We start from the raw sequence: 113,903 nt of genomic DNA on the forward strand, positions 1-113,903 counted from the left end.
TCCGTGTCCTGCGTAAGGAAGATATTCTGGAAGTCGTAAAAACGCTGGTTCGTCTCAAGGACGGCCATGGGGAAACCGACGATATCGACAACCTTGGCAACCGGCGGGTTCGCTCTGTCGGGGAACTGATGGAAAACCAGTATCGCATTGGCCTGCTGCGTATGGAGCGCGCCATTCGCGAGCGGATGAGCTCGGTCGAGATTGATACGGTCATGCCTCATGACCTGATCAATGCGAAACCGGCAGCTGCCGCGGTGCGTGAATTCTTCGGCTCCAGCCAGCTCAGCCAGTTTATGGACCAGACCAACCCGCTTTCGGAAATTACCCATAAGCGTCGCCTGTCCGCGCTCGGACCGGGCGGATTGACCCGTGAACGCGCTGGCTTCGAAGTCCGCGACGTGCATCCGACCCATTATGGCCGTATCTGTCCGATTGAAACACCGGAAGGGCCGAACATCGGGTTGATCAACTCATTGGCGACATTTGCACGGGTGAATAAATACGGCTTTATTGAAAGCCCGTATCAGCGCGTCGAAAATGGCAAGCTGACCGGGGATGTCAAATATCTCTCGGCAATGGAAGAAAGCAAGCACACGATCTCTCAGGCCAACGCGGCACTGGATGAAAACGGTATGTTCACCGAGGATTTCGTACGCTGCCGGGCGCAGGGCGAATATATCGTTGCCAAGCCGGAAGACGTGACCTACATCGACGTGTCGCCAAAGCAGTTGGTCTCCGTTGGCGCGGCACTTATTCCGTTCCTGGAAAATGACGATGCAAACCGCGCGCTTATGGGATCGAACATGCAGCGTCAGGCTGTGCCTTTGCTCCGCGCCGAAGCCCCGTTTGTGGGCACGGGTATGGAAGAGCGGGTCGCTCGCGACTCTGGCGTCGCGACGACGGCCAAACGTGCCGGTATTGTTGATCAGGTTGATGCGACCCGCATCGTGATCCGGGCAACGGACGAGACTGATCTTAGCCGCTCTGGAGTTGATATCTATAACCTGCTGAAGTTCCAGCGCTCCAACCAGAATACCTGCATTACCCAGCGTCCATTGGTTAAGGTAGGTGATATGGTCGAGGCAGGGGATATCATTTGTGATGGTCCATCGACGGATCTCGGTGAGCTGGCGCTTGGCCGGAACGTGCTGGTCGCCTTTATGCCGTGGAATGGCTATAACTTCGAAGACTCTATCCTGATCTCTGAACGGATCGTTAAGGATGACGTCTTCACCTCGATCCATATCGAGGAGTTTGAGGTGATGGCCCGGGATACGAAGCTCGGCCCGGAAGAAATCACCCGTGATATTCCGAACGTCGGGGAAGAGGGACTTAAAAACCTCGATGAAGCCGGTATCGTTTATGTGGGCGCGGAAATTCAGCCGGGTGACATTCTCGTTGGCAAGATCACACCGAAGGGTGAAAGCCCAATGACGCCGGAAGAAAAACTCTTGCGGGCGATCTTTGGCGAGAAAGCGTCTGACGTTCGCGATACGTCCCTGCGCTTGCCGCCGGGGGTTGCGGGAACCGTGGTTGAGGTGCGAGTCTTCAACCGTCACGGCGTTGAGAAGGATGAGCGCGCGCTCGCCATCGAACGCGATGAGATTGAGCATCTGGCAAAAGACCGTGACGATGAAAAAGCGATCCTGGAGCGGACGATTTACGACCGCCTCAAGGGATTGCTTAATGGTGAAAAAGTTGCCTCCGGTCCAAGTGAGTTCAAGGCCGGTGAAGAGATCAAGTCCGAGAAACTTCTGGATCTCCACCCGGGTGTCTGGTGGCAGATCAGCGTCAAGAATGACGAGGCGATGGAGAAAATCGAACAGCTCAAGAAGCAGTATGACGAGGCCATTGGCGGACTTCGTGCGCGCTTCGAGAATAAGGTCGATAAATTGCAGCGTGGCGACGAGTTGCCACCTGGAGTGATGAAAATGGTCAAAGTCTTCGTCGCGGTGAAGCGTAAGCTGCAGCCAGGCGACAAGATGGCGGGTCGTCACGGCAACAAGGGGGTCATCTCCCGGATTTTGCCGGAAGAGGACATGCCCTATCTTGAGGATGGCAAACCTGTCGATATCGTGCTTAACCCGCTGGGTGTGCCGTCGCGTATGAACGTCGGTCAGATTCTGGAAACACATCTGGGTTGGGCCAGCCATGGTATTGGAACCCAGGTTACTGAAATCATGAACCGTATCCGTCATGGTTCAAGTGACCTGGCGCCGTTGAAGGCGAAGCTGAAAGAGGTTTATGGCGACGAGGAATATGAGGAAAAGATTTCCGGCATGTCCGACGAGCAGTTCCTCGAACTCGGCGGCAACCTGCGTAATGGCGTTCCCATGGCAACGCCAGTATTCGATGGCGCGAAGGAGGATGATATCAATCGCCTTCTGGAAATTGCCGGACTAGACACCTCCGGTCAGGTAACCCTGATCGACGGCCGGACGGGCGAGACATTTGATCGCAAGGTGACTGTGGGCTATATCTATATGTTGAAGCTGCATCATTTGGTCGATGATAAAATCCATGCGCGGTCGATTGGTCCGTACAGCCTCGTGACCCAGCAGCCGCTGGGTGGTAAGGCGCAATTCGGCGGACAGCGGTTCGGTGAGATGGAAGTCTGGGCCCTGCAGGCCTATGGCGCTGCGTACACACTGCAGGAAATGCTGACCGTGAAGTCGGACGACGTGGCAGGTCGGACGAAAGTCTACGAAGCCATTGTTCGCGGTGACGATACGTTTGAAGCCGGTATCCCGGAAAGCTTCAATGTTCTGGTCAAGGAAATGCGGTCCTTGTGCCTGAATGTGGAGCTTTCGCAGATCGGCTACTGATCCAAAGGTCCCGGCTTCGGCCGGGACCAGTTGGAGCGTTGGTCACAGACAGTTATTTTTTTAAGGCTGCTTTAACAAGCGCCTCCCGGGGACCCCGGGGTTTAAAAGGAGAGATGGTCCATGAATGAGTTGATGAACCTTTTTGGTCAGCCACAGGGCACTCAGGCTTTTGATGAAATCCGAATTTCGATTGCGTCGCCGGAACGGATCCGGTCGTGGTCCTTTGGCGAGATCAAGAAGCCCGAAACCATCAATTACCGTACTTTCAAACCGGAGAAAGACGGCCTTTTCTGTGCACGGATCTTTGGCCCGATCAAGGATTATGAATGCCTGTGCGGTAAGTACAAGCGGATGAAATATCGCGGAATTACCTGCGAGAAATGCGGTGTCGAGGTTACGCTCTCAAAAGTTCGCCGCGAGCGCATGGCGCATATCGAATTGGCGTCACCGGTTGCGCATATCTGGTTCCTGAAATCGCTTCCCTCCCGTATCGGGCTTCTGCTTGATATGACCCTGAAGGATCTGGAGCGGATTCTTTACTTCGAAAACTACGTCGTTGTTGAGCCGGGTCTGTCGCCGCTCAAGCAGTTCCAGCTGTTGAGCGAAGAAGAGTATCTGGATGCGCAGGATGAATATGGTGAGGATGCCTTCACAGCCGGCATCGGCGCCGAGGCGATCCGTGATATTCTGTCCTCCCTTGATCTGGAAACCATTCGCGATGAAATCCGTGAGGAAATGGCGACGACAACGTCGGAAGCCAAGCCGCGCAAACTTGCGAAGCGCCTCAAAATCATCGAAGCCTTCATGGAATCGGGGAATCGTCCGGAATGGATGATTTTGCAGGTTGTTCCGGTCATTCCGCCGGAACTGCGCCCGCTGGTCCCGCTTGATGGCGGCCGGTTTGCAACCTCTGACCTCAATGATCTCTATCGCCGGGTGATCAACCGGAACAACCGTCTGAAACGTCTGATCGAATTGCGCGCGCCGGACATCATTGTCCGCAACGAAAAGCGCATGCTTCAGGAATCCGTTGATGCGCTCTTTGATAACGGGCGCCGCGGTCGGGTGATCACGGGTGCTAACAAGCGGCCGCTGAAATCCCTTTCCGATATGCTGAAAGGCAAACAGGGTCGCTTCCGTCAGAACCTTCTTGGCAAGCGCGTTGACTATTCCGGTCGTTCGGTGATCGTGGTGGGGCCTGAGCTCAAGCTCCATCAATGCGGATTACCGAAGAAAATGGCGCTGGAGCTGTTCAAACCCTTTATCTATGCCAAACTTGAACTCAAGGGTATGGCGGCAACTGTCAAGATGGCGAAAAAGCTCGTCGAGAAAGAGCGTCCGGAAGTCTGGGATATTCTCGAAGAAGTCATTCGCGAGCATCCGGTGCTCCTCAATCGTGCGCCGACGCTTCACCGCCTCGGTATCCAGGCGTTTGAGCCGATCCTTATCGAAGGCAAGGCCATTCAGCTTCATCCGCTCGTCTGTACTGCCTTCAACGCTGACTTTGACGGCGACCAGATGGCTGTGCATGTGCCGCTTTCGCTGGAAGCGCAGCTTGAAGCCCGCGTCCTCATGATGTCAACGAACAACATCTTGAGCCCGGCGAGTGGCAAGCCGATCATCGTGCCAAGCCAGGACATCGTTCTCGGCATCTATTATCTGACCATGGATATCGCCAATGAGCCAGGTGAGGGAATGGTGATTGCCGATGTGGCGGAAGCCCAGCATGCGATCGATAACAAAGTCCTGACCCTGCACAGCAAGATCAAGACCCGCATCACGGTCGTTCAGGAAGATGGAACACAAGTTCGCAAGCATGTCGAGACCACACCGGGCCGGATGCTGATCGAGGAAATTCTGCCGAAGAATGCGAAAATCAGTTTTGATCTGATCAACCGCCTTCTGACGAAGAAAGAAATCACGCAGGTTATTGACGAGGTTTACCGTCATTGCGGTCAGAAAGAGACAGTTATCTTTGCGGACCGGATCATGGGCCTCGGCTTCGCACATGCCTGTCGCGCCGGTATTTCCTTCGGCAAGGACGATATGCGTATCCCGGAATCAAAAGACAAGCTGGTTGAAGACACACGTAAGCTCGCCGAAGAATATGAACGGCAGTATTACGATGGTCTGATCACGCAGGGTGAGAAGTATAACAAAGTCATTGATGCCTGGTCCCAATGTACGGACCGGGTCGCGGATGAGATGATGAAAGTCATTGAAGCCGTGGAGATGGATGAGAACAACCGTCAGGTTGGCATTAACTCCATTTATATGATGGCGAACTCCGGTGCCCGTGGTTCCGCGGCCCAGATGAAGCAGCTTGCTGGTATGCGTGGCCTGATGGCCAAGCCGTCCGGTGAAATTATCGAAACGCCGATTATCTCCAACTTCAAGGAGGGCTTGAGCGTTCTTGAGTACTTCAACTCTACTCATGGTGCTCGTAAGGGTCTTGCGGATACGGCGCTCAAGACGGCCAACTCCGGTTACCTGACGCGTCGACTGGTGGACGTTGCCCAGGACTGTGTCGTGATCGAGGAGGATTGCGGGACTGAAAAGGGTGTTACTGTTCGCGAAGTTGTCGAGGGTAGCGATATTATCGCGACATTAAGCGATCGCCTGCTCGGCCGGACAGCGGCCGTCGATGTTGTCAATCCGACGACGGGTGAGGTCATTGTGCCTGGCGGGGAAATGTTCGATGAGGCAAGTTCGCTGCTTGCGGAAACCTCTGGTGTTGAGCAGGTGTTGATCCGCTCGGTTCTGACTTGTGAAACCAAGGGTGGTATCTGCGGAAAATGTTATGGCCGTGACCTCGCGCGCGGAACTCCTGTCAATATTGGTGAGGCTGTCGGCGTTATTGCGGCGCAGTCCATCGGTGAGCCGGGCACACAGCTGACCATGCGGACCTTCCATATTGGTGGTACAGCACAGGTCGCGGAGATTTCCTCCATCGATGCGTCGCATGACGGCACGATCAGGCTTGAAAACCGCAATGTTGTTGTCAACAGTAGCGGCAATCCGATCGTGATGGGGCGGAATTCCGAGCTGGTTCTGGTTGATGACAATAACCGGGAACGGGCGCGCCATCGCATTGCCTATGGTACACGTTTGCTTGTTGACGAAGGATCAAAAGTCAAGAAGGGCGATAAGCTGGCCCAGTGGGATCCGTTCACCACACCAGTTATCACTGAACTTGAAGGGACGGTCAGCTATAAAGATTTGGTTGGCGGCGTCTCCATGGCGGAACAGGTTGATGAAGCCACGGGTATTGCCCGGAAGATCGTCGTCGACTGGAAAGCCCAGCCGAAGGGCAGCGATCTGCGGCCACGTATTACCCTGCGCGGCACGGACGGCGAGCTTCTGACGCTCCCAAGCGGACATGAAGCGCGTTACTTCCTGCCTGTTGACGCTATTCTCTCGGTTGAGGATGGTGCAGATGTTCAGGCGGGTGACGTGTTGGCCCGTATTCCACGCGAAGGATCCAAGACCAAGGATATTACTGGTGGTCTGCCCCGGGTGGCTGAGCTTTTCGAAGCACGGCGTCCGAAGGATCATGCCATTATCGCTGAGGCGGACGGCTTTGTCGAGTTTGGCAAGGACTACAAGTCCAAGCGGCGCGTGTCGATACGTCCGGAAGAAGAAGGGGCGGAACCTGTCGAGTATCTCATCCCGAAAGGCAAGCATCTTTCGGTCAATGAAGGCGACTATGTTCGGACTGGAGACTACCTTCTCGATGGTAACCCGGCACCGCATGATATCCTGAAGGTTCTGGGTGTGGAGGCGCTCGCTAACTTCCTGATCAATGAAATTCAGGACGTTTATCGTCTGCAGGGCGTGAAGATCAACGACAAGCATATTGAAGTGATCTGCCGTCAGATGTTGCAAAAAGTGGAAATCGAGAAGCAGGGCGAGAGCACCTTCCTGATCGGCGAGCACATTGATCGTGAAGAGTTCGACGAGCAGAATGTGAAGTTGGTTGATGCGGGTAAGGCTCCTGCAGAAGGCAGCCCGATCTTGCTCGGTATCACGAAAGCGAGCCTGCAGACCAATTCCTTTATCTCGGCCGCGTCCTTCCAGGAAACAACCCGTGTTCTGACGGAAGCGTCGGTCGCTGGTAAGAAGGACACGTTGCTGGGCCTGAAGGAGAATGTCATTGTTGGTCGACTGATCCCAGCGGGAACCGGATCGCAGATGAACCGCCTGAAATTGATGGCAGCGAAACGCGATCGGGAGATTCAGGAAAATTCGGAGGCAGCGATAGACATGCTGGAACCCGAAGGAACCGAAGAGACCTCTGCCGCCGAGTAATTGATTGGCGGGAATCAGTATATTCTTTCGCCGTAACAGCGGAGAATAATGTGAAATTAAGAGCGGCGCCTGATGTCGGGCGCCGCTTTTTCTTTATTCATGGCAGTAAATAGAAGGCCGCCGTGAGGCCTGTTTTACTATTTGGAGCCAAATATGCTAGAAATTGGCCAAAAAGCGGGGAGACGGGAGTGTGAAAACAGGGTCGCTAAAAGATTAACAAAAAGGCAACCTTTTCTGCTTGACTGCGCCGGACCTCACCCATATATTGCGCGCTCCTGACAGCAGTCGTGTACTTCATTTTCCGTGTGTCGTCAGGATTTTTTTAAACACACACGTGTCAAGTCTATTCGGGTGGACGCAAAAAACCTGACCGCGAGCAGAGCCGCAGCTGCACGCGGCTGTTCTGTTTGCGGCAACGCATGATAGGAAGAAGAATGCCTACTATTAATCAGCTGATTAGAAACCCCCGCAAGGCGCCGGTTTCGCGCAATAAAGTGCCCGCCATGGAGGCGTGCCCGCAAAAGCGTGGTGTTTGCACAAGAGTTTATACGACGACTCCGAAGAAGCCGAACTCAGCTTTGCGGAAAGTTGCCCGTGTTCGTCTGACCAATGGCTTTGAAGTCACGAGTTATATCCCTGGTGAAGGCCATAACCTGCAGGAGCATTCGGTTGTCCTGATCCGTGGTGGTCGTGTAAAGGACTTGCCGGGTGTTCGTTATCACATCATTCGTGGCGTGCTGGATACGCAAGGCATTGCGGATCGCCGTCAGCGTCGCTCCAAATATGGCGCGAAGAAGCCGAAATAAGGGAATTATCGAATGTCACGTCGTCACGCAGCTGAAAAGCGCCAAGTTCTCCCTGATGCGAAATATGGGGATGTTGTTCTGACAAAGTTCATGAACTCCCTCATGTTTGACGGGAAAAAATCTACTGCCGAAGGCATTGTTTATGGTGCTTTTGACATCATCGAGAAGAAAACCGGCTCTAGTGCCGTTGATGTCTTCCATGAAGCTCTCGACAAAATTAAGCCGGACCTTGAGGTGCGTTCCCGCCGTGTGGGTGGTGCAACCTACCAGGTGCCCGTTGAAGTGCGTTCGGAGCGTGGGCAGGCCCTCGCCATCCGTTGGCTGATCTCAAGTGCCCGCAAGCGCTCTGAAGTTACAATGGTTGATCGCCTTTCCGGTGAAATTCTCGATGCTTCAAATGAGCGCGGAGGCGCTGTCAAGAAGCGCGAAGACACACACAAGATGGCAGAGGCGAACCGCGCTTTTGCTCATTATCGCTGGTAATCGAAATATTTACGCAAGCTTGATCTAGGATTTCAGACATGGCACGCAAAACGCCCATCGAAAGATACCGCAACATCGGCATTATGGCCCATATTGATGCGGGCAAGACAACGACCACGGAACGTATTCTGTACTATACAGGTGTGTCTCACAAAATCGGTGAGGTGCATGATGGTGCGGCGACTATGGATTGGATGGAACAAGAGCAGGAACGTGGTATTACTATTACCTCGGCTGCGACAACCTGTTTCTGGAAAGATCATCGTATCAACATTATCGATACACCGGGCCACGTTGACTTCACGATTGAGGTTGAGCGTTCTTTGCGCGTTCTCGACGGCGCGGTTGCTGTGTTTGATGGTGTTGCCGGTGTTGAGCCGCAGTCAGAGACTGTTTGGCGCCAGGCTGACAAGTATCGTGTGCCGCGGATGTGTTTCGTCAACAAGATGGACCGCACCGGCGCTGACTTCTACCGCTGCGTGGAAATGTTCAAGACCCGTCTTGGTGCGAAGCCGCTCGTTCTCCAGCTTCCGATTGGTTCTGAAGCCGATTTTGAAGGCGTTATTGATCTGATCAAGATGAAGGAAATCGTCTGGAATGGCGAAGAGATGGGCGCGTCGTTCGAGTATCGCGATATTCGTCCGGAACTCGCAGATAAGGCAGCTGAGTATCGTGAAGTGATGCTGGAAACGGCAATTGAATCTGATGAGGCCGTACTGGAGGCGTATCTGGAAGGTGAAGAGCCTGATGAGGACACGCTGCGTCGCTGCATTCGTAAGGGAACGCTGGCCGCAACATTTGTTCCGGTCTTGACCGGGACGGCGTTCAAGAACAAGGGTGTGCAGCCGCTGCTCGACGCTGTTATCGAATTCATGCCGTCCCCGACCGATATCGGCGGTACGCATGGGATTGATGTCAAGACAGAAGAAGACATTGAGCGTCTGCCGTCTGATACAGAACCGTTTGCCGGCCTTGCCTTCAAGGTGATGACCGACCCGTTTGTTGGATCGCTGACATTCGTTCGCGTCTATTCCGGCGTGTTGGAAGCAGGTACGCAGACGCTGAACTCGGTCAAGAACAGCCGTGAGCGGGTCGGCCGGATGCTTCAGATGCATGCGAACAGCCGGGAAGACGTGAAAGAAGCGCGTGCGGGTGACATTGTTGCCATTGCCGGGCTGAAAGACACGACGACAGGTGATACGCTTTGTGACTCTTCCAAGCCTGTTATTCTGGAGCGGATGGAATTCCCTGAGCCGGTGATCGAGATCGCTGTTGAACCAAAGACCAAGACCGACCAGGAGAAAATGGGTGTTGCCCTGAACCGTCTCGCAAAAGAGGATCCGTCTTTCCGTGTGACCTCCGATCACGAAAGTGGCCAGACGATCATTAAAGGGATGGGCGAGCTTCACTTGGACATCATCGTGGATCGCATGAAGCGTGAGTTTGGTGTTGAAGCTAACGTTGGCGCACCTCAGGTGGCGTATCGCGAAAGCATCACCAAGCAGGCCGAACTTGATTATACGCATAAGAAACAGTCGGGTGGCTCGGGTCAGTTTGCGCGCATCAAACTTGTCGTGCAACCAGGTGAGCCGGGTGCCGGATTTACTTTTAGCGACACGATTACAGGCGGATCGGTGCCGAAGGAATATATTCCGGGTGTCGAAAAGGGTGTCAAGGATATCATCGAGACAGGCGTACTCGCTGGCTTCCCGCTGATCGATGTGGATGTAGTGCTGGTTGACGGTGCATACCATGACGTTGACAGCTCGGTCATGGCGTTTGAGATTGCCGGTCGTGCCGCAACGCGTGAAGTTGTGCGCAGTGCCGGTCTTCGCTTGCTGGAGCCAATGATGAAAGTCGAGATTGTCACGCCGGACGAATATATCGGCGATGTGATGGGAGACCTGAACAGCCGCCGCGGTCAGGTGACCGGAACGGAACCGCGCGGTGTTGCGCAAGTTGTCAACGCGATGGTGCCGCTGGCCAACATGTTTGGCTATGTGAACAATTTGCGCTCCCAGACGCAGGGTCGGGCAACCTTTTCCATGGTGTTCGACCATTATGAACCAGTGCCACAACACGTATCAGACGAAGTTCTGGCGAAGTTGGCGTAACGAAATAAGCTGAGGCAGCCGGAAAAAACGGAGAGATAAAATGGCCAAAGAGAAATTTGATCGTAGTAAGCCGCATGTTAATATTGGGACGATTGGTCATGTTGACCATGGGAAGACGACGCTGACGGCGGCGATTACGAAGGTATTGTCGGAAGCGAGCGGCGGCAAGTCGTTTGCGTTTGACGAGATTGACAAGGCGCCGGAAGAGAAGGCGCGCGGGATCACGATTTCGACGGCCCATGTTGAGTATGAGACGGCGGACCGTCACTATGCGCATGTGGACTGCCCGGGCCATGCTGACTATGTGAAGAACATGATCACGGGTGCGGCGCAGATGGACGGGGCGATCCTTGTTGTTTCTGCGAACGACGGCCCGATGCCTCAGACACGGGAGCATATTCTTTTGGCCCGCCAGGTGGGTGTTCCGGCGCTTGTTGTGTTCATGAACAAGGTTGACCTTGTGGATGACGAGGAGCTGATCGAGCTTGTCGAGATGGAGATCCGCGAGCTTCTGTCTGAGTATGACTTCCCGGGTGACGACATTCCGATCATTGGCGGTTCGGCGCTTGCGGCGCTGGAAGGCCGGGATGATGCGATTGGCAAGGAAGCGATCCTGAAGCTGATGGCGGCGGTTGATGAATCGATCCCGCAGCCGGAACGCGAGATTGACAAGCCGTTCCTGATGCCGATTGAGGATGTGTTCTCGATTTCGGGTCGTGGGACGGTTGTGACGGGTCGTGTTGAGAGCGGCATTGTCAAGGTTGGCGAGGAGATCGAGATTGTCGGCATTCGTCCGACGACGAAGACGACCTGCACAGGCGTTGAGATGTTCCGCAAGCTCCTGGATCAGGGTCAGGCGGGCGACAATGTGGGTGTTCTGCTGCGTGGTACGAAGCGTGAGGATGTTGAGCGTGGCCAGGTTCTGGCGCATCCGAAGTCGATCACCCCGCATACGAAGTTCAAGGCGGAAGCCTATATCCTGACGAAGGAAGAAGGCGGTCGTCATACACCGTTCTTCACGAACTATCGTCCGCAGTTTTACTTCCGGACGACGGACGTGACGGGTGTTGTGTCGCTTCCCGATGGGACGGAGATGGTGATGCCGGGTGACAATGTGACGATGGATGTCGAGCTGATCGCACCGATCGCCATGGACGAAGGCCTGCGCTTCGCAATCCGCGAAGGCGGCCGCACCGTCGGCGCCGGCGTCGTCGCAAGCGTAACCGAATAAGTTAATTCTGGCAGCCCTCCGGGGCTGCCTTGTTTCTCTTCTGGAGTGACCAGAGTAATGGAAAACCAAAATATCCGCATCCGCCTGAAAGCGTATGATCATCGTGTTCTCGATGCTTCGACAGGTGAAATTGTTAATACGGCCAAGCGCACAGGCGCCCAGGTTCGTGGCCCAATTCCACTGCCGACGCATATTGACAAGTATACGGTCCTTCGCGGCCCGCATATTGACAAGAAGTCACGGGAGCAGTTTGAAATCCGGACCCATAAGCGGCTTCTGGATATCGTAGAACCGACGCCGCAGACGGTGGACGCGCTCATGAAACTGGACCTCGCTGCAGGCGTCGATGTGTCCATCAAGTTGTTGGGGTGATCGAAATGCGTAGTGGATTGATCGCAAAGAAACTGGGTATGACCCGGGTTTTCGCGGAAGACGGGACCCATATTCCGGTAACCGTGCTGGCCGTTGATAATTGCCAGGTCGTTGCACACCGGACGGCTGATCATCATGGCTATAACGCCATGCAGCTCGGCGTTGGCAAAGCCAAGGTCAAGAACGTGACCAAGGCGATGCGCGGCCATTTTGCAAAGGCCGAAGTTGAGCCGAAAATGAAGCTGGCAGAGTTTCGGATTCAAGATGACGCTTTTGTCGACATCGGCGCAGAACTGACGGCGGATCACTTTGTTAGCGACCAGTTCGTTGACGTTGTTGGAACCAGTATCGGTAAAGGCTTCGCCGGCGCGATGAAGCGGCATAACTTCGGTGGTATGCGCGCCTCCCATGGTGTGTCGGTTTCCCATCGGGCGCATGGTTCCACGGGGCAGTGTCAGGATCCGGGCAAGGTCTTCAAAGGCAAGAAGATGGCGGGTCACATGGGCGCGGCACGGGTAACGACGCAGAATTTGAAAGTAGTCTCTACAGACAAGGATCGCGGACTTGTGCTTCTGAGAGGCGCAGTGCCCGGTTCCAAGGGATCGTGGGTATTTGTCGCGGATGCGGTTAAGAAAGCACGTCCCGACAATGCTCCTTATCCGGCGGCATTTGTTGGAAAAGGTGGCGCGGATGCTCCGGTCGAGGATGTCGCGGCGGATACTCCTGTCGAAGAAACCTCCGCTGCCGATACGGCAACGGAAGAGTAAAGGACGGCTGAGATGAAGGTAAATGTAATCAATCTCGATAACAAAAAGGCCGGCGATATCGAGCTTGCCGATGAGGTTTTCGGCTTGGCGCCGCGCGCAGATCTGCTGCAGCGTATGGTGCGGTATCAGTTGGCGGCCCGTCGGGCCGGCACGCATAAAGTAAAGGGCGTTGCAGAAGTTTCCGGCACGGGTCAGAAGCCGTTCAAACAAAAGGGCACAGGTCGCGCCCGTCAGGGTCAGAAGCGGGCTCCGCACCAGCGTGGCGGCGGTGTCGCTCATGGTCCGGTTCTGCGCAGTCATGCCCATGACCTGCCGAAAAAAGTTCGCAAGCTGGCGCTGAAAACTGCCCTGTCCACCAAGCAGGCCGAAGGCAAGCTGATTGTTGTGGATGAATTGAAAGCCAAGGACGTGAAGACCAAGGTCATGGCCGGTAAGTTCAAGGCACTTGGCTGGGCATCGACATTGATCGTTGACAGTGATGAGATGGAGAAGAACTTTGCTCTATCCGCGCGTAACCTGCCGATGATTGACTTGCTGACGTCGAACGGCGCCAACGTATATGACATTCTTCGCCGCGACGTGCTCGTTCTGACGAAAAGCGCCGTGGAAAGCCTGGAGGCACGACTGAAATGAACCAGGAAAATTTATACGATATCCTGCTGGGCCCGGTAGTCACCGAAAAGTCCACAATGGGATCAGAGTTTAACCAGGTGACATTCCGTGTCGCTCTGGATGCGACGAAACCTCAGATCAAGCAGGCAGTTGAGAAACTGTTTGATGTCAAGGTCATGAACGTGAATACCAACCGTACAAAGGGTAAGGTCAAGCGTTTTCGTGGTCATATTGGCAAGCGATCTGATTACAAGAAGGCAGTTGTGACCCTTGCTGAGGGTCAGGCCATCGATGTGACGGCGGGGATTTAAACTATGGCGTTGAAGAATTATAAACCGACAACTCCTGCGCAGCGTGGATTGATCCTTGTCGATCGGTCGGATCTGCATAAGGGCAAGCCGGTCAAGACCCTTACGGAAGGGTTGTCCGGAAATGGCGGTCGCAATAACTACGGCCGGATCACCGCGCGTCGTCGTGGCGGCGGACATAAACGGACATACCGGATCGTTGATTTCAAGCGGCGGAAGTATGACGTTTCTGCATCCGTGGAACGGCTGGAATATGACCCGAACCGGTCGGCATTTATTGCACTTATCCGGTATGAGGATGGCGAGCTTTCCTACATTCTGGCGCCGCAGCGGATTTCCGCAGGTGACAAGGTTATCTCGGGCACCAATGTCGATATCAAGCCGGGCAATGCGATGCCGCTGAAAAACATGCCGGTCGGAACTATTGTCCATAATGTGGAAATGAAGCCGGGCAAGGGTGGCCAGATGGCCCGCGCAGCCGGAACCTATGTTCAGCTGATCGGCAAGGACGCCGGTTACGCACAGCTTCGTCTCGCTTCGGGCGAGCAGCGGATCGTGCCGGCGGAATGCATGGCGACGGTCGGCGCGGTTTCCAACCCGGATCAGAAGAATACCAAGCTCGCGAAAGCCGGTCGGTCTCGCTGGCTCGGCAAGCGCCCGTCGGTACGTGGTGTTGCCATGAACCCGGTTGATCATCCACATGGTGGTGGTGAAGGCCGGACCTCGGGTGGCCGTCATCCGGTATCCCCATGGGGTGTGCCGACGAAGGGCAAGCGGACTCGGTCAAACAAGTCCACGGATAAAATGATCATGCGGCGCCGTCCGCTAAAGCGGAAGAAGTAGGAGCGCATTATGTCACGTTCTGTTTGGAAAGGCCCTTTTGTTGACGGATATCTGCTGAAGAAAGCAGAAACCGCGCGCGATAGTGGCAGAAAGCAAATTATCAAGACCTGGTCCCGCCGGTCGACAATTCTCCCGCAGTTCGTGGGGCTTACCTTTGGCGTGTATAACGGCCAGAAGTTTGTTCCCGTCCTGGTGGATGAAGACATGGTGGGCCATAAATTCGGGGAATTCTCTCCCTCGCGGACATATTACGGCCATGCGGCTGATAAAAAGGCTCGGAGAAACTAAACATGGGTAAACAGTCTCTCAAGCGGCAGTTACAAGATACGGAAGCACAGGCCGTTGGAAACCGTATTCGCGTCAGCCCCCAGAAATTGAATCTGGTGGCGGGCCTTATTCGCGGTAAGTCTGCACAGGCGGCATTGCATGAACTCACTTTCTCCAAGCGCGGTATCGCACCGGAAGTCAGGAAAGTTCTGCAGTCAGCAATTGCCAATGCGGAAAATAACCATCAGCTCGATGTTGATCAGCTGTATGTGTCCGAAGCCCATGTTGGAAAATCGCTGGTGATGAAGCGCATGCGGCCACGGGGACGGGGGCGGTCGAGCCCGATCCTGAAACCTTTTAGCAATATCACGATCGTTGTTCGTGAGCGCGAGGAGCAAGAGTAATGGGTCAAAAAGTAAATCCAATTGGCCTCAGGGTCGGCATCAACCGGACATGGGATTCCCGTTGGTACGCTAAAGACGATTACGCCAAGCTGCTGCATGAAGATGTTCGCATTCGCGAATATCTGGAAAAACAGCTGGAACAGGCCGGCATCAGCAAGATCGTGATTGAGCGTCCGGCAAAGAAAGCGCGGGTCACCATTTATTCGGCTCGCCCTGGTGTGATCATCGGTAAAAAGGGCGCGGATATTGAAAAGCTGCGCGCCGCGATTGCAAAGATGACCAATTCTGAGGTTCATCTGAATATCGTTGAGGTACGCAAACCGGAAATCGATGCGAAGCTGGTGGCCGAGAATATCGCGCAGCAGCTGGCGCGGCGTGTTTCCTATCGCCGGGCCATGAAGCGGGCGGTTCAGTCGGCGCTGCGTCTTGGTGCTGAAGGTATCCGGATAAATTGTGCCGGTCGTTTGGGCGGTGCGGAAATTGCGCGGACGGAATGGTATCGCGAAGGCCGCGTGCCGCTCCATACGCTGCGCGCCAATATCGATTACGGGACGGCTTCGTCTCTGACGACATACGGGATTATCGGTGTCAAGGTCTGGATCTATAAAGGTGAGATTCTGGAACATGATCCGATGGCTCAGGACAAACTTGCAGAAAAACAACAGGCTGGTGGCCGTCCTTCGGGTCGTCCCGGCGCCCGTCGGAATTAAGTAAAGGGGTGAGGTCATGCTTCAACCGAAGCGCACAAAATTTCGTAAAGCGCATAAAGGGCGCTTGAAGGGAACAGCAACTTCAGGTACAACGCTGAACTTCGGCGCTTATGGCCTGAAAGCTGTGGAGCCCGGGCGTATTACTGCGCGGCAGATCGAGGCGACTCGGCGTGCTGTAACCCGCCATATCAAACGTGCTGGACGTGTCTGGATTCGGATATTTCCGGATGTTCCCGTGTCTAAAAAACCCACCGAAGTCCGGATGGGTAAGGGCAAGGGATCACCGGAATACTGGATGGTGCGTGTTCAGCCTGGAAAAGTTATGTTCGAACTAGACGGTGTTCCGGCCGAAATTGCCCGTGAGGCGTTCGAGCGGGGAGCGGCCAAATTGCCGATCAAAACCCGTTTTGTGACCCGTCTTGGTGAAGGGAATTGATCATGAAAGCGCAGGATTTACTGGGCAAAACGGCTGATGAGCTGAAGACGGAATTGATGCAGCTCAAGAAAGAGCAGTTCAATTTACGGTTCCAGAAAGCCAGCGGCCAATTGGAAAATACGGCGCGCCAACGCCAGGTGCGGCGGGATATCGCCCGCATTAAAACGGTGATGTCAGCTAACGCTGCGTCTTAGGAGAGAGAACGATGCCAAAGCGTATCCTGCAAGGAACAGTTGTCAGCGACAAGAATAACCAGACTGTCGTTGTCAAAGTCGATCGTCAAGTGATGCATCGGCTGTACAAGAAATACATAGGCCAGTCTAAAAAGTACCACGCCCATGACGAGAAAAATCAGTTCAAGGAAGGTGACACCGTCCGTATTCAGGAATGTGCACCACGCTCCAAGCTGAAGCGTTGGGAAGTGCTTTATACCGGTTAAGTAAACAGTGTTGATACCAAACGAAGGTAAACGACTATGATTCAGATGCAAACCAACCTGGATGTCGCCGACAACTCAGGCGCGAGGCAGGTGCAGTGCATTAAAGTTTTGGGTGGTTCCAAACGGAAAACCGCTTCAGTCGGGGACGTTATCGTCGTCTCCGTCAAGGAAGCCATTCCGCGCGGCCGCGTCAAAAAAGGTGATGTCCAGCGGGCTGTCATCGTACGCACAAAAAAGGAAATCCGTCGCGCCGATGGCACGGCGATCCGCTTCGACTCAAACGCCGCCGTGTTGATAAACAAGCAGGGCGAGCCAGTCGGAACGCGTATTTTCGGCCCCGTCACACGCGAGCTGCGGAGCAAGAACTACATGAAGATTATTTCGCTCGCGCCGGAGGTCCTCTAATGGCTGAAAAATTCGCAGTGAAAAAGGGCGACAAGGTCGTCGTGCTCACCGGCAAGGACAAGGGGCGCAGCGGTGAAATCGTTCGTGTTCTCCGTGCCGATCGCCGCGTGGTCGTGTCGGGCATCAACATGGTCAAGCGCCACACAAAGCAAAGCCAGACAGAGCAGGGCGGTATCGTCGAGAAAGAAGCGGCGATCCATATTTCGAATGTTGCGTTGCAGGATCCGAAGGATGGCAAGGCGACCCGTGTTGGCTACAAGAATCTAGATGACGGCCGGAAGGTTCGCTTTGCTAAGCGTTCCGGCGAAGTCATTGATATATAGAGGGCAGATCGATGACGACGCCAAGACTTAAAACGCTATATAATGACGAGCTGCGTACGCGGCTCCAGGAAAAATTCTCCTACGCCAATGTGATGCAGGTTCCTAAGCTGGAAAAAATTGTCATCAACGTCGGGTGTGGGGAAGCGGTCGCCGATTCAAAGAAGATCAAATCGGTTGAAAGCGAACTTGCGAAGATTTCCGGGCAGAAGCCGGTTGTCACCAGCGCGAAGAAATCGGTTGCTACCTTCAAATTGCGTGAAGGGATGCCGATTGGAGCGAAAGTGACGCTCCGCAAGAACCAGATGTATGAGTTTCTGGACCGGTTGATCAACATTGCGCTCCCGCGGGTACGGGATTTTCGTGGTGTGTCCGCCAAGAGCTTTGACGGCCGTGGGAATTACGCCATGGGCCTGAAAGAACAAATCGTCTTCCCGGAAATCCATTACGATGATGTAACGGATGTACGGGGAATGGATATCGTGATCTGCACGACTGCAGAAACTGATGAGGAAGCCCGCGAGCTTCTGAGCGGTTTCAGCATGCCGTTCAAGATCAATTGATCCTAGGAGTGAATTAGAATGGCTAAGAAAAGTGCTATCGAGAAAAACGAAAAGCGCCGCCGCATGGTCGTAAAATATGCGGACAAGCGGGCAGAGCTGAAAGCGATCAGTAAGAACGAGGAGCTGCCGCAGGAAGAACGGTTTGCGGCACGTCTGGCGCTGGCGTCGCTGCCACGCAATTCGTCACGGACCCGCGTTCGCAATCGCTGCGAACTGACCGGTCGTCCGCGCGGTGTTTACCGTAAATTGAAGCTATCCCGTATCGGCCTGCGCGACATGGCGTCCAATGGTCAGATTCCGGGCATGGTTAAGTCGAGCTGGTAGGGAGATACAGAAATGTCTTTAAGTGATCCCATCGGCGATATGCTGACCCGTATTCGTAACGGTCAGCGGGCCATGAAAAGCTCGGTTTCGAGCCCGTCTTCAAAATTGCGTCTGAGTGTCCTTGAGGCACTGAAGCGAGAAGGCTACATCCGCGGTTACGATGTGACGGAGCCGGAAAAGGGTAAGCCGGAAGTCAGCATTGAACTGAAATACTACCAGGGCAAGGGCGTTATTGAACATGTCAGCCGGGTGTCGAAACCCGGTCGGCGAGTCTATAAGGGTGTGAAAGACCTGCCAACCATTCGTAATGGACTTGGCGTTGCCATTCTTTCCACACCAAACGGTGTTTTGTCGGACAACGAGGCACGCGATGCCAATGTTGGCGGCGAAGTGCTTTGTAAATTGTACTAGGAGGTATTATGTCTCGTATTGGAAAACATCCGGTGACGATCCCTTCTGGTGTGGACGTGCAGCTCACCGGTAGCGACGTTACCGTAAAGGGTAGCAAGGGCGTGATGAGCATGACCTTTGTTGATGACGTTGTGGTCAACCGTGAAGATGACAAAATCTGGGTTAAGCCACGTGGTAACAATATCCGTGGACGCCAGATGTGGGGCATGCAGCGGACATTGCTGAGTAATTTGGTGGAAGGCGTTTCCGATGGTTTTACAAAGACCTTGGAAATCGTGGGCGTCGGTTATCGTGCGGCAGTGCAGGGTAAAATGCTCAAACTGAACCTCGGGTTCAGCCATGATGTGGATTTCCCGATCCCTGACGGCATTGACATTAAATGTCCGCAGCCGACAGTGATTGAGATTTCCGGTGCCGACAAGCAGCAGGTTGGCCAGGTTGCAGCGGTTATCCGGTCTTACCGGAAACCAGAGCCTTACAAGGGCAAGGGTGTCAAATATGCGGGCGAATATATCTTCCGCAAAGAAGGCAAGAAGAAGTAGGAACCGACCATGGCAAACTCAAAAGAATTGTTCGACCGCCGTCGGCGGAGGAATCGGACCCAGCTTCGCAAGGTGTCTTCAGGCCGCCCTCGGCTTTCTGTGCACCGGACGCTTCAGCAGATCTATGTCCAGGTTATTGACGATGCCGCAGGCAAGACGCTTGCGTCGGCCTCAAGCCTTGAAAAGGATCTGCGCGCAAAGCTGAAAAACGGTGGTAACAAGGAAGCGGCCGCTGAAATTGGCAAACTTATTGCCGAGCGGGCCATCAAGGCCGGCGTTAAAGAAGTCGCATTTGATCGCGGCGGGTATAAATTTCATGGCCGGGTCAAAGCCCTTGCCGATGCTGCCCGTGAGGGCGGCTTGTCCTTCTAGGGGAATTGACAATGTTGAGACCTGATCATAACGACAAAGGCGATTCGGAATTCGTCGATAAACTGGTTTACATCAACCGTGTTGCCAAAGTGGTTAAAGGTGGTCGCCGGTTCGGTTTTGCCGCGCTGGTTGTCGCAGGCGACCAGAAAGGCCGCGTTGGCTATGGCCACGGTAAAGCCCGTGAAGTGCCGGAAGCCATTCGTAAGGCAACGGAAGCGGCTAAACGCAACATGGTGCGGGTGCCTCTCCGGGAAGGCCGGACCTTGCATCATGATGTGCAGGCCCGGTTCGGTGCCGGACGCGTTGTTCTTCGTTCCGCTCCTGCCGGTACCGGTATTATCGCGGGTGGCCCGATGCGTGCAGTTTTTGAAACCCTGGGCGTTCAGGATGTCGTGACGAAATCTATCGGCACCTCCAACCCCTACAACATGGTGAAAGCAACCTTCGAGGCCCTGAAAAGCATGAGCTCCCCGCGTATGATTGCGGCGAAGCGCGGCAAGAAGGTATCCGAGGTGATTGGTCGCCGTGGGGCGGACGCAGGAAAGGAAAAGGTCGATGGCTAAAGCAACGATCAAAGTGACCCAGACGGGAAGCCCGATCGGCCGTCCGAAGAACCAGCGCGCGACGCTGGTCGGCCTCGGGCTGAACAAAATGCACCGAACGGTCGAACTTGAGGATACAGATGCCGTTCGTGGCATGATTCGCAAGGTAAATCATCTCGTACAGGTTGACGACGCCAAATAAGGTGGCAGCCTGTCTGACTAAGGAATTTTGAACATGCGTTTAAATCAACTCGCTGACAATAAAGGCGCTACCAAGGACCGGATGCGTGTTGGCCGCGGTATCGGTTCCGGGAAGGGCAAGACCTCCGGAGCGGGCCAGAAGGGCCAGAAGTCACGCTCAGGCGTCGCCATCAAGGGATTTGAAGGCGGCCAGATGTCGATCTATCGTCGTCTGCCAAAGCGCGGCTTTAAAAACATTTTCAGCAAGAATTTTGCTGTGGCCAACCTTGGCCGGGTTCAGGCCGCGTTTGATGCGGGCAAGCTCGACCCGAAAGCTACAATTACTGCCGCTTCCCTGCAGGAAGCCGGTGTGGTTGGCAAGGTCGTTGATGGCGTTCGGTTGCTGGCAAAAGGTGAGCTGAAGACTAAGGCGACTTTTGAAGTTGCTGGTGCATCCAAGTCAGCGATTGAAGCTGTTGAGAAGGCAGGCGGCAAGGTTACCCTTTTGGCTCAAAGCGCGGCAGCGAGCGAATAAAGAAATCGATAGGGACGGTATAATGCCGCACCTTCGGGAGAAGTTTTAGATGGCGTCAGCAGCAGAGCAAATGGCTTCCACGATGAGTTTCGGTGCCTTTTCCAAGGCGACGGAACTCAAGAAGCGGTTATGGTTCACGCTCTTTGCCCTGATCGTTTACCGGATCGGGACATATATTCCGATCCCGGGTGTTGACCCGACGGTGCTTGCCGATGTCTTCGCGCAAAATTCCGGGGGCATCCTTGGCATGTTCGACGTTTTCGCGGGCGGTGCGCTGGGGCGGATGACGATTTTCGCCCTCAATATCATGCCCTATATTTCGGCATCGATTATCATGCAATTGATGACCTCGATCTCGCCGCAGATGGCACAGCTCAAGAAAGAGGGCGAGGCCGGACGCAAGAAGATCAACCAGTATACCCGTTATGGCACAGTGCTGCTTGCGGCGTTGCAGGGGTATGGTATCGCCGCCGGTATCGAGGGGTTGACTCTGTCGAACGGGCAGTCCGCGGTGATCGATCCGGGAATGCAATTCCGTCTGATCACGGTGATCACCCTGGTCAGCGGCACGGTTTTTCTTATGTGGCTGGGTGAACAGATCACGGCGCGCGGTGTTGGTAACGGTATTTCGCTGATTATCTTCTCTGGCATTGTCGCAGCGTTGCCAAGCGCTCTGGTCGGGACATTGGAGCTGGGTCGCACAGGCGCCCTGTCGACAGTTGTTATTCTGGTGCTGTTGGTTATGGCCGTTGCTGTGATCGCCTTTATCGTCTTCATGGAACGGGCGCAGCGGCGGATATTAATCCAGTATCCGAAGCGGCAACGCGGCAACAAGACATATGGCGGGCAGAATTCTCATTTGCCGTTGAAGCTGAATACGGCCGGGGTTATTCCGCCGATTTTTGCCTCATCGCTTTTGCTGATGCCAACCACAGTTGCGAGTTTCAGCGCGGGTTCCGGTCCGGATTGGCTCAATAGCCTGACGGCCATGCTGGGGCATGGTCAGCCAATCTACCTGATGCTGTATATTGCAGGGATCGTATTTTTCTGTTTCTTCTACACGGCCGTTGTCTTCAATCCGGATGACACGGCGGATAATCTGAAGAAACATGGCGGCTTCGTGCCGGGTATTCGTCCTGGCAAGCGGACATCGGAGTATCTGGACTATGTCCTGACCAGATTGACAGTTGTCGGTGCGGCATATCTCTCTCTGGTTTGTATTTTGCCGGAAATCCTTGTGTCCCAATGGGCGGTGCCTTTTTACTTTGGCGGAACCTCGCTCCTGATCGTTGTCTCGGTGACCATGGATACCGTTGCGCAAATACAAAGCCATCTTGTCGCCCATCAGTATGAAGGGCTGATCAAGAAAACCAAGCTTGGGGGGCGACGTAAATGATCTTGATTCTTTTGGGACCTCCCGGTGCCGGCAAGGGAACGCAGGCGCAGCGTTTGGAAAACAAGCATGGTTTGGTTCAGCTTTCCACCGGTGACATGTTGCGCGCGGCCGTTGCCGCCGGCACGGAAATCGGCAAGAAAGCCAAGACAGTGATGGAACGTGGCGAACTCGTTTCCGACGATATCATGACGGGCATTATTTCTGATCGGCTGGATGAGCCTGATTGCAAGAATGGCGTTATTCTCGATGGCTTCCCTCGTACAGAAGCGCAGGCAGAGGCGCTTGATGAGATGCTGGCGGAGAAAGGCCTCAAGCTTGATGCCGTTATTGAGATGAAAACTGACGACGATATACTGGTCGAACGGATTACAGGGCGCTATACCTGTGCGAATTGCGGCGCTGGCTATCACGACAAGTTCCTGAAACCCGAAGTTGAAGGGGTTTGCGATAAATGCGGCGGAACCGAGTTTACCCGCCGGAGTGACGATAATGCGGAAACCGTGATTTCCAGGCTTGAGGCCTATCACGAACAGACAGCGCCACTGCTTCCCTATTACCGGAAGAAGGGAATATTGAAGCAGGTAGACGGAATGGCCGGAATTGATGAAGTGACGGCAGAAATAGAAGCGGCTTTACAGTCAATCTAAACGGTTGACTAGGTAAAACAAAATTATATAATCGCGCGCTTCTCAGAGGCGCTTGAGATAACCGGGTCAGGACGACCCGAATTGGTATTGAGGAGAGACTAGCGTGGCTCGTATTGCTGGTGTAAATATTCCGACGAACAAGCGGGTATTGATCGCACTGACCTATATTCATGGAATTGGCCCGGCAAAGGCCAAGGAAATCTGCGCGGCGGCAGGACTGGCGTCGGAAATTCGCGTTAATGCGTTGAGCGATGCCGAAGTGGTTAAAATCCGCGAAACCATCGACTCCGACCATATCGTTGAAGGTGATTTGCGTCGTCAAACTTCGATGAATATCAAGCGCCTGATGGACCTTGGTTGCTATCGTGGCCTCCGCCATCGTCGCGGTCTGCCGGTCCGCGGACAACGTACACATACCAACGCCCGCACCCGTAAAGGTCCGGCCAAAGCTATCGCTGGGAAGAAGAAGTAATATGGCACGTGAGAAGACACGCGTTCGTCGTCGCGAGCGGAAAAACATTATTTCAGGCGTCGCGCATGTAAGCGCTTCCTTTAATAATACGAAAATCATGATCACCGATGCGCAGGGCAATGCCATTGCTTGGTCTTCTGCCGGGTCACAGGGCTTCAAGGGGTCGCGTAAATCGACACCGTTTGCCGCTCAGATCGCTGCGGAAGATGCTGGCAAGAAAGCCATGGATCATGGCATGAAGACACTTGAAGTCGAAGTGAAGGGTCCGGGGTCCGGGCGCGAATCGGCACTGCGGGCATTGCAGTCCGTGGGCTTCAATATTACGTCCATTCGGGACGTATCGCCAATACCGCACAATGGATGCCGTCCGCCGAAACGCCGTCGCGTTTAACGGAACCATCCAGTTCAATGCGGGCTTTTCAGCCTGTATTGTCGTTTGTCAAGAAGTCGCAGGTCCATGGTGGGCCTGCAAAACTATGAGGTCAATACCGTGATTCAGCAAAACTGGAAAGACCTGATCCAGGCGAACCTCTCTGTAGAGCCAGGTGAGCAGAGCGATCGGGAAGCCACGATTATTGCGGAGCCGTTGGAAAGAGGGTTCGGTTTGACGCTGGGGAACGCACTTCGCCGCGTTTTGCTGTCGAGCCTGCAGGGCGCCGCAATCACCTCCATTCAGATCGATAATGTTTTGCACGAATTCTCGTCGATTGCCGGTGTGCGCGAGGACGTAACGGATATCGTCCTCAACCTGAAGACGCTGGCGATCCGCGCGCATTCCGATGGCCCGAAGCGCATGGTGCTGAAAGCCTCCGGTCCGTGTGAAGTGACGGCAAGCATGATCGAAACCGGCCCGGATATTGAGATCATGGATCCTGAACTGGTGTTGATGACACTGGATGATGGTGCTTCTATTTCCATGGAAATGAATGTTGATACGGGCAAGGGATATGTCCCGGGCGTCAACAATCACCCGGAAGATGCTCCGATCGGTCTGATCCCGATGGACAGCCTTTACAGCCCCGTGCGCAAGGTTACCTACAAGGTGGAAGCGGCGCGTGAAGGCCAGGTTCTCGACTATGACAAGCTGACCCTCAAGGTGGAAACCAACGGAACGGTGTCTCCAGAAGATTCAGTGGCTTTCGCCGCCCGTATCCTTCAGGAGCAGTTCCAGCTCTTCGTCAACTTTGACGAACCTGAGGAAGTGGTCGTCAAGGAAGAAAGCCAGGAGCCTGAGTTTAACCGGAACCTGCTCCGTAAGGTGGATGAACTTGAACTCTCTGTCCGCTCGGCGAACTGCCTGAAGAATGACAACATCGTCTACATTGGCGACTTGATCCAGAAGACCGAGGCTGAAATGCTGCGGACACCGAATTTCGGCCGCAAGAGCCTGAACGAGATCAAGGAAGTTCTGGCGCAAATGGGCTTGCATCTCGGCATGGAAGTGCCGAACTGGCCGCCGGAAAATATTGAAGACATGGCCAAACGGCTCGAAGAACCCTTTTAGAACAGCCTTAATCGCTGTGGAGTAAGACAAATGCGGCATCGTAAATCCGGGCGTAAGCTCAACAGAACATCTGCACATCGCAAGGCGATGTTCGCCAATATGGCGGCATCCCTGATCAAGCATGAGCAAATTCAAACGACCCTGCCGAAGGCAAAAGAACTGCGGCCGATCGTGGAAAAGCTGATCACGCTCGGTAAGCGCGGCGATCTGCATGCCCGTCGGCAGGCGCTGTCCCAGTTGAATGAAAAGTCGGCAGTGGACAAGGTCTTTTCGACTCTCAGTGAGCGTTATGCCGAACGTAATGGCGGCTATACGCGCGTGCTGAAAGCCGGCTTTCGGACTGGCGATGCGGCGCCCATGGGCGTGATCGAGCTGATTGATCGCGATGTGGATGCCAAGGGGCAGGACTCCGGTCCTCTGCAGGATGTGGATGAGGACGAGCTGGAAGCTGAAGCCGCCGCGTAACGTAGCGCCGGACAAGAGTTAGGAAAGGCAGTCCTCGGGGCTGCCTTTTTTTTCGCGCAACCTCCTTATGGTCTGACAGCCGCTTGAAAAAGGACTAATATGGCCAATCTAAGAGGAGGGCAGGAGGGAAACTTCACGCCATTGGTTTTGAGGTCATGAACAGGTATTTTTGTAATTTAGCGGCCGGACTGGCTTTTGCGGCAGTTCTTGTTGCTGGTGGTCCGGCGCTCTCTAAAGATGTGGTGCCGAGCAATCAGGCTCAGATCATGCTGTCTTTTGCGCCGTTGGTGAAAAAGGCGGTTCCCGCTGTTGTCAATATTTTCACGAAAACCCGCGTGACCCAGACCCGCCCGAGCCTGTTTGACGATCCGTTCTTCAAGCGGTTTTTCGGGGGAAACTTTGGCCCGCCCCGGCAGAGACAGAAAATTCAGAATTCTCTGGGCTCCGGCGTCCTTGTGGACGGGGACGGCGTTATTGTCACCAACTATCACGTGGTCGGCGGGGCGGATGAAATTACGGTCGCGCTATCTGATCGTCGAGAATTCGATGCGCGGGTCATCGTCTCGGATGAACGCACGGATCTCGCCATCCTGAAAATCGACGTTGAGGGGGAACAGCTCCCGTTTCTGGAATTTGCGGATTCCGATGCGCTTGAAATTGGCGACCTTGTCATTGCGATCGGCAACCCGTTCGGTGTCGGACAGACGGTAACCAGCGGGATTGTTTCCGCGCTTGATCGTAATGCCGGGGTGAGCAATGACATTCAGTCCTTTATCCAGACCGACGCAGCGATTAATCCGGGTAACTCCGGGGGCGCGCTCCTGACCATGGACGGGAAGATTGCCGGTATCAATTCCGCCATTTTCAGTAAAAGCGGCGGCTCTCTCGGTATCGGCTTTGCCATTCCGGCAAATCTTGTGAAGGCCGTCCTCACAAACGGACTTGCGACGGGCAAAGTTGTGCGGCCATGGCTTGGCGCGGCCGGGCAGGAAATCACCGGCGATGTTGCGGATGGGCTCGGGCTCGAAAGGCCTGGCGGTGTCCTGATCAACAAGGTTCACCCCTATGGCGCGGCCCAAAAGGCGGGGTTGCGCGTCGGTGATGTGGTGGTTTCCATTGATGACAAGGAAATCCTTGGCCCGGATACCCTCATTTACCGGATTGCTTCGGGCGTGATTGGCAAAACCGCGCGGCTTGGCGTTTATCGCGACGGGAGGCTTATGCCGCTGGACATGGATCTTCAGCCAGCGCCGGAAACGCCACCCCGCGGCATTGAGACACTGACCGGTCGTCATCCTCTTTCCGGGGTGGTGGTTGGTAATTTATCCCCCGCTTTTGCGCTGGAGCTCGGAATGCCGGCCTTTTCTGATGGCGTCGTTGTGACGGAAGTCGTAAAAGGCAGTGTGGCAGAGCGGTATGGGATGCGGCCGCGCGATATCCTGTTTCGGGTGAACGGAGCGAAAATACTCGACATCGGTCAGGCGAAAACAGCCTTACAGGAGGCGGGAGGGCGCTGGCAGATCAGCATTCGCCGGAATGGCCGAACCCTCTCCTTCAAAGTTAATTTATGAGCACTCTCTTCGAAGCCTCCGGGTCGGGCGATGAGATGAACCGGCCGCTGGCGGACCGGTTGCGCCCGGCGCGTCTGGATGAGGTGGTCGGGCAGGATCATCTCTTGGATGCAGGTGCGCCGCTCAAGCGCATGTTGGAGGCAGGCTGGCTCGCCTCGATTATTTTCTGGGGACCGCCCGGTTCGGGGAAGACAACCATAGCCCAGCTTCTGGCCAAGGAAGTCGGGATGCATTTCGAGCAGATTTCCGCCGTGTTCTCAGGCGTTGCGGATTTGCGTAAAGCGTTTGAGGCGGCGAAGATGCGCCGCCAGGACGGCACGAAAACCCTCCTCTTTGTCGATGAAATTCACAGGTTTAACCGGGCGCAGCAAGATGGCTTCTTGCCCTATGTGGAAGATGGCACGATCACCCTGGTCGGGGCGACGACGGAAAATCCGTCCTTTGAGTTGAACGGCGCACTTCTTTCTCGCTGCCAGGTTCTTGTTCTCAATCGTCATGATGAAGCCTCACTGCGCGTCCTGATGGATCGGGCGGCAGCTTTGGAAGGGCGAAACGTGCCGCTCACGGAAGAAGCGAAGACTGCGCTTGTCCAGCTTGCCGACGGGGATGGGCGGTTTTTCCTCAATATGATGGAGGCTGTCTTCCATTCGGGAGAAAATGAGCTTGGTGTTGAGGGACTGTCGAAAGTCATCTCAAAACGCGCCCCTGCCTATGACAAGGACCGTGACGGCCATTATAACCTGATCAGCGCGCTGCATAAATCGATGCGTGGGTCGGATGTGGATGCAGCGCTCTACTGGTTTTCGCGTATGATGGACGGAGGGGAGGACCCGCTGTACATCGCCCGTCGGCTTGTGCGGTTCGCGGTTGAGGACATCGGCCTGGCGGATCCGAACGCGCTGGTGCAGGCCAATGCCGCGAAGGAAGCCTTTCAGTTTCTGGGCTCTCCGGAGGGTGACCTCGCCATTGCCCAGTCGGTCATCTATCTTGCAACGGCGCCAAAATCCAACGCGGCTTACCGTGCTTTCAGCGGATCGAAATCCGCTGCCCGAAAGTATGGATCGCATATGCCACCAAAGCATATCCTGAATGCACCAACCGGTATGATGAAGGATATGGGCTATGGCAAGGATTACACCTATGATCACAATGCGGAAGATGGGTTTTCAGGGCAGAACTATTTTCCCGATGAAATGAAGCGCGAGCAGTATTATTCTCCAGTTGAGCGCGGGTTTGAGCGCGATATCAAGAAGCGCCTGGAATACTGGGCGCGGCTGCGGGCGGAAAAGCAATCCGGAAAGACGGAAAAATGAATATGTTTCTATCGGTGGCAATTGGCGGTGCGTTGGGGGCTTGCGCGCGCTATGGCGTAGCGCAAATCATGCTGCGGCAATTGGGACCGGGTTACCCTTACGGGACCCTGTTCGTGAACATTGTGGGCTCCTTACTGATGGGGGTATTGATCGAACTGATCGCGTTGCGCTGGTCCCCGTCGCCGGAGCTTCGAGTTTTGCTGGTGACGGGCTTTTTGGGTGGCTTTACGACCTTCTCTGCCTTCTCCCTCGACGTTGCCCTTATGGTAGAGAAGGGAGAAACTCTTCCGGCGGCGGGCTATATCCTGATGTCCGTGGCGCTGTCCATCGCGGGATTATTCGCCGGGCTGCATCTGATGCGGGCGGTATTGTCATGAGCCGTGTTCAGCATCTCATCGTCAGTGAAGATGAAGCGGATCAGCGGCTGGATCGCTGGTTCAAGGCGCATTTTCCCAGCATGACCCATGGCCAGCTTGAAAAGCATTTGCGCAAAGGCGATATCCGCGTTGACAAGAAGCGCTCCAAGGCGGGTGACCGGCTGGAGGCCGGGCAGACGGTCAGGGTGCCGCCGCTCTCTGATGATGTGCTCAGGCCCGTCCCGATGGACAAGGGGCGGACGCCCGAGCCGGCAAAGCTTTCCGATCAGGATATCGCGGAGATTCGCAAGATGATCCTGCATATGGACGACGCCGTGATTGTCCTGAACAAGCCAGCGGGGTTGCCGGTACAGGGCGGCAGCGGGCAAAACCGTCATGTCGATGGCCTGCTTGAGGGGCTGCGGTTCGATTTTCCGGAAAAGCCGAGGCTGGCTCACCGGCTGGACAAGGATACCTCCGGTGTTCTTGTGCTCGGCCGCACGCGCCAGGCGGCCAAGCATCTCGCAGAAGCATTCAAACGGCGGACAACACGGAAGATTTACTGGGCTCTGCTCGCGGGCGTTCCCAAGCCAAAGGAGGGGACGATTAGCTACAACCTTGCCAAAGTCGTGACGGCGAATGGCGAAAAGGTTGTCGTTGATCGGGACGGTCAAAAGGCCGTCACGGACTATTCCGTCGTTGAAATGGCAGCGCAGAAAGCCTGCTGGGTGGCGTTCAAACCGCTGACCGGGCGTACCCATCAGCTTCGCGTGCATGCGGTAGCGCTCGGTACACCGATTGTCGGAGATGGGAAGTATGGCGGGTCCGAGGCTTTTCTTGACGGCGTGATCAGCAAGAAAATGCATTTGCACGCGCGAGAGATTACGATTTCCCATCCCGATGGCAGCGATCTTACCGTAACGGCGCCGCTTGACCGGCATATGGTGGAAAGCTGGAAGCTCTTTGATTTTCATGAAAATGACTAGGAAGACCCGTTTCTGGATATCGAGTTCTGATAACAATAAGGCAGAAAAGCCGCTTTTGGCTTGACTAATGAGGTTGAATGGCTAGATTTTGACCCATGATAAATTCGAACCGGCTTTTGAACCTACGACTTATTGGCCCGGCACTCTGATTCTGGTGCCGGGGCGACTAATGTCCTTTTGTCAAAATTGTCGGATAAGCGAATGTATGTAACGAAGACCTGCGGGTCCTCCATTTCAAGGAAAATTTACGGTTTATGGCAGGAAGAGCTGGCTGGCTCCTCCGGGGGGCTCTCTCGACTTCCTGGCGGTCGCTCGGGTATGAGTAGCGCCCCGCGACCGTATGTTGGCTGCAATAAACCAAAGATATAGCGAAATAGAGGCGCCATGCGCCCGCCAGGAAATTAGAGGAATTCGACATGACATTTATCCCCGGAGAAAAATACAAGGCATTCGAACCGATCAATTTGCCGGACCGACAATGGCCGACGAAGGTCATCGACAAGGCCCCGATCTGGTGCAGCGTGGACCTGCGCGACGGAAACCAGGCGCTGATCGAGCCGATGGGGCATGAGCGCAAGCTGCGTATGTTTCGCCATCTGGTCGAGCTTGGCTTCAAGGAAATTGAGGTCGGCTTCCCCTCTGCGTCCCAGACGGATTTCGATTTCGTCCGCTTCTTGATAGAGGAGGGGGAAATCCCGGATGATGTCAAAATTCAGGTCTTGACGCAGGCGCGAGAAGAACTGATCCGCAAGACCTACGACAGCATTCGTGGCGCCAAGCAGGCGATTGTACATCTGTACAACTCCACATCCACGCTACAGCGACGCGTTGTGTTTGATATGGACCGCGCGGGCATCAAGGAAATTGCCACCGACGGGGCAAAGCTGGTGCGGCAACTCGCCGATGAAATGCCGGAAACCCATATCCAGATGGAATATTCCCCGGAAAGCTTTACCCAGACCGAGCTCGACTACGCCTGCGAGGTCTGCACGGCTGTAATGGAAATCTGGAAGCCGACGGTTGATAACAAGATCATCTTTAACCTGCCGGCGACGGTGGAGGTGGCGAGCGCCAACATCTATGCCGACCAGATTGAATGGATGCATCGCAATCTGCCAGAGAGGGAGAAGATCATCCTGAGTTTGCATCCGCATAATGACCGGGGTACCGGCGTTGCCGCGGCGGAATTCGGGATCATGGCCGGGGCGGACCGGGTGGAAGGCACCTTGTTCGGAAACGGGGAACGTACCGGCAATGTCGATGTCGTGAATATCGCCATGAATTTGTATACGCAGGGTGTTGATCCGAAGCTTGATTTCAGTGACATTAACGAAGTCGTCCGCACGGTTGAATATTGCAACCAGTTGCCGGTGCATCCTCGCCATCCCTATGGTGGTGATCTGGTGTTCACAGCATTTTCCGGCTCCCACCAGGATGCCATCAAGAAAGGCTTTGCGGCAATCCGGCAGGCCAACAGTGAATTATGGGAGATCCCGTATTTGCCGATCGACCCGGCGGACCTTGGCCGTAACTATGATGCAGTGATCCGGGTCAATAGCCAGTCCGGCAAAGGCGGCGTCGCCTATTTGTTGGAAGAGGATTACGGTATTGAGTTGCCGCGCCTCTTGCAGGTTGAGCTCAGCAAGATTGTCCAGGCCGTGACGGATGAGACGGGCAAGGAGCTTTCCTCCGCGACTATTTATGACATTTTCGAAAAAGAATATCTGAACGCAAATGGCGGTCTGGAGTTCGTCAATCATCAGACCACGTCAGAATCACCCACGTCGGAGCGGCGGAAGCTGATTGCGACGATCCGCGACGGCGGCCAGGAGAAAACCCTGGAAGGGGTCGGAACCGGTCCCATCGATGCCTATATGTCCGCATTAACGAAGTCATATAACATTGATCTGAAGGTTAATGACTATCGCGAACATACGACCGGCTTCGGGTCTGATGCCGTGGCGATTGCTTATGTGGAAATGCGCGATGCGAAAGGCGAACCGATTTTCGGTGTCGGGCGTCACGCGAATATTGTGACGGCGTCGCTCAAAGCCATTACGAGCGCGGTCAATCGCTCCAAAAAGCAATAATAAACAGGGCTGGCGATACATTGCGCCAGCCCTTTTTCTTTTCTGTGTAATACGTTTTACTGAAAGATGGTGGATGGCAGAAGCAGCGCCCGACATCCTCGTGGTTTTTGACTGTGACGGCACATTGGTGGATAGCCAGCATAATGTGGTTGCCTGCATGCGTTTGGCGTTTGAGTCCTTGTCTATGCCGGTCCCAGAAGATTTGGCAATCCGCAGGACAATTGGGCTTAATCCCGATACAGCGGTACGTCATCTTGCGGGCGTAACTCTGGACGATATACAGCTGGAAAATATCGTGTCGGGATACAAGAATGCGTTTTTCAAAAGACGCCTGCTCCCCGATCATCATGAACCGCTTTTTCCGGGCGTGAAGGAGACACTATCTGCTCTCGCGGCGCGCAAGGCGGCAATGGCCGTGGCAACGGGAAAATCGCTTCGGGGCCTTAACGCGGTCATCAACCAACACGGCCTTCACGACTATTTCACTTCCCTGCAAACGCCAGATCATAATCCCGGAAAACCTCATCCGCAGATGCTGGAGCGGGCGATGATGGAGGCAGGTACATCGCCGGAGCGAACTTTCATGATCGGCGATACCACTTTCGATATTATGCTGGCGAAAAATGCCGGGTGCCGGGGAATTGGTGTTACCTGGGGATATCATGACGCAGACGAGCTTACGGAGAGCGGGGCTGAGCGACTTATTGACCGGGTCGAGGATTTGCTGGACATTATCGATACGGCCTGATGGATTGAGGAAAGCAGAAAGTCAATCCTTGATTTTTTATGAGTATCCGTTATAAGCCAAACGACTGTTTGGTTAAGATGGAAAAACGAACGGCGATGAAACGCTTTTACAATAGGGTGACGGCGGAGGAAGAAGGCGGGGGTTACTCCGTTTTTCTTGATGGTCGGGTGATCAAAACTCCTGCAAAGGCGCATCTGCGTCTGCCGACCCGTGCGCTGGCCGAGGCAATCGCTGGGGAGTGGGACGCCCAGAGTGAGAAGATCGATCCGGCCAATATGCCCCTGATGCAGGCGGCGGCAACGGTGATTGACCGTGTCACCCCGCAACGGGAAAAAGTGATAGATGAGATTGCGTCCTACGGCGGAACCGATCTGGTCTGCTATCGGGCCAGCCACCCGCCCAGCCTTGTCGAAAAGCAGTCCGCGGCGTGGGATCCGATGCTGGCGTGGATAAATAAGCGGCATCAGGTTAGTCTGCACGTTGTAGAGGGTATCATGCATATACAACAGCCCGGAGAGTCGCTGGCGAAGATGCGGGCGCTCGTCTCCGGGCAACAGGATATGACGCTGGCGCCGCTTTACAACATGACGTCCTTATGCGGATCTCTTGTAATCGCGTTGGCGGTGCTGGATGGGAGAATCACGGCGGAAGACGCCTTTGAGATCAGTGAAATTGATGAAACCCACACAATGGAATTCTGGGGTTCGGATGCGGAGGCCGTGAAACGGCGAAAGAATAATAAGGAAAGCCTGGCGGCAAGCGCACGCTTTCTGCAACTAAGCGGCATTATAGCCTGAGGAGGGTACATGCAGGATATCATTCAGCAGCTTGAGGAAAAGCGGGCGAAGGCGCGTCTTGGCGGTGGACAGAAGCGTATCGACGCGCAACATAGCAAAGGCAAGCTTACGGCACGGGAGCGGATAAGCCTGCTTCTCGATGACGACTCTTTTGAAGAGTGGGACATGTTTGTCGAGCATCGCTGCGCTGATTTCGGTATGCAAGAAGAAACGGTGATAGGTGACGGCGTTGTGACTGGCCATGGCACCATAAATGGCAAGCTCGTCTTCGTTTTCAGTCAGGACTTCACGGTCTTTGGCGGGTCGCTGTCGGAATATCACGCGAAGAAAATATGCAAGATCATGGATAAGGCCGTGCAGGTCGGGGCGCCGGTTATCGGTCTGAATGATTCCGGTGGTGCGCGCATTCAGGAGGGCATCGACAGCCTTGCGGGCTACGCGGATGTGTTCCAGCGCAATGTGATGGCGTCCGGTGTCGTGCCGCAAATCTCGGTGATTATGGGGCCCTGCGCAGGGGGGGCGGTCTACTCCCCGGCGATGACCGATTTCATCTTCATGGTGCGCGACAGTTCCTACATGTTCGTGACCGGCCCCGATGTCGTGAAGACCGTCACCAACGAAACCGTGACGGCGGAAGAACTTGGCGGGGCGGGAACGCATACCAGCAAGTCGTCTGTTGCCGATAATGCCTATGACAATGATGTCGAGGTACTGACCGAGGTGAGGCGTCTTGTTGATTTCCTGCCGTCCAGCAATCTCGAACAGTCGCCGATCCGCAAGAGTTTCGACGATCCGGATCGCAAGGAAAAGTCGCTTAACACGCTTGTCCCGGCTAATGCCAACAAACCCTATGACATGATGGAACTGGTGGAAAAGCTGGTCGATGAAGGCGATTTCTTTGAAATCCAGCCGAATTTTGCGAAAAACATCATCACCGGCTTTGGCCGGATGGAAGGACAGACAGTCGGCATCGTCGCCAACCAGCCGATGGTGCTCGCGGGCTGCCTCGACATCGACAGCTCCAAGAAGGCGGCGCGGTTCGTTCGGTTCTGCGACTGCTTCAACATCCCGATCGTTACCCTCGTTGATGTGCCCGGCTTCCTGCCCGGCACGTCCCAGGAATATGGCGGCATTATCAAGCATGGCGCGAAATTGCTTTATGCCTACGCCGAGGCGACAGTGCCGAAAGTCACCATCATTACCCGCAAAGCCTATGGCGGCGCTTATGACGTGATGGCATCGAAGCATTTGCGCGGGGATGTCAACTATGCCTGGCCGTCTGCGGAAATCGCGGTGATGGGATCGAAAGGCGCGGTGGAGATCATTTTCCGCTCCGAGATTGGCGATGCGGATAAAATCCAGAAACGCACCGATGAATATCAATCCCGGTTTGCCAACCCCTTTGTCGCCGGACATCGCGGTTTCATTGACGATGTGATCATGCCCAACAATACCCGTAACAGGGTGATCAAGTCGCTCCGCATGCTGAGAAACAAACATCTTGAAAATCCGTGGAAAAAACACGGCAATATTCCGCTGTAGGGTCGAGAGAAAAGGGAAGAAAAAATGTTCAAAAAGATCCTGATCGCCAACCGTGGGGAAATTGCCTGCCGGGTTATTCGCTCAGCGCGCGCCATGGGTATCCAGACTGTCGCCGTTTATTCCGACGCCGATGACGGCGCCGTGCATATGCAAATGGCGGATGAGGCGGTTCATATCGGCCCGGCTGCTGCTTCGGAAAGTTATCTCGTCATTGAGAAGATTATCGATGCCTGCAAAAAGACCGGTGCGGAAGCCGTTCATCCCGGATACGGTTTCCTGTCCGAGAATCAGGCCTTTGCCGATGCGCTGGATGAGGCGGGCATCGCCTTTATTGGCCCGGGTAAAAAAGCCATTGCCTCTATGGGAGACAAGATCGCCTCCAAGAAACTCGCGCTCAATGCCGGGGTCAATACGGTGCCGGGGCATATGGACCTGATCGAAGACGCCGATGATGCGGTGAAAATTTCCAAGGAGATCGGCTATCCGGTGATGATCAAGGCATCGGCGGGCGGCGGCGGCAAGGGCATGCGGATCGCCCATGATGAGGCGGAAGCGCGCGAAGGGTTCCAGTCGGCTAAAAACGAAGCCATCAGCAGCTTTGGCGACGACCGTATTTTTATCGAGAAATTCGTCGTCGATCCGCGCCATATCGAAATTCAGGTTCTGGCGGACAAGCACGGGACCTGCCTGTATCTCGGGGAGCGGGAATGCTCCGTGCAGCGGCGACACCAGAAGGTCATCGAGGAGGCGCCAAGTCCCTTCGTGGACGAGGAACTGCGAAAAGCCATGGGCGAGCAGGCCGTCGCGCTGGCAAAGGAAGTGGATTATCACTCCGCCGGAACCGTCGAGTTTATCGTCGGTAGTGACAAAAGCTTTTATTTCCTGGAAATGAATACACGTTTGCAGGTGGAGCATCCGGTGACCGAACTGATCACCGGCATTGATCTGGTGGAACAGATGATCCGGGTGGCGTATGGCGAAAAGCTCACGCTCACGCAAGAAGACATCACGCTCACTGGCTGGGCGCTGGAAAGCCGTCTCTATGCCGAGGATCCCTATCGTGGCTTTCTCCCCTCCATCGGCCGCCTGAGCCGCTACAAAGTGCCAAAGGGCGACAATGTCCGGGTCGATACGGGCGTCACGGAAGGCTCCGAGATCACCATGTTCTACGATCCGATGATCGCGAAGCTGGTAACTTATGGTGCGACCCGCACGGAAGCTCTGGAGGAAATGGGGCGGGCGCTGGATGCATATGAAGTCAAGGGCATCGCCCATAACATCAATTTCCTGAATGCGGTTTGCAATCATCCAAGGTTCAAGGCCGGCGAGCTGACAACTGGCTTTATTGCCGAAGAATATCCGGACGGGTTCCATGGCGCACCGCTCGATGCGGAAACCTACGAGAAGCTTGTTGCAGTCGCTATACTTGTGTATGCGCGCCATAGCAGCCGGTCTCTCTCTGATGTCATTGAGAAGACGTCGGAAAAGTGGATTGTCGGAAATGGCAAGGAATCCAGCACGGAAGTCTCGGCGGAAGATGCAAAGGCAGGTATTGACGTGACCATTGGCGATCGGGTTTTCGCCGTTCGCAGTAAATGGAAGCCCGGCAAGCGCCGGATCAAGGCCAAGGTAAACGGGGATGAGATGATTGCCCAGCTGGAATTTTCCCGCGGCTCTATTCGCTTGACCCATGGCGGAGCGATGGTCGAGCTGGCTGTCCGCAGTCCGTCCGCTGCGAAGCTTGCCGAGTTGATGCCGGTCAAGGAAGCCGCAGATTTGTCAAAACTGCTGCTTTGCCCGATGCCGGGCATGATCGTTGCCGTCAACGTCAGTGAAGGGGATGAGGTCAAAGCCGGACAACCGCTTGCCGTGGTCGAGGCAATGAAGATGGAAAATATTCTCCGGGCCGAACAGGACGGGGTGGTTTCCAAAGTCAACGCCAAGGCCGGGGATATTCTGGCTGTGGACGACGTTATCCTGGAATTCGAATAGGCGGGGGGGCGGCTTCCGGTATCAGTAAACCGAGGTCGCCGTCCTTTAAAAAGATTTTATTGAAGCTTGCCTTCAGTTCGACATCAAATTCCGCCATGCTCACGGGAATCCCGAGATCGACGAGGGATGTCACGCCATGTTCAGCAATACCGCAGGGGACAATCCCCTCGTAATGGCTGAGATCAGGGTCAACATTGATTGAGATGCCATGAAAGCTGATCCAGCGGCGAACACGCACGCCGATGGCGGCAATTTTGTCCTCACGGAAGCCGCGATCGACCCAGACGCCAACGCGCCCTTCACGCTTTTCACCCTTGACCTGATACTGGGCGAGAACATCAACCACCCAGTCTTCAAGATCCTGAACAAACGCCCGGATATCTGCATTACGCTTCTTTAAATCCAGCATCACATAGGCAACCCGCTGTCCGGGACCGTGATAGGTATATTGTCCGCCGCGCCCGGCCTTATGAACGGGGAAGCGATCTGGGTCCCTCAAATCTGACAAATTTGCGCTGGTCCCGGCTGTGTAGAGCGGCGGATGCTCCAGCAGCCAGACAAGCTCCCGTGCACTTCCTTCGTGGATCGCCGCCACGCGCTGCTCCATCTCGGCAAGGGCGAACTCGTACGCGACCGGCTCGTCGGAGATTTTCCATTCAATCTGCTGCATGACCGGTTTATAGCAGCTTTCCCTGAAACAGCAATATTCTGCTGAAGGGCGGTTCCGTTAAGGCCCTGTTAACCCTGATCGCCGATACTGGCCTTCCTGACAGCCATAGGAATGACGGGCATGAGTGAGGAAGACAAGGCAATTGAAGGCGTGGACGTGGAAATCTCGGTGGTACTGGGAAAAGCCATCATGCCAATTCACCAGCTTTTAAAGATGGGCCGCGGCGCGGTCATCGAGCTGGACGCCGGTGCTGATGACGATGCTATTGTCCTTGCGAACAACAAGCCGATTGCCTATGGCGGCATTATTATTGTCGATGATAACATCGGGATTTCCATTACCGATAATGTAAAAAGCAACCTGCCGGAATTTTAATTCACCCTTTTCGCAATTCAGTTGTTGCGCCCTTAGCAAACATTTGTTATTTCCCTGCTCCATTGTGCGGTCGTGGCGGAATTGGTAGACGCGCAGCGTTGAGGTCGCTGTCCGGTAACACGGGTGGAAGTTCGAGTCTTCTCGACCGCACCACTTAATCTCTTGCCCCAGACGGGGTGAATGAAAAATTCTACAACAATTTCATGAAACTTTCCCCAACTGCGCTATGATGGCGTGGTATGGATGCATTCGCGTATTTTCTTAATGTGCTGATACGCTTGCCGAAATTTTGATGGCATCCTGTTTCGTCATCAGGTAAATGCAGGCATCCGGTTTATTTGAGAGAGGTTTCGGGGAATGGCGAAGGATATTTCGGAAAAGGCGATGGATTATCACCGGTTACCAAGGCCGGGGAAACTGACTATCGCGCCGACCAAGCCGATGGATACGCAAACGGATCTGGCGCTCGCCTATTCACCCGGCGTCGCCCATCCATGCCTTGCCATCGCAGAAGATCCGGCGCAGGCCGCGGAGCTGACGGCGCGGGGGAACCTTGTCGGCGTGGTCACCAATGGAACGGCAGTTCTCGGCCTTGGCGCAATCGGGCCACTTGCTTCCAAGCCCGTGATGGAAGGAAAAGCCGTGCTTTTCAAGAAATTTGCCGGGATCGATGTTTTCGATATCGAGCTTGCCGAGCTGGATCCGGAAAAGCTCGTTGATATTATCGCCGCGATGGAGCCGACGTTTGGCGGGATCAATCTGGAGGATATCAAGGCGCCGGAGTGCTTTGTCGTGGAGAAGCTCTGTCGGGAGCGGATGAATATTCCGGTGTTTCATGATGATCAGCACGGCACCGCTATTTGCGTAGCGGCTGCAGTCTATAACGCCCTACGCGTTGTGGAAAAAGACATAGCGGAGGTGAAGCTGACAGCCTGTGGTGCGGGAGCAGCGGCGCTTGCCTGCCTCAATCTTCTGGTCAGTTTGGGACTGCCTAAGGAAAATATCACTGTCTGTGATATTCACGGGGTGGTCTATGAAGGGCGGACTGTCGAGATGGACCCATATAAGTCCGTCTTCGCTATCGAAACGAACAAGCGCACTCTCGCCGATGCGATGGTGGGGGCGGATATCTTTCTTGGCTGTTCTGGACCAGGGGCGCTGAAATCAGAGATGGTTGCTACCATGGCGGGGAAACCAATAATTCTTGCGCTGGCCAATCCGACACCGGAGATACTGCCCGAAGAGGCAAAGGCAGTCAGGCCAGATGTGATTATCGCGACGGGGCGGTCCGATTATCCCAATCAGGTGAATAATGTTCTGTGTTTTCCATACCTCTTTCGCGGCGCACTGGATGTCGGGGCGACGGAAATCAATGAGGAGATGAAAATCGCGGCCGTAAAGGCGATTGCCGATCTGGCGATGGCAGAGCAATCGGATATCGTTGCCAAGGCTTACGGCGGAACTCAGGCAAGCTTTGGGCCGGACTATCTTATCCCGACACCCTTTGACCCCCGATTGTATCTGGAAGTCTCCTTCGCGGTTGCCAAGGCGGCTATGGACAGTGGCGTCGCCAGCCGTCCGGTAGAGGATCTGGATAAATATTACCAGAATCTCTCTCACTTTGTCTATCGCACGGGTTTTGTGATGAAACCTTTGTTTGACAGGGCGCGTCAGGAAATCATGCGCGTTACCTACGCCGAAGGGGAGGAGGAGCGCATCCTGCAGGCGGCGCAGACGGTTGTTGATGAAGGACTTGCAAAGCCTATTCTGATTGGGCGGAGTAAGGTGATTGAATATCGCCTGCAAAAGCTTGGCCTCAGGATCAGGCCGGGCAAGGATTTCGAGATTGTCGACCCGGAAGACGATCCACGCTATCGGGAATATTGGCAGGCCTATCACAAACTGCGCGAGCGATTTGGCGTTGATGTGGAAACCGCCAAGGCCCGCATTCGCACCAATACAACAATTATCGGCGCCATGATGGTGCATCTGGGCCATGCCGATGCAATGATTTGTGGTACCTTCGGAAAATATGACCAGCATTATCGGCGTGTCTCCGATATTATCCCCTTCCGCGAAGGAGTTCGCGACGCTTCCGCGCTTCATCTGTTGATTTTGCCAGAGCGTACCCTCTTTTTTACTGACACCCAGATTAGCCATGAACACACGCCCGAGGAACTTGCGGAGCTGGCAATTCTTGCGGCGGATGAAGTCCGGCGGTTCGGGATCGAGCCCAAAGCGGCGCTCTTGTCTTATTCAAATTTCGGCTCGACCGACATGCCCTCAGCATTGCGTGCCCGCGAGGCTCTGAAGATTATTGAGAAACTGGCACCTGAGCTTGAAATCGAAGGGGAGATGAAGGCGGATACGGCGCTGATCCCGGCGATACGCGAAGCGATCTTCCCCAATTCACGGTTACAGGGTTCCGCCAATCTTTTGATCATGCCAAACCTCGATTCGGCAAATATCAGCTACAATATTGCCAAAAGCATTGGCAACGGAATTGCAGTGGGCCCGATCCTTATCGGGATGTCAAAGTCAGTGCATGTCACTGCCGCCTCGATTACGGTTCGTGGTCTCGTCAATATGACGGCAATTGCAGCGGTAGACGCCCAGGATCACAAGGCCGGCAAGATGATGCCTGGGCCTATAGCCCGGAAAGAACGCCTGTTGGACGAAGGCTGAATATGACGGATGTGCAAGACAAACCGCAGGATGAACCCTTAGAAGATGAGGAAAGCGCTGCGCCTGCCTATGGCCTGAATGACGAAATCGTTCAGGAGATACAGGATGCGATAGAGCGGGAAGACGCGGCGTTCATTCATGAGCAGCTTGAAGACTGGTATTCGGCAGATACCGCCGACCTGATTGAGCAGCTGAAGCCAAAGCTCAGGTTGCCGTTTTTGCAAATCATGGCAGGGCGCCTCGATCCGGATGTGTATTCGGATCTCGATGAAAATGTCCGCGATCATCTTGTAGATGATATGGATGCTGCTGAAATCGCCGCTTTCGTGAATGAGCTGGAGATTGATGACGCCGTTGATGTCCTTGAGGATCTGGAGGAAGACGAGCAGCGCGATGTTTTAAGGGAAATTCCGGCGGACGACCGGGCGGCGCTGCAGGAAGGCCTGTCCTACGGCGAGGACAGTGCCGGTCGGTTGATGCAGCGCAACCTCATCGCGGTTCCGGAATATTGGAATATCGGGCAAACGATCGATTACCTGCGTGATACGGACGACCTGCCGGACGAATTCTATGAAATCTTTGTCGTCGATCCGCGTCATCATCCGATTGGCACAATCCCTTTGAACCATGCCATGCGAAGCAAGCGCCAGGTTGCGGTGCGTGATATCATGGACGAGGAGCAGAAACTGATCCCTGTCGATATGGACCAGGAAGATGTGGCGTATCTTTTCCAGCAATACCGACTGACTTCCGCCGCGGTCGTTAATGCGGATGGGGCGCTTATCGGTGTGATTACAGTTGACGACATCGTTGATGTTATCAGCGAAGAGGCGGAGGAAGATATCCTGCGCCTCGGTGGTGTGTCGGAGGATGATCTTTTCGGCAGCATTTGGTCAACATCGCGGTCGCGGTTTCTCTGGTTGTTTGTCAACCTGCTTACCGCCATTGCGGCCTCAGTCGCCATCAGCTTTTTCGATGCCACGATGGAGGCGATCATTGCACTTGCCGTATTGATGCCGATCGTCGCCAGCATGGGCGGCAATGCAGGAACGCAGACCATGACTGTGGCAGTGCGGGCGCTCGCAACGAAAGAGCTTACCGCTGCAAACATGTTTCGCATCCTCAGCAAGGAAACTGTCGTTGCCTTGCTGAACGGGGTTGTGTTCGCTGTCCTGATCGGCGCCATTGCGTGGGTCTGGTTCGAGAGCAGCCAAATCGGGATGATTATTGCCACGGCCATGGTCTTCAATATTCTGATCGCGGGTATTGCCGGAATGCTGGTGCCGGTAACACTGGATCGCATGAATATCGATCCGGCCATCGCGTCCAGCGTCTTCGTGACGACGGTAACGGATATCGTCGGTTTCGTCGCCTTTCTCGGATTGGCGACTTTCGTGCTGCTTTGAGCTGCTTATCGCGCCCAGTCAAGATTCTTCGCGCCTGAGCGATGCGGACGCCAGTCATGGCTGTTGGCGAACATGCGAAATGACTGGATCAATTCATTTTCCTGTTCCTTCTGCCAGATGAGACCGATCGTCCGGCCGATATCCAGACCTTCCACGGGGACTTGCGCCACATCGGATGCACTCAGAAAATCCGGGATCATACATAACCCGAGACCGGCACCGACGAAGGCGAGGGCCTTGTCATCCTGATCCGTTCTGAAAACGATATGCGGATTTGTCCCGGCATTGGCAAAAGTGCGAGTGACATCCGTCTCGGCCTCGCAATGGGTACGATGAACAAAATCGAGCCGGTCAAGTTGATTGAGCGGGATCGAGTTGCGACTTGTGAAGCTATGGTCCTTCGGCACCGCGAGGACATATTTCCAGCTGAACAACCTATCAAACTGTATGCTGCTCTCCGGCTCCGGCATAACGGAAATGGCAAGGTCAACACGCCGGTCCCCAAGCCAGCTTTGAAGCTGGGCGACGCTTCCGTCCTTGATAGAGATCTGGATATCCGTATGCGCCTTGCCGAAATCACTGATCAGTGCAGCAAGTCGCTCCGTTGACAGGCTCCGCAGCAATCCAAGTTGAAGGCGCTGGACCGGGTTTTGCCGGGTCAGTTCCTGTTTTGCGGCGTTACATTCATAGATGATGGTGCGGGCATGCGGTAACAGTCTCCTGCCTGCCTCGGTAAGGGAGATTTTTCGCGTATCGCGGTTGAAGAGGAGGGCGCCCAGCTCGGTCTCAAGCTTCTTGATACCGGTGGAGAGAGTGGGCTGGCTGACAAATGCCCGCTCGGCGGCGCGGGAAAAGTTGCTGGTTTCTACAACGTTGAGAAAATAACGGAGCTGGTAAATATCCATACTATTCACATTATCAATAGTTATGATCAAAATAAATGATTTTATCTATGGTAATTTTTTGCTTATATTCGGGGCAAATCAAACACCGGTAACAGGTCTGTTCTCCGGGAGGGCAGATGGGAGTAGTGAGTGTGTTTCACCCAAAGAATGCGGACTATGACTGCGTTGTGTGCGGCGCACTATCGACATGACCTGCAGCCCACGCCATATTGAGATTAAGTGTATTCCGTGAGGTAACTGAAAATCCGGATTTCGATCCCGTTGACCTAACAAGGATAACAGAATGACAGCAATTCATTTTCCGAGCCTGAATTTTGGCCTTGGTGAAACCGCCGATATGCTCCGTGAAACGGTGGCGAGCTTTGTTGCCAAAGAACTTGCGCCTCGCGCCGCCGAAATCGATGCCACCAACCAGTTCCCCATGGATATGTGGCGGAAGATGGGCGACCTTGGCTTGCTCGGGATGACGGTTGATGAGGCTTATGGCGGATCGGGGCTTGGCTATCTGGAGCATTGTGTCGCGGTGGAGGAGATCAGCCGTGGTTCGGCGTCCGTCGGCCTTTCCTACGGGGCGCATTCCAACCTTTGCGTCAATCAGATCCATCGCAACGGAAATGAGGCACAGAAGCAGAAGTATCTGCCAAAGCTGGTGAACGGAGAACATGTCGGCGCGCTGGCCATGAGCGAGCCGGGCGCGGGATCAGATGTTGTCTCCATGCGGCTCCGTGCCGATAGAATGGGCGATCGCTATATCCTGAACGGCAACAAGTTCTGGATTACCAATGGCCCGGATGCAGATGTGCTGGTGGTCTATGCGAAAACGGATCCCGATGCGGGCCCACGCGGGATTACTGCTTTCATCATCGAGAAGGATTTCAAGGGCTTTTCGACGGCACAGAAGCTCGACAAGCTGGGCATGCGTGGCTCCAACACCTGCGAACTGGTGTTTGGGGATTGTGAGGTGCCGGAAGAGAATATCCTTGGCCCCTTGAATGAGGGCGTCCGCGTCCTGATGAGTGGTCTTGATTATGAGCGGGTTGTGCTGTCCGCCGGACCCCTCGGCATCATGCAGGCCTGCATGGACAGCGTCATCCCCTATATCCATGACCGGGAACAGTTTGGACAACCTATCGGCACATTCCAGCTGATGCAGGGCAAGGTGGCGGATATGTATTCCACAATGAATGCCTGCCGTGCCTATGTCTATACGGTTGCCAAGGCGTGCGACCGGGGCGAGACGACGCGAAAGGACGCCGCCGGTGTTATCCTGTATGCGGCCGAAAAGGCGACCTGGATGGCGCTGGAGGCGATACAGGCGCTGGGCGGAAACGGATATATCAATGAATACCCGACGGGACGCCTGCTGCGCGATGCCAAGCTTTATGAGATCGGCGCGGGTACCAGCGAGGTGCGCCGCATGTTGATCGGGCGCGAGCTGTTTAACGAGACAGCCTGATTAGATATAATAACTTCTTGAAAATGGAGAATAATAATGAGTGATGATCCGATTGTAATTGTTGGTATGGCAAGAACGCCAATGGGCGGCTTTCAGGGCGATCTGTCCGATGTGAAGGCGCCGCAACTTGGATCCATCGCCATCGAGGCCGCAATGTCCCGCGCCGGTGTGACCGGTGAGGATATCGATGAAGTGATTATGGGCTGTGTCCTGCCGGCAGGCCTGGGCCAGGCACCAGCACGTCAGGCGTCTTTCGGTGCGGGTATTCCCGACAGCGTTGGCTGCACGACCGTGAACAAGATGTGCGGTTCCGGCATGCGGGCGGCAATGTATGGCTTTGACGCCCTGATGGCGGGCAGCAACAATATTGTCGTCGCAGGCGGGTTTGAGAGCATGACAAATGCACCGTATATCCTGCCGAAAATGCGGACCGGATTGCGGCTCGGTCACGGGGAGGTCAAGGACCATATGTTCCTTGACGGTCTCGAAGATGCCTATGAAGAAGGCCGCCTGATGGGCAGCTTCGCTGAAGAAACTGCGGGTCTGTATCAGTTTACGCGCGAAGCACAGGATTCATACGCAATTGAATCCTTGAAACGCGCGAAGCAGGCAACAGAGGACGGCAGCTTTGCTGCTGAAATCGCGCCGGTAACCTACAAGAGCCGCAAGGGTGATGTGACGATCGACAAGGATGAGCAGCCGCTTAAAGGCAATCCCGATAAAATTCCTACCTTGAAACCGGCCTTTGCGAAAGACGGCACGGTCACCGCGGCGAACAGCTCCTCCATCTCCGATGGCGGGGCGGCGCTTGTTTTAATGAAGGAGAGCGAGGCGAAGCGGCGCGGCTTGAAACCGATTGCGAAATTCCTCGCCCATTCCACCCATGCCCGCAAACCATCGGAATTCACGATGGCGCCAATCGATGCGATCCAGAAGGTGATGGACAAGGTCGGCTGGACGAAAGACGATGTTGATCTGTTCGAAATTAACGAAGCCTTTGCCGTTGTCACCATGGCGGCGATGAAGGATCTCGGCCTCGATCATGAGAAAGTCAATATTCACGGTGGTGCCTGTGCACTCGGCCATCCGATTGGCGCGTCCGGCGCGCGGATTGTCGTGACCCTTCTTTCAGCCCTGCAGAAATATGGCAAGACACGTGGTGTTGCCTCTCTCTGCATTGGGGGCGGTGAAGCCACGGCCATGGCGCTCGAAATCGTCAACTAGTAACTCGGCTGCGTGCAACCGAATGAGGGGAATTCGATGATTTTATCTGAAGAACAGACAATGGTCCGCGATATGGCACGGGATTTCGCCGCCCGGAGTCTGGCCCCCCATTCGGTTGAATGGGAAAGTAAGGGCGCCATTCCGGTGGGTGTTTTCTCCGAAATGGGAAGCCTCGGCCTGATGGGGATGACCGTGCCGGAAGCCCATGGCGGCGCGGAGACGGACTTTGTCTCCTATGCGCTTGCCCTGATGGAAATCGCCGGTGGGGATGGCGCGGTTTCGACGGTGATGAGCGTGAATAACTCGCCTTGTTGCGCAGCCCTGTTGAAAGAGGGAACGGACTTGCAGAAGGAGACATTCCTTGTCCCGCTGGCAAAGGGTGAGAAAATCGGTGCCTTTTGCCTGACGGAGCCGCAGGCGGGATCCGACGCCTCGGCACTCAAAACCCGGGCGCGAAAGGACGGTGATCATTATATCATCAACGGGACCAAGCAGTTTATTACCTCCGGCCGGATCGGCGGCGTCGCGCTGGTTTTCGCGGTGACGGACCCGGAGGCGGGCAAGCGGGGGATAAGCTGCTTCATCGTGCCGACGGACAGTGAGGGCTATCGTGTTGTCTCGGTCGAGAACAAGCTCGGGCAGAAAGCCTCCGACACCTGCCAGATCGCGTTTGAGGATGTCCGTGTTCCGGCCGTGAATATGCTGGGTGCGGAAGGCGCGGGCTACAAGATCGCGCTCGCCAACCTGGAAACGGGGCGCATCGGCATTGCGGCGCAAAGCGTCGGCATGGCGTCGGCGGCGCTGGCCCATGCGGTCACTTACGCGAAGGAGCGTGTGGCGTTCGACAAGGCGATTATCGAGCATCAGGCCGTCGGCTTTCGTCTTGCCGATATGGCGACAAAAGTGGAAGTCGCGCGTCAGATGGTTCTCCATGCGGCAAGCCTGAAAGACGCAGGGTTGCCGTGCCTGACGGAAGCGAGCATGGCCAAGCTGTTTGCATCTGAAATGGCGGAGGAAGTCTGTTCCGGTGCGATCCAGACGCTTGGTGGAAATGGCTATATCGCTGATTATCCTGTTGAGAAGATTTATCGCGATGTACGGGTCTGCCAGATTTATGAAGGCACCTCGGATATCCAAAAGCTGGTCATCGCCCGCAATCTGGCGGCGGGTTAAGAATGCGATGACAATGTCCGGACCCATAGATTTCTATTTCGATTTTTCCTCGCCCTATGCCTATCTCGGCAGCCACCTGATTGAACCGGTCGCAAAAAAGCATGGACGGGAAGTGAACTGGCATCCCTTCATGCTGGGTGTTGCCATGAAAGGGGAGAAGACATTCCCCCTCACGGAATATCCGTTGAAGGGCGATTATTCGCGGATGGATTTCGACCGGACGGCGCGCTATCACAATATTCCCTTCATCATGCCGGATGATTTTCCGAAAGTGACATTGGCGGCATCGCGGGGGTTTCTGTGGATTTCAAAAAATGATCGGGCACAGGTCATTGAATTCGCCAGGGCGGTTTACGCGGCGTATTTTGTGGAAGGAAAGGATATCTCCGATCCCGAGATCGTGGCGGATATCGCCGCGGGCGTTGGTGCGGGCCGGAGCGCTTTTCTTGCCGCCATTCAGGATCCGGAGGTCAAAGAGGCATTCAAGAAATCGGTCGAAGAAATTGTCTTTGATAGAAAAGTCTTCGGTGCCCCCTTCTTCATTGTTGATGGCCAGTCTTTCTGGGGCGCCGATCGCGTCGCACAGCTCGATGAATGGCTGACAACGGGCGGATGGTGATGGACGCGCGCCGCCTTCATAATAGCAAGCCCAGCCCCGCCGTTGCGGGACCGGACATTATTTGCGGCCTAGAACAGGAAGTACCCGCCGTCGATCAGGAAGGTATCGCCCGTATGATAGCTGCTGGCGCCCGACATGATATACACTGCGGTACCGCCGAAATCCTCCGGCTTGCCCCAGCGGCCAGCCGGGATGCGCGGCTTAACAGCATCGGAGAATTTCTGCCAGTTCATGGCATTTTCCGTCATCGCGGTTTCGATCCAGCCCGGCAGGATCGCATTGGCGGTGATATCATATCTCGCGAATTCGACAGCGAGCGCGCGGATCATCGAGATAACACCGCCTTTGGTTGCCGCGTAATGCTCGTTGCGTGCAGCGCCGGAAATCGCAGCGAGGCTGGCTGTGCCGACAAGCCGTCCGCCAAGGTCTCCATTCTTGGCGCGCTCCACCATATGCTTCGTCGCGGCCTGGAATGTATAAAAAACACCATCCAGATTAACGCTGAGCACCCGCTGCCATTCCGCGTCATCAATATCGAGGAAGGATTTCTTGCCCGAGCTGACACCCGCATTCGCAAAGCAGCCGTCAACACGGCCATATTGCGAAAGAGTCTCGGCAAAGCAGTCCTTTACCTCCGCCTCGTCGGTGACGTTGCAATTGAGCGACGAAACCCGCGTGCCATGGGCCTTGAGCTGTTCAACAGCCGCGGCGTTCTTCGTGTCGTTCGTGCCCCAGATACAGACATCGCCACCGGCTTGCGCAATCGCGTCCGCCATACCGAGGCCGATCCCTCCGTTTCCGCCTGTGACAAGGGCGACCTTACCGGTCAGGTCAAAAGCATTATAGGCCATTTATGGCTCCCTTTTTGTTTCTTGATTAGAGGCAAATCCGTACCACATAGGGCGACTTTCGCCAAGCAATCGATTTCTGCGCGCTGAGAAGGAAGTAAGACAGATGTCCGTATTAAAAAGTGACCTCAATACCCGCAGCGATGCCTTCAGGACGAACGCCGCGCAAATGACAGCGCTGGTTGAGGATTTGAAAGAAAAAGTTGCGACCATAAAGCAGGGCGGCGGCGAGAAGGCACGCGACAAGCATCTGTCTCGCGGCAAGCTGCTCCCGCGCGAGAGGGTTCGCAAGCTTCTCGATCCGGGATCGCCCTTTCTTGAGTTCAGCCAGATGGCGGCGTGGGACATGTATAGCGGCGACATTCATTCCGCCGGGATCATTACCGGTATCGGCCGGGTTGAAGGCCGTGAATGCGTCGTCATCTGCAATGATGCGACGGTCAAGGGTGGTACCTATTATCCGTTGACGGTCAAAAAACATCTCCGGGCGCAGGAGGTGGCGCTGGAAAACCGGCTTCCGTGTATTTATCTCGTCGATTCCGGCGGTGCGAACCTGCCGAACCAGCAGGATGTATTCCCGGACCGCGATCATTTTGGTCGGAGCTTTTATAATCAGGCGAATATGTCGGCGCTCGGCATCCCACAAATCGCCGTTGTCATGGGGTCCTGCACGGCGGGCGGCGCCTATGTTCCGGCCATGTGCGATGAAAGCATTATTGTGCGGAACCAGGGCACGATCTTCCTGGCCGGACCGCCATTGGTGAAAGCGGCAACGGGAGAGGTTGTCTCTGCAGAGGATCTCGGCGGAGCGGAGGTGCATTCACGTATCTCCGGTGTGACCGACCATATGGCCGAGAATGACCTGCATGCGCTTCAGATTGCTCGCCGCTGCGTTGCCACCTTCAACCGGCCGAAGCCGATGCAGTTGGAAGTGCGCAAACCAGCCCCACCGCTCTATGATCCGAAAGAAATTTACGGCTTGATCCCGAAGGATATGCGAACGCCTTTCGACGTGCGGGAAATTATCGCCCGTATCGTGGATGGCTCGGATTTTGACGAATTTAAAAAGAACTATGGCACAACGCTGGTGACGGGGTTCGCCCATATTCATGGATATCCCGTCGGCATCCTCGCCAATAATGGCATTCTTTTCTCTGAATCCGCGGTAAAGGGTGCGCATTTCATTGAGCTTTGCTGCCAGCGGAATATCCCGCTCGTTTTCCTGCAGAATATTACCGGCTTCATGGTCGGTCAGAAGTATGAATCGGGCGGGATCGCCAAGGACGGCGCCAAGCTGGTAACGGCGGTGGCGACCGCTAAAGTACCGAAATTCACGATGATTTTTGGTGGTTCTTTCGGCGCCGGAAATTATGGCATGGGCGGGCGGGCCTATAGTCCGCGCCTCCTCTGGATGTGGCCGAATTCACGGATTTCCGTGATGGGCGGTTCGCAAGCCGCGTCCGTGCTGGCCACAGTCAAGCGCGATGGCATGGAAGCGCGCGGCGAAAGCTGGAGCGCGGAGGAGGAAGCCGCCTTCAAGGCGCCGATCGAGGCGCAGTATGAAAAGGAAGGGCATCCCTATTTTGCCAGCGCGCGTGTCTGGGATGATGGTATTGTCGACCCGGCAGAAAGTAGGACGGTGCTGGGTCTTGGCCTATCCGCGTCCCTCAATGCCCCCATCGAGCCGACGAAATTCGGCCTGTTCAGAATGTAGGAGACTTTTATGAGTGAAGAATCAGCGGTATTGCACTTTTCAACAGACGGCATCGCGACCATCACCCTCAATCGGCCGGAGGTGCATAATGCCTTCAACGAGGAACTGATCGAACGTCTCGGCGATATGTTCGAGGATGTCGGCCATCAGGATGGCGTCCGCGCCGTCGTGGTTGCAGCCGCAGGGAAAAGTTTCTGTGCCGGGGCGGACCTTAACTGGATGAAACGCGCTGCGCATTTCACTGAAGAGGATAACCGTGAGGACAGTCTCGCCCTGGGCCGGATGCTGAAAAACTTGAATGATATCCCGAAGCCGACCATCGCGCTGGTGCAGGGCGCGGCTTATGGCGGTGGGCTGGGCCTTGTGGCGGCCTGTGATATTGCGATTGGTGTCAAGGCCGCAAAATTCTGCCTCTCTGAAGTCAAGCTCGGACTGCTGCCCGCTGTGATCTCTCCCTATGTGGTCGAAGCGATTGGCGTGCGCGCCTGCCGCCGGTATTTTCTGACAGCGGAAGTCTTTGATGCCGAAGCGGCCCATCGACTCGGTCTGTTGCATGAGGTTGTTGAGGACGTCCATCATCTGGCGGAGGCACGGGACGAGATGCTGGACAAGCTTATCAAGAATGCGCCGGGTGCCATGGCCGATTCCAAGGACCTGATTTATACGGTCGCCGGCAAGCCGATAGATCAGGATATCGTTGAGGAAACGGCGGACCGTATTGCTGCGCGGCGGACAACGGAAGAAGCCGCCGAGGGAATCACCGCCTTCCTGGAAAAACGCAAGCCATCCTGGCATATTATCTGAACCTCCATTCGAAAGAGGGACCTAATACCGTGTTTAAAAAAATACTTATCGCGAACCGGGGCGAGATTGCCTGTCGGGTCATGGAGACCGCAACCCGGCTTGGGATTAAGACGGTTGCCGTCTATTCCGAAGCCGATAGCGGCGCGCGGCATGTGGAAATGGCGGATGAAGCGGTACTAATCGGTCTGGCGGAAGTTTCTGAAAGTTACCTGAAGGCGGATACCATCCTCGACGTCGCACGGCAAACCGGGGCGGAGGCAATTCATCCCGGCTATGGGTTTCTTTCTGAAAATGCCGGGTTCGCCGAAAAATGCGAGGCGGCAGGTGTCGTGTTTATTGGGCCTCCGGCAAAGGCCATTCGGGCGATGGGCCTGAAAGATGCCGCCAAGGCCCTGATGGTGGAGGCCGGGGTTCCGGTCGTGCCCGGTTATCACGGCGAGGGCCAGGAACCGGACATGCTGGCGGAGGAAGCTGAGAAAATCGGTTATCCGGTTCTTATTAAAGCGGTGGCAGGTGGTGGTGGCAAGGGAATGCGAAGCGTGGACTCAGCAAAGGAGTTTCCGGCGGCGCTGGCGTCGGCCCAGCGCGAAGGTCAGTCCGCCTTCGGTGATGCGCGCGTTCTGATCGAGAAATTCCTCACCAAGCCGCGCCATATTGAAATCCAGGTATTCGCAGATTCCCATGGCAACGCCGTTCACCTGTTCGAACGGGACTGCTCCTTGCAGCGGCGGCACCAGAAAGTGATCGAGGAGGCTCCGGCGCCGGATATGCCGGAGACGATGCGCGCCGCTATGGGCGAGGCGGCGGTTGCGGCAGCGAAGGCCATTGGCTATGTCGGCGCGGGGACGATTGAGTTTATCGCCGATGTGTCCAATGGGCTCAAGGAAGATGCCTTCTATTTCATGGAAATGAACACCCGGCTTCAGGTTGAGCATCCGGTGACCGAGATGATCACGGGGCAGGACCTCGTGGAATGGCAGTTGCGGGTCGCAGCGGGGAGTGAGCTCCCTTGTGCGCAAGAGGAGCTATCTATCTCCGGCCATGCATTTGAGGTGCGGCTTTATGCTGAAGATCCCGCCAACGACTTCTTGCCTGCGACGGGTAAGCTGCTGCGGCTGCGACCGCCAAAGGTAAGTGAGACGGTGCGTATTGATACTGGTGTACGGGAAGGGGATACGGTCACACCCTTTTATGATCCGATGATCGCCAAGCTGATTGTCTGGGATGAGGATAGAGAAAAATCACTTCAGAAGCTGAGTGCTGCCCTTGATGACTATCAGGTTGTAGGCGTCGCGACAAACCTGGACTTTCTTGGCAAGATTTCAGGGCATCCGGCCTTTGCGGCGAAAGATCTCGACACCGGATTTATCGAGCGGTTCAGGGCAGATCTCGTCCCGGCTCCGGCACAGCCAACGGATCAGGATGTTGTCCTTGCTGCATTACAAATTGTATTGGAACGAAAGCGGGATCATTTCGCGGCACGGAGCGTGACCAACGACCCATATTCTCCTTGGGATAGTATGGAGGCGTGGCGACTGAACGATGAAGGGCATGATGACTTCATATTTAATATTAATGATGAAGATATTATTATTCATGTTATCTATGAGGACGGTGGGTTCCGGGTGAAGCTTCCTTCGTTCGAAATTGAGGCGAAGGCAGAGCTCACGGAAGCGGGCAATTTGTATGCGAATCTCGGTGGACATAAGTTCATGGCTGCCGTTGTTCTGAATGGCCCCAAAGTCACCGTCCTGAATCAAGGGCGTCAAGTGGAATTCCTTCGCGTTGTTGACGATTTTGATAATATGGCAGTTGACAGTGGCGCAGGCGCCATTACGGCACCAATGCCCGGAAAGGTTATACAGATTTTCACCAAGGCAGGCGCCACGGTCAGCAAGGGCGACCCGCTGGTGGTTCTGGAAGCGATGAAGATGGAGCATACGCTCACGGCTTTCGCGGACGGGGTCGTCGGCGAGATTTATCATGAGGTTGGCGATCAGGTGGATGACGGCACCGTCCTTGTGCGCATGGAAGAAAGCGAGGAGGCATAATGGCTATTCCCTCTAGGGTGCGTATATTTGAAGTCGGGGCGCGGGATGGCCTACAGAATGAAAAGCAGATGGTCCCGTCGGATATCAAGGTGGAGCTGATTGAACGGCTCGTTGACGCTGGCGTCACCTCGATTGAAACCGGCAGCTTCGTCTCGCCGAAATGGGTGCCGCAGATGGCGGACACCGCCGAAGTCATGTCGAAAATCTCGCGCCGCGACGATGTTACCTATGCGGTATTAACCCCGAATATGAAGGGGTATGAAGGCGCCGTTACCTCGAAGGCGGACGAGATCGAGATTTTCAGTGCCGCCTCCGAGATGTTCAATCAGAGGAATATAAACTGTTCTATCGCGGAAAGCCTGGAACGCTTTGCCCCCGTGACGGAAGCTGCGACTGCCGCGGGCATCCCGTATCGCGCCAGTATTTCCTGCGCCCTCGGTAGCCCGTTTGATGGCGAAGAGATTACACCCGCCGCCGTCGCCGACGTTGCGAAAAAGCTTTATGACATGGAGGCCTATGAAATCTCATTGGGCGATACCATTGGTGTCGGCACGCCGCTCCGCACCAAGGCGGTTATAGAAGCTGTGGCCAAGGTCATCCCGCTTGAGGCAGTGGGCGTGCATTTCCATGATACCTACGGTCAGGCACTTGCCAATTATCTGGCGGCGTTGGAAATGGGCGTTTCCCGGCTCGATAGTTCCGTTGCGGGACTTGGGGGATGCCCTTATGCGCCCGGTGCGACCGGGAATGTCGCGACGGAGGATGTGGTCTATATGCTGGACGGCATGGGGATCGACAGCGGGATCGATTTGAAGAAGCTTGTCAGAACCGCGTGGTTTATCTCTGATTATCTCGGTCGCCCGCCCGTCTCCAGCGTTGCCCGCGCTCTCAAGGGAAAACTCGATTAAACCGCGATTTCTGGACAAACAGGGCCTAATAGGAGTATCTATAGTCTATGACTGTACATTTACTCATCGTCAGCGTTGGAATCTCCTCGGTTGAGCAGCTCCGCTCCAATCAATCCCGCCGGCTGATCGCGGGCCCGCTTTGTCATGTGACGAAGCAGCGTCCGACGCGGGAAGTCGAGCTTCTTGGCGGCGGTTCAGTCTACTGGATCATCAAGGGGCATATCGCGGCGCGTCAGGTGGTGACAGGACTTGAACGATTGTACGACCACGAGGGTGAGAAATGCGGCATCATGCTGGAATCCGAGCTGATAGAAACCGAGCTTTTTTCACGTGCGCCGCATCAGGGCTGGCGCTATCTCGAAGAAGAGGATGCGCCCCGGGATTTGCGGGACCTTGTCGAAGAAGGCAATGACGATGAGGATAGCGAAGGCGAGCTTTCCGAGGAAATGGCCGCCGAGCTCCGTTCCCTTGGCCTGATCTAGGCTCAGTCCTCTGCGGTGATCCAGACGGCAGTGTCGTGGAAGACTGCTCCACCGTTGGGCTTGGCGGCATCGGCGCTAGTCAGTATATTGATCCCTACCTTTTCGATAAAATGCTTTCCGGGCCAGACGCCTTCTGAAATCACGGTTCCGGGCTGAACGCCGTCAAAAACTTCCGCGTGAATGAGGAGCGAACCCAGTCTGTTACCAAGGCGGACAATCGCGCCATCCTTGGTTCCAATCTTTGCGGCGTCCTGGCTATGCATTTTGACCGTTGGCCGTTTTTCCCGTTTGAGGGACGTCGGTGTTGCCGTGAAGCTTGAATTCAGGAAATTTCGCGCCGGCGCAGTGACCAATCTGTAGGGATGTGCCTCGTCCGTCTGGTCGATCACATCCCAATGATCAGGCAGCGCGGGCATGTCCGCGAAGTCCGGTCCCATCCGCGACCAGTCCGGCGTAAAATGAAACCTCCGGTCTGCATGCGCGAAACCATTAAGATAGTGCGCTTCCTCAAACGGGATCTGGCAGTCATGCCATTTGCTTGCGGTGAGCTGCTCGGCATCGGGCCAGCCGGACAGTTTCAGGGTATCATCGATGATCTCCATCTCCGTCATCTCGAACCCGCGGTGCCTTGCCCCCAACCGTTTCGCAAGATCGCAGATGACCGCGTGATTAGAACGGCATTCACCGAGCGGTTCGATAATTTTGCCACCCATCATGATATGATTCTGCCCGCCACCCTGATAGAAATCATGATGTTCGACAAAGGTAGTCGCAGGGAGAAGAATGTCCGCCATCTTCGCGGTCTCGGTCATGAACTGTTCATGGACACAGACAAACAAGTCATCCCGCGCAAACCCGGCATGGACCTTGGAGAGATCAGGCGCCACATCCATTGGATTCATGTTCTGGATGAAAAGACCAGTGATGGGCGGGCCGTCCCCGAGGTCCTGTTTATCCCCCGTTAAAACCGGTCCGATGCGGGACATGTCCAGAACCCGGACGGAGCTGTCCATCGCGTCCAGCCCCTCGATCAGGGTCTTGTCCCAATGGTAGATGCCGCCGTTGTTGTGAAAGGCGCCACCGCCTTCATATTGCCAGGAACCGCTTACCGCCGCGAGACAACTTGCCGCATGCATATTGACGCAGCCGTTGCGGCTGCGCGAAAAGCCATAACCCAGCCGCAGAAAGGATTTTTTCGTTTTGCCATAAAGCCGGGCGAACGCATAGATTTCCCCAACGGACAGGCCGGTTATCTCTGCGGCCCATTCCGGCGTCTTTGTTTTAAGGTGCGCCTCCAGCTCTTCTGTGCCTTTGGCATATTTCTCCATATAGGCCCGATCCTCCATACCTTCCGCAAAGAGGATATGCATGACCGCACAGGCAAGGGCGCCATCGGTGCCGGGGCGGAGGCAGAGATGCATGTCCGCCGCGATTGCCGTTGCGTTACGATAGGGATCGATCACAACGATCTTCGCATTCCGCTCCTTGCGGGCGCGGGTGGCATGGGTCATCACATTGATCTGCGTGTGAACCGCATTGGTTCCCCAGATGACAATAAGGTCCGATTTTGCCATTTCCCGGGGATCCGCCCCGTAAAGGGCACCGGTTCCGACGTTCCAGCCAGTCCATGCCAGCATTGTGCAGATTGTCGACTTTTGCCGGGAATATTTTTTCACATGCCGGAGACGATTGATGCCATCGCGCTGCACCAGGCCCATGGTTCCGGCGTAGTAATAGGGCCAGATGGTTTCTGCACCATATTCCGCTTCCCGCTTCAGGAATTCTTCCGCAACCTCATCAAGGGCATCATCCCAAGAAATCTGCTGCCATTTCCCAGATCCTTTCGGACCGACACGCCGCATCGGATGCATCAGCCGGTCGGGATGGTGTGTCCTTTCCGCATATCGCGCGACTTTTGCACAGATAACCCCAGCAGTATAGCTGTTGTCTTCGGCCCCGCGAACGCGTCCGATCAACTGATCCCCCAGCTTTTCGACTTCGAGGGCACAGGTGGACGGGCAGTCATGAGGACAGGCAGAGGCGTGAATTTCGGGAGACGTAAAGTTCGTCATAATTACGGTTTTCGTTGTTCTAGCCGCAATGGCAAATGTTGAAGGTCTGATCTTCAGACTAGTGAGATATCGCGCGCACGGCAATCGGCGGTTTGGAAAAATAGTCGTTTTTTGGTGAATAGGCTGGAATTGCCGCGGCGGGCAAGATATATCGGGGCGTGGAGAAAACCCGGTGAAAGCTGAGATATTTGACGGTTATCAAGAAAATACTGAAAAGTGATGGCGCAAAGGCGGTCATCAGCTTTCTGGCGGCGGGATATATCTGGTTTGTCTATCGGACAAGCCGCTGGCAGGTGATCAACGGGGAGGCACCGCATCGGCTGATGACGGAGGGAAAGCCCTTTATTCTTGCCTTCTGGCATGGCCGCCTGCTGATGATGCCGATTTCCGTACAGAAACAGACCCGGGTCAATGTCATGATCTCCCATCACGGGGACGGGGAGATTATCGCCCGCACCATCAAGCACTGGGGGCAGGACAGCATCCGGGGGTCCGCCAGCAAAGGCGCGGCGGCGGCCATCAAACAGATGCTGAAAGTCCTGAAAAAAGGGGATGTCGCGGTGATTACACCGGACGGGCCGCGCGGGCCCAGAATGCGGGCGCAGGAAGGGGTCGTCCGTCTTGCCGCAATGGCCGGTGTTCCGGTTTACCCTGTCAGCTATTCGACAACACGCGGCAAGATTCTCGGAAGTTGGGACCGATTTTTTCTGGCCGCGCCGTTCAGCCGTGGCGTCGTTATCTGGGGGGACGGGATCGAGGTGTCGCGACAGGATGAAAACAGCGCCTTTTTGAAAGCCCGAGATGCGATTGAAAACAGTCTGACGCAGATTACTCAAACGGCGGATGCTACCTGCAATCGTGACACGGTGGAGCCGGAAGCGCGCGATAAGCCCGTCAAGCCGCACCGCAAAGTGGCGGAGAGCTGATGCAGCTGGCTTTATATAACGGCCTTCTATATCTGGGTGGGCCTTTGTTGCGTCGGCATCTCAAGAAACGGCTGGCGTCAGGCAAGGAAGATCCGGACCGGTTCCAGGAACGTAAGGGCCATGCCGCCCTCCCGCGACCGGAGGGGCCGTTGATCTGGATTCATGCGGCGTCGGTCGGTGAGTCTGTCTCGGCCCTTACCCTGATTCACGGCCTTCTGGAGAAAGTACCGGAACGGCATGTTCTGGTGACGACAGGCACCCGCACCTCGGCAGCGATCATGACGGCCCGCCTTCCTGCGGGCGCGGTTCACCAGTATGTCCCCCTTGATATGAAGCGGGCGGTGTGCCGTTTTCTGGATCATTGGCGGCCCGATCTCGCGATCTGGATGGAATCGGAAATCTGGCCGAACCTCATCATGCAAAGTGGCAAGAGGCATATTCCGATGATAATGGTCAACGCGCGGATTACGGAAAAATCCTTTGAGGTTTGGCGAAAATCCTTTGGCCTCTCCCGCACGCTTCTCCGGAACTTCGATTTCTGTTCGGCGCAGTCGGAACTTTCGGCGGATCGTTTGCGGCAACTGGGTGCCTCGCCGGTTGAATGCCTTGGCAACCTGAAATTCGCGGCCGAGCCGCTTCCGGTCGATACCACTGCGCTGGAGATAATGCAAAAAGCAGTAGGTGGCCGCCCACTCTGGCTCGCGGCCAGCACTCATCGCGGAGAGGAAGCACATATTCTGACGGCGCATCAGCAGCTTTCGGAAAAGCGACCTAATATCCTTACCCTCATCGCTCCGCGCCATCCGGAACGCGGAGAGGAAATCGCAGCCCTTTTTGCGGAGGCTGGGCTTAAACCGGCGCGACGTTCTCTCGAACAAGTGGTGACGGATGAAACAGCGGTCTATGTCGCGGATACCATCGGCGAACTTGGCCTGTTCTACCGGCTGTCTGAAATCGTTTTTATTGGAGGCTCTCTCGTGCCAAACGGGGGACAGAATCCGCTGGAAGCGGCTCGGCTCGGCTGTGCCTTGCTTCATGGGCCGCATATGGATAACTTCGCCGATGTGATGACGGTGTTTTCGGATTTTGACGCAGCAATGGAAGTTGACGATGCAGCGGCGCTCGCGGAGGCGGTTGCGCATCTTGTCGGTCAACCGGCGGAGAGGGACGAGATGGCGGCAAGGGCAGCAAAGGTCGTGGCGACGGGGCAGGAGACCCTGACACGGACCCTGGCGGCGATTGAAGGGCTGCTGGCGCGGAGGCGGGATGAAAACTCCTGACTTCTGGCGGCGGAACAGCAAAAGTCTCCTGCCTAATATACTGGCGCCTGCCGCCTGGGCCTATGGCTGGGTGAGCCGCCTTCATCGCTCGTTCCAGAAAAGTCACCGTGTGGAGGTACCGGTCATTTGTGTCGGGAATGTCGTGGCGGGGGGCGCGGGCAAGACCCCAGTTGCCATTGCAATCGCCCGTTTCTTCCTGGCGGAGGGAAAGCGGCCACATTTCCTGACCCGTGGTTATGGGGGTCAGTTAAAGGGTCCGGTGCGTGTTGTACCGGATGTCCACAAATTTACCGATGTCGGGGACGAGGCTCTGATTCTCAGCGCCACGGCAACGACATGGGTAGCTCAGGATCGGGTACTAGGCGCCCGGGCTGCCGTCGAAGCAGGGGCGGATGTCATCATCATGGATGACGGATTTCAGAATCCGTCCCTTGCCAAGGATCTCTCCCTTCTTGTGCTGGACGCGGACTACGGGGTGGGGAATGGCCGCCTGCTGCCAGCAGGGCCATTGCGTGAAACGCTCGCCTCCGGACTGGAGAGGACGGATGCAGTCGTGCTGGTCGGGGGCAGCTGCGATAGTGATATATATAACTGGTTAAAAGAAATTAAACCGGTTTATAATTCTATACTTCTACCGCAACAGAGTTCAGACGCAATTGCGGGGGAGACTGTTGTTGCCTTTGCAGGGATTGGCCGACCGGAAAAATTTTTTGACAGTCTTCGTCAGGCTGGCTGTGAGCTGATAAAATGCTTTAGCTATGAAGATCATCATATTTATAATAAACAGGAAATTATGAAAATGGTCGAGACGGCAGCTGCTCAGAATGCCGCTCTTGTCACAACCCGAAAGGATTATGTCCGGCTTTCTATGGATGCCAGAATGATGGTGAGCGTATTTGATGTCGAGATGAGCTTTGAAGCGCCCGCCGAGTTTCAGAAACAGCTCCTGTCCTTGCTGAAAGACGGTTCTACATGAAGGACGTATCGTTAAAATACCGACTGGAATGGATTGGCGTCCGGATCACCATCTGGATTTTCGGGTGTCTGGGACGACGCCGTGCGGCAGCATTCGGGGGCTGGCTCGCCCGAAAAATCGGATCGCACATGAAGGTGCATTCTCTCGCCCGGACAAATATGGAACAGGCGCTTCCCGACCTCAGCCCGGAAGAGATTGATATCAATCTGATGCAAATGTGGGACAACCTTGGCCGCAATATCGGTGAGCTACCGTTCAACAAGTCGATCATGGCCGACCCGAAGGCCGTCGAGATTATCGGGGGCGAACATATGGAGGCGTATCTTGAAAGCGAAAAGGCCGCTTTCTTTGTGACGGCGCATTATGGTCCGTGGGAACTGGTGGGGCTCGTCGGGCAGCGGCTGGGTGAACGGGCGACAGGCATTTATCGGGCTGCGAACAATCCGCTTGTTGAGGATTTCTTCCAGGAAATGCGCGCCGATCCGCACTATAAGTTTGTGCCCAAGGGTCGCGAAGGGGCGCGGGCGATCCTTAAGGCGGCGCGGGCGGGTGGGGCGATTGTCCTCTTGAATGATCAAAAGCTGAATGGCGGTATGGCGGTCCCTTTCTTCGGTCGCGAGGCCATGACGGCGCCTGCCGTTGCGGAAATCGCCTGCAAAATGGATGTTCCGATCTATCCCATGCGGACCGAACGGCTTGCAAGCGGCAAACGCCGGCTAACGATTTATCCGGCGATTGAAAGGGCAGACACAGGCGACAAGACAGAGGATGTCTACGCACTTTTAAAGGCGATTAACGAAACCTATGAAGAGTGGATAACCGAGCGGCCGGACCACTGGTTCTGGGTCCATAACCGCTGGTCATAACATCGAAGGATTAGCTGGCAAGCGCGAGTTTCGCTTTTTCTTCCCGCACTTTCTCAATCCGTTCCATCGCGATCTTGTCGGCGACTTCCGCAGTGGTAACTCTCTCTCGGGCGGCACGGATAAAGATTTTCTGGCAGGTGTCATAAATACAGCGCACATGGGACATCGCCCTTTCGCGATCGAAACGCCCTCCTTCATGGCTGATGACGATGATCCCGCCGGCATTGATGGCGTAATCGGGCACATAGAGAATGCCCTTTTGCATCAGATCGCGCGCATGGCGGTCCTCGGCCAGCTGGTTATTGGCGGAGCCCGCGACGATCTTGACTTTCAGGCGGCTGATCGTGTCGTCATTGAGGATGGCGCCAAGGGCGCAAGGGGCGAATACATCCACCACCTGATCATAGATTTCATCGACCCCAACGGCTATTGCGCCAAGATTTTGCACGGCCTTTTCCACTGCCGCGTCATGAGTATCTGCAACAATCAGTTCGGCCCCGGCATCCTTCAGCAATTTGCAGAGACCATATCCGACATTGCCAAGGCCCTGTACCGCAACCTTTATCCCGTTCAGCCCTCCTTTGCCGATCTTGAAGTCAACCGCCGCCCGCAGGCCATAAAAAACGCCATAGGCGGTCGCCGGTGAGGGATCACCGCAATTGCCTTCGCTGATACCGGCAATATGCCGAGTGGTGCGGCGGGCAATCTCAAGATCTTCCACAGTCGTTCCGACATCTTCCGCTGCGATATAAGTGCCGCCCATCTGATCGACAGCGCGGCCGAAGGCCTCGAACAGCTCAGGTGTCTTGTCGGTGCGGGAATTGCCGATAATGACGGATTTTCCGCCGCCGAGGTTGATCCCCGCCAGCGAGGACTTGTAGGTCATGCCGCGGGACAGACGTAATACGTCGGCGAGGGCTTCTTCTTCATTTGCATAATCCCACATACGGGTTCCGCCGAGCGCCGGTCCGAGGGTCGTATCATGAACGGCGATAATTGCTTTCAGTCCTGATTTTTCGTCATGAAAAAACGACACGTCCTCGTGATTATCAAATTCCTTTGCAGAAAAAACGCTCATATCTGGCCTCGGTTATATATTAAAAAATTCGCATGTTAATAATGATATTTTCCTAAAAGGGAGGAAAATCAACCCCAATTTTGTTTGATATCAAACTTTGCAGCTTCCTTTCGCTAAATTGGCGAAAGCAATTGAAAAATTTCGGCGGCGGTTATTGCGGCGCAACAAAAAAATAGGGGCCAGCGGGGCAAGTCGGAAAATGCTGCCCGAAAACAGATGATTCACAGTCGGTCTGTCGTGCGCAGGCTCTCTGCGATAAAAGTGCCGATTGCTAGGCTAGCGGTAAGACCAGGGCTTTCCATGCCAAACAGATTGACCAGCCCGGGCAGACCGTGATCTCGCTCGTCCATGACCATGAAATCCGCCGCACTGCCGTCCGGTGACTGGACTTTGGGGCGGATGCCGGAATAGGCCGGGATGAGGCAGTTTTCCGGGAGGCTCGGGAAATAACGACGGATCGCCGCATAAAAATCATTTGCTCTGTCTGGATTCACCGCATAGTTGATTTCTTCCACCCATTCCTGATCAGGGCCGAAACGGATCTGCCCGGCGAGATCGAGGGTGATATGGATGCCAAGGCTTGCAGTATTCGGCACCGGATAGATCAGCCGTGAGAAGGGTGAGGGGGCCGTCATGGTGAAATAGCTCCCCTTGGTAAGGTAACGCGGAGGAATATGCTCCTTAGGGAGGTCCGGTATCTGCGCAGCCACCGCCTGAGCTTCCAGTCCGGCAGAATTGATCAGGTTCCGGCAATTGACTGTCGTGCCGCCGGCCTCCACCGTAAATCCTTCCGGCGATTTCTTCGCCATCTCGAACGGGGCGTTAAAGGCAATGGCTCCGCCACCGTCTTCAACCTCCCCGACATAGGCGAGCATCAACTGGTGACTGTCAATAATGCCCGTCGAGGGGGAAAGAAGGGCGGCGGTGCAGTGAAGCGCCGGTTCCATCTTTACGGCCTCTGCTCCGGACAGGAACGTGATGTCCCTGACGTCGTTTGCTGCCGCTTTATCCGCAAGCGCTTCGAGGGTTGGAATCTCCTCCGGCGAGGTGGCGACGATCAGCTTGCCGCAACTGCGATGCGGGACATGATGTGTTTTGCAGTACTCATAGAGCCTGTGTTTGCCCTCGACACAGTAAATCGCCTTCAGGCTTTCTTTCGGGTAATAGATACCGGCATGGATAACTTCGCTGTTGCGGGACGAGGTGCCGTCGCCGAAATGAGCGGTTTTTTCCAGCACCAGCACCTCCCGGCCGAGGGTCGCCAGCGTTCGCGCAATCGCGAGGCCAATGACCCCCGCGCCGATTACGATATTTTCCACATCCACTGCCATGGCCGTCCGTAGCAGTTTTTAATGCTTTTCACAAAGGGTTGATTTTCGCTTCACTGATACGGCGGCTAGGATACCCTTATGAACCGAATTCTAATTATTCTGGCGGTCGGCGTGGGGCTTGCGCTTGGCCTTCCTGTGCTGGCTTCAGCGAACCCTTCCGTATGGAAAAGATTCTGGCCCGAGACCGATTTCAGCAAGAGCGCAATAGACTTTTCGGAAATTCGCAATGGCGGCGTCGGAAAGGATGCTATTCCGTCCATAGATAACCCTAAATTCATTCCTGCTGCGGAAGCGGACCATCTCAATCCGACGGAACCGGTCATCGGGGTCGCCATAAACGGTGAGGCGCGAGCCTATCCATTGCAGGTCTTGATGTGGCACGAAATCGTCAATGATGAACTTGGCGGTGTTCCGATTGCTGTGACATTCTGCCCGCTTTGTAACGCATCAATCGTTTTTGACCGGCGGATAAATCATTCGGAAAACGGGGAAATACGCCTTGAGTTCGGGACAACCGGCAAACTTCGGAACTCCGATCTAGTCATGTATGACCGGCAGACAGAAAGCTGGTGGCAGCAGTTCACGGGGGAGGCAATTGTCGGTGAACTTATGGGCGTCGAGCTTGATATGATTCCCGTCAGAATCGAATCTTTTGCAAAATTCCGGGACCGCCATCCGGAGGGGCAAATTCTTATCCCTCAGGATGAAAAGTTTCGTCGTTACGGCATGAATCCGTACCAGGGCTATGACAGCTCTTGGCAGCCCTTTCTTTACGATGGTGACTTGCCTCCAGTCGTTCCGCCACTCTCCCGCGTAGTTGTCGCCGAAGGACGCGCCTGGGCACTGGATTTTTTACGCCGGAAAAAGCGGGTAGAAACCGACGATGGTCTGCTGATAGAATGGGAGGAAGGGCAGAATTCCGCGCTTGATGCGGCGGTAATAGGCGAGGGGGTGGATATCGGCAACGTGACCGTCCGCAAAAAGACAACCAATGGTTATCAGGACATTCTCTACACTGTCGACTTCGCATTTGCCCACCATGCTTTCCATCCGGACCAGCCAATCATCCATGAATGACCGGGATTAACGAATTCCGTCAATGATTTGTAAATTCGAACCCGATATGATGCTTGTCATGTTCCGGTGGCTGGTTTACTTAACTACGGCATCATGAATAGATGTTGGCCAGTTGGCGGCGGTGAAAATTGCTGGGGGCGAATTGAACGTGTCAGACGTGACGGTGACTTTGGACGAAAAAAATCCGGATGAGGAAGATCAGCCAACCCGCGCACATATAATTGTGGTCGGGAACGCCAAAGGCGGATCGGGCAAATCGACGACCGCCATGCATATCGTCATCTCGCTGCTGACGATGGGCTTCAAGGTCGGCGCCATCGATCTGGACGGCAAGCAGAAAACACTAGGACGGTATATCGAGAATCGGGAGGCTTTTATCGCCAAGAAAAAGCTCACCCTCCCAATGCCGATGCTCAGGGTGATCGAGCCGAGCCCGAAAAAGAATATGGACGAGGCGCAGTCCGATGAACGATCCCGGTTCGTCGCGGCCTTGCAGGAATTGGTCTATAAAAATAACTTTGTCGTCGTCGACTGCCCCGGCGCGGACAGCTTTATTTCAAAGCTCGGTCATTCGTTTGCCGATACCCTTCTCACGCCCATGAACGACAGTTTTATCGATCTTGACTTGCTGGCAACGGTCAACGGGACCAGCCTTGAGGTTGAAAAGCCGAGTTGGTACAGCGAGATGGTCTGGGAGCAGCGCAAGCGCCGTGCCTTGATCGACAACCACAAGATTGACTGGGTGGTGATGCGGAACCGGCTTTCCCATACCGACGCTCACAACAAGCGGCATATTGAGAAAATCCTGAAAAAGCTCTCGTCGCGCATTTCCTTTCGGGCGGCGCCGGGTTTCGGTGAACGTGTTGTCTTTCGCGAGTTGTTCCTGAAGGGGCTAACGATGCTGGACCTGAATAAAAAGGGCGTTGGCGTGAAGATGTCCATGAGCCATGTGGCCGCGCGGCATGAACTTCGCCACTTGATCAAGTCGCTGCACCTGCCCGGCGTTGAGGATAAAGTCGAAAAGCTCTAGCCAGGGGCTTGGAATAGAGGCCCGAAATGATGGAAACAGAGGAAGCCGCTGTCGCTCTCGCAAAGCTGGGGCATCCTATCCGCCTGCGGATCGTGCAAATTCTGGTCCAGGCCGGGGAGGAGGGGCTTTCCGTCGGTGAGATACAGGCGCTTCTCGATATTCCCGGCTCCACCCTTTCCCACCACATCTCCCATCTTGTCAGCGGCGACCTGATTCGACAGCAACGCGAGAGTCGGACTCTGCGGTGTTTCGTCAACTACAAGAAGGTAGAAGGCCTTGTCGAGCTTCTGACGGATAAATGCTGTATGGGCGTAGATTTGACTCATATTGAGCAGGCCCCGGAGAAAAACTGAACTCCCAAAAATCTATATTTCGACAATTATCGAAATAAATTCTTGAAATACGCTGTGAGAGATGTTATTTCATTTATTAATTCGATTAATCTGGAAATATAGATATGTCTCTAAATGAAGCTCTGCACAGCCTGACATCGACCCGCTCCCGCCTCTGGGCGCTGCTGAGTGACCGGGTTATCCTTGCCTGTCTTGCGATTATCCTGTTGCTGGCAATTATTGATCCCTCGAACCTCCCCGTCAGCCTCGTCTTCCTCGGAGATGCAGTACTCGGCATGGCGCCATTTTTCGCGCTTGCCATTGGCCTTGCCGCCTACTTTTCCGCAACCGGCGCCGATAATCTTATCGCGCGGGCCTTTTCCGGCTCCCCCGTTTCCGCGATTGTTGCGGGGTCGCTGGTAGGAGCTTTGTCGCCTTTTTGTTCTTGCGGCGTTATTCCGCTTGTTGCCTCCCTTTTGGCGGCGGGTGTGCCGCTCGCGCCGGTGATGGCGTTCTGGATTGCCTCCCCGATCATGGACCCGGAGATTTTTGTTCTGACGTCGGTCGGCATTGGCTTTGGATTTGCCAGTGGGAAAGCCGTGATCGCCGTACTGCTTGGGCTGTTTGCCGGATTCACCGTATACCTGCTGCAGCAGCGCGGCTGGGTTCTCGATCCGTTGAAAGGGGAACTGAGCGGTTGTCGGAAGAAAGTTTCCCTTTCCGGTCCGGTCGATGTGCAATGGAAGTTCTGGCAGGAACCGGAGCGGATCAGCCAGTTCCGGACGGCCGCCGCTTCAAATGGCTGGCTGATTGGCCGTTGGCTGCTCCTCGCGTTTCTGATTGAGAGCCTGATGATCATCTATATCCCCACCAGTTTTATCGAAGGACTGGTCGGCCAGGATAATCTTCTTGCCATCCCGCTCGCGGTCCTGATCGGCATCCCGAGCTATCTCAATGGCTATGCGGCGATTCCGCTGGTGAGTGGCCTTATCGACCTTGGCATGTCTCAAGGCGCCGCCATGGCCTTTATGACGGCCGGGGCGATCTCCTCTATTCCGGCGGCGATTGCGGTTTTCGGGCTGGTTAAAAAGCCGGTTTTTGCCCTTTACCTCGCTCTCGGGATCACGGGATCGGTGGCGACGGGCATTGGCTGGCAATTTTTAAGTGAATTTTTTTAAAAAAGCAGCGGCGCGCAGACAGACGTAAGTTACTGGAATAGTAATTTTTTTTCGCGCCGTTGATACTATCCGTGCAGCGGGCCCTCGCAATTCGGCCCTTTTTTCCCTGTGCCTAATCTAAAATTAACCTTTGCTGTTTACGCTTTTCACCATAGCGATAGGTCTCCTTATTTACCCGCCGGGTTCATGACGGGGCGTTCTCGCAGAAAAGGAGGAGCGTATGTTAAGCATTTTCGATCATACCAGGCATTCAATTGCCCGTTTTGTCGGCATGCGCTCTGTCATTTCTTTTGGACTTGCAGTGCTCTTTATCGCAGCCACAGTGGTTTCATTCCAAGTGACAGACGCATCCGCCCAAAGCGTATGTTTTGAGCGAACGGCATTACTTAAGCATTTGAACGGTAAATTTGAGGAAGCGCCGGTTGCTGCGGGTCTTGCCGCAAACGGTAGCATGCTTGAAGTGTTTTCAAGCCCTGACGGTGTAACCTGGACCATCGTTCTGACCCAGCCAAATGGCGCGACATGTGTCATGGCATCGGGTGAATCATGGATTGGCGTGAAGAAGCCTAAAAAAGGCAAAGTAAGCTAGGGTCAGGACTCACTAATCTATTCCTTACCACCTATACATGCGTTTTAGCGTCATGTTGCGTATGGATTAGTTTTATGATGTATAAGGTTGGAAAGAGCCGGGTCGGATGATCCGGCTCTTTTTTATGCGCTGAGCCCCTAGTCTATCTATCCAATAAATAAAAATTCACTCGACCGGAGTCCGAATTCGATGCCATAACTCATCTCGTCATACCACAAGCGCCGCGATGAAGAACGGCAAGAAAAGAGGAAATACAAATGATCGGCTATGTGACTCTCGGAACCAACGATATTGATAAAGCGACAGAATTTTACGATGACCTGCTCGGGGAGATTGGGGCGAAACGCGTTCTTTCAAACGACCGCCTGCGGATGTGGAGCGTCGCCCGTGGGCAGCCCATGCTGGCGGTGATCAAGCCCTATGACGGGGAAAAGGCAACGATCGGCAATGGCACTATGGTGGCTATTCTTCTGGAAAATGCGGAGATGGTCGGAAAAATGCACGCCAAGGCGCTATCGATGGGCTGCAAGGATGAAGGCCCGCTCGGCCCCCGGGGCACAGGGCAGTCCGTGTTTGCCTATTGTCGCGATCTTGAAGGACACAAGCTGGCGTTCTACGCTCCAGCATAACTGCCACATATTCGGCTAGAATGTTGGCGCGTCGACTTTCGCATCCAGCAAAGCCTGTTGAAGCTGGGATTTGAGGCGGTTTAACCCCGCCTCATCCTTTGCTTCGCAGCGGGCAACCAGCACAGCCTGAGTGTTGGAGGCACGAAGAAGCCACCAGCCGTCGTCTGTATTGACACGCACACCGTCGATGTCGGAGTAATTCGCGCCCGCCTTTGCTAACGCCTCCTGAATGCGTGTCACGGCCTGGAATTTTTCTTCGTCCGGGCAGGGGAAGCGCAACTCCGGTGTATTGATCATCTCCGGCAGTTCGTCGCGCATCTGTTCCAGCTTCTGGACGCTGGCACCGAGAATATTGAGCAGGCGGAGCGCGACATAGGGCGCGTCATCATAGCCGTAGTAATGATCGTTATAGAAGATATGACCGCTCATCTCGCCCGCCAGCGGGGCATTGACTTCCTGCATCTTCGATTTGATCAGGGAATGACCCGTGCGCCACATAATCGGTTCCCCTCCGAGGTTTTTCACGGCATCGAAGAGGATCTGGCTTGCCTTTACATCCGCAATTATCGGTGCACCGGGATGATTGGCGAGGACTTCCCGCGCCAGAATGGCGAGCAATTGATCGCCCCAGAGTATCCGCCCCAACCCGTCAACAACGCCGATCCGGTCACCATCACCATCGAAGGCGATGCCAAGGTCGGCGTTCACGCCTTTGACCGCCCGGATCATGTCATCGAGATTTTCGGCTACCGTGGGGTCGGGGTGATGGTTGGGGAAACTACCGTCAATTTCCTCATAAAGCAGCAGATGACGCCCGGGAAGTTTGGCAACGATCTTTCGTAAAACCTCGCCGGTCACGCCGTTACCGCAGTCCCATACCACAGAGAGTTCATGCCCCGGCACAAAATCCTGCAAGAGCCGCGCGACGTAATCCTCCATGATCGGCTTGTCGATCACCTCACCGTCGCCTTCCGAAAACGGACCGGTCGCGCTCAGCACGCCGAGGTCCTGAATCTGGCTTCCATAGAATGATTTTCCGCCCAGCATCATCTTGAAGCCGTTATGGCTTGGGGGGTTATGGGATCCGGTAATCATGATCCCACCCCCGGCGTTGAGGGCATAGGTCGCATAGTAGAGCATCGGTGTCGGACCCATGCCAATATCAAACACGTCTATACCTGTGGATGTCAGGCCCTTGGTGAGCGAGGCTTTCAACTTTGGGGAAGTTGTCCGTCCATCATATCCAACGGCGGCATTCTGATGCCCGTCCCGCTTCAGCAGAGTACCCAGACTGCGCCCAATGGCTTCCGCGTCCGCTTCGAAAAGAGTTTCATCAATGATGCCCCGGATATCATACTCACGCAGGATAGTCGGGTTAAATTCATGCTTGGTCATTGTAACATTGCTTTCCAGAAGTCGATGGCGCGGTCTACATGGGCCGACCGATACTGCTATAGGCGAACCCTTTGGCCGTCATATCATTGGGATCATAAATATTCCGTAAATCGATGATTACAGGTGTTCTCATCAAGGATTTCACCCGGTCGAGATCCAGCGCCCGGAATTCATTCCATTCCGTGATGAGAACAAGAGCATCCGCCTCTTCCAATGTCGCGTAGGAGCTGTCGCAAAACTCGACATCACTCAGTAATCTCCGGGCTTCGCCCATCCCCTCCGGATCATAAGCCCGGATCGTCGCCCCTCTTTTGATCAGTTCGGACAGAATATCAAGGCTCGGGCTTTCCCGCATATCGTCCGTATTGGGCTTGAAAGTGAGGCCGAGGACGGCAATGCGCTTATTGGTAAGTGATCCGTTACAGGCATTGATAACCCGCGTGGCCATTGCCTTTTTACGCTTCTCATTGATCTCGATAACGGTTTCGACAATTTGAAGCGGGGCATCGGCGGCCAGGGAGGTTTCAAAAAGCGCCCGCGTGTCCTTGGGAAAGCAGGAACCGCCAAACCCCGGACCGGGATGGAGGAATTTGGCGCCTATGCGACGGTCAAGGCCGATGCCGCGGGCGACGTCATGGACATCCGCGCCGACCTTCTCGCAGAGATCCGCAATTTCATTGATAAAGGTGATTTTCGTCGCGAGAAAGGCGTTTCCGGCATATTTGGTCAGTTCGGCGCTCTCAAGGCTCGTGAACACAAGAGGGGTCTGAAACAGGGAGAGGGGGCGGTAAATGGCCGACATCACTTCTTGTGCGCGGGGCACCATGGTGCCGACGATAACGCGGTCCGGGCGCATGAAATCCTCGATCGCGGCGCCTTCGCGCAAGAACTCGGGGTTCGAGACCACGTCGAAATCCGCCTCCGGGTTCGCGTCATGGAGAATGCGGGAAACTTCCCGCCCTGTGCCGACCGGAACCGTTGATTTCGTTACCACAACCGTATAGCCGTTCAGCGCGCCGGCGATTTCGGCGGCCGCGGCATAGACATAGCTCAGATCTGCCTGGCCGTCGCCGCGACGGCTGGGGGTTCCGACCGCAATAAAGACGGCATCAGCGTCAGCCACCGCACATTTTAGTTCAGTCCCGAACTTCAGATAGCCGGATCGGGAATTTTTCTCGATCATAGCCTGCAATCCGGGCTCGAAGATCGGGACTTCACCATTGTTCAGGCGCGCGATTTTTTCCTCATCCGTATCGATGCAGATAACGTCATGACCGAATTCCGAAAAACAGGTGCCCGAGACCAGCCCGACATAGCCTGTTCCGATCACAGCAATACGCATGGCAAAATCTCCGTCCGTTTAGCCGTGAGAAGATATACTACAGCTTATTGGCAATTTTTTTGACAATATCGCCCATGTCGCCCTTCATGTCATCGCGGTTCAGGGCAAAGGCGATATTTGCTTCAAGAAAGCCGATCTTATCGCCGCAGTCATAGCGGGTGCCATCAAATTTCAGGCCATAAAAAGGATCGCCGCCCAACAGGGAGGAAAGTGCATCCGTCAGCTGGATTTCATTTCCCGCGCCCCGACTCTGGTTTTCGAGTAGGTCAAAAATACCCGGCTCCAGAATATAGCGGCCGATAACCGCGAGGTTGGAGGGGGCCGCTTCCGGTGCCGGTTTTTCGACAAGCCCGTTAATCTCGATCAGTTTCCCGCTTTCCTTTCCCGGACTCAGGATACCGTAGCGGGAGGTATGTGCTTTCGGCACTTCCATAACGGCGAGCATATTCCCGCCGCCTTTTTCTTCGCGCGCCGCCGTCATCTGGGCGAGGCAGGGCGTGTCCGCCAGGATCAGGTCATCGGCGAGAATGACGGCGAACGGCTCGTCTCCCACCAGTCTTTTCGCGCACCAGACCGCATGGCCGAGGCCCAGCGGCTCTTGCTGCCGGATATAGGCGATAGTCCCGGCCTTCGGGACGCTCGCCTGTAGTTCCCTAAGCAAGCCGTCCTTTTGCCGTTCGATCAGAACGCTTTCCAACTCGTAGGAGCGGTCAAAATGATCCTCGATAATGGTTTTCCCGCGCCCGGTGACAAATATAAACTCTTCAATCCCAGCGTCGCGCGCTTCTTCCACCGCATACTGGATCAGAGGCTTGTCCACGACAGGAAGCATTTCCTTCGGCATAGCCTTTGTCGCCGGCAGAAATCTTGTTCCGAGGCCGCCGACGGGGAATACGGCTTTGCGAACTTTTTTAGGCATATATATTTGACCTGCTGTTTATTGGTTTGAAATTTATGGCATTTCGCCCGCCGTAATGGCAAGCACTGATTTCTGCGATCCGTTTCAAGTTTTCAAAAGCAGGTCTTTTGCCTCGTTCAGCTTTGCGGCCATATAGTCCGACCCGTTATGGTCGGGGTGGAATTTTTTCATAAGACGCCGATGGGCGGATTTAATCTCGGCAACCGTTGCGTTACTCTCAAGTTCTAGTATCTCGAACGCTTCCTTACGGGTCATGGGGCCGTTGTCAGACGTATTGCGGCGGCCGCTGTTTTGCGAACTCCCTGTGTCGGTGCCTTCCTCCGAAAAATCTTCGCCAAATTTCCGGCTGATAAAACTTTCCAGAATGGCAAGAGTCTGATCATCCGCGATCGCTTCCTGATGAAACTCGCTGAGTTCCACGCGGGTGAGGGAGGATAATTCCCGATCTCTAAATTGGCCTTGCAGGATTGTGGCGTCCATCTCGCCACTGTCGTGATTGAGCGTGGCTTGGAGCCAGGCGGTCTTGACATCCGATTTCTGTCCCTCAGACGGGTTTCGTCCGCTAAAAAGGGACTTGTTGCGCAGAAAAAACAATGCGGCGAGCGCAAGCGGCATCGCATAGGTGAACCGGCCGGTCAAGGCAAAGAAACCTGCCAGAAGCGCGAAGAAAATCACGGCTGCGATCCGAAGACCCTTAAGCACTTTTTTCGGATCTGCCGTCGCCAGGCTCTGACTGCCGATGATTACGGCGATCAGGAGAGAGACGCCAATGATGAAATAAGCCAGCATCGGGGGCTACTTGATCTGTTCGAGAAGCAACCGCGCTTCACCACCGGATTTTTTGCTGAGATCGCTGAGGGCCCGGCGGCCCCCGGCGGCGTACGCCGCCACTGCGCGGAGGAGGTTTCGCAATGTTGAGGCGCTGGCGCTGTCAAACCGGCAATAAGCGCCGCCCGACAATTTTGCAATCTGCCGGAAACAATTTTCCGCGATGCCGTCATATCCCTCCTGAAACAGAAAAACAGGCACTCGCAACATGCCGAGCTGTCCGGCGAGATGACAAAGCTGGTCTGCGTCTTCTTCCATGCAGTCGCCCACATAGACCAGCGCGTTGACCCGCTCCTTCTTCGTCTGGCGCAGCGTATGCTTCAAGACCTTCTCGATCTGGGTATGGCCACCAAGACAGAAAACCCTTGACATCGGCTTGATCAGGGCCTGACTGTCGGTCGTCCATTTCGTTGCCTTGAATTCACCAAAGCCGCGAAAAAAGGCGACCTGAAGCGCAAGCCCGCCGATAGAGGCGGCCTCCTCGAACATTTCATGCTGAAGATGCGACGCCCGGTCCCAGCTTGGCTGGCGACTGGCGGTGGCGTCAATGGCGAAAATCAGGCGACCATCCTTGCCTGCGGGTGTTTGCACAGGCGTAGACGCAACTTTCTTAAGAAATTCTGTGATGTCGTCTTCGCCGGATTTCTCTGGTGTATTTTCGATATCTTTCGCCAAACTAAACATTTCCCCTTGGCTGCTTTCCATTCTTTTAAATAGGGGTTTTTACAGAAAAATACAATTCAGGACCAATTGCACTTGCCCTCCCGCTCCGGCTCTGCTCAGAATGCCGGAGGAGTACAAGCAGTTGAAAGTATCTTGCAGATGAAAACCGAACCCTTCTGGTGGGACGCCGCGCGCCCTGAACCGACCGATGTGACCCTGCCCGAGACACCCTCCGATGTCTTGATCATCGGCGGCGGTTATACGGGGCTGTCCGCGGCACTGACACTTGCGAAGCGGAATGTAAGTGTCACGGTTCTGGAAGCGGAAATGCCGGGCTTCGGCGCCAGCAGCCGCAATGGCGGCATGGTCGGCAACCTGCTCAAGCCCGGCCTTACGGGATTGATCGAGAGCTACGGGGTTGAGAAGGGCTGCGCAATCTATAGGGAGGCGCTGGCCTCGGTCGAGTTCATCAAGGCGCGTATCACTGAAGAAGGAATTGAGTGCGACCTGGCTCTCACCGGACGTTTCTATCCCGCCATTCTCGACAAAGATCTTGCCGGCATGACCCGCGATTTCGAATGCCGTCAGAAATATCTTGATGTCCCGGAGGAAATGGTCGGCGCGGAGGGTTATGGCGAAGACGTGGACAGCCCCGGTTACAAGGGGGGCCTGCGCCAGCATCATACCGGCGGCCTGCACCCAGCGAAATATGTCAGGGGGCTGGCCGCTGCGGCGGCGCGCGCGGGGGCGGTGATCATTGCCCCGCTGCGGGCGGAAGCGATTGTGAAAACGGCGGACGGCTTCTCCGTGACGACAGCACGGGGGGAGCTTCGCGCGCGCGCCCTGATGATGGCGACAAACGGCTATACCGGCGGGCTGCTTCCGTTCCTGCAAAAGCGCATATTCCCGGTCGGTAGCACGATGATCGCAACGGAGGAACTCTCGGAGAATCTGGTGTCCAGCCTGTTTCCGACAAAGCGGATGATCACCGATACCCGCCGGATGCTGAGCTATTATCGCCCGTCACCGGATGGAAAGCGGGTGTTGCTGGGCGCGCGGCCAACAGTATTCCCGTCCTCCCCGGAGGTGCAGGCCCGTTCCCTGAAACAGACTCTCGACGGGATTTTCCCGGCGCTGGAAGGGGCGGCGGTCTCCCATGTCTGGTCCGGCTATGTCGCCTATGATTTCGCGGCCATGCCGACAATCGGCGTGCATGAGGGCATTTATTATGCAATGGGATATTGCGGCTCCGGCGTCGCCATGTCCGGCTATCTCGGCCATAAGGCGGCGCTCAAGATCCTCGGGGACACAGACGGGGAGACGGCGTTTGATGACCTTCCATTTGACGGACGGTTTTATTACAGCGGCAAGCCTTGGTTCCTGACACCGGCGATGATCGGCTACCGGCTGCGCGATTATTTCGGTTTTTGATGTCGGTTTCTTCGTTTTTCGCGCTGCCGAGCCATCGGGAAACATGGCGGCTTGCCTTTCCGATTATCCTGTCCAATTCCTCCGTCCCGCTGCTGGGCGCGGTGGATACCGCCGTGGTCGGGCATTTGCCGGATCCGCATTATATCGGCTCTGTCGCCATTGGGGCGCTGATCTTCAGCTTTCTCTATTGGGGATTCGGCTTTCTGCGCATGGGAACCACCGGTTTCGTCGCCCAGGCCGTGGGGGAGGAGGATGCCACCGAAGTCCGTTCTGTGCTCGCCCGGGCCCTGATTCTCGCGGCTGTCATTTCGGTTTTCGTGCTTGCTCTGCAAGGGTTTGTCCTGTGGATGGCGCTTTCCCTTATCGAAGGCTCCGCAATTGTTGAGGATGGGGCCTCATCCTATTTCAGTGTGCGGGTCTGGGGCGCGCCGGCGGTCCTTGGAAATTATGCCCTGATGGGATTTTTTATCGGCATACGAAATACGCGGGCGGCGCTGGTTGTTCAAATTTTCATGAATGGCCTGAATGTGATCCTCGATCTTCTGTTCGTGATCGGTTTCAATTGGGATGTGGTCGGTGTGGCGGCGGCCACGGCGATATCCGAGACCCTCGCCCTTGGCCTCGGGCTTTTTCTGGTGCGGCGGGAACTGGCGAGGATTGGCGGCCAATGGCATGTCTCGGCGATTAGGTCTTTACAGAAAATGGCGCGGCTGCTCGCAGTTAATCTCGATATTTTCATCCGGACGATCCTGCTGATCTTCGCCTTTGCCTATTTCACGGCAGAGGCGGCGAAGGAAGGCAATGTCACGCTGGCGGCGGTGGCGGTGCTGATGAACTTCATGCATTTTATCGCCCATGGACTTGACGGCTTTGCCTTTGCGGCGGAGGGAATGGTCGGCAATGCCATCGGCGCCCGCAAGGTCAGCAAGCTCCGTGAAATTGTCTGGGTCACCGGCTTCTGGGCATTGATCGTCGCCTGTCTCTATTCTCTGGTGTATCTGATTTTCGGTACAGCGATTGTCAATCTCCTGACCGGGATAGAGGAAGTGCGCGAGCGGGCCTATGAGTTCCTTCCCTGGCTGATTGCGGCGCCGCTTATCTCCATCTGGTCCTATCAGCTTGACGGGATTTTCATCGGTGCTGTGCAGTCAAAGGAAATGCGGAATTGCATGATTATCTCCTTCATTGCCTATATGCTCTGCATGCAGTTCTTCGGCGATATATGGGGTACACACGGGCTTTGGGCAGCGCTGATGGTCTTCATGGCCACGCGGGCGGTGACATTGGCGCTGGTTTACCCGCGGGTTGAGCGCCGCGCGGCGGGATAACGACAGATTACTTGGTTTGCTTCAACCAGATACGCTCGATCGCCGAAAAAACCGTCGGAACAAATGCGATAACCAAGCTGATACGGACAACCTGCATCGTCGCGACAAAGGCGACATCTATCCCGAGCGCAAGGGCAACGAGCGGCATTTCGGCAAGTCCGCCGGGGCTAAGCGCAAGGATAATACCAGCAACGCTTACGCCGATGGTCTCCGCGAAAATGAAAGCGAAGATTGCCGCAATCAGAACCATCACTGTCGTGGAAATGAAGCTGAGCCCGATGACATTCCGGACTTCATGCAGGCGGGTGCCGAGAAAGCGTGCGCCGATGGCGGTTCCAATCACGAGCTGAGCGGCATAGACAAGGATCATCGGCGGCGCAACGTCGGTTATTCCCGTCATTTGGAAGATGGCCGTGGCGAGCAGCGGCCCCATCAGGTGATAGGCGGGCAGGCGGCAGAGATAGCCAACACCGTAGCCCAGAAGCGCCGCCAACAGCAACCAGCCGTCCCCGACGATATCATGGATGGAGCCAAACAGGGGAACCGCCTCCAGATTCCCAGTGAAGCCGACACCATAGCGGAAGATCAGCGGCACCGACATCACCAGGATCAGGATGCGCGACGCATGGATCAGGGCAATGGTCGGACCGTTGCCGCCCTTGGCCTCGCCAACTTCATACATCACATTGAGGCCGCCGGGCGCGGAGGAGAAGAAAGCGGTGATCGGATCGAACTTGCCGACCTTGCGATAGAAGAAATACACAATCAGCATCGAAAGTATAACACTGATGACGAGAAGGGCGAGCCCGCCGCTCCATCGGCCCATCGCGGCCCAGGTGTCTGTCGAAAAGCCGCTGCCGAGCATCACGCCGAGGATGGCAGTCATGATTTTGCGCAATGTGCCGTTGACTTCAAGGTCGAAGCCGCGTAGCGCCGCGATGGTCGTCACGAACATGGAGCCAAGCATCCAGGCGAGCGGAAGATCGGCGATAAAGAATATGCCACCCCCAACCGCGCCGAACAGGAGCGCCTTCACAGTCTGCACCACGTTATTTCAATCCTCTTGTATTTATTCGAGCAGTATTTTCATGCCGGGATGGTCGAAGGCCTGCGCATGACGATCGAGAAGGGCGGTTCTTTCGGCGCGCAATCTGGCATCGGAGACATTTTGGCGGATAAAGTCGTAAAGGTCCATCCCGGGCGCCAATATATCCCGCAGGCGGCGTTGGATTTCCCTCTGGTCGAGAATCGGGAAGGGCGCATCAACGCAGTCAATACCGCCCAGCGCAACGGGCGCACCGTCAAGCAGAAGTCTGCCGCGAAGGCTGACATAGGCGAAAACGGATTGCATGTTGCCGTTCTCGCTGCAGTGCAGGTTGAGGCCCGGAATTTCCACATACCGGTAGTTCTGGCCGACTGCCTCCGTTTCATGCATCCGTGTGAGTTGATCCGCTGTGAGCCAGTTGAGATGCACAAAGGAGCGGGCGCCTGGCGCCGCGCAGAGGGCTGCGGCCACAGAGCCGTAACCGGTGAAATGCGCGGAATAGACACAGACGACATCGCGCAAAGTTGCGGCGGTGACCGGAATGGAAGTTTGCGGAAATTTCTCATACTTTCGCTGAAGCTGCGCCGGCGATCCGTTTGATCCGCAGGCGAGCACCGGCACCCGCCCGGCAAAATCACTTTCCGGCGGCAACTCCTTCGCGCCGCCCCCGCAAAAGAGATAGGAGTGCGTCGGGCGCGGATAGGGATAGCCCAGCGCGCGGGCAATAATGTCATCCGGCTCCGGCATGGACGGCCGCCTAGCGGCCGAGATGCATGCCGCCATCAACAATAACAATCTCTCCGGTCATCATACCCATGCCGTCGATAAAAGAGACAGCCGCCTCGGCAATATCTTCAGGTTGACAGACGGCCTGCAAGGGCACATCCCGCACTAGTTTCTTCTTGTAGGCCTCATATTTGTCCTCGCCATATCCTTGCAGCAGCCAGCGGGTCTCGATAAAGCCCGGACAGATGGCATTGACACGGATTTCCGGACCCAGCACCCGCGCGAGGGACATTGTCATGGTATTCAGCGCCCCCTTGGAGGCGGCATAGGCGATGCTGGACCCGTGACCGTGGGTTCCGGCGACGGAAGAAATCATGACGATCGACCCTTTGCCAGTCTCTTTCATATAGGGAGCGGCGGCACGGGACATCTGGAACGAGCCGACGGTATTTACAGCGTAGATATCCTGAAAATCCTCGGCGCTCAGGCCATCAAGGTCGCTATGGGCAACGAATTTCGTCCGGCCAGCGTTATTGACCAACCCGTCGATGCGTCCCCATTTGTCCATGGTTGCCTTGGCCATCGCCCGGCAATCCTCATCTTTCGAGATATCGCCCTGAAACAGGAGGGTCTCCACACCCTTCGCAGCGCAGGCGGCCTCAGTTTCCTCCGCCTCTTTCAGGCTTTTTGTGTAGTTGATAACGACGTTATAGCCCTTGTCCGCGAGCGCAAGGGCGATGGCGGCTCCGGCCCCAGTGGCGGAACCGGTGACAATAGCGACTTTATTGGATGATGGCATGATACTTCCCGTTTGTTTTTATTTATATCCCGACCATAGAGTAACGAAGAACGGCTGGAACATAAATGAGAAAATATCCGCTGCTTTTTCAGCCCGTTTTCTTGAAAGCGCCGGTTGCAAGCTTGGCGATGACGATGCCGCCGATCATCGAAAGAACGAAGACCGCGACCTTCATGTTGCCATAGGCGAGGGAACTGAGCGCCGGGCCCGGGCATAAACCACCGAGGCCCCAGCCGAGGCCGAACAGGATCGCGCCACTCACCAGATACTTATCAAGGTCTTTTTTGGTCGGCAGCTTGAAGTCCTTGCCAAAGAGAGGGGAGGACTGCTTCAGGATAAAATGAAAGCTGATTACTGTGACCAGAACGCCGCCGCCCATCACGAAGGCGAGGCTGGGATCCCAGTTGCCGGTGAGGTCCAGAAACCCGATGACTTTCCCCGGGCTGACCATGCCGGATAACGCGAGGCCGAAGCCGAACAGAAGGCCGGAAATGAGACTTATAATATTGAACATGATCAGCCTCCCGCCAGGTGGCGCATGATAAAGACAGTGACGATCGCGACCGCCATGAAGATCATGACCGCGGAGAAGGACCGGAGGGACAGTCGACCAAGTCCGCAAATGCCGTGCCCGCTTGTGCAACCGGCGCCGATATAAGTCCCGCCGCCTACCAGAAGACCCGCCATGATCAGGAGGATAAAGTGTGCATTGTCCGAGAGTTAATAGGGGTTGAGGGTTACAAAGGAGATATCCCCCCCGAAAAGGGGATAAGCCGCTGCGCCGAGGATAAGTCCGGCGATGAACAGGATCCGCCACAGGGAATCACCTGATTGCGGCGGCACAAGATTTGATAATATCCCGCTAACCCCCGCAATGCGGCCCGACATCAGCAACAGGGTCGCGGACAGCCCGAGGATGATGCCCCCGATCAGGGAACTTATTGGCGTAAAATTTTCCATGACGTGAATTTCCAGAGTTATGTTGACTGACAATATAAGTCGTAAAGGACCGAGATGACCTGCTTTGCTTCCTCGCCATCCAGTGAATAGTAAATCGTTTGGCCCTCGCGTCGGGTTTTGACCAATCCATCCTTTCGAAGCAGGGAGAGCTGCTGTGAAACGGAAGAGGGGCGCATCTCAAGTGTCTCGGCCAATTCATTGACGGAGATCTCTCCCTCAATCATCCGACAGAGCAGGAGGAGCCGGGTTTCGCTCGATAACGCTTTCATGAGCGTGCTGGCCCGAACCGCAGAATTTTTCATTTCTTCAATATCCATACTTGTATAACTACGTATCTATAGATATATTGTCAAGCATGATTAATAGCAACGTAATAAGAAACGGCGTGCCGCCGGGGCAGGAGCGAAACATGAAACCAGAAGTAAAAGCATTTTTTCATAAGCCGACCTTCACGGTCAGCTATGTTGTGATGGATCCGTCCTCCAAGAAGGCTCTCATCATCGACAGCGTGCTGGATTATGACAACGCCTCCGGCCGGACTGCAACGACGGCTGCCGACGAAATTATCGACTTCGTGAAAGAGCGTGATCTAGAGGTCGAGTGGATTCTGGAAACCCATGTTCATGCGGACCACCTGACCGCCGCCCCTTATCTTCAGGAGAAGCTGGGCAGCAAGATCGGTATCGGCAAGGTGGTCAAAACGGTTCAGGCGACCTTCAAGAAAATATATAATTTTGGCGATGACGTCTCAGCTGACGGATCGCAGTTTCAGCATCTGTTTGAGGATGGGGAGCAGCTGGAAATCGGCGGTCTGACCCTGGAGGTGATCGCAACACCTGGCCATACGCCCGCCTGTATTGCCTATCGTATCGGGGATGCGATATTTATCGGTGATACCCTCTTCATGCCTGATTATGGTACCGCCCGGTGTGATTTCCCGGGAGGCGATGCGCGCACGCTCTACCGATCGATCCGCAAAATCCTCTCCCATCCGCCTGAAACACGACTCTTTATGTGTCATGACTACGGGCCCGACGGGCGCGAATTTGCTTGGGAGACGACGGTCGCCGAACAGCGTGAGAAGAACATCCATATTCACGACGGCATCAGTGAGGAGGATTTCGTCAAGATGCGGACGGAGCGTGATGCGACGCTCTCCATGCCGGCGCTGATCATTCCGTCAATTCAGGTGAATATGCGGGCGGGCCATTTGCCTGAGCCTGAGGCGAACGGGACGGCCTACCTGAAGGTGCCGCTGAATGTTTTATGATGGATCAGGAGGCGCTTTTCTGGGCGATATAATTGGGCAACCGTAAATCCGGCGCGACCACAAAGCAGGAGAAGCGCCTTTCGGCCAGGTTGCTGCAGGCCTGCCGGGCTTCCGTTTCATCGAAGCCGAGGACCTGCGCCCGATAGAAGGGCTTGCCGTCCGAAATCGCCTTTTCAATATTGACCTGGCGGCCATCAAGAACGCCCCGGGCCTCTGCCGCTGCCTTATGGATTTGGTCGCGCGCTGTTGTCACCAGACTATAGGCGCCTATCTGGATGGCCCAGCCGGTTTTCTCGATCCGGTCCATTGTCAGTGACGCGGGCGTAATATTCGAGGCCGTCGAAGAACTGACATTGCGAATATGGGACGTGCTGGCGGCCGGTTCTATTTTTACCGGAAGAGGAACCGGCGCTGTGGAGGCAACCTGAATTTCGGTGTCCGCCATAGCGGGTTCGCTGTGAGGTGAGCCGAGGGCGATTTGCACGGGTTTGCCAAAGGGGAGCGGGACAACTGAAGGATGGGCTTTCTCAATCTCGTCAAAACCTTTATCCAGAAGCGAGGCCATGTGGATATCACGACTACGGGCCGTGCGTCCGCCGAAAACGACGGCGACCAACCGATTGCTGCCCCGTTTGGCCGAGGCCACGAGGTTAAATCCGGAGGCGCGAATGTACCCGGTTTTGATGCCGTCCACCCCCTGGTATTTTTTCAGCAGGTTGTTGTGGTTCTTGTAGGACTTGCCGTGATAGTCGAATTCCTCCAACGAGAGGAACTCATAGTATTGCGGAAAGTCATGTATGAGGGCCGCGCCGAGAATGGCCATGTCCCGCGCCGTACTTTTCTGGCCCCTGTTGGGCAGCCCGCTGGCATTGCGAAAGCTTGTCCGCCGCATGCCAAGGCGTTTGGCCCTTTCCGTCATGTTGCGGGCGAACTCCGCTTCCGTTGGCGCCATGCTCTCGGCGAGGACAGTGGCAGCATCATTTGCGGATTTCGTGATCAGGGCAAAGACAGCATCCTTGACTGTGATGCTCCCGCCTCTTTTGAGGCCGAGCTTGGTTGGCGTCTGCCCTGCGGCGCGCGCTGAGACCGGAAGCTTCTGATCCATGCGCAGCTGGCCGCGATTAAGCGCTTCGAAGGTCATGTACAGGGTCATGATCTTGGTGAGCGAGGCCGGGTAAAGCCGGTTGTCGGCGTTTCGCGAATAAAGCACTTCGCCGGTACGGCTGTCCATTACGATGGCGGCATAGCGTGCCTCGGCCGTAGTCGGCAGCGACACAATGGTGATCGCGAGCAACAGCATCAGCGTGCAGAGCAAACGAAACGGCGCCCGATTATCATGCGTGGCATGGGGTCGGAAGTGTGATTTTCCGAAAACAGAAGATATTTTTGATTTATGTGAATCCTGTGCCAAATGTTGCCCTGCTTCACTGAAAATACGGATACAATTACGCGCAGGTTTCCCCACTCGCGAGAGAGTGTAAAAAAAATGGCGAATCATGTCTATAAAAATCCGGACAAAAATTTTATCCCTGGATATCAACAAAGCACTTTATCTCCTTGAAGTTCGTATATAATCACATAATGTTGATTTCCCTTTTGATCTTACAGGCCGATGGTTAATATCTGGTAAGCATCTGAAATTTCTTTTTTTGACGCGCGAGGGCTCCATGTTCTTCATCCAGCGATTTCTACAAATAACCTGTCTCACGGCTATTCTGGCGGCCTGCACGGCGGATGGGGGAACGAGCAATCAGGTTTTCAGGCCATTCCAGTGGTTCTCCTATGCCAATGGAGATGATATCCGCGAAAATTGTGCGCCGGGCCGGAATGCCCGCTACCGCATGATATACAACGCCATCTATGACAAACAGGTGCGAACCTATGACATTCTTCAGATAAACACATCCAAGTCGGCGACACAGACCACGAGGGTCTTTCGGGGCGGCATCAGTGTTGACTGGCTGCTCGGATCGCTGGGGTCGGGGCCTACGGGAACCCGTGAAAGCAAGGTTGTCATCAGCCTTGATGATCTAGTCGCGATCGAGCAGGCGTTGGTCGCCTCCGGATTTGAGAAGCCGGCCATTGACGGGCAGATACTGCATTCTGACAGTTTCTACTGGATTGCCATGGTCTGCCGGGGCGGAAATTTCAAATATTATGCCTGGAATGATGAGAATGCGGATATCGCCAAACTGCCGTTTCGCGAAGTCCTCTCTAAAGGAGACGAAACCGGTGTGCCTTTCCAGGAGCCTTATGTTCCCGTTACCTTTAGCCGTACATCGAGATATTATAACGGCGGTGAGGGCAAGACATATTTCACCTTGCAGGTTCGCGACAACGGGCTGGACCTGTAAAACCGCCAAACGGGGGCGGATTTGAAGTGAATTTTTTGTTGCAGGGGCGATATTTTTTTCTGAATTAGCTATCTATTATATATAAATATTAATGAAAACAATTAGTTAATTAAAATCCTGTATTTTGTTGCACTGCACAAAAAAGGTATTGACATCTATGAGTGCATCATTATATACAGGGTCATTGTTGCAGTGCAGCAAAGAAATTTAGAGACGCTAATCAGAAAGGTTAAGTCAATGACTACGAAGAAAGCAACGACAAACGCAACTGTTGATCCGACTGTCGTTACAAAGGAATTTGAAGACATGGTCGCAACTGGCCGCAAGTCGCTTCAGGACGCTTTCATCAGCGGCACCGAAGCTGCCGAAAAGGCGTTCAAGTCCAACACGGAATCTTTCAAAACCAATTACGAAAAGGCAGTTGCCGAAGGTAAGACCGGTTTTGAAAAAGCCATCAAGTCACTTGAAGGCTCCCAGTTCTATGACAAGAACAGCGCAGAAGCCTATGTGAAGGCGAGCAACGCTGCTGTCGAAAAGAGCGAGAAAATCGGTTCGGCACTTATTGATTTCGGAACAATCCGTTTGCAGGAAGCATTCAACGTCACGAAAACGCTTGCTGAAACAGATGATGTCACGAAGGCTGTCGAGATCCAGACCGAGTATGCCAAGACTTCCATGCAGAGCTATGTCTCTGAAATGGGTAAGTTCAATGCTCTGATCGCCGATGCCGCGAAGTCTGTTGTCGAGCCGTTTGGCGCGCAGTACGCTGCCAACCTCGATATGTTTTCCAAGCAGGCTTAACGCAAGTTCAGTTTACAAGCGTCTTGAAAAGGCCCGGATTTTTCCGGGCCTTTTTTCGTGCCTGAGTGCCTGCCGATCACTTTTTCAAGATTTTTTATCTTAGGTAATAATATTTTTTGAATTTCCTGATAAGATATATACTTAAATAACAGGACCGTGCAGTGCACAAGAACCGGTTTGCAAAGCGAAATGGAGTGAAAGAAATTTTAGTATCTGGTCGGACAATGATGACGATGAGCGGTGATGATAAGAAGGACAAGGATGACCAGGGAACGGGCACCGGTCTGGTCACCAAGACCAAGCCGAAAACCAAAAAGCCTTCCCTGTGGCGCGTATTATTGTTGAATGATGACTATACGCCGATGGAATTTGTTGTTTACGTTCTGCAGAAATTCTTCAATATGGATGAACAGATGGCGGTGCAGGTTATGTTGCATGTTCATCAGAAGGGCGTCGGTAATTGTGGTGTCTTTCCATATGAAATCGCCGAAACCAAGGTCGCGCAGGTTATCGATTATGCGCGGGAGAACCAACACCCTCTACAATGTACGATGGAGAAAGAATAGTGCCGGGATTTTCCAACTCACTTGAAGAAACTCTACATCGTGCGATGGCGCTCGCTACGTCGCGTCGTCATGAATTCGCGATGCTGGAGCATTTATTGTTCTCCCTGACCGAGGATCAGGATGGGGCCGCTGTAATGCGTGCTTGCAATGTCGATGTCGAGTTGCTGCGGCGGGACCTTGAAACCTTTATCACGGATGAACTTGACGATCTAGTCATGGACGGCTTCGTTGAGGCCCGTCCGACCTTGAGCTTCCAGCGCGTTGTGCAGCGCGCCCTCATCAATGTGGAAAGCTCCGGCCGGGAAGAAGTGACCGGCGCCAATGTGCTTGTTGCCATTTTCTCGGAGCGTGAAAGCCATGCCGCCTATTTCCTCCAGAAACAGGAAATGACCCGGCTTGATGCCATCAGCTATATCAGCCATGGCGTTGCGAAGGCCCCCGGAAAGGAAGCAGCGCGACCTATTCGCGGAGTTGACGGGGAATACAAATCCGAAAAAGAGGCAACTCCGCCACCGGAAGACAAGGCGGAGGCCCTTGAGGCCCTTGATGCCTATTGTGTCAACCTGAACGAAAAGGCCGCCGCGGGCAAGATCGACCCGTTGATCGGTCGCTCTGACGAGGTGGACCGGACGATCCAAATTCTCTGCCGCCGGTCCAAGAACAATCCGCTTTATGTCGGTGATCCCGGCGTTGGCAAGACGGCTATTGCCGAAGGGCTCGCCCGGCGGATTGTCCATGGCGATGTGCCGAGCGTGCTGCTGCCTGCCGTGATCTACTCGCTGGATATGGGCTCGCTTCTTGCGGGGACCCGTTATCGCGGTGATTTTGAGGAGCGGCTCAAGGCAGTGATTTCTGAGCTGCAGGGACTCGACAACGCGATCCTGTTTATCGACGAAATTCACACAATCGTTGGGGCCGGGGCCACCAGTGGTGGCGCGATGGATGCCTCCAACCTGCTGAAGCCGGCGCTGGCGAGCGGTGATATCCGTTGTATCGGCTCGACTACCTACAAGGAATTCCGCAGTCATTTCGAGAAGGACCGCGCCCTCCTGCGCCGGTTCCAGAAAATCGATGTGCGCGAACCCACAGTTGAAGACAGCATCAAGATCCTGAAAGGTCTGAAGCCCTATTTCGAGGAATATCACAAGATTCGCTATACGGCCGAAGCGATCCGCTCCGCCGTGGAACTATCTGCGCGCTACATTAATGATCGTAAATTGCCGGACAAGGCGATCGATGTGATCGACGAGGTCGGTGCAGCGCAGATGCTGAAAGCGGAAAGCAAGCGCAAGAAAACCATCGGCGTCAAGGACGTTGAGGCTGTGGTGGCCAAGATTGCGCGCATTCCGCCGAAATCCGTATCGAAGGAAGACACAGTCAACCTGCGCAAGCTCGATGTTGACTTGCGGCGTGTCGTCTTCGGACAGGATGAGGCCATTGATGCGCTGGCAAGTTCGATCAAACTCGCCCGCGCCGGATTGCGGGAACCTGAAAAGCCTATTGGCTCTTATCTTTTCTCCGGGCCTACCGGCGTCGGCAAGACCGAGGTTGCCCGCCAATTGGCGTCCATCATGGGACTTAATCTGGTGCGCTTTGATATGTCGGAATATATGGAACGGCATACGGTCAGTCGCCTGATCGGCGCGCCTCCGGGTTATGTCGGTTTTGATCAGGGCGGTCTGCTGACCGATGCCATTGACCAACAGCCGCATTCGGTCTTGCTGCTCGATGAAATCGAGAAGGCGCATCCGGATCTGTTCAATATCCTCCTGCAGGTCATGGATCACGGCAAGCTGACCGATAATAACGGCAAGCAGGTGGACTTCCGCAATGTGGTCCTGATCATGACGACCAACGCGGGCGCCCATGAGATGACCAAGCAGGCCATCGGTTTTGGCAATGACGTGCGCGAAGGCGAGGATGAAGAAGCGATCAAGCGACTCTTCACGCCAGAATTCCGCAACCGTCTGGATGCCGTTATCCCGTTCGCGGCACTGCCGCCGGAAGTTGTCTCGCGAGTTGTCGAGAAGTTTGTGTTGCAGCTGGAAACGCAGCTGGAGGACCGTAACGTGACAATCTCGCTTTCCGATACGGCGGCGACCTGGCTGGCCAAGAAGGGGTATGATGTAAACTACGGGGCCCGGCCTCTTGCGCGCGTCATCCAGGACAGCATCAAGAAGCCACTGTCCGAAGAGTTGCTGTTCGGCAAGCTCGCCAAGGGTGGCCATGTCTCGGTCGGTGTGAAGGCCGGGGAGCTTACCTTCAAGATCGAGAGCGCGGCGGATATCGGCCGTAAGGACGATGCCGAGAAGAAGGCGAAAAAAAAGGGCCCGAAGAAAAATACGGAAATGGTCGATAAATAGGCTGTGCGGAATGTAAAAAGGCGGGAAATGCACCCGCCTTTTTTATTGAATTAGCTGAAGGGGCAGCCCCTCATTTCTGCCCGATAACCCGCCGCCCTTCGTTCAGGGTTTTGAGGTAGGCAATTCCCTCATCGGCAATGGCGTAGCCAACCATGTCTTCATTCTCACCAGCCATCTGGTCCATATCCACCCAGTGCGAATAGATCGGCCGGGTGCGATCGGTGATAATCCCCGACTTGAGCAGTGTCTTGACCAGTACCCGGAAAATATTGGTGGATTCCTTCAGGGTGTCGCGCCGGTCCTCATCGGTGAACACTTCGCGGCAGGCATCGCGAACCCATTGCCAGTCGAGGCCGAACTGCTCATAGATCACCTGTTTCTGGCGGATATTAATAAGGTTGAAAAGGACAGTTTCAAAGCATTGCGCCGCCCAGTCTTCGACCCGGTTATGCTCTTCCGTTCCGAGTTTCGGAATGGTCTTATCGGCCCATATCTTGCCGAATTTGTGGTGGAAGGCCTCATCCGTCATGACAAGCTGCGTGAGCCGTTTGAGAAGTGGATCATTGGCTTTCGCATGAAGATTGGCAAACGCACCCATGGCAAGCCCTTCAACCAACATCTGCATGCCGACCAGCTTCTTGTAGACTTCCTCTGCGCTGACCAGCTCTTCGAGCAATCCACCGAGCGCTTCTCCGACCGGGTAGGGACGGCCCCAATGTGTGCTGATGTAGCGGCTGAAGGCAGTGACATGGCGCGCCTCTTCGCGGGTCTGGTTGGACGCATATTCCTGCGCCCCCGGATCAACGAGGATATGGCAAAGCCCGGCGCTTAAGGAAAGCGCGCCTTGCTCTCCGTGCAATATGCTGGACAGGCTCCATCGGGTGCTTTCATTGGCGAGGCGGATTTTCTGCCCTTCATCAAGTTTGTCTGCCACGGCGCTTTGCAGCTCCGGAATAGTTTCCGGCGGCATCAGATATTCATTCTCGATGTCAAACGGTGTGCTGAAATCCAGATAGGTTGGGTCCATCGGGTCCCAGAAATGGTCATGGGTTGCCGAGATAATGCCATCAAAGGCATCCGTTCGCGTCCCATAGCGGTCGACATCCAGCATTGTCGGAAAGTCATCCCTGCTTACCGTGTTATAAATGGGATCCTGCGTAATATGTTCAGTCATAGTTATCCCTTTAGCCGTTATTTCGGGCGGCATCTTGCGGCCTGCCTTTACGTTTACGTAAACGTCAATATCAAAATACACTAAAGCAGCAGCAAATTCAACAGCCGATTTTAACCATTTGAGGGAGGGTGGTGATTATTCTCGGCTGTCGTTTCGAAATGGCGAATGACCGGCGAGATACTCGATTTCGGCAGAGACCTGACGGGTTTCGGCCTGAAGATAATCCGCAACGGCGTCATGAAAGCCCGGATCGCGCAGCCAATGGGCGGAGTAGGTCTCCGTTGGCAAATAGCCACGGGCCAGTTTATGTGGCCCTTGCGCGCCGGCCTCAACGCGGTTGATCCCGTGCTGAATGGCGTAATCAATGGCGCGGTAATAGCAGGTTTCAAAATGCAGGAACCGGTGATCCTCGATACAGCCCCAGTAGCGCCCGTACAGGCAATCACTGCTTTTCAGGTTCAGCGCGCCGGCGATATAACGCCCGGCACGCTTGACCATAAACAGTACGACCGCCTCCGGCATTGCCGCGCCGAGGAGACTGAAAAACCGGCGGTTGAGATAGGGCGTGCCCCATTTACGGTTCCCTGTATCGATATAGAAATGGAAAAACGCATCCCAGTGTTCCTCAGTGATAGCATCGCCTGTGATTTCTTCGAAGGTGAGGTCGTTTTCCGTCGCGCCCTTTCGCTCCTTCCGAATTGCTTTACGTTTGCGAGACGAAAGCTGTGCGAGAAAATCGTCAAAATTCTCGTAAGTTTCGTTCACCCAGTGGAACTGCTCTCCCGTTCGGATTAGCAGGCCATCAGCTTCCATCAACATGCGTTCCTCCGGTTGCAGAAAGGTCGCGTGCACGGAGGAGAGGTTAAGTTCGGTGGCGACCTGCTTCGCCCCTTGCAGTAATAACTGCTGGTGCATCTCCCGGTCCGGTCCTTTCGGGACAAGCAAGCGCGGCCCGGTCACCGGGGAGAAGGGGACGGAAAGCTGGAGTTTGGGGTAATATTTCCCGCCCGCGCGCTCATAGGCATGGGCCCAGCTGTGATCGAAGACATATTCGCCCTGGCTGTGCCCTTTCACATACATGGGGGCGACGCCCTTGATCTCGCCGTTCAGTTCAAGGGCGAGGTGATAGGGCATCCAGCCGCTATTGGCGCTGACGGAGCCGCTGTCTTCCAGCGCCTTCAGGAACTGATGAGTGACAAAGGGATGATCGCTCGCAAGACAGGCATTCCAGTCGGCCTCACTCACCTCGGTAGTGGATTGAAGGGTTCTAATCAAGGGGGCGTCAGACATCCTGTCCGGAATACTCAGAAAAATTCGTGGAAACCATAGTCTAGCAGATATCCTTTTGTTACGTGGGGTCAAATCAAAAAATTCACAATAATCTTTAAAAGAAAATAACTTTAAAATAATTCAACTTATATATGTATAATAGGAGTATATTCAAAATTATTTGACGCTGCTGCGGCAGATTATTACGGAGATACATCATGGATTGGATAAAAATCGGGGCCGGCGCACTCATCGGCGGGGCTGTTGCTGCCGTGATTACGGCGCTGCTCGTTATATATTTCGATAAACCGGCGGCAAGTCCCGGCGGCGATGGGACCGGCATTGAAAGCGGTGCCGTTGTCGCCTTTGAGGGGGCGTCTAGCTGTCCGTCAGGCTGGAGTGTTTACACCAAGGCGGAAAGCCGGGTGATCGTCGGGGCGGCGGGCAGCTCGCCGGGCAAGGGAGCGGACGGCAAGTCGCTGAGTGCGCATAAGGCCGGAACAAATGGCGGACAGGAGACGGTGACGCTTGCGGCAGACAATCTTCCGCCGCATACGCATCAGTATAACGATATCTACTTTTCGTCGGATGGTGGGACGGTGACCGTTCCCAAGAACTTTGGCAGTGGCAGCAAAACAGACAACAATAACAAAGGGTATCAGATCACCCGAACGACAAATGCCGAAAAAACCACACCGGCGGCAATCAGTAATTTACCGCCTTTCATCGCGCTCACCTATTGTGTGAAAAGCTGATGAAGGAGGGGAGCGTTTATCGCGCTCCCCATTCCGCTCAGTTGATCTCGAACACCGCGTCGATTTCGACGGCCACATTCATGGGCAGGGCGTTGGTGCCGACCGCGAAACGCGCGTGGCGGCCCTTGTCGCCGAAAACTTCGACCATCAGGTCGGATGCGCCATTGATAACGGTCGGCTGCTCGCCGAAGCCATCGATGCAGTTTACGAACCCGCTCAGCTTGACGCAGCGCACGACCCTGTCGAGATCGCCGCCACAGGCATCCTTCACCTGCGAGAGGATATTAAGCGCGCAGATGCGGGCGCAGGCGACGCCGTCTTCCGTCTTGAAATCCTTGCCGACCTTGCCCTGATAGGTGAGCTTGCCGTCAACGAACGGCACCTGCCCGGAAATGAAGACGAGATTACCGGTCTTGACATAGGGGACATAGTTCGCCGCGGGCGCTGTCGCTGCCGGAATTTCAATGCCGAGTTCCGCCAGATGGGCGTCAATTTTACCTGCCATGTTTCACCTCTTGTTTAAATTTTGCAGTATGTTATCCGCCGGGACGACCGCCGCCGCCGCCGGTAATGCGAATGCCGACATTTTTTGTCTGCACATAGTTCAGAAGCGCCTCTTGACCTTTTTCCCGGCCATAGCCGGACCGCTTCATGCCGCCGAAGGGCGTCTCGATACCCCCGGCGAACCATTCATTGACGAAAACCTGACCCGCGATCAGCCGGTCCGCCGCCCAGTGGGCTGTCGCCAGGTCTTTCGTATAGATCCCGGCGCACAGGCCATAGTTCGTTCCGTTGGCGAGCGCAATGGCTTCCTCTGGATCATCATAGGTGAGAACCGATAGCACGGGGCCAAACACCTCTTCCCGGGCGATTGTCATATCCGATGTAACGTTGGAAAAGACCGTTGGTTCGATAAAATGCCCGGGCAGGCCCTCATGCTTGCGGCCACCGGTCACGGCTTCCGCCCCGGCTTGCGAGGCGGCGAGGCACATGCCCTCGATCTTGTCGGCCTGCGAGGCGGAGATGACCGGCGTCAGGTCATGGCCGTCAATCCCGGGTCCGATGGAGAGGGAGTTGGCCTTGGCCACCAGTTTCTCGATGATTTCATTTTGCAAGGCCTTCGGGACAATCAAGCGCGACTGGGCGGAGCAGACCTGCCCGGCATGGGAGAATATTCCGCTCGCCGTCGAATTGACCGCCTGGTCAACATCTGCGTCCTTGAAAAGAACTCCGGCCGATTTTCCGCCGAGTTCCATGACGCACGGGATGACCCGTTCCGCCGCCGCATGCAGGATCGACTGTCCCGTCGCGACGGAACCAGTAAAAACGATATGGTCGATATCCGGATGGGAGACGAGCGCGGCACCGCAATCATGGCCATAGCCGCAGAGAATGTTGACGGCTCCCTTCGGAATGCCGGCCCGGTGGCAGGCCTCGCCAATGAAATAGGTGGAAAGCGGGGAGAGTTCCGGCGATTTCAGCACGACCGTGTTGGCCGTCGCGAGGGCGCAGGCAACCGAACGTGCCGCGATCTGCAGCGGAAAGTTCCACGGCACGATTTGCGCCGAGACCCCGAAAGGCGTGGGGATGGTATAATCCACATAATCCGCGCCGAGCGGGATCATCCGCCCTTCCAGCTTGTCGGCAAGCCCGCCGTAGTAGGTGAAATAGCGCGCCGCCGCCATGGCTTCATTCTTGCCGCCGGCGAGGGTTTTCCCGTTATCGAGGCATTCGGCCAGGGCAATCTCGTCCGCCATCTCCGTCAGATGCCGGGCGATGTCGAACATTAACTGACCGCGGTTGGTCGGGCGCATGTTGTAAAGCTCCCGGCTTTCAAAACAGGCGCGGGCAGCGGCAACGGCCCGGTCAATATCATCCTTCTGCGCGCGGGCAACTTCGGCAATAATACCGCCGGTCGCCGGGTTTTCTATCTCTATGCGGCCGCCGTCCTCGGCATCCACCCATTCGCCATTGATATAGTTCCGCCAGTATTTCTTTATGTCACTCATGCCCTGCCTTCTTTCCGGAGCCCGCCAGCGATGTCTATCATGGCCGGATGGAGAGGGCCAGCCTGTGTCTTATCCGGGCGCATTTTTTTCGCTTTTTCCTTACACTATGAGTAGATTGAACCTATATGATCTGAACGGGAAAAGCAGCAGGTATGTCGATGGGTATGGATAGCGTAAATTTGGACAATCGTTGCGGCCATTTTCAGGCCACGAACGAGCAGGAAGAGCTGTTCGCCTGGCTCATCGATGCCGGGCTGAAGGGCGGCACTGTGCGCGAGCTGTTCACCGAGTTCTGTGAACGGCTTAACCAGCAGGGCGTCAAGCTCAAGCGCGGGAATATTGCACTCAGTGCCATTCATCCGCAGGTAAGTGCGTTCATGTATACCTGGCGGCGCGGGGAAGGGCTTGTGACCAACACAAACTTCCTGCACTCCGAAGAGCCAGGCGAAGGTTGGTTCGCGAGCCCGTTCTTCTTTATGCTGACAAATAAGCTGACATTCCTGCATCGCCCGCTCAATGACGAGACGGAGCTTGATTTTCCGGTTCTTGTGGAGTTCAGGAATCAGGGATTAACAGACTGGTTCTGTCAGATATTCGATTTTGGCTGGGGCTTTGAAAGTCAAACTCTGGAGCGAACCGCGGGATTGATTACAAGTTGGGCGTCAGATCGTCCAGATGGGTTCTCGGACGAAGAATTCCGGATACTCAGCCGAACCATCCCTGTGTTTGGGTTGGCGGCGAAGGGGATCGCCTCCTTCCGGACGGCGCGTTCGGTACTGGAAACCTATATCGGGAAGGAGACCGCACAAAAGGTTCTTTCCGGCCAGGTCCGCCGCGGCTCGGTCGACAGCATCAACGCCGTTCTTGTCTATGCCGACCTCAAGGGGTTTACCAGTCTTTCCGATATTTCTGGGCAGGGCGATCTGGTGGAGATGCTGGATCAGTATCTGGATTGCATGGCTGGCCCGATCGAGGCAGCGGGCGGAGAGATTCTGAAGTTCATGGGCGATGGCCTGCTTGCAACGTTCGAGTTGTCATCGACGGATCCGGATGACATGCAGAAAATATGCGAAACCGCGCTTCGTTCGGCTGAGCAGATGATGTCCGGGATTGCGTCCCTTAATCAGAAGCGGCGCCAGTCTGACAAGCCGACCATGGGCCTCGACATTGCACTCCATGTGGGGGAGGTGATGTACGGGAACGTCGGATCGGAAACACGGCTTGATTTCACCGTGATTGGCCCCGCGGTGAATGAGGTCAGCCGGATCGAGGTGCTGTGCGATGTTCTGGGAACGGGTCTTATCGCGTCCGGCGATTTCGTCCGCGCCGCCCGGGAGGCCGGATCAGCACTCACTTCTTGCGGCTTTCACGAACTGCGCGGGGTGCGGGAGCCTATCGAGCTTTTCTGCCACGGGTAGGCGTGGCTTTATGGTGATTTTTTTGTCACCAGTTTATTCGCCTTCTTGTTGTCATACATGGCCTTGTCGGCGGTGGTCATCAGGTCATTGAATGAACTGTCGCCGCCATAGAAAGCCAAACCCATGCTGGCTGTTAGGAAGATTTTTCTGCCGCGCACAGAAATAGAGGTTGCACTTACTTCTCGCTGGATGGTCAGGGCGCGTTTGCAGCCGTTTCCTTCATTCGCCCGGGTCAGAACAAAGACAAATTCGTCTCCGCCGAGGCGTGCGACAAAATCGGAGCCCCGAAGGTTAGTCCTGATCGTGTCGGCAAAGGCACAAAGCGCTTGATCGCCGGTGTCATGGCCATATCGATCGTTGATTTCCTTGAAGTCATTCAGGTCCATAAAGGCGAGGACGCCGGTTTCCCCGTGACGGCGGGATGTAATAAGCGTCCGGGACATGAAGTCCTGCAATCCACGGCGATTATGTAGCCCGGTCAGCTCGTCGGTGGAGGAGAGCGCTTCGAGTTCCCGAATGCGCTCCTGCTGTTCGCTGATATGCTGTTCCGCACTGGCCGCATAGGCGATGACTCGATTGATCAGCTGCCAATGCTTTGCAGGGGCTTGGCGTCTGACACTTGTTTTCAGGGCGGACGCCAGATCTTCGAGTTGGGCACCGATCTCGGTGTTAACGCCTATTGGGAAAACGGCTTGAGGGGACGGTATGTTTGTCATGGGTGATGACATTTTTCTTACTCCAAGGCTGAGCCGACCCGGCGTCTTTGACCAAAATTACACATTGGTACCGGACTGGCAAAATTAACTGACCTTGGATATGCAGTAACTATGCCAAAAATAGATGTCTGGAAAATGTAATAATAACAATGGGTTAGATTTTATTTTAAAGAGTTTGTTCATTTTTATGTTAATTTGAATGGAATTTTATGCCTTTTCGCGGGGAATAAATGACCGGGAATATCCGCCCGGAGAGCTTTTTGTGTTATGTCTTCACAGCGCGGCGATTGGGGTATATTACTGATCCGTGAAATTATGCGGAAATTTTTTGATTAAACTGGGTTGTTTATTTTAATGAAATGGAAAATTTTTATCCGGGCTGTCATCGGCATTGTTGTGCTGGGACTTGCTGCATCTGCCCTGGCGGCGCCCCTGCAACTCGCTTCGCATCAGGCCGTATATGATCTGAAGCTCGACATGCTGAAAGAAAATAGCGGGATTGAGGCCGTGCGTGGGCGCATTGTCATGAAAGTAGAGCAGCAATGCGACGGACTGATTGTCAATCAACGCATGGTTCTGGAAATGGTCAATTTCGAGGGTAATGTGATTGTCTCCGACTATAGTCAGTCGACATGGGAGGACAATGCGGGCCGGATGATGCGATTTGATATGTCCAACATGCTGAACGGGCAATTGATTGAGAAATACAGCGGTGTCGCTGAGCAACGGGAAGAGGGAACCGTTGTCGAGTTCAGCGAGCCCGAACCGGACGAAATGAAGCTTCCCGACGGGGTTATTTTTCCTGGGGAGCATACCCGTCAGGTGATGAAAGCCGCCGCCGCCGGACGCAGCCTGCTTTCGGCGAAAGTCTATGATGGCAATGGCGAAGACGGACTGTCCGACACTCTGGCGGTGATTGGCAAGGCGCAGACGCTTCTCTCGCCTTCCGCGGAGGTTGAGGCTCTGGCCGGACGCACCTTCTGGCCGCTACAGATTTCCTTTTTTGATCTCACCCAGCAGCAGACAGAGCCGGACTACAAGATCAGCATGAAGATTTTCGATAACGGAATTGCGACCGATCTCCATCTTGAGTACAGCGATTTCTCCCTGAATGGCGAGGTGTCGAACCTAACCATTTTAGAGAAGGAAAAATGCTCATAATCCCGTAAGGATTGCTTTCTCCGGGCGATGGCAGGTAATATGTCTCGGAGAAAAGGAAGGTTGCGTATGTCGTCTGATACTGATTCTATTCCCACAGCCAGGGGCACTCCGATTACGACCGTTGCGACGGACGATGCGGGGATGGGGCGTACACTCTCCTACGATATCTCCCGCAGGCAGGTCTTGGTCCGGTTGGTAAAGAATAAGATTTTCGGCCTGCTGACGTTGGGTATCTACCGCTTCTGGGGCAAAACCTATCTCCGTCAACTTCTCTGGCAGGGGCTGAAGATCGGTACAGACCGTCTGGAATACAGGGGCACCGCCAAGGAGCTTTTTATCGGCTTCCTGATTGCCCTGATCATCCTGCTGCCGTTGCTGCTGCTATCCAGCTTCGTGATCGAGTTGCTTGCCCTGACGAGCGAGACTATCGCCATTTTCAGCCAGCTACTCAATTTTGCAATTCTGTATACGCTGTGGCAGTTTGCCCGCTATCGCCTCTGGCGCTACCGGTTGTCACGGACCGCGTGGCGCGGCATTCGCTTCTACCTGTCGGGCCGGGCCACCCTCTATGCCTTGAATGTCCTGGTGCGGACGGTTGCATCCTTTGTCACGTTGGGCTGGGCCTATCCCTGGCTCCGGTCTTACCGGTTGCAGTATCAACTCAACAACACCCATTTCGGTGACGGCCGCTTTACTTACGCCGGGCGGACTGCAGGCTTGTACAAAATATACTGGCCCGCCATTTTAATAACCCAACTGGTGATAGCCAGCGCGCTCGGTTATCTGGCGACGTCGGATGTCATGACTCTCTCTACGGAGGCGATCACGGAGATTGGGGATGGTAACTTTACAATGGCCGGGAAGGATCTCGGCCCGGTCTACCTTGGCGGTTTCATTGCCATGTGCGCGCTGACGGCCTTTATTTTTGTTACCCGTGTCTGGGAATTCCGCTATCTTGCGGAGAATACTTCCTTCATGGGCGCCCGCTTTTCCTCCAGCCTTCGGTTACGCTCGGTTCTTTTTATCTCCCTGATTTTGATTCTGCTCATCATTGGCGGCCTAATCGCCTTCGGCGTGATGATCACCCTGGTGATTATGTGGCAAAGCGCGCTCGCGGCTATCCTGCCTTTCGCTTTTCTGCTGATTGCCTGGATCGGCATAGACATCCTGAAAACCTTATTTTTTCTGGTGCCGCTGGTGAAAGCGATCTGCAAGTCAACAGAGATAGACACGCTTGTCCCCTTCGAGGAGGCCGCCGCGAATGCCGAGAAATCACCAAGTTACGGGGAAGGATTTGCCGATGCCATGGATGTGGGGGCCTTCTAAGCGATGCCCGTAGCCGCCCGCCTGTTTGATGGAAAAACCGCGAAAGCGCAACCGGTCCTGCTGACCCTGGCCGAAGACCGGCTTTATGTCACGGCGGAAGATGGTGCGCCGGTCGGGGATTGGGCGCTGGCGGAGTTCCGGGATGAAAACCGCCCGCCGCGAAAGGGTGAACTCAGACTTTCCCTCGACCATGAGGAAGGCCGGATTGTCGTTACCGATATTGCCATTGTCGAACAATTGCGCCATCTCTGCCCCATGCTGCAAAAGCGTCGTTCGGCCCCCGTTGGGTGGTGGCGGCCCTATGCTTACTGGGGCGGCGGGGCGGTGCTGTCGGTGGTGCTTATCTTCACTTTCGTCCTGCCGCTTCTGGCCGGGCAGGTCGCGCGCCTCCTGCCCATGGAAACCCGCGAGCAGATCGGCAGTCAGGCACGGGATTTCGTTGTGCAGTCCATTGCAAGGAATAACAGAACAACACCGGAAACCGTTATCTGTACCAAACCGGAGGCAGAGGTTATTCTGCAGAAGCTGGTGGGCCTGCTGCAACTCAACACTGACGCGGATGAAAAAGTCCGGAAAATTACGGTTGTCAGAACGAAACAGGCGAACGCCTTTGCGCTTCCGGGCGGAGAGCTGATCATTTTTTCAGGTCTTTTTGACCTTGCGGAACATCCGAACGGCTTCGCCGGCGTTCTTGCCCATGAAATCGCCCATGTGGCGCATAATCATCCGACCCGCCTCTTCGTCACCAATGCCGGGGTGGCGACCGTCTTCAGCGTCCTGCTTGGCGATGTGACCGGAGGGACCTTTCTCGCGGCACTGGGGCAGATGACCCTCGGGTCCGGTTACAGCCGCGATTTTGAGCGCGAGGCGGACCAGTCCGCCATTGAACGGATGCAGGGGGCGGGATTTGATGTGTCGCCAATGGCGGGTCTCATGCAAAAGCTCGGTGAGCAGTCGGACTCTGAGAGTTTCCTTTCCTTCCTCGACAGCCATCCGGGTTTTGAAGAGCGTATTGCAGCGCTGACCGAGGCCGGGAATAGGGGCGGGGCGGCCCTTAGCGAAGCGGAATGGGCGCAGCTTCAGGGGTTCTGCAAATAAATCAGCGTTTGGCGTTAAGCCCGCGACCCTTGGAAATTACCGCATCGCCAAACTTCTGCCGGAGCTTGTCCATTGCCGTCTCGACATCCTTGTCATGGCCGCTTTTCCCACTGAGGAGATCCGGCCGGTCGGCGTCTTCGAGTTCACCGAAACTGCTGATTCCGACGCCGATAAGGCGAAAGTCATGCGTTGGCGCCGCCTTCTCCAGTAGTGGCTTCACTTCGCGGTACAGGGTTTCGGCGAGCTGGGTTGGCTGGGAAAGAGTTTGGCTGCGGGTAATCGTTTTGAAATCCCCGGTTTTGAGCTTGAGGGTGACGGTTTTTCCGGCTTTGTTTACCGCTTTCAGCCGTTTGGAGACTTTCTCGCAGAGCGGCCAGAGGCGGGCGAGAAGGATATCAATGTCATCGATATCGGTGCTGAAGGTGGTCTCCGCCGAGATACTCTTGGCCTTGAGATCGGCTTTCACCCGGCGGCTGTCCTCCCCGCGGGAGAGATGGTAGAGCCGTTCCCCCATCACACCGTAGCGCGCCACCAGCTCAGCCTTCTCCCGATGTTGAAGCTGTCCGATGGTGGTAATTCCCTCGCTCGCCAGCTTGCGGTTGAGGGCCTTGCCGACGCCCCAGATCTGGCTGACCGGGCGGGGGGCGAGGAAATTGAGGGCTTCCGCCTGTCCGATCACCGCGAAGCCGTTCGGCTTGTCGAGATCGGAGGCAAGCTTGGCCAGATATTTATTGTAGCTGAGCCCGACGGAGACAGTAATGCCAATCTCCCGTTCGATCTCCCGGGCCAGCCAGGCCATGGATTGTGCGGCATTTCGGTGATGCAGCATCTCCGTACCGGCAAGATCGAGGAAGGCTTCATCCAGCGACAGCGGTTCCACATCCGGCGTCAGCTTGTCATAAAGGGCGCGAATGTCCCTGCTGACGGCGGCATATTTCGCTATGTCCGGCGGGATGATCGTTGCGTCGGGGCAGAGCTGTTTCGCCTTGAACAGGGGCATAGCCGAGCGGACGCCAGACATGCGCGCGATATAGCAGCAGGTGGAGACGACGCTGCGTGGACTGTCATGGGCGATAATCAGCGCCTTCGCGGCAAGCGCCGGATTATCGCGCTTTTCCACCGCCGCATAGAAGGCGTCACAATCGACATGGGCGAGGGTGAGGGAGAACAGTTCCGGATGCTGCAGGGTGCGGGGAGAGCGGCAGTTCGCGCAGCGTCTGTCACTGCGCAACTTCGCATCATCAAGGAGAGTCAGGCAGTTGCGGCAGAGACTGGCGATGTCCCCCTCCCGTCAATACTCACCCGTCTCTATATGACGGATGATATGAGCACATATGTCCGGCCAGCCATAGAGACGGGTGTGGCAATGCTCCGCCGGACCGAGCAGTTTCGACAGCCGGTCATCGGCGATATAGTGCAGCCGATGGACATGCGCCGCATGCTGGTTGACCGAGCTGTGGTTATGCGGGATATCGTCGATGAAGTAGGCGGATGCCTTGAGGTCCCGGGTGAGGTAGCGGACCACTTCCCCCTTGCTGCCGACGTTGGCGATCAAGGGAAAATCCATGCCCTTGTCCTTGAGGCCTTCCAGGCGCTTGGCGGCATATTTCGGCGGGACATTGCTGAGCACGACAACCTGCGCATGTTTGCTGAGGGAGGCCAGTCCTTCCGCCGCACCCTCGACCGCAGGAAGGACGGCGCAGCGCTGGTCAAAGAAGTCAGACAGCAGGTCCCAGACTTCCTGTTGCTCAATCGGCTGCTTGTTACTGATCCGGCGGATATTCCCGGTCAGCGCGAAAGAGGCCCAGTCGAAGAACAGCTCTCTTGTCTCCAGGAAATCCTCAAGGCCGACCATGAAATTGAACAGCACTTCATCTGCGTCGGTGATGACCAGCGGGCGGTTTCTATCAATTTCCAGCATCTCTAGCTGGGGACGCACGTCTTCATGAATACCGCTAAACATGTTCAGTAATCCTCCACCGGGGCACCGGGCATGAACTGCCGCGCGCGCGCCGGGCTGGTGGCATCCAGATTCGCCTCCGCGCAGAAATCGATGAGAATTTCTTCATGGGCCAGCAAAAAATCGAGAACGCCGGCCAGAATTTCCGCGTTGTCGGCAGAATGAGATAGATTCCGGGGATCCACGCCCGTTTCCGCCAGCATCCAGCTCATGATTTTCTCATTCCCTGCAATAAAGGCAAGTGCCTGAAGTGCAATAATCTCGGATTTTTCGTAATTCATGAAACTTTCTATGCCCTGAAACCGTTAATGGTAAGGAAAACTTAATCATATTTCTGTTTATTGGTGACCAATGATAGTCTCAAGTGCGGTAAATTGAAAACAGGAACCAACCTACGCCCTGTATTAATCATATCAAGGCAACTCTTGATGTCGGGAATTGGATGAGTTGAACATGAAGACAGTGTTGATTGTCGAAGATAACGACTTAAATATGAAGCTCTTCCACGATCTTCTGGAAGCGCATGGATATAATACGATCCAGACTAAGGATGGAATGGAAGCCTTGGGGCTGGCGCGGGAGCATTCGCCGGACCTGATCCTGATGGACATCCAATTGCCAGAAGTTTCCGGACTGGAAGTGACGAAATGGATCAAAGAGGATGAGACGTTGAAGTCTATTCCTGTTATCGCCGTGACTGCATTCGCCATGAAGGGGGATGAGGAAAAAATTCGCGAAGGGGGTTGTGAAGCTTACGTCGCAAAACCTATTTCCGTTGAAAATTTTCTGAGCACTGTTAAAGAGTTTTTGAGCTAGATTATGTCTGCACGCATTCTGGTCGTTGATGATATTATACCGAACGTTAAAATCCTCGAGGCAAAACTGTCCGTCGAATATTATGACGTTGTGACTGCCAATAACGGCATGGATGCGCTCGAAATCGCACTGGAACAGCAGCCTGACCTTATTCTTCTCGATGTGATGATGCCGCAGATGGACGGGTTCGAGGTATGCCGCCGTCTGAAGGCTGATATTCGCACGGCGCATATTCCCGTGATTATGGTTACCGCGCTCAGTGAAGCTGCGGATCGGGTACAGGGCCTGGAATCGGGCGCCGATGACTTCCTGACAAAGCCCGTGGATGACATTGCCCTTTTTGCCAGGGTGAAATCCCTTCTCCGTCTGAAGATGATGATGGACGAATTTCGCCTGCGTGAAGAAACAAGCTCAGAGCTTGGTGTTATAAGCATGTCTGATCGCAAGGAAGAGGCAATCCAGCGCGCCCGCATACTGGTGATTGACGATAACGAATTTTCCGTCCGCCTGATGAAGGAAATCTACGCGGAGACTTACGACGTCACGCTTGAGCCGGACATGCAGGAAGCGCAAGTGCTGTTGCGCGGTGGTGACTATGATCTTGCCGTCATCAGCCTTGATTCTGCAACGCATGACCCCTTGCGCCTTTGTTCTCGCATTCGCAGCTCGGACGAGACGCGGCATCTGCCGATCCTGACCCTTGTCGATGAATCGGATAAGGACAAACTGCTGCGGGGCATGGATATCGGAATCAATGACTATGTTATGCGCCCCATCGACACCAATGAATTGATCGTCCGGACCCGGACGCAAATCCTGCGCAAACAGTATCAGGACAGGCTCAGGGACAATTTCCACCGCAGTATGGAGCTGGCGGTAACCGACAGCCTAACCGGCCTTTACAACCGGCGCTATATGTCGAGCCATCTGAATGCGATGCTGCAACGGGCAAAAATGGATTACAAGCCGGTTTGCCTGATGATCATGGATATCGATTTCTTCAAGCCGGTGAATGACACCCACGGCCATGATGTTGGCGACGATGTCATCAAGGAGTTTGCCAGCCGTATAGGCATGAGCATCCGGGGCATTGATCTCGCCTGCCGCTATGGCGGAGAAGAATTCGTTGTCGTGATGCCGGATACGGATCTGTCGATGGCCTCTACCGTAGCCGAGCGGCTGCGCCGTCAGATGGCCGACAAGCCCTTTGCTGTCAGCAATAAAGGGTTGGAACTTGATCTGACCTGCTCCATCGGCGTGACGGTATCGCAGGAGCAGGAGGAGGCGGACAGCCTGCTGAAGCGGGCGGATGAGGCGCTTTACAAAGCGAAAAGAGACGGTCGCAATCGTGTTGTTGTTGCGCCATGTCCTGTGACGACCTTCGTAAAAACCGGCGCGGCAGCGCGATAGAGGCGGCCTAGTTCTTTACCCACAAAAAAGGCCGCGAATTCTGCGGCCTGTTTCATTCATGTGGCAGCAAAGCTACTTGATCTTGGCTTCCTTGAAGTCCACATGCTTGCGCACAACCGGGTCATACTTGCGCACGACCATTTTCTCCGTCAATGTCCGCGGATTTTTCTTGGTCACATAAAAGAAACCCGTGTCCGCTGTGCTTACCAGCCTGATTTTCAATGTTGTCGGCTTAGCCATGTCCGAAACTCCAGTCATCTTCCGCAAAAGCGCAGAAGTAAATAATATCGAAGCCCGGAAAATACGGATTTAATTGACGAAGTCAAGCGCGAGCTTGTTAATCACGCGTTTTTTATCCCCCGCCGGCCCGACGGAGCTGCAGGGCGGCAATAACGACAAACGCGGCACAGGCGGCGGCAAAGGTGAGCGGCATGCCATGCGGCTCATACACTTCCATGGCTGTCCCCGCCATAACCGGCCCGAAAAGCCCGCCAAGGCCCCATAGCATGTTGACGGCGGCCGTTGCCGTGATCAGGTTGCCGCCTTTGAAATGCTGTCCCATGACGACCAGAGCGATGGTATAGGTACCGACCACGCCGCCACCCCAGATAACCAGCAAGGGCCAAAGCAGATAGTGGTTCAATACTACGAACGGCAGGAGTAGCGCTCCTAGCACCCCGACGATCCCGCAGCCGAGAATCACCCAGCCGCGGTTGTAACGATCTGCCAGCCAGCCGATGGGCAACTGAAGCAGAATATTCCCGGCCAGCAGGGCGCTCGTCATCAGCACCGCAGTTTCGAGAAGTTGACCGTTCTTGACGCCATATACGGGCATCAAGGTCAGGACCGAGCCATCGAAAAAGGCAACAAGCAGCGTTGCGGCGCTGATCATCGGGGCGATCTTGACGAAGGAGAAGATCGAATAGTTGCCTTTCTCGCTAAGATCGGGAAACTGCTTTCCTACGGGTAGGAAAGCGAGCCCGCCGGCAAGGACAATGAGCGCCGAGATTATGAAGGGTCGGCCTCCCTCAGCGCCGATAAAATTGATGAGTACAGGGCCGAAGGCAAAACCTAGGGTGATGCAGGAAACATAGATCGCCACCGTTCGCCCGCGACTTTTCTCATGGGCGATTTTGTTCATCCAGGTTTCGCTGATCGTGAACAGGACGGCCATGGACAGGCCGATCATCAGGCGCAGGAAAAACCAGAAATAAATATTGTCCGAAAGCGATAACGCCCCGATCGAGAAGGCCGCGAGCAGCAGGGAGGACCAGAGCATCTTTCCCGAACCTACGTGGCGGGTGAGCGCTGGCAGTATAGGGGAAACGAATAGAAACGTCAGGGACGGGAGGGAGCCCATCAAGCCGATCACGTCGCTGCCATAGCCCCATTTCTCCATATTCAGGGAGACAAGCGGGATGGACAGGCTCAAGGACACACCCATGATGGTTGCTGCGGCCATAATGGCAATCAGCGCGCGTGTGTTGTCGGCCGGTGCCGGTTCAGTCATCGCCGTAATTGCGAATGAACGGCTTCCCGCGGTAATAGCTGAACAACGGCACAGTCTCCGGGCTCTGCCGAGCCTCCGCCGCAACGTTCTTGATGGTGCGGTTGATCTCCTCGAGGACGAATTCTGTCACATCGATGAGCGGGACTTCATGCACCGCGGACAATGGTATCCAGCGCAGGTCCACCAGTTCCCCCGAACCGCCAAGAGTGCCGGAAGTGTGCCGCGCGTCAATGCTCAGAAATCGGGTGTTGAAGCGGATCGGGCTGACCGGCGGCGTAATAGCGCGGGCAATGAAATCAAGGTTGGAGAGATCAGGGCGTAGCCTGTCATTGTGGACATCTCCGATGACGAGGCCCGTTTCTTCATGGGTTTCTCGCACTGCAGCCGTGGCAACGGCATGGGCCATGCCCGCCGGATGGGACAGCATTTTCTCGATATCCGGGTTGAGCGGGGCGAGCGGCGTCGTGGTTGCATCCGCCGGATCAACGCGGCCTCCCGGGAAAACATAGACATTCGGCAGGAATCTATGAGTTTTGGCGCGGCGACCCATCAATACGTAAAGGTCATCCGCCCGCTGTTCATAGATGACAAGGCTGGCGGCATGCCGCGGCGTGACCGGCCGCAGCTTTGGGGTGCGGGAGGTCATTCTTCCCCGAAAATCCGTTTGCCATGGCGCATCTGGAACATCGGGACAGGGCGATTGGCATCCCGCTCCGGGCGGGTTTTCAGGAACCTGTCGACATGACCGAGAACATGTTCCGTAATCAGGGGAATATCGAGGTTGAGCGCCTGCGGGATCGTGACCCAGCGCAAATCCAGCAGCTCGCTCGAATCCTTCATATCGCCTTCCAGCGTTTCCGCATCGGCCACAAAAAACCGCGTGTTGAAGCGCTTCTTGCGCGACGGCGGCGTTACCGCCCGGACAATATAATCGAGCTTTGAGAGGTCCGGGCCGCAGGTTGCCGTGCCGAATTCATTCCAGATGGCAACCCGGGAGCGGCGCGGCATGGGGTAGGTTTCCGCAAGCCTCAAACCCGTTTCCTCGAAGGTTTCGCGAATGGCAGCGACGGCGAGTGCACGCGCACGCGCAGGCGAGCAGCCGCCCCGGACAAGCCGAGCCATGACATCGTCGCGCAGATCCCGCGCTGGCGGAATGCGGCCGTCGCTGGCGTCCACACGGCCACCCGGAAAAACATAAGTGTTAGGCATGAAGCTATGCCGCGCACTCCGCTCTCCCATCAGGATTTCGGTATTCTTGCTGCTTTGGCGGTACAGGATAAGGGTTGCGGCATCTTTCGGGCGGGGGGCTTTACTGCCGTCGGTCCGGCTCTCCGCGACGGATCGTTTCTTTTCGGTCGTCATCTCTGGCACTTTCACTTTTTAACCGACTATGCACCGGGCAACGCGCCAAGTCCAGAGTGATTACGTGAAATCGCCGCCGAAGCCGTGCATCTGTCGTGCCCACTGGATACCGATCAGGGCCCCCTTTATCCGCGGCAACATCCAGAGCGCAGAGACGAGCGAGACAGGAAGCCAGATCGTCAATTGAACCCAGGTTTCCGGGCTGTATATCTGCTCCACCGTCAGCAGGCCGGACATGGCAAAATGTAGTACGATCAACATGGTGAAATAAGGCGGCGCATCGTCCGCGCGCTGATGATGCAGTTCCGTTCCGCAATTCTCACAGCTATGGTTGACCTTAATATATTTGTTGAACATCCGGCCCTTCCCACAGTGGGGGCAGCGCTGGCGCAGGCCGTTCAACATGGCCTGCCCCACGGATCTTTCTTCTTTTGCAACAGCTGTCATCGGCATCATTTCTCTACTTTCAATCGGAAGATACCATTATCTGGAGACGGAAAGCATGAAGAAAAAGGCTTTGCGACACTCTGCCGCAGATATCAGCCCTGTTCCTTGCGCCGCAGAGCCCGCTTTTTGCCCTTGGGCAGGGTCCGCTTCTTTTTCTTCGTCTTCCGTTCGGCATTTGGTTTGGCGGCGCGGCGCGGGGCGGGAAGACTGGTGGAGCGAGGCTTGGCATCTCCGCCATCGCGGCCATCAATGACTTCCGCAATCATGCTGCCGGTCACGATATCGACCTCGCGCAGACGGACAGAGAGGCGGTCCGCCAGGCGAAATGTTTCCCCTGTGCGCTTGCCGACGAGCCTGTGCTTGTCCTGATCGAAATTGAAAAAATCATTGCCGAGCGTGGAAATCGGCACCAGCGCGTCGGCACCTGTGTCATCGAAGCTGAGGAACAGTCCGGCCCGGGTGACGCCCGATACTTTCGCCTGAAAAATCTCTCCGACCTTGTTGGCGAGGAAGACTGCGGTGAAGCGATCGTTGGTTTCCCGCTCCGCGACCATGGCGCGGCGTTCCGTTGTCGAAATATCCGTGCCGATGTCCGTGAAGGCTGCGGCCTCTTCCTCCTTCAGCCCGTCCGTCCCCAGTTTCAGCGCAGCGATCAGGCTGCGGTGGATCAACAGGTCGGCATAGCGGCGGATCGGTGAGGTGAAATGTGCATAATTGCTCAGATGCAGGCCAAAATGATGGAGGTTTTCCGGGCTGTAGACGGCCTGCGACTGGCTTCTAAGCACCAGCGAGCTGACCAGCTCCCGGTCGATCTCGTTGTCGGCCTGCGCGAGGATGCGGTTGAAGCTTGCCGTCGTTACAACCTGCCCCTTGGCAAAGCGGATATTCATTTCGGCAAGGGTTTCATGCAGCCCGACCAGCTTCTCGGCGCTCGGCGGTTCATGGACACGGAACATGCAGGGCCGTTTCATTTTGACCAATGTTTCCGCCGCCGATACATTGGCCTGTATCATGAACTCCTCAATCAGGAGATGGGCGGCGAACCGCTCCTTTTTATGGACTGCCTTGATAAAACCATCGTCGCCGAACTCGATTTTCCGTTCCGGCAGGTCAAGGTCCAGCGGTTGCCGTTTTGCGCGGGCTTTCTTCAGCGCCTCGAAAGCCTGGAACAGCGGCTCGATCACCTCGTCCCGCAGCGCTTCCGTCGCGTCATCCGGCTGGCCGTCATGGGCAGCCTGCGCTTGGGCGTAGGTGAGGGAGGCAACGCTGCGGATCAGACCGCGCATGAATTTATGGCGAAGCTTGTTGCCCTCCGCATCGAACCACATCTGCACCGCCATCACAGGGCGATCGACATTCTCATGCAGGGAGCACAGGTCGCTGGAAAGTTCGTGGGGCAGCATGGGCACGACGCGATCGGGGAAATAGACGCTGTTGCCGCGCTTGCGCGCTTCCTTGTCCAGAGCCGAACCATGGGTGACATAATGGGCGACATCGGCAATGGCCACAATCACCTGCCAGCCGCCCTTGTTTTTCGGATCGTCATCCGCCGCGGCCCAGATAGCGTCGTCACGATCGCGCGCATCCGCCGGGTCTATGGTGAGCAGCGGCAGGCCACGCAGGTCCGTCCGTTTGCCGAGAGTGACAGGTTTGGCAGCCAATGCCTCCTTGATGGTGGCGTCGTTAAATTCATCGGGGATGCCATGGGCATGGATGGCAATCAGGCTGAGGGACGCGGCATCATCCATCGGGCCGACCCGTTGCTTGACGCGACCTTCGGGTAGCGCATGGATCTTGCCCGGCAGGATATCACAAAGCACGACTTCACCGCTTTGGGCGCCCAGTGAATTCTCGTCTCGGACAATGATTTCCTTCTTCAGCTTGCGGTTGGTCGGCTGGACACGCCCGTCCTTGCCAACTTTTGTATAGACACCGAGAACAGGGCCGGCGTTGGCCTCCAGATGGCGAATGATGCGGGCTTCGTAGCTGCCATCCTTCATCCGGTTGAGGCGTGCCAGCAGGCGATCCCCGACGCCCGGCGCATGCGCACGGCCTTTGTTATCCGTCCGGGCGAAATGGATGACTGGCGACGGACTGTCTCCGGCGTTGATGGGGCGGGCGACGGCCTCGCCATCATCGTTCAGGTGATCTACCTCAATCACCGTGACGGAAGGTAGCGCCCCGACCGGCGCCAGTTCCCGCTTCCGCCCGCGCTCAAGCTCGCCTTCCTCGACCAACTCTTTCAGGATTTTCTTCAGGTAGATGCGATCGGCGCCCTTGATGTTGAAGGCTTTGCCGATTTCCCGCTTGCCAACCGGCGTTTCGCTCTCTTCAATAAAGGCGCGTACCTGCTCCTTTGTCGGCAAGTGCGATTTATCTCCGGTTCTTGGACTCAAAATATCCTGTTTTCTGCCAGTTTCCGGCCAGTCATTCCGCGGCTTCGGTGGATTTTTTCGCCGGCGCTTTCTTTTTGGCCGCTGTTTTCTTCGCGAGTTTCGGCTTTTTTCCGCTCTTCTCCGCCCGCTCGGCCAGTAGCTTGACCGCGTCGTCAAGCGAGATTGTCAGGGGATCGGCATCTTTCGGGATCGTCGCATTGATACCGCCATGGGTGACATAGGCGCCATAGCGGCCATCCTTCACAGCGATATCCGCTCCGTCCGCCGGATGCGCGCCGACAACCCGCAGCGGGGCCGCCGCCCGTCCGGCGCCACCACCGCGCGTTTTTGCCGCCGCGAGCAGTTCAACCGCACGGTTCATGCCGACGGTCAGTACTTCCATCGCGTTGGACAGCTTACCGTATTTTCTCTCACTCTCGACATAGGGGCCATAGCGTCCGAGCCCTGCCGTGATCATCTTGCCGGTTTCCGGATGCGGTCCGATTTCCCGCGGCAGGCCGACAAGCTGGACCGCCAGGTCAAAGTCGATGGACTCCAGCGGAATATCCTTCGGGATCGAGACTCGTTTCGGCTTTTTCTTCGGCTCCGGCTCCCCTAGCTGCAGATAGGGGCCATAAGGGCCCTTGCGCAGGGTGATCATCAACTCGGTTGCCGGATCAACACCGATTTCCTTCGGTCCTTCATCCGCGGTGTCTACATCCTCCGCGCTATCGCCCAATTTCCGTGTCATGCGGCACTCAGGATAGTTTGAGCAGCCGATAAAGGCGCCGAACCGTCCGGTTTTCAGGCTGAGGCGGCCGTCCTCGCATTTCGGGCAGGCCCTGGGGTCCTTGCCATCCTCGGTTGGCGGGAAGACATGCGGCGCCAGAACACGGTTCAGTTCCTCCAGCACGTCGGTGACGCGCAGTTCCGCTGTCCCCTCGACCGAAAGGTTAAAGTCGTACCAGAAGTCGCGCAAAACCTGCTTCCAATCTACATTCGCCGCAGAGACATCATCGAGCCGCTCCTCCAACTGCGCGGTGAAGTCATATTCCACATAGCGTGTGAAGAAGGACGAGAGAAACGCTGTGACCAGCTGTCCCTTGTCTTCGGGGATAAAACGTTTTTGGTCGATCCGGACGTAATCGCGATCCTGAAGTACCGAAATGATGGAGGCATAGGTTGACGGTCGCCCGATCCCGAGCTCCTCAAGCTTCTTCACGAGGCTGGCCTCGGAATAGCGGGGCGGCGGCTCGGTGAAATGCTGGTCCTCGCGGACGATATCGGTGCCGACCTTCTCGCCAGAGGTGACGGGCGGCAGTCGATTGTCGTTCTCGTCATCCACCTTGGCGTCGTCGCGACCTTCTTCATAGAGCTTGAGGAAGCCCGGAAAACGGACAACGCTGCCGGTCGCGCGGAGGGTCTGGCCCTCTCCGTCACTGAAATCAATGGTGGTGCGCTCAAGCCTGGCGCTTTCCATCTGGCTGGCAACGGTGCGCTTCCAGATCAGCTCGTAAAGGCGCAGATGCTCGCTATCGAGATATTTCGCAACCATTGCCGGTGTCCGGGACAGGTCGGTCGGGCGGACAGCCTCATGGGCTTCCTGCGCATTCTTGGATTTTGCTTTGTAGTAGCGGGGTTTCTCCGGCACATATTCCTTGCCGTATTCCTTGGCGATAACATCGCGGGCGCCTTCAACTGCCTCATTCGCGAGGCTGAGGCCGTCCGTCCGCATGTATGTAATCAGTCCCTGCGTCTCGCCGCCAAGGTTAAAGCCCTCATAGAGTTTCTGCGCGACCATCATCGTGCGCTTGGCCCCATATCCGAGCTTGCGGGAGGCTTCCTGTTGCAAGGTCGAGGTTGTAAAGGGTGGGGAGGGATGACGTTTGGCCGGCTTCTGCGTGACGTCGGAGATCGAGAAATCCCCGGCGCGGACTTTCTCGGCTGCGGCCTTGGCTGTTTCGGCATCGGGAAGCGAGAATTTATCCAGCTTCTTGCTTGCCAGATGGGTCAGGCGCGCCGTGATCTTGTCTTTCTTGTCGGTCAGGAAATCCGCATCGATCGTCCAGTATTCCTCCGGCTTGAAGGCGTCGATCTCCAGTTCCCGCTCGCAGATCAGGCGGAGCGCAACGGACTGCACCCGGCCTGCCGATTTTGCGCCCGGCAGTTTGCGCCATAAAACCGGCGACAGGGTAAAGCCAACGAGGTAATCAAGCGCCCGGCGCGCCTGCTGCGCATTCACGAGGTTCATGTCCAGCTCGCGCGGATTCGCTATACCCTCCAGCACGGCGCGTTTTGTAATCTCGTTAAAGACAACGCGGCTGACTTTTGTGTTGCTGAGCTTTTTCTTCTCCTCCATCACCTTCATCACATGCCAGGCAATGGCTTCACCCTCACGATCCGGGTCGGTGGCGAGATAGAGATTGTCTGCATCTTTCAACGCATCGGCGATGGCCTTGATATGTTTCGCGGATTTCGCATCATTCTGATAATGCATGGCAAAATCCTGATCGGGCTCCACCGATCCGTCTTTCGACGGCAGGTCGCGAATATGCCCGTAGGACGCCAGAACGGTGTAGTCCTTACCCAGATACTTGTTGATGGTTTTGGCTTTTGCAGGTGACTCGACGACAACTACGTTCATAATAATATCGCAGACTTTCTAGTTTTTAAGGGCCATACACACGGCCGCCATTCCGTCCTATATAGAGACGCTATGGCACGATGGAAACCCTGTTTCCGAAATGGCGTTCTATTCTGCCTGCTAGTTCGAGTTCAAGTAAAATCGTTAAAACCACTGCAGGCGGCTGATTTGTCAGGCGGACGATTTCGTCGATTGCGACGGGCGTAGGGCTAAGAAATTCCAGGACATTCGGGCGCACCCGGTCGAGTTCCTGCTCTTCGGGCTGCACGGGATCGCCAAAGGGTAAAAGGGGTTGGTCCGGCTCCTTCAACGGTCGCGTGCGGATGCTTTGGAGTGCTTCCAGAATATCATCGGCGCTTTCCGTCAGAATTGCGCCGCTCCGGATCAGATTGTTGGTGCCCCGGGCGCGCGGGTCCATCGGGGAGCCAGGTACTGCAAAAATTTCCCGACCCTGCTCCAGCGCCATGCGCGCCGTGATCAGGGACCCCGATCTTGGCGATGCCTCAACCACCAGGACGCCGAGCGCCATACCGGAGATAATCCGGTTGCGGCGAGGGAAATGCCGGGCCTGCGGGACAATGGCGAAGGGTTGCTCGGCGATGACGCAGCCCTGCTCATATATCTGTTCCTGCAGTGCCTTGTTCTCCCGCGGGTAAGGATAGTCGATTCCGCCGCCGACAACCGCAATGGTGCCGCCGGTAAGCGATGCCTGATGCGCCGCCGTATCAATCCCGCGGGCAAGGCCAGAGGCAATGACAATATTTTCCTGGCTCAAACTCCCCGCGATTTCCTGCGTCAGCCGGATGGCGACGGCAGAGGAATTACGGGCGCCGACAACGGCCAAAATATCGCGATTGAGAAGCTGCGCATGCCCCTTGATCGAAATGACCGGTGGCGGGTCGGCAATCATGCGAAGGGCCGGGGGGTAGTCGGGTTCGCAGGCTGCCAACAATCGTCCGCCAAATGCGGACACCGCTTCTGCCTCCCGTTTCGCTTCAGCCAGCGGGCAGATGCGGATCGGCTTTTTTCGTCCGCCCTTGCGGGCAAGCTCGGGCAGGGCATCAAGGGCGTTCTGCGCCGTTTTAAATCGGCCCAGTAACTGGAAAAAGGTAATCGGTCCGACGTTTTCCGACCGGATCAGGCGGAGCCAGGCCAGACGTTCATCAGATGAGAGTTCACGTTTTTCATCCATCGGTGGAAGATGGCAGAAGTCCGCCAATCGCGTCAATTGAATTTTATGCGACATTCTGCGCGTTTAGGAAGTTTCTGCCAGATTTAATCTTCCCAGCCGTCTGTCCGATCGTCTGAAAATTGTGGTGACAGGTCAAAAATCCCGCCGAAGAACGATCGGCTTTTTTTGCCGGTCTGCGAAGAAGGCGGAGATGGTGGCGGGGTCTCGCTGGCATCTTTCTTTTGCCACAGGGCTTCGAAAATCTCGATCTCATCAAGGACTTTCTGTTCCTCGACGCTCAGCTCCTCCTCCGGCTCTGACGGCGGCGGAGCGGATGTCGCTTTCGGCGCCGGATGATCGGGTTCCGGCTCCGCTCTCTCCCGCGTTCTCATGGTGGCGGGTGGCGTGCGGCGGGTGCGCATTCGATGGCCGCGGCGCCGGGCAAGACGGTCGCTTTCCACTCTCGACGGTGAGCGGACTGTTTCCGGATGGTCAGTTTTCTCTTCTGGCAAGGCGTCCTCCTGTAGTGCGTCTTCCGGTGCAAGGGAGGTCGGCATTTTCGTTGCCTCCTCCAGAAAGACCAGATCGGAGAATGCCCCATCACTCTCGGTGGGTGCAGACGGTTCCGATATCTCCGTCGGTCCGGCTATCTCGTCAGGATCGCTTTCGGGGGGAGCAGGGGGCGCGGACGCGGCCATCGGTGGTGGGAAATTCTCCCGGAAATCGTTCTGCCGGGCCACAACCTCGGCCCTGTGACGGGTGATCTGCTCGCGAAAGGCGAGTTGTGCATCCTGCTGCAACTTTCTCAGGCGGCGGATATTTTCATCTGCGCTATGTGGTTTCCCGGCGGTGTCCATTGTCCTCTCCCCACCATAGTTTCCCTTTTAAGTAAGTGGTGAGGAAAATATATTCAACCTGTGGTCAGGATTTCTTTTTGCCGATTTTCGGCTCTTTTCCTTTCAGGAGACGGGCAATATTCTCGCGGTGTCGGATAAAGATCAGCACCGCCATGAAGAAGGCGACTTCGACGCGCTGGGTATCGCCGTAAAAGACGCCGCCGATCGGCAGGTTGGTCTTCAAAAGATAGATATAGACGGGCGCGAGCGCGGCGGCGACAAGCGCCGAGAGGGAGGACATGCGGAAAACCAGCGCCGTCAGCAGCCAGGTCAGCGCGACGGCAAGCCCGGCGGGCCAGCTCAGCGCCAGCATAACGCCGATAAAGGTGGCGACGCCCTTGCCGCCCTTGAATTTCAGCCAGATCGGGAAGAGATGGCCGATGAAGGCACCACTACCGGCCAGCACCGCATAGTCCTGTGTGAAGAAGATGTTGGCGAGGATGACGACAACGGCGCCCTTGCCACCATCGAGAAGAAGCGTGGCGAGTGCGAGGCCTTTGTTGCCGGTCCGGAGGACATTGGTCGCGCCGATATTGCCCGATCCGATTTTCCGAACATCGCCGAACCCGGCCATTTTAGTGAGCACCAACCCAAACGGAATGGAGCCGATCAGATAACCGATGAGGGCGGCAGCGTAAAAAGGCCAGGTCAGGCTGAAATCACCAAGCGGATCGGGCAAATCATTCCCTCCTATAGCTCAAAAACGGGGGTGCCGCGCACGAACGTCTTGAGGACGCGGCCTTGTAGCAAATGGCCGTCGAACGCGGTGTTCTTGGATTTTGACTTGAGCAGGTCACCGTCCACCTGCCAGGGCCGTTCCGTATCGAAAAGGATGATATCGGCGTCCGCGCCCATTCGGAGTCGTCCCGCTTCCAGGCCGAGCAGTTCCGCCGGGGCGGCCGTCATGGTATGGAGAAGCCTGAGCAAATTGACATCGCCGTTATGATAGAGCCGCAGGCTGACCGGCAGCATCGTCTCCAGCCCGATCACCCCCGGCTTCGCCTGCGCAAACGGCACGCGCTTGCTGTCGGCGCTTTGGGGTAGGTGCTGGGATGAGATGACATCGATGGTGCCGTCCCTGATCGCCTCGATCACGGCAAGGCGTTCCTCCTCCTCCCGGAGCGGCGGCGAGACGCGGGCGAAGGTGCGGTATTCGCCAAGCTCCAGATCGTTGAGCGCGTGATAATGCGGCGCGGTTCCGGCGGTGACGTTCAGCCCGTCATTTTTCGCACGGCGGATGGTATCGAGAGCGTCCCGGGTGCTGAGATGGGCCGCATGCCAGCGTGCACCAGTCATTTTTACCAGCCGGATATCGCGTTCCACCAAAATCGCCTCGGCGCAGGAAGGGATGGATTTGAGTCCCATGAAGGTTGCGGTGCGCCCGCCGGTAATGACACCGCCCGCCGCCAGTGCCGGATCTTCGGCATGGACGATGATCGGCAGGTCGAACATGCTGGCATAGGCAAGCGCGCGGCGCATCAGATTAATGTTCTGGATCGCGAACTGCCCGTCGCTGACAGCGACGACGCCAGCCTCCTGCAGCAGACCGAACTCCGCCATTTCCTCGCCGTTCAAGCCTTTGGTGAGGGCGCCAGTAATACATACATTGACCGGACAAGTGGATTTGGCCCGCCGCCGGATCATTTCAACCAGTGCTGGATCGTCAATCACCGGTTCGGTCGCAGGGAAGGCGTTGATGGTGGTCACCCCGCCCGCGGCTGCCGCCAGTCCGGCGGTCGCCATGGTTTCGCGATGCTCCTTGCCGGGCTCGCACAGATAGGCATGGGCATCGACGAGACCGGGAGCGAGGCAATGCCCGCCGCAATCTTCGGCGCTTGCGCCGTCCGGCAGGGCCTCCGCCGTGATATGGTTGCCCCAGTCAAGAATGGTTCCGTTTTTGATCAGCACGCCGCC

Annotated in this window: 115 protein-coding genes, 1 tRNA gene and 1 pseudogene (2 of these 117 running past the window's edge); 79 read left to right on the forward strand and 38 right to left on the reverse strand. The window is 55.5% G+C overall.

All coding sequences use genetic code 11. The features are described 5' to 3' along the window. The 42 genes and pseudogenes from rpoB to AACZ19_RS05710 all read left to right on the forward strand — a co-directional run. Window positions 1-2,825, forward strand: partial view of a DNA-directed RNA polymerase subunit beta gene (gene rpoB / locus AACZ19_RS05505; protein WP_339632721.1) — the 3' portion only. Its footprint begins 1,273 nt before the window's first position; only the last 2,825 of its 4,098 coding nucleotides appear in the window; the start codon falls outside the window, past its left edge; it ends in the stop codon at window positions 2,823-2,825. Window positions 2,826-2,945: 120 nt separating this feature from the next. Beyond that, entirely contained in the window at window positions 2,946-7,133 is a 4,188-nt protein-coding gene (gene rpoC, locus AACZ19_RS05510; RefSeq protein ID WP_339631922.1) for a DNA-directed RNA polymerase subunit beta', read from the forward strand. A gap of 434 nt (window positions 7,134-7,567) precedes the next feature. Beyond that, the gene (gene rpsL, locus AACZ19_RS05515) at window positions 7,568-7,939 is read left to right on the forward strand and encodes a 30S ribosomal protein S12 (RefSeq protein WP_161316330.1); all 372 of its coding nucleotides are present in this window, start codon (window positions 7,568-7,570) and stop codon (window positions 7,937-7,939) included. A 12-nt stretch (window positions 7,940-7,951) separates the two neighbouring features. Continuing rightward, window positions 7,952-8,422: a 30S ribosomal protein S7 gene (gene rpsG, locus AACZ19_RS05520; RefSeq protein ID WP_339631925.1), complete on the forward strand. Its 471-nt coding sequence runs from the start codon at window positions 7,952-7,954 to the stop codon at window positions 8,420-8,422. Window positions 8,423-8,460: 38 nt separating this feature from the next. Beyond that, window positions 8,461-10,536, forward strand: coding sequence for an elongation factor G (fusA, locus tag AACZ19_RS05525; protein WP_339631927.1), 2,076 nt, complete (start codon window positions 8,461-8,463; stop codon window positions 10,534-10,536). Between the two features lie 40 nt (window positions 10,537-10,576). After that, entirely contained in the window at window positions 10,577-11,767 is a 1,191-nt protein-coding gene (tuf, locus tag AACZ19_RS05530) for an elongation factor Tu (RefSeq protein WP_339631909.1), read from the forward strand. A gap of 57 nt (window positions 11,768-11,824) precedes the next feature. After that, window positions 11,825-12,139: a 30S ribosomal protein S10 gene (gene rpsJ, locus AACZ19_RS05535; RefSeq protein ID WP_161315724.1), complete on the forward strand. Its 315-nt coding sequence runs from the start codon at window positions 11,825-11,827 to the stop codon at window positions 12,137-12,139. Window positions 12,140-12,144: 5 nt separating this feature from the next. Beyond that, window positions 12,145-12,771, forward strand: a pseudogene (gene rplC, locus AACZ19_RS05540) (50S ribosomal protein L3); the annotation flags it as partial. Window positions 12,772-12,918: 147 nt separating this feature from the next. Further along, window positions 12,919-13,539 (forward strand): 50S ribosomal protein L4, encoded by a 621-nt coding sequence (gene rplD / locus AACZ19_RS05545; RefSeq protein WP_339631930.1) that lies wholly within the window; start codon window positions 12,919-12,921, stop codon window positions 13,537-13,539. After that, complete coding sequence (locus AACZ19_RS05550) at window positions 13,536-13,829, forward strand: 50S ribosomal protein L23 (protein ID WP_339631932.1); 294 nt, start codon at window positions 13,536-13,538, stop codon at window positions 13,827-13,829. Before rplD ends, AACZ19_RS05550 begins: the two co-directional genes overlap by 4 nt. A gap of 3 nt (window positions 13,830-13,832) precedes the next feature. After that, window positions 13,833-14,669 carry a 50S ribosomal protein L2 gene (rplB, locus tag AACZ19_RS05555; protein ID WP_339631934.1) on the forward strand — a complete coding sequence of 279 codons (837 nt, stop codon included), beginning with the start codon at window positions 13,833-13,835 and terminating at the stop codon, window positions 14,667-14,669. 9 nt (window positions 14,670-14,678) lie between these two features. Then, the gene (rpsS, locus tag AACZ19_RS05560) at window positions 14,679-14,957 is read left to right on the forward strand and encodes a 30S ribosomal protein S19 (RefSeq protein WP_293963522.1); all 279 of its coding nucleotides are present in this window, start codon (window positions 14,679-14,681) and stop codon (window positions 14,955-14,957) included. Window positions 14,958-14,959: 2 nt separating this feature from the next. Continuing rightward, a complete protein-coding gene (gene rplV / locus AACZ19_RS05565) occupies window positions 14,960-15,340 on the forward strand; it encodes a 50S ribosomal protein L22 (RefSeq protein WP_339631937.1) in 381 nt (126 codons plus the stop codon). Then, a complete protein-coding gene (gene rpsC / locus AACZ19_RS05570) occupies window positions 15,340-16,050 on the forward strand; it encodes a 30S ribosomal protein S3 (RefSeq protein ID WP_293963518.1) in 711 nt (236 codons plus the stop codon). The genes rplV and rpsC overlap by 1 nt, the downstream gene beginning before the upstream one ends. 16 nt (window positions 16,051-16,066) lie before the next feature. Beyond that, a complete protein-coding gene (rplP, locus tag AACZ19_RS05575) occupies window positions 16,067-16,486 on the forward strand; it encodes a 50S ribosomal protein L16 (RefSeq protein WP_339631938.1) in 420 nt (139 codons plus the stop codon). Window positions 16,487-16,488: 2 nt separating this feature from the next. Further along, window positions 16,489-16,680, forward strand: a complete 192-nt coding sequence (gene rpmC / locus AACZ19_RS05580; protein ID WP_339631941.1) for a 50S ribosomal protein L29 — start codon at window positions 16,489-16,491, stop codon at window positions 16,678-16,680. Between the two features lie 11 nt (window positions 16,681-16,691). Next, window positions 16,692-16,925, forward strand: a complete 234-nt coding sequence (gene rpsQ / locus AACZ19_RS05585; RefSeq protein ID WP_293963513.1) for a 30S ribosomal protein S17 — start codon at window positions 16,692-16,694, stop codon at window positions 16,923-16,925. Window positions 16,926-16,961: 36 nt separating this feature from the next. Further along, window positions 16,962-17,330 carry a 50S ribosomal protein L14 gene (rplN, locus tag AACZ19_RS05590; RefSeq protein WP_293963510.1) on the forward strand — a complete coding sequence of 123 codons (369 nt, stop codon included), beginning with the start codon at window positions 16,962-16,964 and terminating at the stop codon, window positions 17,328-17,330. Continuing rightward, window positions 17,330-17,653: a 50S ribosomal protein L24 gene (gene rplX / locus AACZ19_RS05595; RefSeq protein ID WP_339631943.1), complete on the forward strand. Its 324-nt coding sequence runs from the start codon at window positions 17,330-17,332 to the stop codon at window positions 17,651-17,653. Before rplN ends, rplX begins: the two co-directional genes overlap by 1 nt. Window positions 17,654-17,664: 11 nt before the next feature. Next, complete coding sequence (rplE, locus tag AACZ19_RS05600; RefSeq protein ID WP_339631944.1) at window positions 17,665-18,213, forward strand: 50S ribosomal protein L5; 549 nt, start codon at window positions 17,665-17,667, stop codon at window positions 18,211-18,213. An 18-nt stretch (window positions 18,214-18,231) separates the two neighbouring features. After that, complete coding sequence (gene rpsN, locus AACZ19_RS05605) at window positions 18,232-18,537, forward strand: 30S ribosomal protein S14 (protein WP_339631946.1); 306 nt, start codon at window positions 18,232-18,234, stop codon at window positions 18,535-18,537. Between the two features lie 12 nt (window positions 18,538-18,549). Beyond that, the gene (gene rpsH, locus AACZ19_RS05610; protein WP_339631947.1) at window positions 18,550-18,948 is read left to right on the forward strand and encodes a 30S ribosomal protein S8; all 399 of its coding nucleotides are present in this window, start codon (window positions 18,550-18,552) and stop codon (window positions 18,946-18,948) included. Window positions 18,949-18,956: 8 nt separating this feature from the next. After that, window positions 18,957-19,490: a 50S ribosomal protein L6 gene (rplF, locus tag AACZ19_RS05615; RefSeq protein ID WP_339631949.1), complete on the forward strand. Its 534-nt coding sequence runs from the start codon at window positions 18,957-18,959 to the stop codon at window positions 19,488-19,490. Between the two features lie 9 nt (window positions 19,491-19,499). Further along, window positions 19,500-19,862: a 50S ribosomal protein L18 gene (rplR, locus tag AACZ19_RS05620; RefSeq protein WP_339631951.1), complete on the forward strand. Its 363-nt coding sequence runs from the start codon at window positions 19,500-19,502 to the stop codon at window positions 19,860-19,862. Between the two features lie 11 nt (window positions 19,863-19,873). After that, the gene (gene rpsE, locus AACZ19_RS05625) at window positions 19,874-20,425 is read left to right on the forward strand and encodes a 30S ribosomal protein S5 (protein ID WP_339631953.1); all 552 of its coding nucleotides are present in this window, start codon (window positions 19,874-19,876) and stop codon (window positions 20,423-20,425) included. Then, window positions 20,418-20,606 (forward strand): 50S ribosomal protein L30, encoded by a 189-nt coding sequence (gene rpmD / locus AACZ19_RS05630; RefSeq protein ID WP_339631955.1) that lies wholly within the window; start codon window positions 20,418-20,420, stop codon window positions 20,604-20,606. Before rpsE ends, rpmD begins: the two co-directional genes overlap by 8 nt. Window positions 20,607-20,639: 33 nt before the next feature. Then, complete coding sequence (rplO, locus tag AACZ19_RS05635) at window positions 20,640-21,119, forward strand: 50S ribosomal protein L15 (protein ID WP_339631957.1); 480 nt, start codon at window positions 20,640-20,642, stop codon at window positions 21,117-21,119. A gap of 70 nt (window positions 21,120-21,189) precedes the next feature. Continuing rightward, window positions 21,190-22,515 (forward strand): preprotein translocase subunit SecY, encoded by a 1,326-nt coding sequence (gene secY, locus AACZ19_RS05640; RefSeq protein WP_339632723.1) that lies wholly within the window; start codon window positions 21,190-21,192, stop codon window positions 22,513-22,515. Beyond that, window positions 22,512-23,162: an adenylate kinase gene (locus AACZ19_RS05645; protein ID WP_339631959.1), complete on the forward strand. Its 651-nt coding sequence runs from the start codon at window positions 22,512-22,514 to the stop codon at window positions 23,160-23,162. The genes secY and AACZ19_RS05645 overlap by 4 nt, the downstream gene beginning before the upstream one ends. Before the next feature lie 103 nt (window positions 23,163-23,265). Then, window positions 23,266-23,634 (forward strand): 30S ribosomal protein S13, encoded by a 369-nt coding sequence (rpsM, locus tag AACZ19_RS05650; protein WP_339631962.1) that lies wholly within the window; start codon window positions 23,266-23,268, stop codon window positions 23,632-23,634. Window position 23,635: 1 nt separating this feature from the next. Beyond that, complete coding sequence (gene rpsK / locus AACZ19_RS05655) at window positions 23,636-24,025, forward strand: 30S ribosomal protein S11 (protein WP_339631964.1); 390 nt, start codon at window positions 23,636-23,638, stop codon at window positions 24,023-24,025. A 66-nt stretch (window positions 24,026-24,091) separates the two neighbouring features. Next, the gene (locus AACZ19_RS05660) at window positions 24,092-25,138 is read left to right on the forward strand and encodes a DNA-directed RNA polymerase subunit alpha (RefSeq protein ID WP_339631965.1); all 1,047 of its coding nucleotides are present in this window, start codon (window positions 24,092-24,094) and stop codon (window positions 25,136-25,138) included. A 30-nt stretch (window positions 25,139-25,168) separates the two neighbouring features. Further along, a complete protein-coding gene (gene rplQ, locus AACZ19_RS05665; RefSeq protein WP_339631967.1) occupies window positions 25,169-25,603 on the forward strand; it encodes a 50S ribosomal protein L17 in 435 nt (144 codons plus the stop codon). Between the two features lie 155 nt (window positions 25,604-25,758). Beyond that, window positions 25,759-27,174, forward strand: coding sequence for a Do family serine endopeptidase (locus AACZ19_RS05670; RefSeq protein WP_339631968.1), 1,416 nt, complete (start codon window positions 25,759-25,761; stop codon window positions 27,172-27,174). Then, complete coding sequence (locus AACZ19_RS05675) at window positions 27,171-28,487, forward strand: replication-associated recombination protein A (protein WP_339631970.1); 1,317 nt, start codon at window positions 27,171-27,173, stop codon at window positions 28,485-28,487. Before AACZ19_RS05670 ends, AACZ19_RS05675 begins: the two co-directional genes overlap by 4 nt. Beyond that, window positions 28,484-28,864: a fluoride efflux transporter CrcB gene (gene crcB, locus AACZ19_RS05680; RefSeq protein ID WP_339631972.1), complete on the forward strand. Its 381-nt coding sequence runs from the start codon at window positions 28,484-28,486 to the stop codon at window positions 28,862-28,864. Before AACZ19_RS05675 ends, crcB begins: the two co-directional genes overlap by 4 nt. Further along, complete coding sequence (locus tag AACZ19_RS05685; RefSeq protein WP_339631974.1) at window positions 28,861-29,829, forward strand: RluA family pseudouridine synthase; 969 nt, start codon at window positions 28,861-28,863, stop codon at window positions 29,827-29,829. Before crcB ends, AACZ19_RS05685 begins: the two co-directional genes overlap by 4 nt. Before the next feature lie 416 nt (window positions 29,830-30,245). Further along, window positions 30,246-31,919 carry a 2-isopropylmalate synthase gene (gene leuA, locus AACZ19_RS05690; RefSeq protein ID WP_339631976.1) on the forward strand — a complete coding sequence of 558 codons (1,674 nt, stop codon included), beginning with the start codon at window positions 30,246-30,248 and terminating at the stop codon, window positions 31,917-31,919. Between the two features lie 73 nt (window positions 31,920-31,992). Further along, window positions 31,993-32,667: an HAD-IA family hydrolase gene (locus AACZ19_RS05695; protein WP_339631978.1), complete on the forward strand. Its 675-nt coding sequence runs from the start codon at window positions 31,993-31,995 to the stop codon at window positions 32,665-32,667. A 95-nt stretch (window positions 32,668-32,762) separates the two neighbouring features. Next, entirely contained in the window at window positions 32,763-33,464 is a 702-nt protein-coding gene (locus tag AACZ19_RS05700; RefSeq protein WP_339631980.1) for an ATP12 family protein, read from the forward strand. Window positions 33,465-33,473: 9 nt separating this feature from the next. Then, complete coding sequence (locus tag AACZ19_RS05705) at window positions 33,474-35,006, forward strand: acyl-CoA carboxylase subunit beta (RefSeq protein ID WP_339631982.1); 1,533 nt, start codon at window positions 33,474-33,476, stop codon at window positions 35,004-35,006. 24 nt (window positions 35,007-35,030) lie between these two features. Beyond that, entirely contained in the window at window positions 35,031-36,998 is a 1,968-nt protein-coding gene (locus AACZ19_RS05710; RefSeq protein ID WP_339631984.1) for an acetyl/propionyl/methylcrotonyl-CoA carboxylase subunit alpha, read from the forward strand. On the opposite strand, the gene lipB is transcribed toward AACZ19_RS05710, so the two are convergent. Then, window positions 36,979-37,668 (reverse strand): lipoyl(octanoyl) transferase LipB, encoded by a 690-nt coding sequence (gene lipB / locus AACZ19_RS05715; RefSeq protein ID WP_339631986.1) that lies wholly within the window; start codon window positions 37,666-37,668, stop codon window positions 36,979-36,981. The genes AACZ19_RS05710 and lipB overlap by 20 nt on opposite strands. A 120-nt stretch (window positions 37,669-37,788) precedes the next feature. On the opposite strand from lipB, the gene AACZ19_RS05720 reads away from it, so the two are divergent. The 4 genes from AACZ19_RS05720 (at window position 37,789) to mgtE (ending at window position 42,134) form a co-directional block, all read left to right on the forward strand. Next, a complete protein-coding gene (locus AACZ19_RS05720) occupies window positions 37,789-38,043 on the forward strand; it encodes a FliM/FliN family flagellar motor switch protein (protein WP_339631988.1) in 255 nt (84 codons plus the stop codon). 66 nt (window positions 38,044-38,109) lie between these two features. Next, window positions 38,110-38,196, forward strand: a tRNA-Leu gene (locus tag AACZ19_RS05725). A 204-nt stretch (window positions 38,197-38,400) separates the two neighbouring features. Further along, window positions 38,401-40,728: an NADP-dependent malic enzyme gene (locus tag AACZ19_RS05730; protein ID WP_339631990.1), complete on the forward strand. Its 2,328-nt coding sequence runs from the start codon at window positions 38,401-38,403 to the stop codon at window positions 40,726-40,728. Between the two features lie 2 nt (window positions 40,729-40,730). Next, window positions 40,731-42,134, forward strand: a complete 1,404-nt coding sequence (mgtE, locus tag AACZ19_RS05735; RefSeq protein ID WP_339631992.1) for a magnesium transporter — start codon at window positions 40,731-40,733, stop codon at window positions 42,132-42,134. A gap of 5 nt (window positions 42,135-42,139) precedes the next feature. On the opposite strand, the gene AACZ19_RS05740 is transcribed toward mgtE, so the two are convergent. Then, window positions 42,140-43,039 carry a LysR family transcriptional regulator gene (locus tag AACZ19_RS05740; protein WP_339631994.1) on the reverse strand — a complete coding sequence of 300 codons (900 nt, stop codon included), beginning with the start codon at window positions 43,037-43,039 and terminating at the stop codon, window positions 42,140-42,142. Window positions 43,040-43,322: 283 nt separating this feature from the next. Between AACZ19_RS05740 and AACZ19_RS05745 the strand changes: the two genes are divergently transcribed. The 4 genes from AACZ19_RS05745 to AACZ19_RS05760 are packed head-to-tail and all read left to right on the forward strand — an operon-like array spanning window position 43,323 to window position 47,511. After that, window positions 43,323-44,495: an isovaleryl-CoA dehydrogenase gene (locus AACZ19_RS05745; protein WP_339631996.1), complete on the forward strand. Its 1,173-nt coding sequence runs from the start codon at window positions 43,323-43,325 to the stop codon at window positions 44,493-44,495. A gap of 36 nt (window positions 44,496-44,531) precedes the next feature. After that, window positions 44,532-45,719 carry an acetyl-CoA C-acetyltransferase gene (locus tag AACZ19_RS05750; RefSeq protein WP_339631997.1) on the forward strand — a complete coding sequence of 396 codons (1,188 nt, stop codon included), beginning with the start codon at window positions 44,532-44,534 and terminating at the stop codon, window positions 45,717-45,719. Between the two features lie 36 nt (window positions 45,720-45,755). Next, entirely contained in the window at window positions 45,756-46,892 is a 1,137-nt protein-coding gene (locus tag AACZ19_RS05755) for an acyl-CoA dehydrogenase family protein (protein ID WP_339631999.1), read from the forward strand. Window positions 46,893-46,905: 13 nt separating this feature from the next. After that, window positions 46,906-47,511, forward strand: coding sequence for a 2-hydroxychromene-2-carboxylate isomerase (locus AACZ19_RS05760; RefSeq protein ID WP_339632000.1), 606 nt, complete (start codon window positions 46,906-46,908; stop codon window positions 47,509-47,511). A 68-nt stretch (window positions 47,512-47,579) separates the two neighbouring features. On the opposite strand, the gene AACZ19_RS05765 is transcribed toward AACZ19_RS05760, so the two are convergent. Continuing rightward, the gene (locus AACZ19_RS05765) at window positions 47,580-48,362 is read right to left on the reverse strand and encodes an SDR family NAD(P)-dependent oxidoreductase (protein WP_339632001.1); all 783 of its coding nucleotides are present in this window, start codon (window positions 48,360-48,362) and stop codon (window positions 47,580-47,582) included. Between the two features lie 103 nt (window positions 48,363-48,465). Here AACZ19_RS05765 and AACZ19_RS05770 point away from each other — a divergent pair, with 103 nt between their 5' ends. The 5 genes from AACZ19_RS05770 to AACZ19_RS05790 are packed head-to-tail and all read left to right on the forward strand — an operon-like array spanning window position 48,466 to window position 54,318. Then, window positions 48,466-50,073 (forward strand): carboxyl transferase domain-containing protein, encoded by a 1,608-nt coding sequence (locus AACZ19_RS05770; RefSeq protein ID WP_339632003.1) that lies wholly within the window; start codon window positions 48,466-48,468, stop codon window positions 50,071-50,073. A 9-nt stretch (window positions 50,074-50,082) separates the two neighbouring features. Then, window positions 50,083-50,877 (forward strand): enoyl-CoA hydratase-related protein, encoded by a 795-nt coding sequence (locus AACZ19_RS05775; protein WP_339632005.1) that lies wholly within the window; start codon window positions 50,083-50,085, stop codon window positions 50,875-50,877. A 29-nt stretch (window positions 50,878-50,906) separates the two neighbouring features. Next, a complete protein-coding gene (locus AACZ19_RS05780; protein ID WP_339632006.1) occupies window positions 50,907-52,928 on the forward strand; it encodes an acetyl/propionyl/methylcrotonyl-CoA carboxylase subunit alpha in 2,022 nt (673 codons plus the stop codon). Further along, entirely contained in the window at window positions 52,928-53,836 is a 909-nt protein-coding gene (locus AACZ19_RS05785; protein ID WP_339632007.1) for a hydroxymethylglutaryl-CoA lyase, read from the forward strand. The genes AACZ19_RS05780 and AACZ19_RS05785 overlap by 1 nt, the downstream gene beginning before the upstream one ends. Before the next feature lie 47 nt (window positions 53,837-53,883). Continuing rightward, window positions 53,884-54,318, forward strand: coding sequence for a DUF1489 domain-containing protein (locus AACZ19_RS05790; protein WP_339632008.1), 435 nt, complete (start codon window positions 53,884-53,886; stop codon window positions 54,316-54,318). A gap of 2 nt (window positions 54,319-54,320) precedes the next feature. Here the strand turns inward: AACZ19_RS05790 and AACZ19_RS05795 are convergent, their stop codons facing one another. Then, window positions 54,321-56,390, reverse strand: coding sequence for a molybdopterin oxidoreductase family protein (locus AACZ19_RS05795; protein ID WP_339632009.1), 2,070 nt, complete (start codon window positions 56,388-56,390; stop codon window positions 54,321-54,323). A 188-nt stretch (window positions 56,391-56,578) separates the two neighbouring features. Here AACZ19_RS05795 and AACZ19_RS05800 point away from each other — a divergent pair, with 188 nt between their 5' ends. From AACZ19_RS05800 to AACZ19_RS05815, 4 genes are read left to right on the forward strand one after another with little or no spacing between them, the layout of a single operon-like run. Beyond that, on the forward strand, window positions 56,579-57,316 hold the full coding sequence (locus AACZ19_RS05800; RefSeq protein WP_339632010.1) for a lysophospholipid acyltransferase family protein: 738 nt from the start codon (window positions 56,579-56,581) through the stop codon (window positions 57,314-57,316). Then, complete coding sequence (locus tag AACZ19_RS05805) at window positions 57,316-58,596, forward strand: 3-deoxy-D-manno-octulosonic acid transferase (protein ID WP_339632011.1); 1,281 nt, start codon at window positions 57,316-57,318, stop codon at window positions 58,594-58,596. Before AACZ19_RS05800 ends, AACZ19_RS05805 begins: the two co-directional genes overlap by 1 nt. After that, on the forward strand, window positions 58,583-59,572 hold the full coding sequence (gene lpxK, locus AACZ19_RS05810; protein ID WP_339632012.1) for a tetraacyldisaccharide 4'-kinase: 990 nt from the start codon (window positions 58,583-58,585) through the stop codon (window positions 59,570-59,572). Before AACZ19_RS05805 ends, lpxK begins: the two co-directional genes overlap by 14 nt. After that, window positions 59,569-60,438 (forward strand): lysophospholipid acyltransferase family protein, encoded by an 870-nt coding sequence (locus tag AACZ19_RS05815; protein WP_339632013.1) that lies wholly within the window; start codon window positions 59,569-59,571, stop codon window positions 60,436-60,438. Before lpxK ends, AACZ19_RS05815 begins: the two co-directional genes overlap by 4 nt. Window positions 60,439-60,448: 10 nt before the next feature. On the opposite strand, the gene AACZ19_RS05820 is transcribed toward AACZ19_RS05815, so the two are convergent. Beyond that, window positions 60,449-61,516 (reverse strand): Glu/Leu/Phe/Val dehydrogenase, encoded by a 1,068-nt coding sequence (locus AACZ19_RS05820; RefSeq protein WP_339632014.1) that lies wholly within the window; start codon window positions 61,514-61,516, stop codon window positions 60,449-60,451. Between the two features lie 221 nt (window positions 61,517-61,737). Beyond that, a complete protein-coding gene (locus AACZ19_RS05825; RefSeq protein WP_339632016.1) occupies window positions 61,738-62,847 on the reverse strand; it encodes an NAD(P)/FAD-dependent oxidoreductase in 1,110 nt (369 codons plus the stop codon). A gap of 78 nt (window positions 62,848-62,925) precedes the next feature. Here AACZ19_RS05825 and AACZ19_RS05830 point away from each other — a divergent pair, with 78 nt between their 5' ends. The 6 genes from AACZ19_RS05830 (at window position 62,926) to AACZ19_RS05855 (ending at window position 67,682) form a co-directional block, all read left to right on the forward strand. Beyond that, on the forward strand, window positions 62,926-63,924 hold the full coding sequence (locus tag AACZ19_RS05830) for a DUF3179 domain-containing protein (RefSeq protein WP_339632018.1): 999 nt from the start codon (window positions 62,926-62,928) through the stop codon (window positions 63,922-63,924). Between the two features lie 148 nt (window positions 63,925-64,072). Then, entirely contained in the window at window positions 64,073-64,954 is an 882-nt protein-coding gene (locus tag AACZ19_RS05835) for a division plane positioning ATPase MipZ (protein ID WP_339632020.1), read from the forward strand. Window positions 64,955-64,980: 26 nt separating this feature from the next. Beyond that, window positions 64,981-65,307, forward strand: coding sequence for a metalloregulator ArsR/SmtB family transcription factor (locus AACZ19_RS05840; protein WP_339632022.1), 327 nt, complete (start codon window positions 64,981-64,983; stop codon window positions 65,305-65,307). 104 nt (window positions 65,308-65,411) lie between these two features. Then, entirely contained in the window at window positions 65,412-66,464 is a 1,053-nt protein-coding gene (locus tag AACZ19_RS05845; protein WP_339632024.1) for a permease, read from the forward strand. Between the two features lie 220 nt (window positions 66,465-66,684). Beyond that, window positions 66,685-67,053, forward strand: a complete 369-nt coding sequence (locus AACZ19_RS05850; protein WP_339632027.1) for a hypothetical protein — start codon at window positions 66,685-66,687, stop codon at window positions 67,051-67,053. A gap of 257 nt (window positions 67,054-67,310) precedes the next feature. Further along, on the forward strand, window positions 67,311-67,682 hold the full coding sequence (locus tag AACZ19_RS05855; RefSeq protein ID WP_339632028.1) for a VOC family protein: 372 nt from the start codon (window positions 67,311-67,313) through the stop codon (window positions 67,680-67,682). A 15-nt stretch (window positions 67,683-67,697) separates the two neighbouring features. Here AACZ19_RS05855 and AACZ19_RS05860 read toward each other — a convergent pair whose 3' ends face one another. From AACZ19_RS05860 to AACZ19_RS05880, 5 genes are all read right to left on the reverse strand, one after another. Then, window positions 67,698-69,077, reverse strand: coding sequence for a phosphomannomutase/phosphoglucomutase (locus tag AACZ19_RS05860; RefSeq protein WP_339632030.1), 1,380 nt, complete (start codon window positions 69,075-69,077; stop codon window positions 67,698-67,700). A gap of 34 nt (window positions 69,078-69,111) precedes the next feature. Continuing rightward, complete coding sequence (locus AACZ19_RS05865; RefSeq protein WP_339632031.1) at window positions 69,112-70,419, reverse strand: UDP-glucose/GDP-mannose dehydrogenase family protein; 1,308 nt, start codon at window positions 70,417-70,419, stop codon at window positions 69,112-69,114. 37 nt (window positions 70,420-70,456) lie between these two features. Beyond that, window positions 70,457-71,338: a UTP--glucose-1-phosphate uridylyltransferase GalU gene (galU, locus tag AACZ19_RS05870; protein ID WP_339632032.1), complete on the reverse strand. Its 882-nt coding sequence runs from the start codon at window positions 71,336-71,338 to the stop codon at window positions 70,457-70,459. An 84-nt stretch (window positions 71,339-71,422) separates the two neighbouring features. Beyond that, window positions 71,423-72,127, reverse strand: coding sequence for a DnaJ domain-containing protein (locus AACZ19_RS05875; protein WP_339632033.1), 705 nt, complete (start codon window positions 72,125-72,127; stop codon window positions 71,423-71,425). A gap of 6 nt (window positions 72,128-72,133) precedes the next feature. Further along, on the reverse strand, window positions 72,134-72,841 hold the full coding sequence (locus tag AACZ19_RS05880; protein ID WP_339632034.1) for a hypothetical protein: 708 nt from the start codon (window positions 72,839-72,841) through the stop codon (window positions 72,134-72,136). Window positions 72,842-72,988: 147 nt separating this feature from the next. Here AACZ19_RS05880 and AACZ19_RS05885 point away from each other — a divergent pair, with 147 nt between their 5' ends. Together AACZ19_RS05885 and AACZ19_RS05890 are read left to right on the forward strand one after the other, a co-directional pair. Next, a complete protein-coding gene (locus AACZ19_RS05885) occupies window positions 72,989-74,260 on the forward strand; it encodes an FAD-binding oxidoreductase (RefSeq protein WP_339632035.1) in 1,272 nt (423 codons plus the stop codon). After that, entirely contained in the window at window positions 74,260-75,588 is a 1,329-nt protein-coding gene (locus AACZ19_RS05890) for an MATE family efflux transporter (protein ID WP_339632036.1), read from the forward strand. Before AACZ19_RS05885 ends, AACZ19_RS05890 begins: the two co-directional genes overlap by 1 nt. Window positions 75,589-75,595: 7 nt before the next feature. On the opposite strand, the gene AACZ19_RS05895 is transcribed toward AACZ19_RS05890, so the two are convergent. The 7 genes from AACZ19_RS05895 to AACZ19_RS05925 all read right to left on the reverse strand — a co-directional run bounded on the left by AACZ19_RS05895 (window position 75,596) and on the right by AACZ19_RS05925 (window position 79,420). Beyond that, window positions 75,596-76,636: an AbrB family transcriptional regulator gene (locus tag AACZ19_RS05895; RefSeq protein ID WP_339632038.1), complete on the reverse strand. Its 1,041-nt coding sequence runs from the start codon at window positions 76,634-76,636 to the stop codon at window positions 75,596-75,598. A gap of 21 nt (window positions 76,637-76,657) precedes the next feature. Then, entirely contained in the window at window positions 76,658-77,380 is a 723-nt protein-coding gene (locus AACZ19_RS05900; RefSeq protein ID WP_339632039.1) for a hypothetical protein, read from the reverse strand. 10 nt (window positions 77,381-77,390) lie between these two features. After that, window positions 77,391-78,158, reverse strand: a complete 768-nt coding sequence (locus AACZ19_RS05905) for an SDR family oxidoreductase (RefSeq protein ID WP_339632041.1) — start codon at window positions 78,156-78,158, stop codon at window positions 77,391-77,393. A gap of 88 nt (window positions 78,159-78,246) precedes the next feature. Beyond that, window positions 78,247-78,672 (reverse strand): DUF6691 family protein, encoded by a 426-nt coding sequence (locus tag AACZ19_RS05910; protein WP_339632043.1) that lies wholly within the window; start codon window positions 78,670-78,672, stop codon window positions 78,247-78,249. A gap of 2 nt (window positions 78,673-78,674) precedes the next feature. Next, on the reverse strand, window positions 78,675-78,845 hold the full coding sequence (locus AACZ19_RS05915; RefSeq protein ID WP_339632045.1) for a hypothetical protein: 171 nt from the start codon (window positions 78,843-78,845) through the stop codon (window positions 78,675-78,677). Window positions 78,846-78,878: 33 nt separating this feature from the next. Then, on the reverse strand, window positions 78,879-79,118 hold the full coding sequence (locus AACZ19_RS05920) for a hypothetical protein (RefSeq protein WP_339632047.1): 240 nt from the start codon (window positions 79,116-79,118) through the stop codon (window positions 78,879-78,881). Window positions 79,119-79,135: 17 nt separating this feature from the next. Further along, on the reverse strand, window positions 79,136-79,420 hold the full coding sequence (locus tag AACZ19_RS05925) for a metalloregulator ArsR/SmtB family transcription factor (protein WP_339632049.1): 285 nt from the start codon (window positions 79,418-79,420) through the stop codon (window positions 79,136-79,138). 107 nt (window positions 79,421-79,527) lie between these two features. Here AACZ19_RS05925 and AACZ19_RS05930 point away from each other — a divergent pair, with 107 nt between their 5' ends. Then, window positions 79,528-80,388: an MBL fold metallo-hydrolase gene (locus AACZ19_RS05930; protein WP_339632051.1), complete on the forward strand. Its 861-nt coding sequence runs from the start codon at window positions 79,528-79,530 to the stop codon at window positions 80,386-80,388. Window positions 80,389-80,392: 4 nt separating this feature from the next. Here AACZ19_RS05930 and AACZ19_RS05935 read toward each other — a convergent pair whose 3' ends face one another. Then, entirely contained in the window at window positions 80,393-81,703 is a 1,311-nt protein-coding gene (locus tag AACZ19_RS05935; RefSeq protein ID WP_339632052.1) for a D-alanyl-D-alanine carboxypeptidase, read from the reverse strand. Between the two features lie 352 nt (window positions 81,704-82,055). On the opposite strand from AACZ19_RS05935, the gene AACZ19_RS05940 reads away from it, so the two are divergent. The 4 genes from AACZ19_RS05940 to clpA all read left to right on the forward strand — a co-directional run bounded on the left by AACZ19_RS05940 (window position 82,056) and on the right by clpA (window position 86,472). Then, window positions 82,056-82,742: a hypothetical protein gene (locus AACZ19_RS05940; RefSeq protein ID WP_339632053.1), complete on the forward strand. Its 687-nt coding sequence runs from the start codon at window positions 82,056-82,058 to the stop codon at window positions 82,740-82,742. Between the two features lie 237 nt (window positions 82,743-82,979). After that, window positions 82,980-83,543, forward strand: coding sequence for a phasin family protein (locus AACZ19_RS05945; protein WP_339632055.1), 564 nt, complete (start codon window positions 82,980-82,982; stop codon window positions 83,541-83,543). Between the two features lie 233 nt (window positions 83,544-83,776). Then, window positions 83,777-84,109 (forward strand): ATP-dependent Clp protease adapter ClpS, encoded by a 333-nt coding sequence (gene clpS, locus AACZ19_RS05950; RefSeq protein WP_339632057.1) that lies wholly within the window; start codon window positions 83,777-83,779, stop codon window positions 84,107-84,109. After that, complete coding sequence (gene clpA, locus AACZ19_RS05955; RefSeq protein WP_339632059.1) at window positions 84,109-86,472, forward strand: ATP-dependent Clp protease ATP-binding subunit ClpA; 2,364 nt, start codon at window positions 84,109-84,111, stop codon at window positions 86,470-86,472. The genes clpS and clpA overlap by 1 nt, the downstream gene beginning before the upstream one ends. Before the next feature lie 70 nt (window positions 86,473-86,542). Here clpA and AACZ19_RS05960 read toward each other — a convergent pair whose 3' ends face one another. Further along, window positions 86,543-87,646: a long-chain fatty aldehyde decarbonylase gene (locus AACZ19_RS05960; RefSeq protein WP_339632061.1), complete on the reverse strand. Its 1,104-nt coding sequence runs from the start codon at window positions 87,644-87,646 to the stop codon at window positions 86,543-86,545. A 135-nt stretch (window positions 87,647-87,781) separates the two neighbouring features. Continuing rightward, on the reverse strand, window positions 87,782-88,936 hold the full coding sequence (locus tag AACZ19_RS05965) for a GNAT family N-acetyltransferase (protein WP_339632064.1): 1,155 nt from the start codon (window positions 88,934-88,936) through the stop codon (window positions 87,782-87,784). 197 nt (window positions 88,937-89,133) lie between these two features. Here AACZ19_RS05965 and AACZ19_RS05970 point away from each other — a divergent pair, with 197 nt between their 5' ends. Next, window positions 89,134-89,670, forward strand: coding sequence for a hypothetical protein (locus AACZ19_RS05970; protein WP_339632066.1), 537 nt, complete (start codon window positions 89,134-89,136; stop codon window positions 89,668-89,670). Window positions 89,671-89,707: 37 nt separating this feature from the next. Here AACZ19_RS05970 and AACZ19_RS05975 read toward each other — a convergent pair whose 3' ends face one another. Continuing rightward, window positions 89,708-90,175 carry a RidA family protein gene (locus AACZ19_RS05975; RefSeq protein WP_339632068.1) on the reverse strand — a complete coding sequence of 156 codons (468 nt, stop codon included), beginning with the start codon at window positions 90,173-90,175 and terminating at the stop codon, window positions 89,708-89,710. 31 nt (window positions 90,176-90,206) lie between these two features. Beyond that, a complete protein-coding gene (locus tag AACZ19_RS05980) occupies window positions 90,207-91,679 on the reverse strand; it encodes an aldehyde dehydrogenase family protein (RefSeq protein ID WP_339632070.1) in 1,473 nt (490 codons plus the stop codon). 164 nt (window positions 91,680-91,843) lie between these two features. On the opposite strand from AACZ19_RS05980, the gene AACZ19_RS05985 reads away from it, so the two are divergent. Further along, window positions 91,844-93,097, forward strand: coding sequence for an adenylate/guanylate cyclase domain-containing protein (locus AACZ19_RS05985; protein ID WP_339632072.1), 1,254 nt, complete (start codon window positions 91,844-91,846; stop codon window positions 93,095-93,097). A gap of 8 nt (window positions 93,098-93,105) precedes the next feature. Here the strand turns inward: AACZ19_RS05985 and AACZ19_RS05990 are convergent, their stop codons facing one another. Then, complete coding sequence (locus tag AACZ19_RS05990) at window positions 93,106-93,813, reverse strand: GGDEF domain-containing protein (protein ID WP_339632074.1); 708 nt, start codon at window positions 93,811-93,813, stop codon at window positions 93,106-93,108. A gap of 354 nt (window positions 93,814-94,167) precedes the next feature. Between AACZ19_RS05990 and AACZ19_RS05995 the strand changes: the two genes are divergently transcribed. The 3 genes from AACZ19_RS05995 to AACZ19_RS06005 all read left to right on the forward strand — a co-directional run bounded on the left by AACZ19_RS05995 (window position 94,168) and on the right by AACZ19_RS06005 (window position 97,398). Beyond that, window positions 94,168-94,974, forward strand: a complete 807-nt coding sequence (locus AACZ19_RS05995; protein ID WP_339632076.1) for a DUF1849 family protein — start codon at window positions 94,168-94,170, stop codon at window positions 94,972-94,974. A gap of 66 nt (window positions 94,975-95,040) precedes the next feature. After that, window positions 95,041-96,300, forward strand: coding sequence for a DUF898 family protein (locus AACZ19_RS06000; protein WP_339632078.1), 1,260 nt, complete (start codon window positions 95,041-95,043; stop codon window positions 96,298-96,300). A gap of 3 nt (window positions 96,301-96,303) precedes the next feature. After that, window positions 96,304-97,398: a M48 family metallopeptidase gene (locus tag AACZ19_RS06005; protein WP_339632080.1), complete on the forward strand. Its 1,095-nt coding sequence runs from the start codon at window positions 96,304-96,306 to the stop codon at window positions 97,396-97,398. 1 nt (window position 97,399) lies between these two features. Here the strand turns inward: AACZ19_RS06005 and AACZ19_RS06010 are convergent, their stop codons facing one another. Genes AACZ19_RS06010 through AACZ19_RS06020 form a run of 3 tightly spaced genes read right to left on the reverse strand, consistent with a single transcriptional unit; the run spans window position 97,400 to window position 99,639 of the window. Continuing rightward, entirely contained in the window at window positions 97,400-98,677 is a 1,278-nt protein-coding gene (locus tag AACZ19_RS06010; protein WP_339632725.1) for a DNA polymerase IV, read from the reverse strand. Window positions 98,678-98,689: 12 nt separating this feature from the next. Then, window positions 98,690-99,361: a hypothetical protein gene (locus tag AACZ19_RS06015; protein ID WP_339632082.1), complete on the reverse strand. Its 672-nt coding sequence runs from the start codon at window positions 99,359-99,361 to the stop codon at window positions 98,690-98,692. 2 nt (window positions 99,362-99,363) lie between these two features. After that, a complete protein-coding gene (locus tag AACZ19_RS06020) occupies window positions 99,364-99,639 on the reverse strand; it encodes a DUF3572 domain-containing protein (RefSeq protein ID WP_339632084.1) in 276 nt (91 codons plus the stop codon). A gap of 172 nt (window positions 99,640-99,811) precedes the next feature. Here AACZ19_RS06020 and AACZ19_RS06025 point away from each other — a divergent pair, with 172 nt between their 5' ends. Then, on the forward strand, window positions 99,812-100,174 hold the full coding sequence (locus tag AACZ19_RS06025) for a response regulator (protein ID WP_339632727.1): 363 nt from the start codon (window positions 99,812-99,814) through the stop codon (window positions 100,172-100,174). 3 nt (window positions 100,175-100,177) lie between these two features. Further along, on the forward strand, window positions 100,178-101,584 hold the full coding sequence (locus tag AACZ19_RS06030) for a PleD family two-component system response regulator (RefSeq protein WP_339632085.1): 1,407 nt from the start codon (window positions 100,178-100,180) through the stop codon (window positions 101,582-101,584). 72 nt (window positions 101,585-101,656) lie between these two features. On the opposite strand, the gene rpmG is transcribed toward AACZ19_RS06030, so the two are convergent. The 11 genes from rpmG to pyrC all read right to left on the reverse strand — a co-directional run. Further along, window positions 101,657-101,824 (reverse strand): 50S ribosomal protein L33, encoded by a 168-nt coding sequence (rpmG, locus tag AACZ19_RS06035; RefSeq protein WP_339632086.1) that lies wholly within the window; start codon window positions 101,822-101,824, stop codon window positions 101,657-101,659. A 112-nt stretch (window positions 101,825-101,936) separates the two neighbouring features. After that, on the reverse strand, window positions 101,937-103,094 hold the full coding sequence (locus tag AACZ19_RS06040) for an MFS transporter (RefSeq protein WP_339632087.1): 1,158 nt from the start codon (window positions 103,092-103,094) through the stop codon (window positions 101,937-101,939). After that, window positions 103,087-103,740, reverse strand: coding sequence for an NUDIX hydrolase (locus AACZ19_RS06045; protein WP_339632088.1), 654 nt, complete (start codon window positions 103,738-103,740; stop codon window positions 103,087-103,089). The genes AACZ19_RS06040 and AACZ19_RS06045 overlap by 8 nt, the downstream gene beginning before the upstream one ends. After that, on the reverse strand, window positions 103,737-104,456 hold the full coding sequence (locus tag AACZ19_RS06050) for an NUDIX hydrolase (RefSeq protein ID WP_339632089.1): 720 nt from the start codon (window positions 104,454-104,456) through the stop codon (window positions 103,737-103,739). The genes AACZ19_RS06045 and AACZ19_RS06050 overlap by 4 nt, the downstream gene beginning before the upstream one ends. 60 nt (window positions 104,457-104,516) lie before the next feature. Then, on the reverse strand, window positions 104,517-104,903 hold the full coding sequence (locus AACZ19_RS06055) for a DUF983 domain-containing protein (RefSeq protein WP_339632090.1): 387 nt from the start codon (window positions 104,901-104,903) through the stop codon (window positions 104,517-104,519). A 92-nt stretch (window positions 104,904-104,995) separates the two neighbouring features. Then, complete coding sequence (gene rnr / locus AACZ19_RS06060) at window positions 104,996-107,269, reverse strand: ribonuclease R (protein ID WP_339632091.1); 2,274 nt, start codon at window positions 107,267-107,269, stop codon at window positions 104,996-104,998. A 61-nt stretch (window positions 107,270-107,330) separates the two neighbouring features. Next, window positions 107,331-109,922, reverse strand: coding sequence for a type I DNA topoisomerase (gene topA, locus AACZ19_RS06065; protein ID WP_339632092.1), 2,592 nt, complete (start codon window positions 109,920-109,922; stop codon window positions 107,331-107,333). 70 nt (window positions 109,923-109,992) lie between these two features. Beyond that, a complete protein-coding gene (dprA, locus tag AACZ19_RS06070) occupies window positions 109,993-111,168 on the reverse strand; it encodes a DNA-processing protein DprA (RefSeq protein WP_339632093.1) in 1,176 nt (391 codons plus the stop codon). Between the two features lie 29 nt (window positions 111,169-111,197). Next, window positions 111,198-111,950, reverse strand: coding sequence for a hypothetical protein (locus AACZ19_RS06075; RefSeq protein WP_339632094.1), 753 nt, complete (start codon window positions 111,948-111,950; stop codon window positions 111,198-111,200). Window positions 111,951-112,014: 64 nt separating this feature from the next. Further along, a complete protein-coding gene (gene plsY / locus AACZ19_RS06080) occupies window positions 112,015-112,668 on the reverse strand; it encodes a glycerol-3-phosphate 1-O-acyltransferase PlsY (protein WP_339632095.1) in 654 nt (217 codons plus the stop codon). Between the two features lie 11 nt (window positions 112,669-112,679). Next, window positions 112,680-113,903, reverse strand: the 3' portion of a protein-coding gene (gene pyrC / locus AACZ19_RS06085; protein WP_339632096.1) for a dihydroorotase. It continues 69 nt past the right edge of the window; the window shows 1,224 of its 1,293 coding nt (coding positions 70-1,293); its start codon lies off the right edge, out of view; the stop codon is at window positions 112,680-112,682.

The sequence above is a fragment of the uncultured Sneathiella sp. genome (assembly GCF_963973085.1).
Classification (GTDB): Bacteria; Pseudomonadota; Alphaproteobacteria; order Sneathiellales; family Sneathiellaceae; genus Sneathiella.

Coding starts and splice junctions, on each gene's coding strand:
- AACZ19_RS05790 (WP_339632008.1), top strand. CDS start 53,884: ATGACTGTACATTTACTCATCGTCAGCGTTGGAATCTCCTCGGTTGAG.
- AACZ19_RS06020 (WP_339632084.1), bottom strand. CDS start 99,639: ATGAATTACGAAAAATCCGAGATTATTGCACTTCAGGCACTTGCCTTT.
- rplQ (WP_339631967.1), top strand. CDS start 25,169: ATGCGGCATCGTAAATCCGGGCGTAAGCTCAACAGAACATCTGCACAT.
- AACZ19_RS06000 (WP_339632078.1), top strand. CDS start 95,041: ATGTCGTCTGATACTGATTCTATTCCCACAGCCAGGGGCACTCCGATT.
- AACZ19_RS05765 (WP_339632001.1), bottom strand. CDS start 48,362: ATGGCCTATAATGCTTTTGACCTGACCGGTAAGGTCGCCCTTGTCACA.
- tuf (WP_339631909.1), top strand. CDS start 10,577: ATGGCCAAAGAGAAATTTGATCGTAGTAAGCCGCATGTTAATATTGGG.
- lpxK (WP_339632012.1), top strand. CDS start 58,583: ATGAAAACTCCTGACTTCTGGCGGCGGAACAGCAAAAGTCTCCTGCCT.
- AACZ19_RS05710 (WP_339631984.1), top strand. CDS start 35,031: ATGTTCAAAAAGATCCTGATCGCCAACCGTGGGGAAATTGCCTGCCGG.
- AACZ19_RS06045 (WP_339632088.1), bottom strand. CDS start 103,740: ATGACCTCCCGCACCCCAAAGCTGCGGCCGGTCACGCCGCGGCATGCC.
- AACZ19_RS05670 (WP_339631968.1), top strand. CDS start 25,759: ATGAACAGGTATTTTTGTAATTTAGCGGCCGGACTGGCTTTTGCGGCA.
- rplO (WP_339631957.1), top strand. CDS start 20,640: ATGCGTTTAAATCAACTCGCTGACAATAAAGGCGCTACCAAGGACCGG.
- rpsS (WP_293963522.1), top strand. CDS start 14,679: ATGTCACGTTCTGTTTGGAAAGGCCCTTTTGTTGACGGATATCTGCTG.
- AACZ19_RS06025 (WP_339632727.1), top strand. CDS start 99,812: ATGAAGACAGTGTTGATTGTCGAAGATAACGACTTAAATATGAAGCTC.
- rpsJ (WP_161315724.1), top strand. CDS start 11,825: ATGGAAAACCAAAATATCCGCATCCGCCTGAAAGCGTATGATCATCGT.
- AACZ19_RS05740 (WP_339631994.1), bottom strand. CDS start 43,039: ATGGATATTTACCAGCTCCGTTATTTTCTCAACGTTGTAGAAACCAGC.
- rpsK (WP_339631964.1), top strand. CDS start 23,636: ATGGCACGTGAGAAGACACGCGTTCGTCGTCGCGAGCGGAAAAACATT.
- AACZ19_RS05860 (WP_339632030.1), bottom strand. CDS start 69,077: ATGACCAAGCATGAATTTAACCCGACTATCCTGCGTGAGTATGATATC.
- AACZ19_RS05980 (WP_339632070.1), bottom strand. CDS start 91,679: ATGAGTGACATAAAGAAATACTGGCGGAACTATATCAATGGCGAATGG.
- rpsE (WP_339631953.1), top strand. CDS start 19,874: ATGTTGAGACCTGATCATAACGACAAAGGCGATTCGGAATTCGTCGAT.
- rplV (WP_339631937.1), top strand. CDS start 14,960: ATGGGTAAACAGTCTCTCAAGCGGCAGTTACAAGATACGGAAGCACAG.
- AACZ19_RS05975 (WP_339632068.1), bottom strand. CDS start 90,175: ATGGCAGGTAAAATTGACGCCCATCTGGCGGAACTCGGCATTGAAATT.
- AACZ19_RS06040 (WP_339632087.1), bottom strand. CDS start 103,094: ATGACTGAACCGGCACCGGCCGACAACACACGCGCGCTGATTGCCATT.
- rplE (WP_339631944.1), top strand. CDS start 17,665: ATGACGACGCCAAGACTTAAAACGCTATATAATGACGAGCTGCGTACG.
- AACZ19_RS05830 (WP_339632018.1), top strand. CDS start 62,926: ATGAACCGAATTCTAATTATTCTGGCGGTCGGCGTGGGGCTTGCGCTT.
- AACZ19_RS05845 (WP_339632024.1), top strand. CDS start 65,412: ATGTCTCTAAATGAAGCTCTGCACAGCCTGACATCGACCCGCTCCCGC.
- AACZ19_RS05695 (WP_339631978.1), top strand. CDS start 31,993: ATGGCAGAAGCAGCGCCCGACATCCTCGTGGTTTTTGACTGTGACGGC.
- AACZ19_RS05775 (WP_339632005.1), top strand. CDS start 50,083: ATGAGTGAAGAATCAGCGGTATTGCACTTTTCAACAGACGGCATCGCG.
- AACZ19_RS05550 (WP_339631932.1), top strand. CDS start 13,536: ATGAACCAGGAAAATTTATACGATATCCTGCTGGGCCCGGTAGTCACC.
- AACZ19_RS05865 (WP_339632031.1), bottom strand. CDS start 70,419: ATGCGTATTGCTGTGATCGGAACAGGCTATGTCGGGCTGGTCTCGGGC.
- rpsL (WP_161316330.1), top strand. CDS start 7,568: ATGCCTACTATTAATCAGCTGATTAGAAACCCCCGCAAGGCGCCGGTT.
- leuA (WP_339631976.1), top strand. CDS start 30,246: ATGACATTTATCCCCGGAGAAAAATACAAGGCATTCGAACCGATCAAT.
- AACZ19_RS05815 (WP_339632013.1), top strand. CDS start 59,569: ATGAAGGACGTATCGTTAAAATACCGACTGGAATGGATTGGCGTCCGG.
- AACZ19_RS05900 (WP_339632039.1), bottom strand. CDS start 77,380: ATGCCGGAGCCGGATGACATTATTGCCCGCGCGCTGGGCTATCCCTAT.
- topA (WP_339632092.1), bottom strand. CDS start 109,922: ATGAACGTAGTTGTCGTCGAGTCACCTGCAAAAGCCAAAACCATCAAC.
- AACZ19_RS05890 (WP_339632036.1), top strand. CDS start 74,260: ATGTCGGTTTCTTCGTTTTTCGCGCTGCCGAGCCATCGGGAAACATGG.
- AACZ19_RS05995 (WP_339632076.1), top strand. CDS start 94,168: ATGAAATGGAAAATTTTTATCCGGGCTGTCATCGGCATTGTTGTGCTG.
- rplR (WP_339631951.1), top strand. CDS start 19,500: ATGGCAAACTCAAAAGAATTGTTCGACCGCCGTCGGCGGAGGAATCGG.
- AACZ19_RS05820 (WP_339632014.1), bottom strand. CDS start 61,516: ATGAGCGTTTTTTCTGCAAAGGAATTTGATAATCACGAGGACGTGTCG.
- rplN (WP_293963510.1), top strand. CDS start 16,962: ATGATTCAGATGCAAACCAACCTGGATGTCGCCGACAACTCAGGCGCG.
- AACZ19_RS05720 (WP_339631988.1), top strand. CDS start 37,789: ATGAGTGAGGAAGACAAGGCAATTGAAGGCGTGGACGTGGAAATCTCG.
- rpsH (WP_339631947.1), top strand. CDS start 18,550: ATGTCTTTAAGTGATCCCATCGGCGATATGCTGACCCGTATTCGTAAC.
- AACZ19_RS05905 (WP_339632041.1), bottom strand. CDS start 78,158: ATGCCATCATCCAATAAAGTCGCTATTGTCACCGGTTCCGCCACTGGG.
- rpmD (WP_339631955.1), top strand. CDS start 20,418: ATGGCTAAAGCAACGATCAAAGTGACCCAGACGGGAAGCCCGATCGGC.
- AACZ19_RS05925 (WP_339632049.1), bottom strand. CDS start 79,420: ATGAAAAATTCTGCGGTTCGGGCCAGCACGCTCATGAAAGCGTTATCG.
- secY (WP_339632723.1), top strand. CDS start 21,190: ATGGCTTCCACGATGAGTTTCGGTGCCTTTTCCAAGGCGACGGAACTC.
- AACZ19_RS05795 (WP_339632009.1), bottom strand. CDS start 56,390: ATGACGAACTTTACGTCTCCCGAAATTCACGCCTCTGCCTGTCCTCAT.
- rpsG (WP_339631925.1), top strand. CDS start 7,952: ATGTCACGTCGTCACGCAGCTGAAAAGCGCCAAGTTCTCCCTGATGCG.
- rplD (WP_339631930.1), top strand. CDS start 12,919: ATGAAGGTAAATGTAATCAATCTCGATAACAAAAAGGCCGGCGATATC.
- AACZ19_RS05855 (WP_339632028.1), top strand. CDS start 67,311: ATGATCGGCTATGTGACTCTCGGAACCAACGATATTGATAAAGCGACA.
- AACZ19_RS05840 (WP_339632022.1), top strand. CDS start 64,981: ATGATGGAAACAGAGGAAGCCGCTGTCGCTCTCGCAAAGCTGGGGCAT.
- AACZ19_RS05875 (WP_339632033.1), bottom strand. CDS start 72,127: ATGCTGGCTTATTTCATCATTGGCGTCTCTCTCCTGATCGCCGTAATC.
- clpS (WP_339632057.1), top strand. CDS start 83,777: ATGAGCGGTGATGATAAGAAGGACAAGGATGACCAGGGAACGGGCACC.
- AACZ19_RS05965 (WP_339632064.1), bottom strand. CDS start 88,936: ATGTCTGACGCCCCCTTGATTAGAACCCTTCAATCCACTACCGAGGTG.
- rplF (WP_339631949.1), top strand. CDS start 18,957: ATGTCTCGTATTGGAAAACATCCGGTGACGATCCCTTCTGGTGTGGAC.
- AACZ19_RS05660 (WP_339631965.1), top strand. CDS start 24,092: ATGGTGGGCCTGCAAAACTATGAGGTCAATACCGTGATTCAGCAAAAC.
- AACZ19_RS06005 (WP_339632080.1), top strand. CDS start 96,304: ATGCCCGTAGCCGCCCGCCTGTTTGATGGAAAAACCGCGAAAGCGCAA.
- AACZ19_RS05825 (WP_339632016.1), bottom strand. CDS start 62,847: ATGGCAGTGGATGTGGAAAATATCGTAATCGGCGCGGGGGTCATTGGC.
- AACZ19_RS05910 (WP_339632043.1), bottom strand. CDS start 78,672: ATGTTCAATATTATAAGTCTCATTTCCGGCCTTCTGTTCGGCTTCGGC.
- dprA (WP_339632093.1), bottom strand. CDS start 111,168: ATGTCGCATAAAATTCAATTGACGCGATTGGCGGACTTCTGCCATCTT.
- rplP (WP_339631938.1), top strand. CDS start 16,067: ATGCTTCAACCGAAGCGCACAAAATTTCGTAAAGCGCATAAAGGGCGC.
- crcB (WP_339631972.1), top strand. CDS start 28,484: ATGAATATGTTTCTATCGGTGGCAATTGGCGGTGCGTTGGGGGCTTGC.
- rplB (WP_339631934.1), top strand. CDS start 13,833: ATGGCGTTGAAGAATTATAAACCGACAACTCCTGCGCAGCGTGGATTG.
- rplX (WP_339631943.1), top strand. CDS start 17,330: ATGGCTGAAAAATTCGCAGTGAAAAAGGGCGACAAGGTCGTCGTGCTC.
- AACZ19_RS05930 (WP_339632051.1), top strand. CDS start 79,528: ATGAAACCAGAAGTAAAAGCATTTTTTCATAAGCCGACCTTCACGGTC.
- galU (WP_339632032.1), bottom strand. CDS start 71,338: ATGCCTAAAAAAGTTCGCAAAGCCGTATTCCCCGTCGGCGGCCTCGGA.
- AACZ19_RS05685 (WP_339631974.1), top strand. CDS start 28,861: ATGAGCCGTGTTCAGCATCTCATCGTCAGTGAAGATGAAGCGGATCAG.
- rpoC (WP_339631922.1), top strand. CDS start 2,946: ATGAATGAGTTGATGAACCTTTTTGGTCAGCCACAGGGCACTCAGGCT.
- AACZ19_RS05750 (WP_339631997.1), top strand. CDS start 44,532: ATGAGTGATGATCCGATTGTAATTGTTGGTATGGCAAGAACGCCAATG.
- AACZ19_RS05730 (WP_339631990.1), top strand. CDS start 38,401: ATGGCGAAGGATATTTCGGAAAAGGCGATGGATTATCACCGGTTACCA.
- AACZ19_RS05745 (WP_339631996.1), top strand. CDS start 43,323: ATGACAGCAATTCATTTTCCGAGCCTGAATTTTGGCCTTGGTGAAACC.
- AACZ19_RS06055 (WP_339632090.1), bottom strand. CDS start 104,903: ATGACAGCTGTTGCAAAAGAAGAAAGATCCGTGGGGCAGGCCATGTTG.
- AACZ19_RS05885 (WP_339632035.1), top strand. CDS start 72,989: ATGAAAACCGAACCCTTCTGGTGGGACGCCGCGCGCCCTGAACCGACC.
- AACZ19_RS06050 (WP_339632089.1), bottom strand. CDS start 104,456: ATGACGACCGAAAAGAAACGATCCGTCGCGGAGAGCCGGACCGACGGC.
- AACZ19_RS05940 (WP_339632053.1), top strand. CDS start 82,056: ATGTTCTTCATCCAGCGATTTCTACAAATAACCTGTCTCACGGCTATT.
- AACZ19_RS05755 (WP_339631999.1), top strand. CDS start 45,756: ATGATTTTATCTGAAGAACAGACAATGGTCCGCGATATGGCACGGGAT.
- AACZ19_RS05700 (WP_339631980.1), top strand. CDS start 32,763: ATGAAACGCTTTTACAATAGGGTGACGGCGGAGGAAGAAGGCGGGGGT.
- AACZ19_RS06015 (WP_339632082.1), bottom strand. CDS start 99,361: ATGTTTAGCGGTATTCATGAAGACGTGCGTCCCCAGCTAGAGATGCTG.
- AACZ19_RS05985 (WP_339632072.1), top strand. CDS start 91,844: ATGGATAGCGTAAATTTGGACAATCGTTGCGGCCATTTTCAGGCCACG.
- AACZ19_RS05850 (WP_339632027.1), top strand. CDS start 66,685: ATGTTAAGCATTTTCGATCATACCAGGCATTCAATTGCCCGTTTTGTC.
- AACZ19_RS06030 (WP_339632085.1), top strand. CDS start 100,178: ATGTCTGCACGCATTCTGGTCGTTGATGATATTATACCGAACGTTAAA.
- AACZ19_RS05705 (WP_339631982.1), top strand. CDS start 33,474: ATGCAGGATATCATTCAGCAGCTTGAGGAAAAGCGGGCGAAGGCGCGT.
- rpsC (WP_293963518.1), top strand. CDS start 15,340: ATGGGTCAAAAAGTAAATCCAATTGGCCTCAGGGTCGGCATCAACCGG.
- AACZ19_RS05915 (WP_339632045.1), bottom strand. CDS start 78,845: ATGGCGGGTCTTCTGGTAGGCGGCGGGACTTATATCGGCGCCGGTTGC.
- AACZ19_RS06075 (WP_339632094.1), bottom strand. CDS start 111,950: ATGGACACCGCCGGGAAACCACATAGCGCAGATGAAAATATCCGCCGC.
- fusA (WP_339631927.1), top strand. CDS start 8,461: ATGGCACGCAAAACGCCCATCGAAAGATACCGCAACATCGGCATTATG.
- rpsN (WP_339631946.1), top strand. CDS start 18,232: ATGGCTAAGAAAAGTGCTATCGAGAAAAACGAAAAGCGCCGCCGCATG.
- AACZ19_RS05785 (WP_339632007.1), top strand. CDS start 52,928: ATGGCTATTCCCTCTAGGGTGCGTATATTTGAAGTCGGGGCGCGGGAT.
- AACZ19_RS05675 (WP_339631970.1), top strand. CDS start 27,171: ATGAGCACTCTCTTCGAAGCCTCCGGGTCGGGCGATGAGATGAACCGG.
- AACZ19_RS05990 (WP_339632074.1), bottom strand. CDS start 93,813: ATGACAAACATACCGTCCCCTCAAGCCGTTTTCCCAATAGGCGTTAAC.
- AACZ19_RS05805 (WP_339632011.1), top strand. CDS start 57,316: ATGCAGCTGGCTTTATATAACGGCCTTCTATATCTGGGTGGGCCTTTG.
- rpmC (WP_339631941.1), top strand. CDS start 16,489: ATGAAAGCGCAGGATTTACTGGGCAAAACGGCTGATGAGCTGAAGACG.
- AACZ19_RS05770 (WP_339632003.1), top strand. CDS start 48,466: ATGTCCGTATTAAAAAGTGACCTCAATACCCGCAGCGATGCCTTCAGG.
- AACZ19_RS05970 (WP_339632066.1), top strand. CDS start 89,134: ATGGATTGGATAAAAATCGGGGCCGGCGCACTCATCGGCGGGGCTGTT.
- mgtE (WP_339631992.1), top strand. CDS start 40,731: ATGACGGATGTGCAAGACAAACCGCAGGATGAACCCTTAGAAGATGAG.
- AACZ19_RS05645 (WP_339631959.1), top strand. CDS start 22,512: ATGATCTTGATTCTTTTGGGACCTCCCGGTGCCGGCAAGGGAACGCAG.
- AACZ19_RS05945 (WP_339632055.1), top strand. CDS start 82,980: ATGACTACGAAGAAAGCAACGACAAACGCAACTGTTGATCCGACTGTC.
- AACZ19_RS05760 (WP_339632000.1), top strand. CDS start 46,906: ATGTCCGGACCCATAGATTTCTATTTCGATTTTTCCTCGCCCTATGCC.
- lipB (WP_339631986.1), bottom strand. CDS start 37,668: ATGCAGCAGATTGAATGGAAAATCTCCGACGAGCCGGTCGCGTACGAG.
- AACZ19_RS05920 (WP_339632047.1), bottom strand. CDS start 79,118: ATGGAAAATTTTACGCCAATAAGTTCCCTGATCGGGGGCATCATCCTC.
- rpsQ (WP_293963513.1), top strand. CDS start 16,692: ATGCCAAAGCGTATCCTGCAAGGAACAGTTGTCAGCGACAAGAATAAC.
- AACZ19_RS05960 (WP_339632061.1), bottom strand. CDS start 87,646: ATGACTGAACATATTACGCAGGATCCCATTTATAACACGGTAAGCAGG.
- rpmG (WP_339632086.1), bottom strand. CDS start 101,824: ATGGCTAAGCCGACAACATTGAAAATCAGGCTGGTAAGCACAGCGGAC.